The organism is Achromobacter ruhlandii (assembly GCF_902859695.1).
Lineage (GTDB): Bacteria > Pseudomonadota > Gammaproteobacteria > Burkholderiales > Burkholderiaceae_B > Achromobacter > Achromobacter ruhlandii.
In genome coordinates this window covers 57,672-173,014 of record NZ_CADIJL010000002.1, presented here as the reverse complement: position 1 = coordinate 173,014, position 115,343 = coordinate 57,672, and the positions used below count along the sequence as shown (strand labels likewise).

At 66.8% G+C, this 115,343-nt stretch carries 100 protein-coding genes, 1 tRNA gene and 2 pseudogenes (2 of these 103 cut by a window edge); 43 read left to right on the top strand and 60 right to left on the bottom strand.

Translation table 11 applies throughout. The features are described 5' to 3' along the window. Positions 1-580: the 5' portion of a siderophore ABC transporter substrate-binding protein gene (locus HV742_RS03085; protein ID WP_175144435.1), read on the bottom strand. The gene continues 395 nt to the left of window position 1, outside the view; 580 of the gene's 975 nt are visible here — the first part of the coding sequence; it begins with the start codon at positions 578-580; its stop codon lies off the left edge, out of view. Positions 581-645: 65 nt separating this feature from the next. Then, a complete protein-coding gene (locus HV742_RS03080; RefSeq protein ID WP_175144434.1) occupies positions 646-2,667 on the bottom strand; it encodes a ligand-gated channel protein in 2,022 nt (673 codons plus the stop codon). A gap of 223 nt (positions 2,668-2,890) precedes the next feature. On the opposite strand from HV742_RS03080, the gene HV742_RS03075 reads away from it, so the two are divergent. Together HV742_RS03075 and HV742_RS03070 are read left to right on the top strand one after the other, a co-directional pair. Further along, positions 2,891-3,586 (top strand): response regulator transcription factor, encoded by a 696-nt coding sequence (locus tag HV742_RS03075; protein ID WP_175144568.1) that lies wholly within the window; start codon positions 2,891-2,893, stop codon positions 3,584-3,586. Continuing rightward, positions 3,586-4,983: a sensor histidine kinase gene (locus HV742_RS03070; protein ID WP_175144433.1), complete on the top strand. Its 1,398-nt coding sequence runs from the start codon at positions 3,586-3,588 to the stop codon at positions 4,981-4,983. The genes HV742_RS03075 and HV742_RS03070 overlap by 1 nt, the downstream gene beginning before the upstream one ends. A gap of 268 nt (positions 4,984-5,251) precedes the next feature. On the opposite strand, the gene HV742_RS03065 is transcribed toward HV742_RS03070, so the two are convergent. From HV742_RS03065 to HV742_RS03055, 3 genes are all read right to left on the bottom strand, one after another. Next, complete coding sequence (locus HV742_RS03065; protein ID WP_049073212.1) at positions 5,252-6,067, bottom strand: TatD family hydrolase; 816 nt, start codon at positions 6,065-6,067, stop codon at positions 5,252-5,254. A 71-nt stretch (positions 6,068-6,138) separates the two neighbouring features. After that, positions 6,139-6,828 (bottom strand): ABC transporter ATP-binding protein, encoded by a 690-nt coding sequence (locus tag HV742_RS03060; RefSeq protein WP_049073211.1) that lies wholly within the window; start codon positions 6,826-6,828, stop codon positions 6,139-6,141. Further along, complete coding sequence (locus HV742_RS03055; RefSeq protein WP_254600958.1) at positions 6,821-8,053, bottom strand: lipoprotein-releasing ABC transporter permease subunit; 1,233 nt, start codon at positions 8,051-8,053, stop codon at positions 6,821-6,823. Before HV742_RS03055 ends, HV742_RS03060 begins: the two co-directional genes overlap by 8 nt. Positions 8,054-8,243: 190 nt before the next feature. Here HV742_RS03055 and HV742_RS03050 point away from each other — a divergent pair, with 190 nt between their 5' ends. Together HV742_RS03050 and recJ are read left to right on the top strand one after the other, a co-directional pair. After that, entirely contained in the window at positions 8,244-9,182 is a 939-nt protein-coding gene (locus HV742_RS03050) for a hypothetical protein (protein WP_175144431.1), read from the top strand. Continuing rightward, positions 9,164-10,864: a single-stranded-DNA-specific exonuclease RecJ gene (recJ, locus tag HV742_RS03045; protein WP_175144430.1), complete on the top strand. Its 1,701-nt coding sequence runs from the start codon at positions 9,164-9,166 to the stop codon at positions 10,862-10,864. Before HV742_RS03050 ends, recJ begins: the two co-directional genes overlap by 19 nt. Before the next feature lie 89 nt (positions 10,865-10,953). Here the strand turns inward: recJ and HV742_RS03040 are convergent, their stop codons facing one another. Then, entirely contained in the window at positions 10,954-16,629 is a 5,676-nt protein-coding gene (locus HV742_RS03040) for an autotransporter outer membrane beta-barrel domain-containing protein (protein ID WP_175144429.1), read from the bottom strand. A 262-nt stretch (positions 16,630-16,891) separates the two neighbouring features. Continuing rightward, positions 16,892-18,202 carry an MFS transporter gene (locus HV742_RS03035; protein ID WP_175144428.1) on the bottom strand — a complete coding sequence of 437 codons (1,311 nt, stop codon included), beginning with the start codon at positions 18,200-18,202 and terminating at the stop codon, positions 16,892-16,894. Between the two features lie 298 nt (positions 18,203-18,500). Here HV742_RS03035 and prfB point away from each other — a divergent pair. The 4 genes from prfB to HV742_RS03015 all read left to right on the top strand — a co-directional run bounded on the left by prfB (position 18,501) and on the right by HV742_RS03015 (position 22,276). Continuing rightward, positions 18,501-19,605 (top strand): peptide chain release factor 2 gene (gene prfB, locus HV742_RS03030; protein ID WP_175144427.1). Its coding sequence is split into 2 segments (ribosomal slippage): positions 18,501-18,581 and positions 18,583-19,605, totalling 1,104 coding nucleotides; the frame shifts between segments, so codons are not numbered across the junction. Between the two features lie 42 nt (positions 19,606-19,647). Beyond that, positions 19,648-20,403 (top strand): SDR family oxidoreductase, encoded by a 756-nt coding sequence (locus tag HV742_RS03025; RefSeq protein ID WP_175144426.1) that lies wholly within the window; start codon positions 19,648-19,650, stop codon positions 20,401-20,403. 10 nt (positions 20,404-20,413) lie between these two features. Continuing rightward, positions 20,414-21,937 (top strand): lysine--tRNA ligase, encoded by a 1,524-nt coding sequence (gene lysS / locus HV742_RS03020; RefSeq protein ID WP_049073203.1) that lies wholly within the window; start codon positions 20,414-20,416, stop codon positions 21,935-21,937. Positions 21,938-21,952: 15 nt separating this feature from the next. Beyond that, on the top strand, positions 21,953-22,276 hold the full coding sequence (locus tag HV742_RS03015) for a hypothetical protein (protein ID WP_049073202.1): 324 nt from the start codon (positions 21,953-21,955) through the stop codon (positions 22,274-22,276). A 52-nt stretch (positions 22,277-22,328) separates the two neighbouring features. On the opposite strand, the gene pdxR is transcribed toward HV742_RS03015, so the two are convergent. After that, positions 22,329-23,837, bottom strand: a complete 1,509-nt coding sequence (pdxR, locus tag HV742_RS03010) for a MocR-like pyridoxine biosynthesis transcription factor PdxR (protein ID WP_175144425.1) — start codon at positions 23,835-23,837, stop codon at positions 22,329-22,331. Between the two features lie 177 nt (positions 23,838-24,014). Here pdxR and HV742_RS03005 point away from each other — a divergent pair, with 177 nt between their 5' ends. Together HV742_RS03005 and HV742_RS03000 are read left to right on the top strand one after the other, a co-directional pair. Further along, entirely contained in the window at positions 24,015-25,268 is a 1,254-nt protein-coding gene (locus HV742_RS03005; RefSeq protein WP_175144424.1) for a benzoate/H(+) symporter BenE family transporter, read from the top strand. Continuing rightward, a complete protein-coding gene (locus HV742_RS03000; protein WP_175144423.1) occupies positions 25,265-26,092 on the top strand; it encodes a YggS family pyridoxal phosphate-dependent enzyme in 828 nt (275 codons plus the stop codon). Before HV742_RS03005 ends, HV742_RS03000 begins: the two co-directional genes overlap by 4 nt. A 19-nt stretch (positions 26,093-26,111) precedes the next feature. Here HV742_RS03000 and HV742_RS02995 read toward each other — a convergent pair whose 3' ends face one another. The 8 genes and pseudogenes from HV742_RS02995 to HV742_RS02960 form a co-directional block, all read right to left on the bottom strand. Next, positions 26,112-26,765 carry a TetR/AcrR family transcriptional regulator gene (locus HV742_RS02995; protein WP_175144422.1) on the bottom strand — a complete coding sequence of 218 codons (654 nt, stop codon included), beginning with the start codon at positions 26,763-26,765 and terminating at the stop codon, positions 26,112-26,114. After that, a complete protein-coding gene (locus tag HV742_RS02990; protein WP_175144421.1) occupies positions 26,762-27,916 on the bottom strand; it encodes a thiolase family protein in 1,155 nt (384 codons plus the stop codon). Before HV742_RS02990 ends, HV742_RS02995 begins: the two co-directional genes overlap by 4 nt. Beyond that, on the bottom strand, positions 27,913-29,766 hold the full coding sequence (locus HV742_RS02985) for an AMP-dependent synthetase/ligase (RefSeq protein WP_175144420.1): 1,854 nt from the start codon (positions 29,764-29,766) through the stop codon (positions 27,913-27,915). Before HV742_RS02985 ends, HV742_RS02990 begins: the two co-directional genes overlap by 4 nt. After that, positions 29,763-30,557: an ABC transporter ATP-binding protein gene (locus HV742_RS02980; protein WP_054415813.1), complete on the bottom strand. Its 795-nt coding sequence runs from the start codon at positions 30,555-30,557 to the stop codon at positions 29,763-29,765. The genes HV742_RS02985 and HV742_RS02980 overlap by 4 nt, the downstream gene beginning before the upstream one ends. A gap of 40 nt (positions 30,558-30,597) precedes the next feature. Continuing rightward, positions 30,598-31,778: pseudogene (locus HV742_RS02975) on the bottom strand (ABC transporter substrate-binding protein). Between the two features lie 41 nt (positions 31,779-31,819). Continuing rightward, complete coding sequence (locus HV742_RS02970; RefSeq protein ID WP_026384306.1) at positions 31,820-32,857, bottom strand: branched-chain amino acid ABC transporter permease; 1,038 nt, start codon at positions 32,855-32,857, stop codon at positions 31,820-31,822. Positions 32,858-32,859: 2 nt separating this feature from the next. Beyond that, the gene (locus HV742_RS02965; RefSeq protein WP_059271393.1) at positions 32,860-33,738 is read right to left on the bottom strand and encodes a branched-chain amino acid ABC transporter permease; all 879 of its coding nucleotides are present in this window, start codon (positions 33,736-33,738) and stop codon (positions 32,860-32,862) included. Then, positions 33,738-34,535 carry an ABC transporter ATP-binding protein gene (locus HV742_RS02960; protein WP_169538040.1) on the bottom strand — a complete coding sequence of 266 codons (798 nt, stop codon included), beginning with the start codon at positions 34,533-34,535 and terminating at the stop codon, positions 33,738-33,740. The genes HV742_RS02965 and HV742_RS02960 overlap by 1 nt, the downstream gene beginning before the upstream one ends. Positions 34,536-34,793: 258 nt before the next feature. Here HV742_RS02960 and HV742_RS02955 point away from each other — a divergent pair, with 258 nt between their 5' ends. Next, a complete protein-coding gene (locus HV742_RS02955) occupies positions 34,794-35,597 on the top strand; it encodes an enoyl-CoA hydratase/isomerase family protein (RefSeq protein ID WP_068953411.1) in 804 nt (267 codons plus the stop codon). Positions 35,598-35,606: 9 nt separating this feature from the next. On the opposite strand, the gene HV742_RS02950 is transcribed toward HV742_RS02955, so the two are convergent. The 12 genes from HV742_RS02950 to uvrB form a co-directional block, all read right to left on the bottom strand. Further along, positions 35,607-37,709, bottom strand: coding sequence for a TonB-dependent siderophore receptor (locus HV742_RS02950; protein WP_254600927.1), 2,103 nt, complete (start codon positions 37,707-37,709; stop codon positions 35,607-35,609). Positions 37,710-37,929: 220 nt separating this feature from the next. Further along, positions 37,930-38,820 (bottom strand): methylglyoxal synthase, encoded by an 891-nt coding sequence (locus HV742_RS02945; protein WP_049073192.1) that lies wholly within the window; start codon positions 38,818-38,820, stop codon positions 37,930-37,932. Positions 38,821-38,922: 102 nt separating this feature from the next. Next, positions 38,923-39,117, bottom strand: coding sequence for a Fe-S cluster assembly protein IscX (gene iscX / locus HV742_RS02940; RefSeq protein WP_020928322.1), 195 nt, complete (start codon positions 39,115-39,117; stop codon positions 38,923-38,925). Next, on the bottom strand, positions 39,117-39,458 hold the full coding sequence (gene fdx, locus HV742_RS02935; RefSeq protein WP_026384519.1) for an ISC system 2Fe-2S type ferredoxin: 342 nt from the start codon (positions 39,456-39,458) through the stop codon (positions 39,117-39,119). Before fdx ends, iscX begins: the two co-directional genes overlap by 1 nt. 9 nt (positions 39,459-39,467) lie before the next feature. Continuing rightward, positions 39,468-41,330, bottom strand: coding sequence for a Fe-S protein assembly chaperone HscA (gene hscA, locus HV742_RS02930; RefSeq protein ID WP_175144418.1), 1,863 nt, complete (start codon positions 41,328-41,330; stop codon positions 39,468-39,470). Between the two features lie 66 nt (positions 41,331-41,396). Continuing rightward, the gene (hscB, locus tag HV742_RS02925) at positions 41,397-41,909 is read right to left on the bottom strand and encodes a Fe-S protein assembly co-chaperone HscB (protein ID WP_059271397.1); all 513 of its coding nucleotides are present in this window, start codon (positions 41,907-41,909) and stop codon (positions 41,397-41,399) included. Between the two features lie 3 nt (positions 41,910-41,912). Next, a complete protein-coding gene (iscA, locus tag HV742_RS02920; protein WP_006386172.1) occupies positions 41,913-42,236 on the bottom strand; it encodes an iron-sulfur cluster assembly protein IscA in 324 nt (107 codons plus the stop codon). Between the two features lie 2 nt (positions 42,237-42,238). After that, on the bottom strand, positions 42,239-42,643 hold the full coding sequence (gene iscU / locus HV742_RS02915) for a Fe-S cluster assembly scaffold IscU (protein WP_006386173.1): 405 nt from the start codon (positions 42,641-42,643) through the stop codon (positions 42,239-42,241). Between the two features lie 33 nt (positions 42,644-42,676). Next, entirely contained in the window at positions 42,677-43,888 is a 1,212-nt protein-coding gene (locus tag HV742_RS02910; protein WP_049073188.1) for an IscS subfamily cysteine desulfurase, read from the bottom strand. A gap of 18 nt (positions 43,889-43,906) precedes the next feature. Next, on the bottom strand, positions 43,907-44,452 hold the full coding sequence (iscR, locus tag HV742_RS02905; RefSeq protein ID WP_049073187.1) for a Fe-S cluster assembly transcriptional regulator IscR: 546 nt from the start codon (positions 44,450-44,452) through the stop codon (positions 43,907-43,909). A 194-nt stretch (positions 44,453-44,646) separates the two neighbouring features. Next, positions 44,647-45,138 (bottom strand): low molecular weight protein-tyrosine-phosphatase, encoded by a 492-nt coding sequence (locus HV742_RS02900; protein WP_006386176.1) that lies wholly within the window; start codon positions 45,136-45,138, stop codon positions 44,647-44,649. Between the two features lie 249 nt (positions 45,139-45,387). Continuing rightward, on the bottom strand, positions 45,388-47,514 hold the full coding sequence (gene uvrB, locus HV742_RS02895) for an excinuclease ABC subunit UvrB (protein WP_254600925.1): 2,127 nt from the start codon (positions 47,512-47,514) through the stop codon (positions 45,388-45,390). 77 nt (positions 47,515-47,591) lie between these two features. Between uvrB and HV742_RS02890 the strand changes: the two genes are divergently transcribed. Together HV742_RS02890 and lexA are read left to right on the top strand one after the other, a co-directional pair. Further along, on the top strand, positions 47,592-48,791 hold the full coding sequence (locus HV742_RS02890; RefSeq protein ID WP_049073186.1) for an amino acid aminotransferase: 1,200 nt from the start codon (positions 47,592-47,594) through the stop codon (positions 48,789-48,791). A 153-nt stretch (positions 48,792-48,944) separates the two neighbouring features. Further along, a complete protein-coding gene (gene lexA / locus HV742_RS02885) occupies positions 48,945-49,595 on the top strand; it encodes a transcriptional repressor LexA (protein ID WP_049073185.1) in 651 nt (216 codons plus the stop codon). 114 nt (positions 49,596-49,709) lie between these two features. Here the strand turns inward: lexA and lon are convergent, their stop codons facing one another. The 5 genes from lon to loiP all read right to left on the bottom strand — a co-directional run bounded on the left by lon (position 49,710) and on the right by loiP (position 56,697). After that, positions 49,710-52,160: an endopeptidase La gene (gene lon / locus HV742_RS02880; RefSeq protein WP_006395870.1), complete on the bottom strand. Its 2,451-nt coding sequence runs from the start codon at positions 52,158-52,160 to the stop codon at positions 49,710-49,712. Between the two features lie 251 nt (positions 52,161-52,411). Then, positions 52,412-53,710, bottom strand: a complete 1,299-nt coding sequence (clpX, locus tag HV742_RS02875; protein ID WP_049073183.1) for an ATP-dependent Clp protease ATP-binding subunit ClpX — start codon at positions 53,708-53,710, stop codon at positions 52,412-52,414. Between the two features lie 95 nt (positions 53,711-53,805). Further along, a complete protein-coding gene (gene clpP, locus HV742_RS02870; RefSeq protein WP_049073182.1) occupies positions 53,806-54,459 on the bottom strand; it encodes an ATP-dependent Clp endopeptidase proteolytic subunit ClpP in 654 nt (217 codons plus the stop codon). Positions 54,460-54,463: 4 nt separating this feature from the next. After that, positions 54,464-55,774, bottom strand: a complete 1,311-nt coding sequence (tig, locus tag HV742_RS02865) for a trigger factor (RefSeq protein WP_049073181.1) — start codon at positions 55,772-55,774, stop codon at positions 54,464-54,466. Between the two features lie 167 nt (positions 55,775-55,941). Next, entirely contained in the window at positions 55,942-56,697 is a 756-nt protein-coding gene (loiP, locus tag HV742_RS02860; RefSeq protein WP_006386184.1) for a metalloprotease LoiP, read from the bottom strand. A gap of 260 nt (positions 56,698-56,957) precedes the next feature. Between loiP and HV742_RS02855 the strand changes: the two genes are divergently transcribed. Continuing rightward, positions 56,958-57,503 (top strand): TIGR00645 family protein, encoded by a 546-nt coding sequence (locus HV742_RS02855; protein ID WP_049073180.1) that lies wholly within the window; start codon positions 56,958-56,960, stop codon positions 57,501-57,503. A gap of 90 nt (positions 57,504-57,593) precedes the next feature. Here the strand turns inward: HV742_RS02855 and HV742_RS02850 are convergent, their stop codons facing one another. The 5 genes from HV742_RS02850 to HV742_RS02830 all read right to left on the bottom strand — a co-directional run bounded on the left by HV742_RS02850 (position 57,594) and on the right by HV742_RS02830 (position 60,243). Continuing rightward, the gene (locus tag HV742_RS02850) at positions 57,594-57,800 is read right to left on the bottom strand and encodes a cold-shock protein (protein ID WP_006225311.1); all 207 of its coding nucleotides are present in this window, start codon (positions 57,798-57,800) and stop codon (positions 57,594-57,596) included. A gap of 278 nt (positions 57,801-58,078) precedes the next feature. Then, positions 58,079-58,642, bottom strand: a complete 564-nt coding sequence (locus tag HV742_RS02845; protein ID WP_063581398.1) for a DUF924 family protein — start codon at positions 58,640-58,642, stop codon at positions 58,079-58,081. Between the two features lie 213 nt (positions 58,643-58,855). Further along, complete coding sequence (locus tag HV742_RS02840) at positions 58,856-59,059, bottom strand: cold-shock protein (protein ID WP_006220190.1); 204 nt, start codon at positions 59,057-59,059, stop codon at positions 58,856-58,858. Between the two features lie 374 nt (positions 59,060-59,433). Continuing rightward, positions 59,434-59,754: a hypothetical protein gene (locus HV742_RS02835; protein WP_049073178.1), complete on the bottom strand. Its 321-nt coding sequence runs from the start codon at positions 59,752-59,754 to the stop codon at positions 59,434-59,436. A 90-nt stretch (positions 59,755-59,844) separates the two neighbouring features. Further along, positions 59,845-60,243: a hypothetical protein gene (locus HV742_RS02830; RefSeq protein ID WP_175144417.1), complete on the bottom strand. Its 399-nt coding sequence runs from the start codon at positions 60,241-60,243 to the stop codon at positions 59,845-59,847. Between the two features lie 125 nt (positions 60,244-60,368). Here HV742_RS02830 and HV742_RS02825 point away from each other — a divergent pair, with 125 nt between their 5' ends. Next, positions 60,369-60,659 (top strand): DUF2513 domain-containing protein, encoded by a 291-nt coding sequence (locus HV742_RS02825; RefSeq protein WP_049073176.1) that lies wholly within the window; start codon positions 60,369-60,371, stop codon positions 60,657-60,659. A 75-nt stretch (positions 60,660-60,734) separates the two neighbouring features. Here the strand turns inward: HV742_RS02825 and HV742_RS02820 are convergent, their stop codons facing one another. From HV742_RS02820 to HV742_RS02810, 3 genes are all read right to left on the bottom strand, one after another. After that, complete coding sequence (locus tag HV742_RS02820) at positions 60,735-61,007, bottom strand: hypothetical protein (RefSeq protein WP_054415822.1); 273 nt, start codon at positions 61,005-61,007, stop codon at positions 60,735-60,737. A 124-nt stretch (positions 61,008-61,131) separates the two neighbouring features. Next, positions 61,132-61,527, bottom strand: a complete 396-nt coding sequence (locus tag HV742_RS02815) for a RidA family protein (protein WP_049073174.1) — start codon at positions 61,525-61,527, stop codon at positions 61,132-61,134. 26 nt (positions 61,528-61,553) lie between these two features. After that, entirely contained in the window at positions 61,554-62,705 is a 1,152-nt protein-coding gene (locus HV742_RS02810; protein WP_175144416.1) for a DSD1 family PLP-dependent enzyme, read from the bottom strand. A gap of 143 nt (positions 62,706-62,848) precedes the next feature. Here HV742_RS02810 and HV742_RS02805 point away from each other — a divergent pair, with 143 nt between their 5' ends. After that, complete coding sequence (locus HV742_RS02805) at positions 62,849-63,766, top strand: LysR family transcriptional regulator (RefSeq protein ID WP_175144415.1); 918 nt, start codon at positions 62,849-62,851, stop codon at positions 63,764-63,766. Positions 63,767-63,790: 24 nt separating this feature from the next. On the opposite strand, the gene HV742_RS02800 is transcribed toward HV742_RS02805, so the two are convergent. Then, positions 63,791-64,189 carry a RidA family protein gene (locus HV742_RS02800; RefSeq protein ID WP_054415825.1) on the bottom strand — a complete coding sequence of 133 codons (399 nt, stop codon included), beginning with the start codon at positions 64,187-64,189 and terminating at the stop codon, positions 63,791-63,793. A 45-nt stretch (positions 64,190-64,234) separates the two neighbouring features. Continuing rightward, positions 64,235-65,425: an MFS transporter gene (locus HV742_RS02795; protein ID WP_049073170.1), complete on the bottom strand. Its 1,191-nt coding sequence runs from the start codon at positions 65,423-65,425 to the stop codon at positions 64,235-64,237. A 136-nt stretch (positions 65,426-65,561) separates the two neighbouring features. Between HV742_RS02795 and HV742_RS02790 the strand changes: the two genes are divergently transcribed. The 3 genes from HV742_RS02790 to HV742_RS02780 all read left to right on the top strand — a co-directional run bounded on the left by HV742_RS02790 (position 65,562) and on the right by HV742_RS02780 (position 67,165). Then, positions 65,562-66,140 carry a TetR/AcrR family transcriptional regulator gene (locus tag HV742_RS02790; protein WP_054415827.1) on the top strand — a complete coding sequence of 193 codons (579 nt, stop codon included), beginning with the start codon at positions 65,562-65,564 and terminating at the stop codon, positions 66,138-66,140. A 132-nt stretch (positions 66,141-66,272) separates the two neighbouring features. Next, positions 66,273-66,758 (top strand): hypothetical protein, encoded by a 486-nt coding sequence (locus HV742_RS02785; RefSeq protein WP_059271406.1) that lies wholly within the window; start codon positions 66,273-66,275, stop codon positions 66,756-66,758. A gap of 101 nt (positions 66,759-66,859) precedes the next feature. Continuing rightward, positions 66,860-67,165 carry a hypothetical protein gene (locus tag HV742_RS02780; RefSeq protein WP_049073167.1) on the top strand — a complete coding sequence of 102 codons (306 nt, stop codon included), beginning with the start codon at positions 66,860-66,862 and terminating at the stop codon, positions 67,163-67,165. A gap of 25 nt (positions 67,166-67,190) precedes the next feature. Here HV742_RS02780 and HV742_RS02775 read toward each other — a convergent pair whose 3' ends face one another. The 3 genes from HV742_RS02775 to kdsA form a co-directional block, all read right to left on the bottom strand. Further along, positions 67,191-67,451 (bottom strand): hypothetical protein, encoded by a 261-nt coding sequence (locus HV742_RS02775; protein ID WP_231891601.1) that lies wholly within the window; start codon positions 67,449-67,451, stop codon positions 67,191-67,193. 138 nt (positions 67,452-67,589) lie between these two features. Further along, positions 67,590-67,898 carry a carbohydrate isomerase gene (locus HV742_RS02770; RefSeq protein WP_049073166.1) on the bottom strand — a complete coding sequence of 103 codons (309 nt, stop codon included), beginning with the start codon at positions 67,896-67,898 and terminating at the stop codon, positions 67,590-67,592. Positions 67,899-67,964: 66 nt separating this feature from the next. Next, on the bottom strand, positions 67,965-68,822 hold the full coding sequence (gene kdsA / locus HV742_RS02765) for a 3-deoxy-8-phosphooctulonate synthase (protein ID WP_049073165.1): 858 nt from the start codon (positions 68,820-68,822) through the stop codon (positions 67,965-67,967). Positions 68,823-69,059: 237 nt separating this feature from the next. Here kdsA and HV742_RS32195 point away from each other — a divergent pair. From HV742_RS32195 to HV742_RS02755, 3 genes and pseudogenes are all read left to right on the top strand, one after another. Then, positions 69,060-69,620 (top strand): annotated as a pseudogene (locus tag HV742_RS32195) (HD domain-containing protein); the annotation flags it as partial. A 48-nt stretch (positions 69,621-69,668) separates the two neighbouring features. After that, positions 69,669-70,019, top strand: coding sequence for a nuclear transport factor 2 family protein (locus HV742_RS32190; RefSeq protein WP_302478775.1), 351 nt, complete (start codon positions 69,669-69,671; stop codon positions 70,017-70,019). A 44-nt stretch (positions 70,020-70,063) separates the two neighbouring features. Continuing rightward, positions 70,064-71,281, top strand: a complete 1,218-nt coding sequence (locus HV742_RS02755) for a DUF1444 domain-containing protein (RefSeq protein ID WP_175144413.1) — start codon at positions 70,064-70,066, stop codon at positions 71,279-71,281. Between the two features lie 33 nt (positions 71,282-71,314). On the opposite strand, the gene aqpZ is transcribed toward HV742_RS02755, so the two are convergent. The 6 genes from aqpZ to HV742_RS02725 all read right to left on the bottom strand — a co-directional run bounded on the left by aqpZ (position 71,315) and on the right by HV742_RS02725 (position 78,993). Then, positions 71,315-72,025 (bottom strand): aquaporin Z, encoded by a 711-nt coding sequence (gene aqpZ / locus HV742_RS02750; protein WP_049073162.1) that lies wholly within the window; start codon positions 72,023-72,025, stop codon positions 71,315-71,317. Positions 72,026-72,167: 142 nt separating this feature from the next. Continuing rightward, positions 72,168-72,749, bottom strand: coding sequence for a glycerol-3-phosphate responsive antiterminator (locus HV742_RS02745; protein ID WP_175144412.1), 582 nt, complete (start codon positions 72,747-72,749; stop codon positions 72,168-72,170). Position 72,750: 1 nt separating this feature from the next. Further along, positions 72,751-74,307 carry an FAD-binding oxidoreductase gene (locus tag HV742_RS02740; protein ID WP_049073160.1) on the bottom strand — a complete coding sequence of 519 codons (1,557 nt, stop codon included), beginning with the start codon at positions 74,305-74,307 and terminating at the stop codon, positions 72,751-72,753. Then, positions 74,304-75,983 (bottom strand): glycerol-3-phosphate dehydrogenase/oxidase, encoded by a 1,680-nt coding sequence (locus HV742_RS02735; RefSeq protein WP_063584935.1) that lies wholly within the window; start codon positions 75,981-75,983, stop codon positions 74,304-74,306. Before HV742_RS02735 ends, HV742_RS02740 begins: the two co-directional genes overlap by 4 nt. Beyond that, entirely contained in the window at positions 75,980-77,518 is a 1,539-nt protein-coding gene (locus HV742_RS02730) for an FGGY-family carbohydrate kinase (RefSeq protein WP_175144411.1), read from the bottom strand. The genes HV742_RS02735 and HV742_RS02730 overlap by 4 nt, the downstream gene beginning before the upstream one ends. A 14-nt stretch (positions 77,519-77,532) precedes the next feature. Further along, entirely contained in the window at positions 77,533-78,993 is a 1,461-nt protein-coding gene (locus tag HV742_RS02725; protein WP_100503598.1) for an MFS transporter, read from the bottom strand. Between the two features lie 223 nt (positions 78,994-79,216). On the opposite strand from HV742_RS02725, the gene HV742_RS02720 reads away from it, so the two are divergent. The 4 genes from HV742_RS02720 (at position 79,217) to HV742_RS02705 (ending at position 81,221) form a co-directional block, all read left to right on the top strand. After that, on the top strand, positions 79,217-79,606 hold the full coding sequence (locus HV742_RS02720) for a lysozyme inhibitor LprI family protein (protein WP_053086043.1): 390 nt from the start codon (positions 79,217-79,219) through the stop codon (positions 79,604-79,606). A gap of 97 nt (positions 79,607-79,703) precedes the next feature. Continuing rightward, positions 79,704-80,063, top strand: coding sequence for a hypothetical protein (locus HV742_RS02715; RefSeq protein WP_054415832.1), 360 nt, complete (start codon positions 79,704-79,706; stop codon positions 80,061-80,063). A gap of 14 nt (positions 80,064-80,077) precedes the next feature. Then, positions 80,078-80,590 (top strand): hypothetical protein, encoded by a 513-nt coding sequence (locus tag HV742_RS02710; protein WP_100503599.1) that lies wholly within the window; start codon positions 80,078-80,080, stop codon positions 80,588-80,590. An 88-nt stretch (positions 80,591-80,678) separates the two neighbouring features. After that, the gene (locus HV742_RS02705) at positions 80,679-81,221 is read left to right on the top strand and encodes a hypothetical protein (RefSeq protein ID WP_054415834.1); all 543 of its coding nucleotides are present in this window, start codon (positions 80,679-80,681) and stop codon (positions 81,219-81,221) included. A gap of 84 nt (positions 81,222-81,305) precedes the next feature. Here the strand turns inward: HV742_RS02705 and HV742_RS02700 are convergent, their stop codons facing one another. Both HV742_RS02700 and HV742_RS02695 read right to left on the bottom strand, forming a co-directional pair. Further along, on the bottom strand, positions 81,306-81,587 hold the full coding sequence (locus HV742_RS02700; RefSeq protein WP_082381316.1) for a hypothetical protein: 282 nt from the start codon (positions 81,585-81,587) through the stop codon (positions 81,306-81,308). A 255-nt stretch (positions 81,588-81,842) separates the two neighbouring features. Beyond that, positions 81,843-81,929, bottom strand: a tRNA-Leu gene (locus HV742_RS02695). A 47-nt stretch (positions 81,930-81,976) separates the two neighbouring features. Here HV742_RS02695 and dapC point away from each other — a divergent pair. The 12 genes from dapC to HV742_RS02635 all read left to right on the top strand — a co-directional run bounded on the left by dapC (position 81,977) and on the right by HV742_RS02635 (position 100,363). Further along, positions 81,977-83,173, top strand: a complete 1,197-nt coding sequence (dapC, locus tag HV742_RS02690) for a succinyldiaminopimelate transaminase (RefSeq protein WP_175144410.1) — start codon at positions 81,977-81,979, stop codon at positions 83,171-83,173. Positions 83,174-83,201: 28 nt separating this feature from the next. After that, positions 83,202-84,023: a 2,3,4,5-tetrahydropyridine-2,6-dicarboxylate N-succinyltransferase gene (gene dapD / locus HV742_RS02685; protein WP_006386215.1), complete on the top strand. Its 822-nt coding sequence runs from the start codon at positions 83,202-83,204 to the stop codon at positions 84,021-84,023. Between the two features lie 87 nt (positions 84,024-84,110). Continuing rightward, positions 84,111-85,238, top strand: a complete 1,128-nt coding sequence (gene dapE / locus HV742_RS02680; protein ID WP_175144409.1) for a succinyl-diaminopimelate desuccinylase — start codon at positions 84,111-84,113, stop codon at positions 85,236-85,238. 10 nt (positions 85,239-85,248) lie between these two features. Next, positions 85,249-86,145 (top strand): 50S ribosomal protein L3 N(5)-glutamine methyltransferase, encoded by an 897-nt coding sequence (prmB, locus tag HV742_RS02675; RefSeq protein ID WP_175144408.1) that lies wholly within the window; start codon positions 85,249-85,251, stop codon positions 86,143-86,145. Then, complete coding sequence (locus HV742_RS02670) at positions 86,142-88,076, top strand: ABC-F family ATP-binding cassette domain-containing protein (RefSeq protein ID WP_100509190.1); 1,935 nt, start codon at positions 86,142-86,144, stop codon at positions 88,074-88,076. Before prmB ends, HV742_RS02670 begins: the two co-directional genes overlap by 4 nt. A gap of 123 nt (positions 88,077-88,199) precedes the next feature. After that, positions 88,200-88,688, top strand: coding sequence for an RNA polymerase sigma factor (locus HV742_RS02665; protein WP_063568712.1), 489 nt, complete (start codon positions 88,200-88,202; stop codon positions 88,686-88,688). Continuing rightward, the gene (locus tag HV742_RS02660) at positions 88,685-89,617 is read left to right on the top strand and encodes a FecR family protein (RefSeq protein WP_175144407.1); all 933 of its coding nucleotides are present in this window, start codon (positions 88,685-88,687) and stop codon (positions 89,615-89,617) included. The genes HV742_RS02665 and HV742_RS02660 overlap by 4 nt, the downstream gene beginning before the upstream one ends. 242 nt (positions 89,618-89,859) lie before the next feature. Further along, positions 89,860-92,490, top strand: a complete 2,631-nt coding sequence (locus tag HV742_RS02655; protein ID WP_175144406.1) for a TonB-dependent receptor plug domain-containing protein — start codon at positions 89,860-89,862, stop codon at positions 92,488-92,490. A gap of 140 nt (positions 92,491-92,630) precedes the next feature. Then, positions 92,631-95,267, top strand: coding sequence for a TonB-dependent receptor plug domain-containing protein (locus tag HV742_RS02650; RefSeq protein WP_175144405.1), 2,637 nt, complete (start codon positions 92,631-92,633; stop codon positions 95,265-95,267). A gap of 101 nt (positions 95,268-95,368) precedes the next feature. After that, positions 95,369-97,990 (top strand): TonB-dependent receptor, encoded by a 2,622-nt coding sequence (locus HV742_RS02645; RefSeq protein WP_175144404.1) that lies wholly within the window; start codon positions 95,369-95,371, stop codon positions 97,988-97,990. Positions 97,991-98,117: 127 nt separating this feature from the next. Further along, positions 98,118-98,780, top strand: a complete 663-nt coding sequence (locus HV742_RS02640; protein WP_175144403.1) for a hypothetical protein — start codon at positions 98,118-98,120, stop codon at positions 98,778-98,780. A 185-nt stretch (positions 98,781-98,965) separates the two neighbouring features. After that, complete coding sequence (locus tag HV742_RS02635) at positions 98,966-100,363, top strand: cytochrome-c peroxidase (RefSeq protein WP_175144402.1); 1,398 nt, start codon at positions 98,966-98,968, stop codon at positions 100,361-100,363. A gap of 201 nt (positions 100,364-100,564) precedes the next feature. On the opposite strand, the gene HV742_RS02630 is transcribed toward HV742_RS02635, so the two are convergent. From HV742_RS02630 to HV742_RS02620, 3 genes are read right to left on the bottom strand one after another with little or no spacing between them, the layout of a single operon-like run. Then, a complete protein-coding gene (locus HV742_RS02630) occupies positions 100,565-100,870 on the bottom strand; it encodes a chorismate mutase (RefSeq protein WP_049073145.1) in 306 nt (101 codons plus the stop codon). A 5-nt stretch (positions 100,871-100,875) separates the two neighbouring features. Then, positions 100,876-103,167, bottom strand: a complete 2,292-nt coding sequence (locus HV742_RS02625) for a UvrD-helicase domain-containing protein (RefSeq protein WP_175144401.1) — start codon at positions 103,165-103,167, stop codon at positions 100,876-100,878. Continuing rightward, a complete protein-coding gene (locus HV742_RS02620) occupies positions 103,164-104,372 on the bottom strand; it encodes a DesA family fatty acid desaturase (protein WP_049073143.1) in 1,209 nt (402 codons plus the stop codon). Before HV742_RS02620 ends, HV742_RS02625 begins: the two co-directional genes overlap by 4 nt. 212 nt (positions 104,373-104,584) lie before the next feature. On the opposite strand from HV742_RS02620, the gene HV742_RS02615 reads away from it, so the two are divergent. Then, positions 104,585-105,103 (top strand): hypothetical protein, encoded by a 519-nt coding sequence (locus HV742_RS02615; protein WP_254600923.1) that lies wholly within the window; start codon positions 104,585-104,587, stop codon positions 105,101-105,103. Positions 105,104-105,446: 343 nt separating this feature from the next. Here HV742_RS02615 and HV742_RS32500 read toward each other — a convergent pair whose 3' ends face one another. Both HV742_RS32500 and purN read right to left on the bottom strand, forming a co-directional pair. After that, entirely contained in the window at positions 105,447-106,811 is a 1,365-nt protein-coding gene (locus HV742_RS32500; protein ID WP_059273033.1) for an RsmB/NOP family class I SAM-dependent RNA methyltransferase, read from the bottom strand. 1,174 nt (positions 106,812-107,985) lie between these two features. Continuing rightward, positions 107,986-108,651: a phosphoribosylglycinamide formyltransferase gene (gene purN / locus HV742_RS02605; protein ID WP_049073141.1), complete on the bottom strand. Its 666-nt coding sequence runs from the start codon at positions 108,649-108,651 to the stop codon at positions 107,986-107,988. 63 nt (positions 108,652-108,714) lie between these two features. On the opposite strand from purN, the gene HV742_RS02600 reads away from it, so the two are divergent. The 4 genes from HV742_RS02600 to coaBC all read left to right on the top strand — a co-directional run bounded on the left by HV742_RS02600 (position 108,715) and on the right by coaBC (position 114,409). Then, positions 108,715-109,680, top strand: coding sequence for a bifunctional riboflavin kinase/FAD synthetase (locus HV742_RS02600; RefSeq protein ID WP_063568717.1), 966 nt, complete (start codon positions 108,715-108,717; stop codon positions 109,678-109,680). Next, positions 109,670-112,531: an isoleucine--tRNA ligase gene (ileS, locus tag HV742_RS02595; protein ID WP_175144400.1), complete on the top strand. Its 2,862-nt coding sequence runs from the start codon at positions 109,670-109,672 to the stop codon at positions 112,529-112,531. The genes HV742_RS02600 and ileS overlap by 11 nt, the downstream gene beginning before the upstream one ends. A gap of 2 nt (positions 112,532-112,533) precedes the next feature. Further along, positions 112,534-113,058, top strand: coding sequence for a signal peptidase II (gene lspA, locus HV742_RS02590; protein WP_175144399.1), 525 nt, complete (start codon positions 112,534-112,536; stop codon positions 113,056-113,058). Between the two features lie 154 nt (positions 113,059-113,212). After that, positions 113,213-114,409, top strand: a complete 1,197-nt coding sequence (gene coaBC / locus HV742_RS02585; RefSeq protein WP_175144398.1) for a bifunctional phosphopantothenoylcysteine decarboxylase/phosphopantothenate--cysteine ligase CoaBC — start codon at positions 113,213-113,215, stop codon at positions 114,407-114,409. A gap of 94 nt (positions 114,410-114,503) precedes the next feature. Here the strand turns inward: coaBC and HV742_RS02580 are convergent, their stop codons facing one another. Beyond that, positions 114,504-115,343, bottom strand: the 3' portion of a protein-coding gene (locus tag HV742_RS02580; protein WP_049073136.1) for a Bug family tripartite tricarboxylate transporter substrate binding protein. It continues 150 nt past the right edge of the window; only the last 840 of its 990 coding nucleotides appear in the window; its start codon lies off the right edge, out of view — the gene reads right to left on this strand; it ends in the stop codon at positions 114,504-114,506.

The following is a 115,343-nucleotide window of genomic DNA, read 5'->3' as shown; positions in this document are numbered from 1 at the left end:
GCGCGGTGCCCGCCTTGCCCGCCTGGCCATGCAGCGCCGTGATCGAGGCGCGCAGCGCGTCCAGCTTTTCCCTGGCCTGGGTCTGTTTGCCATAGATGGCGGCCAGCGTTTCGGTGTTGCGCGTGACGCTGCCGACCAGATCCTTGGCGTCAACCGTCAGGTCGACCGTGGGCGCCAGTTTGGCCAATTCGTCGTACTTGGGCGCCGAACGGCCGGCCACGAAGATCACCTGCGGCTGGGCCGCGTGGATTACCTCGTAGTTGGGCTCGAACATGCTGCCGACCTTGAGATAGCGCTTGTCGGCGTACTGGGCGAGCTGCGGCGGCAGCTTGGCGGCGCTGGGCACGCCGGCCACGTCCACGCCCAGCGCGTGCAGGGTGTCGAGCACCGCCAGGTCCAACACCACGGTCTTGGTCGGGTTGGACGGCACGGCGGTCTCGCCGCGCGCGTGCTTGACCGGCACGCTCCGGGCCGCGTCCTGGGCCAGGCTCGGGGCGCTGGCGGCGCCCAGGGCCACGGCCGTGGTGGCACACGCCAGCCAGCGGCCGGCGCGCCCTGCCAAGGTTTGCTTCATCGTCATGCTTGTCTCTCCAGGTTGCGGGAATGCCGCCAGGCGGCGGCGCGTCCCGGTTGTTGCGCGCGGGCTCAGAACTTCACGCCCACGCCCAGCCAATAGCGGCGGCCGTCCTCGACGTAGCCGTAGTCGTCGTAGCCGACCTGCTTGTCGAACAGGTTGTAGATGCCGGCGTACACCGACACCTTCTTGTTGACGGCGTAGGAGCCGCCCAGGTCGACGAAGGTGTACGACGGCGCCACCAGCGAGGTCGAGGACGGGCCGGTGATCGGCTGGCTTTCCTTGCCGCGGTAGTTGACGCGGGCCCACGCTTGCAGCGCGTCGGAGGCCTGCCAGTTGACCGTGGTGGTGAACAGGTGCTTGGGCAGCTGGTTCAGCGGCTGGCCCTGGTACTGGCCAGACTTCTGTTCCGACTTGGTGAAGGTGTAGCTGCTGGTCAGCGACCAGTCGCGGCCCAGCGGCAGCTTCAGGTTGGCCTCGACACCGCGCGACACCGCCTTGTCCACGTTCATGTAGGTGGTGGGGTTGGAGCCGAACTGGTTGGGGCCGTCGGTGCATTGCGACAGCGGGCACGCAACGCGGGTGATCTTGTCCTTGAAGTTGTTGTTGAACAGGGTCAGGCCGGCATTGAAGCCCTCGCCGTCGTCATACAGCAGACCGAGTTCCTGGGTCACCGACTTCTCGGGCGTCAGGTCGGGGTTGCCGTACATGTTGCCGCCGCGGCTGACCTGCCCCCAGCCGGCCACGGTCTGGCGCAGGTCGGGCGCGCGGAAACCGGTGGACACGCCGCCCTTCAGGGTCCAGCGCTCGGCCATGTGCCACACGCCGTACAGGCGCGGGCTGAAATGGCTGCCGAAGTTCTCATCCTGATCCATGCGCAGGCCGCCGGTCAGCGCGAAGCTTTCGACCAGGCGCCATTCGTCCTCGGCGAACAGCGCCCACTGGTAGCGCTCCACCTTGCTGGGACCGCCGGCGAGCTGGTTGCCGGTCTGGTCGGTCAGGCGCTGCGTCAGGTAGGTGCCGCCCAGGGTCAGCATGTGCGAACCCAGCGGCAGCGTCCAACTGGTCTGCAGGTCCAGGTTCTTGATCTTCATCTGGCGCGAGCGGTTGTCGAACTCTTCCTGCTGCACGTAGCTGTCGGACACGCCCCAGCCCCAGCGGCCGGTGTGCGACAGCGCCCACTTGCTGCTGCGGTAGTCGGTTTCCGACGAGGCCGGGCAGCCCGTACGCGCGCAGGCCACGCCGGGGGCCAGCGGGGCCACGGTCTTGCCCAGGGTGTTCTCGTACTTCTGGCGGCTGGACGTGGCTTCCAGCACGATGTCGTGGTCGCGGTTGGGCGTGAGCGCCAGCTTGGCCGTGATGTTGGTGGCGTTGCGCTTGCGGTAGCCCTCGACGATCCTGTCTTCGTCGCGCTGGGTCGCCTGGCCGTAGATCTGCAGGCCCAGCAGGTCATTCTTGATCGGGCCCGCCAGGTAGAAGTTGCCCTGGTAGATGTCGCCGGACTTGCTGTTTTCCTGGATGGTGGTGTCCATGCGGATTTCGCCGCCCCACTCGTTGGGCACCTTGCGGGTGATGATGTTGATCACCCCGCCCATGGCGTCGGAACCATACAGCGACGACATCGGCCCGCGCACCACCTCGATGCGCTCGATGGCCGAGATCGGCGGCGTCCAGCCGCCTTCGACGCCGCCGGAATCAGAGTTGGTGCGGGTTTCCCGCGAGTTCTGGCGCTTGCCATCGATCAGGATCAGCGTGTACTTGGGGCCCATGCCGCGCAGGCTGATGTCCTGGCGGTCGCCGCCGCCGGTGACCACCACGCCCGGCACTTCGACCAGCGCGTCGGTGACGTCACGGTAGAACTTCTTTTCGAGATCCTGGCGCGTGATCACGCTGATCGAGGCCGGCGCGTCCTGGATCTGCTGCTCGTAGCCACTGGCCGTCACCACCACGGTATCCAGCGTCCTGGCGTCGGCCGGCGTGGCCGATTGCGCCAAGACCGGATGACCGGCGACAAGGCCGCTGGCGCACAAGGCGACAGCCAGGCCGGTACGCGGGCCGAATGCGCGGCGCGCGGCCAGATCGTTGCAGCTCATGATTTCAGACTCTCCCGTCCCGGAAGGGCCGCGCCCCGCGCGCCGCCCTGTCCGCTTCAATTTTTAATGAAAACTATTCTCATATTAGAATTGAGGCAAACCGTGAGCTGCAACACGCTTTCCGCAACTTTTACTTTCTTCGCACTTCTTGACACTTCTGCCGCCGGCGACCCGCTATGCTGCCGTGGCAACAGCACCCAAGCGCATGCCCATACCTACTCCCATGGCCACGCGCCGCATCCTGTTGATCGACGACGACGTCGACCTGGCATTGATGCTGCGCGAGTACCTAGAGCCCGGCCACATCGAACTGACCCTGGCGCACAACAACGCCCAAGGTCTGCCACTTGCAATGCAAGATTGCTTCGACCTGGTGCTGCTCGACCTGATGCTGCCGGACGGCAGCGGCCTCGATCTGCTGCGCCATCTGCGCCGCCACTCGCGCCGCCCCGTCATCATGTTCACCGCCCACGGCGGCGAAACCGACAGGGTGCTGGGACTCGAACTGGGCGCGGACGACTACCTGGCCAAGCCCTTCGGTCCGCGCGAACTCAAGGCCCGCATCGGCGCCGTGCTGCGCCGCTTCGAGGAAAAGCCCGCCCCCTCCCCGCCCGAGCTGAACGTCGGCGCGCTATCGCTGGACGCCGCCAGCGGCCGCGCCCGCCTGGGCGAGCAGGAAGTGCTGCTGACCGGCGCCGAACAGCGCATCCTCGAAATCCTGATGCGCGCCCCCGGCCAGGTGGTGCCACGCGAACAGATCAGCCTGTACGCGCTGGGCCGCGCCGCCGAACGCTACGACCGCAGCATCGACACCCACATCAGCAGCCTGCGCAAGAAACTGCAGCTGGACCAGGCCGCCGACGCGCCCGCCATCCGCAACCTGCGCGGACTGGGCTACGTCCTGGCCGGCGCGGCCTGATGCGCTGGCTGCCCGTCCGCTCCCTGTTCTGGCGCGCCTTCCTGACCTTCTGGGGCGCGATGGCCGTCATCACGGTCTGCGGCATGATGCTGACCGCCGCGGTGGCCTGGTACCGCGTCGATTCGCTCGACGGCCTGAACCCCGGCAACCTCACTCGCGACGCGGCCCAGATCGCCCGCGGCGAAGGCGCTGACGGCCTGCGGCGCTGGGTCGAGGCCATGGACGCGCGCTATTCGGCGCTCAAGATTTATATCGTCGACACGCACGACCGCGACATCCTCGGCCGCCGGTTGCCGACCCGCCTGGACGACTGGCTCGCGGCCTTCCGCGCCGCGCCCGATCCGGGCCTGATCGCCGCCTCCATCGACGTCCCCGCCGATCCGGCCGCGGTGCGCGTGTCATGGTGGGATCCGCAATTGCTGACATTGCCGGATAACCGTGAATTGCTGATGCTGTTCCTGCCGTTCGACTCCTCGCACTGGGAAGTGCTGGGACTGACGCCGGTGGCGCTGGGCCTGCTGCTGTTCGCGCTGGCCATCACCGCCCCCTTCTGCTGGGCGCTGACGCGCCACGTGGCCGCGCCGCTGGACCAAATGCGCGGCGCCGCGCGCGCCCTGGCCGCCGGCCGGCTCGACACCCGCACCCCCGGCGCGCTGTCGCGGCGCCAGGACGAACTGGGCCTGCTGGCGCGCGACTTCGACGCCATGGCCGGCCGCCTGCAAGCGCTGGTCGATACGCGCGAGCAACTGCTGCGCAACATCGCCCACGAACTGCGCTCGCCGCTGGCGCGGCTGCGCCTGGGCGTGGAACTGGCGCGCCGCAAGGACGAGCGCCAGGACCTGCAGCTGGACCGTATGGAACGCGAATGCGAGCGCCTGGACACCCTGGTGGGCAGCACCCTGCGGCTGGCGCGCATGGGCGCCCTGCCCCTGCCCACCGAAACGCTGGACCTGGCGGACGTGGTCGACGACGTGGTGCAGGATGCGCGCTTCGAGGCCGGCGAACGCCAGATCGCCATCGGTTGGCACCGTCCGCCGCCGCTGCGCATCGCGGCCGACCGCGACAGCCTGGCCAGCGCCATCGAAAACATCCTGCGCAACGCCCTGCGTTTCGCGCCGGCGGGCGGCGCGATCCAGGTGCGCCTGCTGGCCGACGCCGGCGAAGCCTGCCTGGAAATCGAGGACAACGGGCCCGGCGTGCCGGAAAAGGAACTGGCCTACCTGTTCGAGCCGTTCTACCAGGGCGCCCCGGCCGCCGGCACGCCCCACGGCGGCGCCGGGCTGGGCCTGAGCATCGCGCGGGCCGCCGTGGCGGCCCACAAGGGTCGCATTTCGGCGCGCAACGTCGCGCCGCGCGGGCTGAGCGTGCGCATCGAACTGCCGCGCATGGCCGCCTGACCCGCGCGGCGCTTCGCCAGTCGTCGGGAATCCGTCGTCGGGAATCGATCGTCGGGGACCCGTCGTCGGTGATCGGTCGTCGGTGATCGGTCGCAGGTGATCGGTCGCAGGTGATCGGTCGCCGGTGATCTGCCGCCCCGGATCAGACGTCGGCGAGCAGTCGCCGTTGAGCAGTCGCCAGGGATCAGGCGTCGGGGATCAGGCGCCAATGATCAGTGGTCAATGAGCAGTCGCCCGGCATAGGGCGTCGGTGAGCGGTCGCCCGGCATCAGTCGTCGGCCAGGATCGCGGCCGACAGCCGCGGCAACACCCGCAGCGCATTGGCCGTGGTCGCCTGCGCCACCTGCGCCGGCGTGATACCGCGCAGTCCGGCCAGCACCTGGGCGATGCGGGCCAGCTCGCCAGGCCGGTTGCGCCGCTGCGGCGGATGCAGCCAGGCCGGGGGGATATCCGGCGCGTCGGTCTCCAGCACCAGGTGGCGCAGGTCGACGTCGGTGGCGTGGCGGCGGATCTGCAATGCCCGCTCGTAGGTCATGGCCCCGCCCAGCCCCAGCGCGAAGCCTTGCTCGACAAAGGCCTGGGCCTGCTGGGCGCTGCCATTGAAGGCATGCGCGATGCCGCCGATACGCTCGTGGCGCCGCAGGTACTTCAGCAGGATGTCCTGCGACTTGCGCACATGCAGCAGCACCGGCAGCTTGAATTCCGCCGCCATGGCCAGTTGGGCGGCGTAGAAACGTTCCTGCCGCGCGCGCGGTTCGCCCGAGGCGATTTCCGGCACGAAGAAATCCAGCCCGATCTCGCCGATGGCGACGAAACGGGGATCGCCCAGCGACTGCCGGATGGCGTCGCGCAGGGCATCCAGATCGGCATCGTCGGCGCGCTGCACATAAAGAGGATGGATGCCCAGCGCGTAGGCGCCGCCGGCCACCTGCCCGGCAAGCTCCCGCACGACGGCAAAATTGGCCCGTTCAACGGCGGGGATGACGATGGCCTGGACGCCGGCTTCAAGCGCGTGTCCGATGACCTCGCTACGATCGGTATCGAACTCGGCGGCGTCCAGGTGGCAATGGGTGTCGATCAGCATGGGCGCGGCCTCCTTGCCCGGGTTTCCTGCACAATCATCGCGCCGCCCGGCCCACGGACCGGCCGCGGGCGTCAGCCCGAGACCAGCCGGCCGTTTTCCATCAGCAGCTGGCGGTCGGCGCGCGCCGCCAGCTCGGGATCGTGGGTCACGATCGCAAATGCCGTGCCCGACTCGCGGTTGACACGGGTCAACAGTTCGAACATGTTATGCGCGGTGTGGCGGTCCAGGTTGCCGGTGGGTTCGTCGGCCAGCACGCACACCGGCCGCGTCACCAGCGCGCGCGCCAGCGCCACGCGCTGGCGTTCGCCGCCCGACAGCTGGCCCGGATAATGGCCTTCGCGCGCCGCCAGGCCGACCAGGCCCAGCACCTCGCGCGCCGCTTCGCGGGCCTTGTCGCGGTTCTCGCGGCGCACGATCAGCGGCATGGCGACGTTGTCCAGCGCCGAGAATTCCGGCAGCAGGTGGTGGAACTGATAAACGAAGCCCAGGCTGCGATTGCGCACCTGGCTCTTCCTGGCCTCGGACAGCCCCACGGCCAACTGGCCGTCGACCGACACCGAACCGCTGGTGGGCACGTCCAGCAGACCCAGGATGTGCAGCAGCGTGCTCTTGCCGGAACCGGACGCGCCGACGATGGCGACCATCTCGCCGCGCGCCACGCTCAGGCTGACATTGCTCAGCACCTCGATGCGGGCCGGCCCTTCGTCGTAGACCTTGACGAGGTTGTCGGCCTGCAGCGCCGGAGACAGGGAATCAATCATGGCGCAGCACCTGTGCGGGTTGCAGGCGCGAAGCGCGCCAGCTGGGATACAAGGTCGCCAGCAGCGACAGCACCAGGGACGTCACGCCGATGGTCACGATGTCGCCCACCTGCGGGTCGGACGGCAAGGCGCTGATGAAATAGATCTCGCGCGGCAGGAAATGCACGCCCAGCAGACGCTCGATGAACGGCACGATCACGTCGACGTTGTAGGCGATCAGGATGCCGCCGGCCACGCCCAGCAGGGTGCCGATGACGCCGATCAGCGCGCCCTGCACCAGGAAGATGCGCGCCACTTCGCCCGGCCCCGCGCCCAGCGTGCGCAGGATGGCGATGTCCGATTGCTTGTCCTTGACCGCCATCACCAGCGACGACAGCAGGTTGAACGCGGCCACCGCGACGATCAGCGCCAGGATCAGGAACATCATGCGCTTTTCGGTCTGCACCGCGGCGAACCAGGTGCGGTTGTTGCGCGACCAGTCGCTCGCCATGATGTAAGGCGGCAGCACGTTGCGCAGCTCGGCCGCCACCTCGGGCGCCTTCTGCATGTCGGCGATGCGCAGGCGCACGCCGGCGGTGCCGCTCTCGCGGAAGACCTTGGCGGCATCGTCGTTGTCGACGAAGGCCAGCGAGGAATCGTATTCGTAGTGGCCCGACGAGAACACGCCGACCACGGTGAACTGGCGCATGCGCGGCGCGAAGCCGGCCGGACTGATGGAGCCCTGCGGCGCCAGCATCAGCAAGGTGTCGCCCACCTTCACGCCCATGCCGTCGGCCAGCTCGTTGCCCAGCACCACGCCGAAACCGCCCGGTTTCAGGTCGGTCAGCTTGCCCGCCACCATCTGCCGCGGCAGGTCCGAGACGTTGCCTTCGGTGGCCGGGTCGATGCCCCGCACCTGCACCCCGCGCAGGGCCTGGCCGCGCACCAGCATGCCCTGCGCCGCCACGAACGGCGCGCCGGCCTTGACCTCGGGGTTGCGCTTGGCGGCGTCGGCAAACTGCTGCCACTGCTCCAGCACCCGCTCGGGCGCGGCGCCCGGGATGTAGAGCTCGATGTGCGGCAGCACCGACAGCATGCGGTCACGGACCTCTTTCTGGAAGCCGTTCATGACCGACAGCACCACGATCAGGGCGGCGACGCCCAGCGCGATGCCTGCCATGGAACTGGCGGCGATGAAAGAGATGAAGCGATCGCGGCGGCCGCGTCGCTGGCGGATGCGGGCCAGCCCGGCATAGCGGGCGCCGATCCAGAGTTCGTAGGGTATTTTCAGCACGAGCGCATTATGGCATTAACCGGCCGCAAAACCGTCCCCGGAATGCGGGAATGGAAGACAAGCCGTGACAAGCTATGGCAGCCGGGGCCGGGCTTAGTTCCCGGCCTGGGTCCGAGTCCAGCCAGCGACTACAATCCCGGCCATGCTGATCGTCATCCCGGGCGCCTTGCCCGCCCTTCCCGTCGCCGCAGAACTGGCCAAGCTGCTGCCCGAGCGCGCGCCCACGCTGCACCGCTGGCTGCAGGCCGGCAGCGCCCGGGTCCAGGCCCACGACATCCGTACCCAGGGCTGTACCGCGTTCGAAGCCTGGCAACTGCGCCGGGCCGGCTACGCCACGGAACCCGGCCTGCTGCCGGGCGCCGGACTGGGCCCGCTGCTGGCCGGCGGCCAGGCCGGCGACGGCCCCGTCTGGCTGGCCGAACTGGTCCACCTGGCCCTGGGCACCGACCAGGCCACCCTCCTCGACCCGGCCCAGATGGACCTGCGCGACACCGAGACCGCCGCCCTACTGGAAACCGCCCGTCCGCTGTTCGTAGACACCGGCTTCGCCGTCGAACCGTTGACGGCCGCCCGCTGGCGCCTGCGCCTGCCGGACGGCCTGCGGCCCCAGACCGCCAGCCCGCTGGCGGTGGCGGGCCAACGCCTAAACGACTGGTGGCGCCAGGATACCGAAACGCGGCCCTGGCGTCGGCTGCTCAACGAGATCCAGATGTCCTGGCACGAGCATCCCGCCAACGAATCGCGCGCCGCGCGCGGCCTGCCGCCCGTCAACGCCCTGTGGCTGTATGGCGGCGGCACGCCGTGGGCCATGCGCCCGGCCGGCCCGGAACAGGTCATGACTGAACTGGATACCCCGCAACGCGCCGGCGACTGGGCCGCCTGGCTCGACGCCCTGGCCGCGCTAGAGCAGCGCCTGCAAGCGCTGGCCGGCCCCAAGGGGCTGCCGGACCAGCCTGCCGAACTGCTGCTGCTGGGCGACGATCGCAGCGCCACCCTCACCCTGAAACCGCGCGGGGGCCTGCTCGGCTTGCTGCCCGCGCCCAAGAAAAACTGGAGCGCCTGGTGGTCTCACCCCGCTTAACCGTCCGCCACGCCGACCTCGCCGCCTGCCACGCCCTGGAAGCCTCGGGCATCCACCCGCTGCTGGCGCGCCTGTGGGCCGCGCGCGGCGTCACCCATCCCGACCAGACCAAGCTGGCCTGGCCCGCCCTGCTGCCACCGGCCGGCCTGACCCATTCGGCGCACGCCGCCGGCGTGCTGGCCGACGCCATCCAGGCCGGCAAGAAACTGCTGATCGTGGCCGACTACGACTGCGACGGCGCCACCGCCTGCGCCGTCGGCCTGCGCGCCCTGTCGGCCATGGGCGCCGACGTCGACTTCCTGGTGCCGAACCGCTTCGAGACCGGCTACGGCCTGTCGCCCGCCGTGGTCGAGCTGGCCTGCCGCCATCGCGCCGGCAAGCCCGACATCATCATCACCGTGGACAACGGCATCGCCAGCGTCGACGGCGTGGCCGCGGCCAACGCCGCCGGCATCGGCGTGGTGATCACCGACCACCACCTGCCCGGCGACACGCTGCCGGACGCCCTGGCCATCGTCAACCCGAACCAACCGGGCTGCGGCTTCCCGTCCAAGAACCTGGCCGGCGTCGGCGTCATCTTCTACATGATGCTGGCGCTGCGCGCCGAGCTGCGCCGCCGCGGCGTCTACGCCCCCGATGGCGGGCCGCGTCTGGACGCGCTGTCCGACCTGGTGGCGCTGGGCACCGTGGCCGACGTGGTCAAGCTCGACGCCAACAACCGCCTGCTGGTGACGCAGGGGCTGCAGCGCATGCGCAGCGGCCGCCTGCAGCCCGGCCTGCGCGCCCTGTTCGCCGTGGCGGGCCGCGAGCCGCGAGCCGCCAACGGCTTCGACCTGGGCTTTGCGCTGGGCCCGCGCATCAACGCCGCCGGCCGCCTGGCCGACATGAGCCTGGGCATCGCCTGCCTGACCACCGACGACGAGGCCCAGGCGCTGGAGATGGCGCGCGAGCTGGACAACATCAACCGCGAGCGCCGCACCATCGAGGCCGAGATGCGCGAGCAGGCGCTGGCCGCCATGGAAGCGCCCGACGCCGCGCCCGGCGCCACGGTCTGCGTGTTCGACCCGGGCTGGCACCAGGGCGTGGTCGGCCTGGTGGCCTCGCGCCTGAAAGAGAAATTCTGGCGCCCCACCCTGGCCTTCGCGCCGGCCGGCGACGACGAGATCCGCGGCTCGGGCCGTTCGATCCCCGACGTGCACCTGCGCGACGTGCTCGACCTGGTGTCCAAGCGCCACCCCAACCTGATCCGCAAGTTCGGCGGCCACGCCATGGCGGCCGGCCTGACGCTGGGCCGCCAGGATTTCCCGGCCTTCGCCCCCGCCTTCGATGCCGCCGTGCGCGAACTGACCGGACGCGACAGCTTCGAGCCGGTCATCGAGACCGACGGCTCGCTCGAATCCGGGTACGCCAACGCCGAAGTCGCCGGCCTGCTGCAGCAGCAGGTCTGGGGCGCGGGTTTTGCCGCGCCTTTGTTCCTGGACGAATTCGTGGTGCGCAACCAGCGCCTGGTCGGCGAAAAGCACCTGAAACTGTCGCTCGAACGCGGCCAGCAGCGCTTCGACGCCATCTGGTTCGGCCACGACCAGTCCTTGCCCGAACGCATCCAGGCGGCCTACCGGCTGGAGCAGAACGTGTGGAACGGGATGGTGTCGGTGCAGTTGGTGATCGAACACGCCGGGTGAGGTTGCCCCGCCCGGCGCCCGCCGCGCGGAATGGCTGTATCCCCTCGCAGCCATGAGGATGCGCCCAGGCTGGGCGCATCCTTCCCGGCTCAGAACCGGTACTTCAGGCTCAGGCCGCCCTGGGTGTCGCGGTAGCCGTGGTCGCCCTGTTGATGGGTGACGTTGGCTGACAGCGCGAGGTTGTCGCTCAGGTTGCCCGAAACGCCGATCCTGGCTTCGCCGACGTTTTCCGCGCCCAGAATCCAGTTGCGATTGGCCCCCATCGCGACCCCATACTTGTTGGTGTTGTGCAACCAGTTCAATTCGAGCGCGGTTTCGACCTGGCCGGCAAGGCTGGCGCCAGCGGCGGCCGATTTGCTGACCATGGCCAGGCGAGCCCCGAGGCGCGTCTGGATGTTGCCATCGCCTTCACCCTTGACCACGGTCGGGCCGGCGTCCTGCTGCACGAAAGTCCTGGCCTTGACGCCGCCGTACATGATCTGCGCCTGGGGCCGCACGCTCAAGCGGTGTTCGCGGCCGCCGCCATTGCCGAACGACGCCATGTCGATGGCATAGCCGGCCTCGATCGAGGCGGTCACACCCTCGGCCTTGTACTTCTCCTTGAGACCGCTGCCTTGAGCGCTGTTGTTGAAGTCGTTGTAAAGCAGCCAACCATCGACGTAGGCGCCGCGATGGCTTTGGCCGTCCTGGTACCAGGTGCCATACACGCCGGCGCTATAGCCGTCCACCTGGCCACGGGCGTTGCCGGTGGCGGCGTTGCGGGTCTTGCTGCGTTGCTGGCCATGGCCCGCCATGATGCCGAAACGCCATGCATCCCGGCCGTTGATACTGCCCGCGATGATCGAGCCCCCCAATTGCAGCAGGCTGCGGTCGGCACTGAAGCGGTTTTCACCGTCGAACATCATGCCGTGCGTGGTTCCCCCAGCAACCCGGGCCCACACCCGGCCGCGCGCGCCGGTGACCGGGTCCACGGATTCGCCGCTTTCGCGATCGCTCAAGCTGGTGTTGAACAGCGTGTTCGCCGCCAGCAGGTTGCTGGCATAGGCGCCGAACAAGGGGCTGACGTTGTGATCGCGGATGTCGTCAGAGCCCGGTGACGCTTGCTTGGCGCTGGTCAGATACCAGATGCCGTTGGCTTTATTCTTGCTGTTTTCCTTGCTGTTGAGCGAATAGACATACCCCCCGGCGGTGACGTCGTTGGCAAGCACGAAGGTATCGGTGCCGCTCGCGCCCCCGGCGACGGTGATAAGGGTGATGCCGTCCACGGTTTGACCACCCGCGCCGCCTTCATTTTCGACAGTCACCAGGGTCTTGCCGCTGGCCACGCCTTGAATGATGAGCTGGTCGGCGGGACTGCTGTCGTCGCCCAGCACCGCGCCCAGCGTCACCGCGCTGCCATCCCTGCCTTCCCAATCGCCATCGATGGTAAAGGTCTGGAGGGCGCACGTGTCGCAGTTCTTGAGGTTGAGCGTGCCGCTGTTGAGGAACTTGCCCCGCACGCCATCGGTGCCGAGTTTGAGGGTGACCGGCGTGGATACCGGCTTCCCGTTGGCTTGAACGTCGTTGAATACCAGGGTCCCCTGGTTCTCGATCCCGGCGAAGTTCTGGTTCGTCGCCCCCAGATTGAGCCTGGCGCCCGGCCGGATGGTCACATTGCTGGTCTTGGCAATTGCGTTGGCGACCGCGGTCTTGAGCGTGCCCGCCTCGACGGTGGTGGCGCCGGTGTAGGTGCTGGCGGCCGCCAGCTCCAGCGTGCCCGCGCCCTTCTTGGTCAGGGTCTTGCCGTCCCACTTGAAATCGTTGGTGGTCGCGTCAACCCCCGCCACATCGGCCAGCGCCGTCGCCAGTTTGAACGCGCCGTTTTCGGCGATGGTGAAGTTGCCGCTCGATTTGTTCTTGTCGTCCTCATTCCAACGGAGCTTGTAGCTGAGTTCCAGCTTCTTGGCGTCGCCCGTCGCGACCTGGAGACGAGGCGTCAGGTAATCGATCTCGGTCGCGCTCGTATCGAAGACAGTGACGCTGGGCGTGCCGTTGAGATAAATGCCGTTGGTGTCGTTGCCGGCCGGCCCCGTGGCTGGCAGGGTCAGGATCACCTGGGGCGTGTCCAGCGCTTCGCTGCTTGCAGGCGGATGGGCGTCGGTCAGCTTGATGGGGTCGCCAGCGGCGATATTCAGGTTTCCATCTTCATTGATGTAGTCCTTCAGGTTGTCGGCGCCAAGCGCCTCCCCTGTCGTGAGGGTGAGCGGCTTTGTTGACGGAATCGTCGAAATGAACGTGTCCGCCAAGCTGCTCAGCACCCAAATGCCCTCGTTGATCTTGCCCGTTGCGTCCTTCCTGCCTTGCCGGAGCTTGTAGACGAAGCCGCCCGCGGTGACCGGGCTGTCCAGCACGAAGGCATTGGCCAGGCTGCTGCCGGTGGTGATGAGGGTGATACCGTCGGTGGTTTCGCCCCCCGCGCCGCCGACATTGCGGACCTTGACTCGGGTGGTGCCGGTGGCCGCGCCAGTGATGTCGACTTTGTCGGTGATGCTGTCGTCGCCGGCCAGCATGGCGGTCAGGGAAATCAAGCTGCCGGCGCCGCCGACCCAATCGCCCTGGACCTGGAAGGTCTTGCCAACGGTGCCGTCGCCGGTGTCGAGTTCGAGCGTGCCTGCATTGCTGACGTTGCCGGCCAGGCTCATCGGGCTGGCACCTTTCCTGCCCTCGCCTCTGTCATTGAACGCGATGATGCCGCGATTGGTGATGGCGCCGTGAGTGTTGCCGCCCACGGATTGGGCAAAGCCGCCCATGTTGAGCTTGGCATCCGCGGCAATCGTCAGATTGGCGCTGGTGGCGAAAGCATTTTCGGCTCCCGCTTTGAGTTCGCCCTGGTTGATGATGGTGTCGCCGGTGTAGCGGTTGCTGGCTGCCAGCACCAGCGTGCCCGGGCCGTTCTTGGTCAGCGTCTTGCCGTCCCACGGCGTGGCGCCGTTGGTGTTCGCCCCCGTGTCGGCCAGCGCCGCGCCAAGCTCGAAGCTGCCGCCACCAACAGTGAAGGTGCCGTGCGCCTTATCGGCCGTTTCGTTCCAACTGAGTTTGTAGCCGGCTTGCAGGGTCTTGCCGTCCGGAGATCTGGACACGTTGGCCGTCAAATAATCGGGTTGCGCCGCGCCGTTGAGGATGACGTTGGGCAAATCGCCCTTGATGGCCCCGGTGACGCTTGCGATCCCGACGCCGCTTTTCTCTGCCTCGGTGATGCGGGGCATCGTCATGTCGAGGGTCACGCCCTCGCCGAAGATCATGTCTCCCTCCGCATTGACGGCGTACTTCGCCTTCTCTTCGGCGGTCAGCTCCCTGGAGAAATCGAACGGCAGCGTGGTGCCTGCCGCGATCGTGGGAAGGGTGACATTGTCAATGTCCGGCTGCGGGGCTGCAGGCGGGACTTCCTGCGACCCGGGAACAGGCGGGGCGGCCGGCGGCACACCGCCATCCTCATCCTTGGCGCTGCTCAGATACCAGACTTTCTGATTGGCCGAATCGGCTTTGTTCAGGAGCGAATAGACCAGGCCGTTGGCGGTGAGGGGTCCGGCGGTCAAGGTGAAGGCGCCGCTTGCGCTATCTTCGCCAGCGGTGATCAGGGTGATGCCGTTTGTGGTGCCGGTCGTCCCTGCGCCGTTGATATTGCGCACCTGGACTTTGGTGGAGCCGGTGGCGGCGCCCGTGATTTCGACTTTGTCGGTGACACTGGCGTCGCCGTTGCCAAGGGCGGCGGCCAATTTGATCAGGCTGTCGGCACTGCCAGTCCAATTGCCAATGATCCGCAACGTCTTGCCAACGGTATCGTCGCCGTTGTCGAGATCGAGCGTGCCGGCATTGAGCAGGTTACCGGTCAGGCTCGCCGAATTTGTGCCCGCCTTGCCGGCATTCAGGCTGTTGAACAGGATGCTGCCGTTGTTGGTGATGACCCTGTCTTCGCTCCCGGCCTGGGAGAATCCGCCAAGGTCCAACGTGGCACTTGGGCCAATCGTCAGCTCGCTGCTGTTTGCAAACGCGTCCGCGATCCCGGTCTTCAACACGCCCCCGTGGATCGTGGTGGCGCCGGTGTAAAGGTTCGCCGCCGTCAACTGCAACACGCCCGGGCCGGCTTTGGTCAGGCTCTTGCCATCCCATTTGTTGGACGCCGGAAGGTCCTTGATGTCGCTCAGCGCCGCGCCCAGGGTAAAGTCGCCGCCTTCGGCAATCGTGAAGGTACCGTGTGCCTTGGCGGGGTCTTCGAGCCAGCTGAGCTTGTAGGTGGCCTGGTAGCCGATGGGGTGGGCCGGTATCACCGGCAGGGGCGGGAGCATCCCGCCGAATGTATCCTGCTTATCGACCTCCTCTTGGGTCCGCTCCCCGCCCATTGCAATGCCGGATGCGAACGTCAGGTAATCGACCGGCGAGGTGTCGGTGACGACAATGCCGCCGACGGCGGTCTTGGCGAAATCGCCCTCGACGAAGACTTCCGATTCGACTTGATTCTGGGTGACAAACAGCAACTGATCGGTCGCGCTGCCATCGGTGATACCGGCCAGGTTGAACGTCGTGCCGGTTCTACTGATGGTGGCCTTGCTGTTATTGAGGATGAGCCGCAAATTTTCCGGATTGCTGGATTTCGTGCCGTCGCCTTTGAGCGTGCTGCGGGCAATGACGGAGAAGGTGCTGCCATCCTTGAAGACCAGGTCGCCGATCCGGGTCAAGCCCTTTCCCGACACCATCAGCGTAGCGCCCTCGCCAATGGCGAGTTGCGGCATGCGCATGCGATTTATCACGGCAGCCGAATCGTCGGCGGGAAACAAGGTGGCCGCCAGCTTACTGCGCTGTGGCCCTTGCTTGATGTCGGCGAAACCTGTTTGGTACGTTCCATTCAAATCAATCCACTCTGCCGCATTGTTCAAGATATGCAGCGAACTGCTGGATGAGCCGACAGGCGCATCCAGCACCACGCTGCCGTTGATGGTGGATCCTCGCTCAAGCATGAGCAGGTTGTTGCCGCCGGTGAAGTGGAGAGCCTCTCCATAGCGGCCATGGACCCCGCTTTCCTGGGCCTCGCCTCCTGCCGTGCCAATGCCCTGCCGCCCAAAACCGGGCGTTCCAGCGCTGATTGATCCTGCGGGCGTGGCATCGGTAAACACAATGTCCAGGTCGCTGCCCACGATGGCCGCACCGCCATCGCCGCCATTGCCGCCCTTCACCGGCGGATCTCCGCCTTCGACAGCGCCGCGGCCATTCATGCCATGGGCGCCTGCGCCCCCCTTGACTGAACCACCGCCGATGACAATCCGAAGATTGCTGCCATGAATGGCATCCGCGCCGCGGGCGCCATTTTCGCCAACCTTGACGGCCGCGGTCCCCGCCGCGCCACCGACCAGGGCGCTGTTTACCCGCACCACGTTGTTGTCGCGCAGCGAACCGTCTTGCGTGGTGAATGCATACGCCGTTTCGCCATCGGTCGCGGACGCATAGGGCTGCCCCTTTGCACTGCCGTTGCTGCCATTCAGCCCGGGGGGCTGCGCCGCCAAGAACGGCGTGTTGTGCTTGGTCAGCAGGATGTTCTGCGTGGCGGCAGGGTTCGCGGGCGTTTCCCCTGGCACTTCCGCCGCATGCACGCCCGCCGCCTGTCCCGAGAGCGCCAGGGCGACGTAGAGGGCAGTGGTGGTTTTGCGGGGAATGAAACGCCTGGAGCCGGTGTGACTGCGGGTGGACCGGGTCGGTGGGCGGAAAGCGGCGCGCGAGGAAGCAGGGGTCATGATCGTTTTGAACTCCGCGGCCGCTGCGGTCAGAATGACCGCGGCCGAGCCGCAAAATTGCTGGAGGAAAATGCGTTAATGAGAATGATTCATTAACGCAATACGCCTCAGCATTTTCGGCACAAAACGGGCGGAAAGTTTCGCTGTCGCCTCGAAGCCAGACCAAATGACGCTCGGCGCCGTAAAAGAAAACGGGCGCATCCTTGCGGATGCGCCCGTTTCGCTCGCGGCCCCATCAAGCGGGGCCCCGCGCGCGGCTACGCTACTTGTTGACCAGCCTGGCCGGCTGCGCCAGCGCCACCAGCGCGCCGACCACCAGGCACGCCGACAGCATGTACAGGCCGGTGTTGGTGGTGCCGGTCATGTCCTTGAGCCAGCCCACCAGGTAGGGGCTGACGAAGCCCGCCAGGTTGCCCACCGAGTTGATCAGCGCGATCCCGGCCGCGGCGGCGGTGCCGCCCAGCAGCGCGGTGGGCAGGCTCCAGAACAGCGGCAGCACCGTGCAGATGCCGATGTTGGCCACCGTCAGCGCCAGGATGGCCAGCACCGTGTTGCCGCTCCAGACCGCCGAGAACAGCAGCCCCAGCGCCCCGAACAGCGCCGGGATCGCCACGTGCCAGCGGCGCTCGCGGTTGCGGTCGGAGTTGCGTGCGATCAGGATCATGCCGATCACCGCGAACAGGTTCGGCACGGCCGTCAACAGCCCGATCGCCAGCGGGCTCTGCACGCCGGTGCTCTTGATCAGCGTCGGCATCCAGAACCCCACCCCGTACAGGCCCATCACGAAGGAGAAGTAGATCAGCGCCATGGCCCAAACGCGCGGGCGCGCCAGCGCGGCGCGGATCGGCGGGTCTTCCTTGTGCTGCTCCTCGGCCGCGATGTTGCGGATCAGCACCGCCTTCTCGCTCGCGGTCAGCCACTTGGCCTTGTTGATGCGGTCATCCAGGTAGACCAGCACCAGCACGCCGATGATCACCGAAGGAATGCCTTCCAGCAGGAACAGCCATTGCCAGCCCGACAGGCCATGGTCGCCGTGGAACGTATTCATGATCCAGCCGGAGATCGGGCCGCCGATCAGCCCGGACATGGGCACCGCGGTCATGAAGAAAGTGGTGATGCGCCCGCGCCGGGCGGCCGGATACCAGTAGGTCAGATAGAGGATGATGCCCGGGAAGAAACCCGCCTCGGCCGCGCCCAGCAGGAAGCGCAGGAAATAGAACATGTGCACGCTGGTCACGAACATCATGCAGGCCGAGATGATGCCCCAGGTGATCATGATGCGCGCGATCCAGACCCGCGCGCCGACTTTGTGGAGAATGATGTTGCTGGGGATCTCGAACAGGAAATAGCCGATGAAGAATATCCCCGCGCCCAACCCGTACACCGTCTCGCTGAACTGGAGTTCCTGCAGCATCTGCAGCTTGGCGAAGCCCACGTTGACGCGGTCCAGGTAGGCCACGACATAGCAGACGACCAACAGCGGCACCAGCCGCCACCCCACTTTGCGGTAGATCCGGTCCTCCTCAGCCGCCGGGATCGCCGGCGAGACCCCGGGGGCCATAGTGTGTTCCATCAACGTCTCCTCCTCTCACGGGAAAGGCCGGCTGTTTGCCGGCGCCTTGCCGGTCCCGCGTTCCCGCGACGGGGACATATGGGCCGGCAGACCAAGCCTAGAACCCCATAGTTGACAAAAAACTGAACAAATATGCGCTCTGCGCGCAAACCCCTAGAACGAACCGGCGGAATCGGGCGGCCCCTTGCCGGCACGGTTTTTGTCGTCATCCGTCCCCCCGGTGGCCCGGCCGGCCCCACGGGCCGGCGTCTTACACGGTAAAATGCCCGGTTTCGCACAAAAGTCATCAGGAATCATCATGGAAGCCGAACGTCAGAACCAGCTCGCAGCCCGCCTCGCCGACTACGCGGAGCGCGAACAGGCTCTACGGAGGTATCTTTGACTACGATGCCAAAACCGAACGCCTGCAGGTCGTAAACGCCGAGCTCGAAGACCCGGAGGTCTGGAACGACCCCAAGCACGCCCAGGACCTGGGCCGTGAAAAGAAATCCCTCGAGGACGTGGTCGAGACCCTCGCCGCGCTCGGCACGGGCCTGGCCGACGCCAACGAACTGTTCGAACTGGCCGCCGCCGACAACGACGACGCCACCCTCGAATCCATCGAGCAGGACGCCAATGGCTTCCAGGAAAAGCTGGAAAGCCTGGAATTCCGCCGCATGTTCTCGAACCCGGCCGATCCCCTGAACTGCTTCCTGGACATCCAGGCGGGCGCGGGCGGCACGGAAGCGCAGGACTGGGCCTCGATGCTGCTGCGCCAGTACCTCAAGTATGCGGAGCGCAAGGGCTTCAAGGCCGAAGTGCTGGAAGAATCCGAGGGCGAAGTGGCCGGCATCAAGTCGGCCACCATCAAGCTCGAGGGCGAGTACGCCTTCGGCTACCTGCGCACGGAAACCGGCGTGCACCGCCTGGTGCGCAAGAGCCCCTTCGACTCGTCGGGCGGCCGCCACACCTCGTTCGCCAGCGTGTTCGTCTACCCCGAGGTCGACGATTCCTTCGAAGTCGAAGTGAACCCGGCCGACCTGCGCGTCGACACCTACCGCGCCTCGGGCGCGGGCGGCCAGCACATCAACAAGACCGACTCGGCCGTGCGCCTGACGCACATCCCGACCGGGATCGTGGTGCAGTGCCAGAACGACCGCTCGCAGCACCGCAACCGCGCCGAAGCGATGCAGATGCTCAAGTCCAAGCTGTACGAACTGGAAATGCGCAACCGCATGGCCGAGCAGCAGAAGCTGGAAGACTCCAAGACCGACGTGGGTTGGGGCCACCAGATCCGCTCGTACGTGCTGGACCAGAGCCGCATCAAGGACCTGCGCACCAACGTCGAAATCTCCAACACGCAGAAAGTGCTGGACGGCGACCTGGATCCCTTCATCCAGGCCAGCCTCAAGCAAGGCGTGTAAGTTCCGCGATACTTCCGTCCACCGTCCCCCGAGGGTTCACGCATGTCCGACACCATCGCAATTCTCACCGGCGCCTCGCGCGGCATCGGCGCCGCCATGGCGCGCGGCCTGGCCAAACCGGGCACCCGCCTGATCACCCTGGCGCGCCGCGAAGACCCCGAGCTGGCCGCCTACGCCCGCTCGCAGGACGCGCAGCTTGAACAGGTGTCCGTGGACCTCTCGGACCTGGCCGCGGCCGAAGCGGCCGCGCGCCGCATCTGCGACACGCTGCCGCGCGACGCCCGTCGTTACCTGCTGATCAACAACGCCGGCACCGTGCACCCCGTGTCCGGCACCGACGCGCTGATCGACGGCCCTGCTATCGCCGCCGCCTTCAATCTGAACGTCACGGCCGTGATGCTGCTGACCGCACGCTTCCTGGCCGCGGTCGAAGACCTCAAGGCCGACCGCCGCGTGCTCAACATCTCCTCCGGCGCCGGCCGCAACCCCAACGCCGGCTGGGGCGTGTACTGCGCCACCAAGGCCGCGCTCGACATGTACTCGCGCGTGGTCAAGCAGGAACAGGGCGAGAACGGCGCGCGCGTCGTCTCGCTGGCCCCCGGCATCGTCGACACCGACATGCAGGCCGCCATCCGTTCCAGCGATCCCAAGAGCTTCCCGGCGCTGGCCAAGTTCCAGGACTTCCACGCCACCGGCAAGCTGTCCTCGCCCGCCAACGTGGCCTCCCGCATCCTCGCCTACCTGGATCGCGACGATTTCGGCGCCACCGAAATCGACGACATCCGCAATTACGACTGATCCCCCGACCATGACCGACCACACGACCGCTCCGGCAACCGCCCAGGATGAAAACCGCTTGATCGCCGAACGGCGCGCCAAGCTGGCCAAACTGCGCGAAACCGGGGTCGCGTATCCCAACGATTTCGTCCCCGACGCCCGCGCCGCCGCCCTGCACGACAAGTACGACGACCAGACGCAGGAAGCCCTGGCCGCCGCGCCCGTTACCGTCAAGGTCGCCGGCCGCATGATGCTCAAGCGCGTCATGGGCAAGGCCAGCTTCGCCACGCTGCAGGACAGCACCGGCCGCATCCAGATCTACCTGGACCGCGGCACGCTGGGCGAAGACAGCTACGCCGCGTTCAAGCAATGGGACATCGGCGACATCATCGCGGTCGAAGGGTCGGTCTTCAAGACCAACAAGGGCGAACTGTCGGTGCACGCCGCCACGGCGCGCCTGCTGTCCAAGTCGCTGCGCCCGCTGCCGGACAAGTTCCACGGCGTGGCCGACCAGGAGCTGCGCTACCGCCAGCGCTACGTCGACCTCATCATGACCGACGCCACGCGCCGCACCTTCGAGGCGCGCAGCAAGGCCGTGGGCAGCATCCGCCAGTTCATGCTGAACGCCGGCTTCCTCGAAGTCGAAACGCCCATGCTGCACCCGATCCCGGGCGGCGCGGCGGCCAAGCCCTTCGTCACGCACCACAACGCGCTGGACATGGAAATGTTCCTGCGCATCGCGCCCGAGCTCTACCTCAAGCGCCTCATCGTCGGCGGCTTCGAGCGCGTGTTCGAGGTCAACCGCAACTTCCGCAATGAAGGCGTGAGCCCGCGCCACAATCCGGAATTCACGATGATGGAGTTCTACGCGGCCTTCGCGGACTACCGCTGGCTGATGGACTTCACCGAGGAACTGATCCGCCAGGCCGCCATCTCGGCCACCGGCAGCGCCGTGCTGACCTACCAGGAACGCGAGCTGGATCTGTCCAAGCCGTTCGACCGCCTGACCATCTGCGAAGCCATCCTCAAGTACGCCCCGGGCTACACCCAGGCGCAACTGGACGACCCGGCCTTCGTGCGCGCCGAGCTCAAGAAGCTGGGCGCCGACGCCGACGGCCCGGTGCTGTCGCGCGCCGGCCTGGGCGCGCTGCAGCTGGCGCTGTTCGAGGAAACGGCTGAAGCCAAGCTGTGGAACCCCACGTACATCATCGACTACCCGGTTGAAGTGTCGCCGCTGGCGCGCGCCTCCGACACCCGCGAGGGCATCACCGAGCGCTTCGAGCTGTTCATGACCGGCCGCGAGATCGCCAACGGCTTCTCCGAGCTGAACGATCCCGAGGACCAGGCCGAGCGTTTCCGCTCGCAGGTCGAGGCCAAGGACGCCGGCGACGAGGAAGCGATGTACTACGACGCCGACTACATCCGCGCGCTGGAATACGGCATGCCCCCGACGGGCGGCTGCGGCATCGGCATCGACCGCCTGGTCATGCTGCTGACCGACAGCCCCAGCATCCGCGACGTCATCCTCTTCCCGCACCTGCGCCGTGAAGACTAAGACGCGGGCGGCATCATGATCGTCAAGATCCTGATGCTGGCCGCGGTGGTTGCGGCGCTGTTCTTCATGGTGATGCAACCCCGCCGCGGCCGCGGCGGCTACGCCACGGGCCCCGCGCCCGCGCGGCGCACGCCGCTGTTCATCGCGCTGTGCCTGGCCACCGCGCTGGCCCTGACCGGCACGCTGGTCACCGCGGTGATCTGGATGGGCAGCGTTGCCGGCGGCGTGACCGGCGGCGGCTACCATGGCGAAGCCGATTTCCTCCTGACCATCGCCGGCGCCCTGCTGGCGATCGCCGTGGCCTGCGGGGTCGGCGCCTTCCTCAAGCGCAAGGGCTGATTCGGCGCCTCGGGCCGTCCGCGAGCGACCGCCTTCCGCGGCGCCAGGCCCCCTACCCCTTCTTCCTTATCGCGACCGCCAGGCGCCGCATGGCCAGGTCGATCTCGTGCGCGCTGAGCGAGGCATAGCCCAGCAGCCAACCTTGCAGCGCGGGCGTATCCGCATACAACCGCGCCAGACCTGGCAGCACCAGCCCCGCCTGCGCGGCGCGGCGGATGGTGTCGGCCTCGGACCATCCCGGTTCCAGCAGGCACGGCACCTGCAGTCCGCCTTCGGGACGCAGCGCGCGCGCCACGCCCGCCAGGTGTTTGCCAACCGCCTCCAGCATGGCCTCGCGCCGCCCGGCGTACAGCTTGCGCATGGCGCGCACGTGGGCGTTGTAATGGCCATCGGCCATGAAGCGCGCCAGCGTCAGCTGCAGGACCTGCGGCGTATGGCCGTCGACGATGCTGCGCGCGCGGCTGAAGGCGCCGACCAGCTCGTCCGGCAGCGCCATGTAGCCCATCCGCAGCCCAGGATAGAGCGTCTTGCTGAAGGTGCCCAGGTAGATCGTGCGGCCATGCCGGTCCAGGCCTTGCACGCACGCGGTCGGCAGGCCGTCGTAGTGGAATTCGCTGTCGTAATCGTCCTCGATGATCCACTTGCCGTTTTCGGCCGCCCAGCGGGTCAGCTCGAGCCGCCGCGCCAGCGACAGCGTCGCCCCGGTCGGATACTGGTGCGACGGCGTCACGTAGACGCAACTGGCGCCGCTGCGGTCGGCCCGCAGCAGGTCGGTGCGGATCCCGTGCGCATCGACGTCGATCGGCACCACCCTGGCCTCGGCGAACTCGAACGCCTTGCGGGCGCCGAAGTAGCCCGGGTTCTCCAGCAGGATCGGCTTGCCGGCATCCGCCAGCAACTGCGCGCACAGGAACAGCGCCTGCCGCGTGCTGCTGAGCACCACGATCTGCTCGGCGCGGATCCGGGCGCCGCGCTCCAGGTTCAGATAAGTCGCGATCGCGCGGCGCAAGGGCTCGGCGCCCTGGGGATCGCCGTGCAGCAGCACATGGCCGCGATGGTCCTTCATCACCTGCCGCTGCAAGCGCTCCCACACGTCCGTCGGAAAGGTGCGGGTCTCGGGCAGGCCGGTGGCGAACGCCTGGATCGTCTGCTGGTCGGCCACGCCGCCGCTGTCGAAGATCGCGCGCCCGCGCCGGCTCAGGCCCGCCGCGGGCGCGGACGGCTGCGCCGTCGCCCGGCGTTCGCGCTGCGGGGCGCGGCGCCGCGCCGAACCCCGCAGTTCGGCGCCGATGGTCTCGGACACATAGCTGCCCGAGCCCTTGCGCCGCGCGATGAAACCGTCGCGCTGCAACTGCACGTAGGCGTTCTCGACCGTGTCGCGGGCCACCCCCAGCAACTGCGCCAGCGCGCGGCTGGCGGGCAGCTTCACGCCGGGATCCAGGTCGCCGTCCAGCACCAGCGCGCGTAAGGCGCGCTGGATGCGCAAGTGCAGGTCGAGCGGCGCCAGGTCGGCGTCGCCCATACGGATTTTCAGCGTCTCAAGCGCGAAGGTCTTGCTCATGTAGCCTGCCCGCAGGCGGAGAAAGTGTCACTGGCAGCCTGCCATTCCAGGCGAGGCAGAAGTCGTCGCAACGAAAAAGTGGTCTGGCACGTATTGCCAAAGTGTACTGCCTTGACAGTCCAATGCCGCGCTACAAAGTGGTCTGCCATTCAACCTTTCCCGCTTCTCACCGCCCCCATGTCATCGCCAAGCGCCTCTTCCCTGTTCCCGCGCGATCTCGTCCATCCCATCGTGGCCGGCCTGATCTCGGTCATCGTCAACTACGGCGGCACCTTCATCCTGGTATTCCAGGCCGCCAAGGTCGCCGGCCTCAGTCCGGCGCTGACCGCCTCCTGGGTCTGGTCGGTGTCGATCGGCGTGGGCGTCACCGGCATCGTGCTGAGCTGGCTCAGCCGCGAACCGGTCATCACCGCGTGGTCCACGCCCGCCGCCGCGTTCCTGGTCACGGCCCTGGCGACCACGCCCTATGCCGAGGCCATCGGCGCCTACCTGGTCTCGGCCGCCGCCTTTGTCCTGCTCGGGCTATCCGGCTGTTTCGACAAGGCCATCCGCTTGATTCCTCCGGGCGTCGCCGCGGGCCTGCTGGCGGGCATCCTGCTGCCCTTCGGCATCGGCGCCTTCGGCGGCATGAGCCTGGACCCGCTGCTGGTGGGCTGGCTGATCCTCGCCTACGTCGCGCTCAAGCGCTACACCGCGCGCTACGCCGTGGTCGGTATCCTGGTGTCCGGCCTGGCGCTGCTGCTGGCGCAGGACCGGGTCGACCTGTCGGGGCTGCGGCTGGAGTTCGCCACCCCCGTCTTCACGGCGCCCGAGTTCTCCCTCAACGGCCTGCTGAGCGTGGCCCTGCCGCTGTTCCTCATCACGCTGACCGGCCAATACATGCCCGGCATGCTGGTGCTGCGCAATGACGGATTCAAGACCAGCGCCAACCCTATCGTCACCCTCACCGGGCTGGGGTCGCTGCTGATGGCGCCCTTCGGCTCGCATGCCTTCAATCTGGCCGCCATCACCGCCGCGATCTGCACCGGCCGCGAAGCGCATGACGATCCGTCCAGGCGCTGGATCGCTGGCATCGCCGCGGGCATCTTCTATATCCTGGTCGGCGTGTTCGGCGTGACGCTGGCCGCCGTGTTCATGGCGCTGCCCGCCACGTTCATCACCACGCTGGCGGGCCTGGCCCTGCTGGGCACCATCGGCGGCAGCCTGGCCAGCGCCCTGGCCGACCCCAAGACCCGCGAGGCCTCGCTCATCACCTTCCTGGCGGCCGCCGCCAACATCAAGCTGTTCGGCATCGGCGGCGCCTTCTGGGGCCTGGTGATCGGCTTGCTCGCCCACGCCGCGCTCAATGGCCGCCTGCCGCGGCGCATCCGCCCGCCCCGCCACATTGATCTGCCGCGTCCTGAATCCGCCGGCAAGGACATGGTGAAATGATGACGCTCCCGCCCGATTCCCCCGAGGCCGCGCCCGGCGTCCCTGATACGCAGACCCGTCACGACCAGCACGGCCGCTATCCCCAGGCCCTCAGCGTCGAGGACTTCCGCCGCAACCTGGCCGCGATCCACGCGCGCATGGACGCCGCCTGCCGGCGCGTCGGCCGCGACCCGGCCAGCGTGCGCCTGTTGCCGGTCAGCAAGACCATGGACGAATCGCGCATCCGGCTGGCCCATGCCGCCGGCTGCCGCCTGCTGGGCGAGAACAAGATCCAGGAAGCCCATCGCAAATGGGAGAACACCACGGACCTGGCCGGCCTGCGCTGGTCGGTCATCGGCCACTTGCAGACCAACAAGGCCAAGCTGATGGCGCGGTTCGCCAGCGAGTTCCAGGCCCTGGACAGCCTGCGCCTGGCCGAAGCGCTGGACCGGCGCCTGCAGGCGGAAGGCCGCGCGCTGGATGTGTATGTGCAGGTCAACACCTCCGGCGAGCCAAGCAAGTATGGCCTGGCGCCCGACGAGGTGGCCGCCTTCCTCCAGGCACTGCCCGCGTTTTCTTCCCTGCGGGTACGCGGCTTCATGACGCTGGCGCTGTTCTCCCGCGAGGCCGAACGCGTGCGCCAGTGCTTCGTGCTGCTGCGCGGCCTGCGCGACCGCCTGCGCCAGCAGGCGCCGGCCGGCATCAGCCTGGACGAACTGTCGATGGGCATGTCCGGCGATTTCGAGATCGCTATCGAGGAAGGCGCCACCGTCGTGCGCGTCGGCCAGGCGATATTCGGCGCGCGCGCGTTGCCGGACAGCCACTACTGGCCCGGCGCGGCCTAGCCTGCGCGGCGGAACGGCGCTAGGCCACCGGCCAGCGCCCCGCGCCCTCCGGCAACGCCGGCAGGCTGGCCCGCAGCATCTCGTCGATGAACGCCGCCGGCCGCAGCCGGCCGTCGGGCTTGTACCACTGCACCGTCAGGTTCATCGCCCCCAGCACACAGCGCTTGATCACGCGCGCATCGCCGCGCAGCACGCCCGCGGCCACCGCCGCCGCCACCGCCTCCTGCCACATGGCTTCGTAGCGGTCGCTCAGCGCCTTGACGCTGGCCTGGCTCGGCGCCGACAGGCTGCGCCATTCATAGACCAGCGCGTTCATCGCATCGCCGCCGGCGCCGTGCAGCATGCTCCACATATGCACCCGGAACAGCGCCGCCAGCCGGTCGGCCGGCGCCTGGTAGCGAGCCAGCGCCCGGCGGCCTTCGTCCAGCACCTCCTGGATGCCGTTGTTCATCACCGCCACCAGGATTTCCTCCTTGCTGCGGAAATGATGGAACAGGCTGCCGGACTGCAGGCCCACGGCGCGCGCCAGTTCGCGCACCGTGGTGCGTTCGTAGCCGTGCTCGCGGAACAGCCGCGCCGCCGTCAGGATCACTTCCGCGCGGCGCAGCGATTCCGCGCCGTCTTCGTGACCGGCGTGTGCCGGCTGCGCCGCAACCTTGCCCGACCGGCTCATAACCGCTCGACGATGGTGGCGGTCGCCATGCCATGCCCGATGCACATGACTTGCAGGCCGAACTGGCCGCCCATGGCGCGCAGCCCGGCCAGCATCTTGGCCATCAACGCCGCGCCCGTGGCGCCCAGCGGATGGCCGTGGGCGATGGCGCCGCCCCACGGGTTGACCTTCGCCGGATCCGCCTCCAGCGTCTTCAACCAGGCCAGCACCACGCTGGCGAAGGCCTCATTGATCTCGATCCAGTCCACGTCTCGCAGCCGCAGGCCGGCCCGCTCCAGGGCGCGCTCGGTCGCGGCGATCACGCCGGTCAGCTGCAACACCGGATCCGAGCCGATCGCCACCCGGGCGCGAAAGCGCGCCTGCGGCCGCAATCCGTCCGCCAACGCAGCCGTCCGATCCGCCAACAGCACCGCCGCCGCGCCATCGGCCAGCTGGCTCGACTGCGCCGCCGTCACGTTGCCCTGCCCCGGCGGCCGCAGGGCCGGCGGCAGCGCCGCCATCTTGGCCGGATCGGCGTGCTCGCGTATGCCCTCGTCGCGCGCCGGCGCGCCCGGCGGACCAGGCAGCAGTTCAGTGTGGCGTCCGGCGCTGGCGGCGGCCCAGGCGCGCGCATGGCTCTGCATCGACCAGGCATCCAGCTCGGCGCGCCCCAGCTGCCACGTTTCGGCGATGCGTTCGGCGCTCTCGATCTGGTGGATCAGCGGATAGCGCCGCAACAATCCGGGGTTGAGCGATTCGAAACCGCGGAATTCGCGCTGGCCCAGCGTCACGTCCAGGAACATCGGCACGCGGCTCGTGCTCTCGACGCCGCCAGCGACCACATAGCGCATGTCGCCGGCCGCGATTGCCTGCGCCCCGGCATGCACCGCCTGCTGGCTCGATCCGCACATGCGGTTCAGGGCCACGCCCGGCACCGTCTCCGGCAGACCGGCCAGCAGCGCCGCCAGGCGGCCGATGTTGGCGCCCTGCTCGCCCGCCTGGCTGACACAGCCGGCGATCACATCATCGACCTGGCCGCCGGGCAATCCGGCGCGCGCCAGCAATCCCTGTATCACCTCCGCCAGCAAGTCATCAGGCCGGGTATCGGCCCACCAGCCGCCGCGCCGCCCGAACGGCGTGCGCACCGCCTCCACGATCACCGCTTCATTCATGCTGGCGTCTCCTCGGCGTAGAGCCGTTCGATTTCATCCGCATAGGCGCGGTAGATGCTGGCGCGGCGCACCTTCATGGTCGCCGTCACCTCGCCATCGTCGTGGTCCAGTTCCTTGGTCAAGAGATGAAAGCGCTTGATCTGCGCCACCGGCGCCAACCCCGCGTTGGCGCGCGCCACTTCATCGGCCACCAGGTCGCGCACCTCGGCGCATTCGGCCAGCGAACGGAAATGGGTGAAGGCGATGCGACGCGATTCGGCCCACTTGCCAACCGTCTCGAACTCCAGCTGGATCAGCGCCGCCACGTAACGCCGGCCGTCCGCGACGATCACGCACTCTTTCACATAGGGGCTGCCCTTGACCGCATTCTCGATCTCGGATGGCGTCAGGTTCTTGCCGCCCGCCGTGATCATGATGTCTTTCAGACGGTCGACGATACGCAACTGGCCGTCGCGCGCCTCGGCCACGTCGCCGGTATGCAGCCAGCCGTCGCGCACCGTCTCGGCGGTCGCGGCATCGTTCTTGTAATAGCCGGCGAACACCATCTCGCCGCGCACCTGCAATTCACCCTGCTCGCCCAGGCGCCAGTCCACTCCCAGGATAGGCTCGCCCACCGTGCCCGCCCGCACGCGGTCCGGATGCTGGCCGAAGATCATGCCGGTCGACTCGGTCAAGCCATACACCTCCACCAGCGGCACGCCGAGATTGCGGAAGTAGCGCACCACCTCGGGCGCGATCGGCGCCGCCCCGGTCATCGCCACCCGTACCCGCCGCAGGCCGATGAAATTCTGCAAGGCGCGCAGCACCAGCCAATACCACAGCGCATAGGTCAGCCGCTCGCCGGGACCGCGCTGGCGCGCCGACTTGTGCGCGAATGGCGCGCACGCCGCCAGCGCGCGCCGGTACAACCACCGTTGCAATCGGCCCGCTTCCTGCATCTTGATCGAGATCGACGCGTGCAGCTTTTCCCAGATACGCGGCACGCCCAGGAACACGCTTGGCGCCACTTCGCGCAGATCCTCCTGCACGGTGCGGATCGATTCACCGAAATTGACCTGCGCGCCCAGATAGATCGGCACGAAGGTCGACAGCATCTGCTCGGCCACGTGGCACAGCGGCAGGTACGACAGATGCACACTGCGCGCATCCATGCCCAGCCGCTCGGCAATGCCGGGGGCCACGCCGCGCATGTTGCGGTAACTGAGCATCGCGCCCTTGGGCTTGCCAGTCGAACCCGAGGTGTAGATCATCAAGCCCAGATCATCCAGCCTCTGCGTGTCCAGCAACTCATTCAGCGCCTGCAACCCTTCCGCCTCCAGCCGTTGGCCGTCGGCCTCCAGCTCGGCGAAGGCGATGATGCGCGCGCGTTCGGACGGCGCGTAGGAACGCAGCCCCTTGGTCTCCATCACCACGATGCGCCGCAACAGCGGCAGCCGGTGCGCCACCTGCAGCACCTTGTCGGTCTGCTCCTGGTCCTCGCACACCACCAGTTCGACGTCGGCATGCTCCAGCACATAGCCCATTTCCTCGGCCGGGCTCGTGGCATACACCCCCACCGCCACGCCGCCGACCGCGCCCGCGCCCAACTGCGTCAACAGCCACTCCAGTCGATTGTCGGCCACGATCGCGACCCGGCCACCGCGCGACAGGCCGGCGGCCTGCAGCCCCAGCCCCACGCGGCAGGCGCGGCGCCAATACTGCGCCCATGACACCGGTTGCCAGATGCCAAAGTCCTTCTGCCGCACCGCGATGCCGTCGGGCTGGCGCCGCGCCTGTTCGCGCAGCATCTGCGGCAGGGTCAGCGCCGGCCAGGCATCTCCGGCCGAGCCAGGGTCGATCGGCCCGTTCATGACAGCCAGCGCTTGCGGCGCTTGTAGTGCTTGATGTCGCGAAAGCCGCGCGCCTCGCCCGCGCCGCCCACGCCCAGGTAGAACTCGCGCACGTCGGGATCGGCCGCGAGCTTCTCGGCCGTGCCGTCGATCACCACCTTGCCCGTCTCCATGATGTAGCCGTAGTGCGCCACCGCCAGCGCCACGGACGCGTTCTGTTCCACCAGCAACATCGACACCCCCTGCTCGCGATTGATGCGGGCGATGATGGAAAAAATGGTTTCCACCAGCATCGGCGACAAGCCCAGCGACGGCTCGTCCAGCAGCATCAGCTTGGGCTGCGCGATCAGCGCCCGCCCGATCGCCAGCATCTGCTGTTCGCCGCCCGACAGATAGCCCGCCAGTCCCCGGCGTCGCTCGTACAGGCGCGGGAAATAGCCATACACCAGATCGAAGTCGGCCTTGGCGCCAGGCCTGCCGCTCAGCGCGTAGGTCGCCGCCACCAGGTTTTCCTCGACCGACAGATCCTCGAACACGCGGCGCCCTTCCATCACATGCGCCAGCCCGGCGCGCACCAGGTTCTGCGGCCGCGCGCCGGCGGTGTCGCCGCCGTCGAACAGGATGCGCCCGCGCGCCAGCTCGCCGTCCTCCAGGTCGAGCAGGCGCGACACCGCCTTCAACGTGGTCGACTTGCCGGCGCCGTTGCTGCCCAGCAGGGCCACGATGGCGCCGGCCGGCACCGACAGCGACAGGCCGCGCAGCACCTGCACCGCCTTGTTGTAGACCACCTCGATGTTGTTGATGTCCAGCACCGTGGATGGCGACGCGGCGTGTCCGGGATTCACGGGCGCCTCACTGCAGCACGATCCAGTCGGATGCCGGCACCATCTGCTTCTGCTTGGTATCGGCGCGGTAGATCCGGCCCACCGGAATCGAATTGCCCTTGATGCTGATCGGCACGCCGATCAGTCCGCCGGTGTCGAAGTCCTTGATGCCCTCCAGCGCCGTCTTCATGTTGGCGCTGGTCAGCTCCTTGCCCGCATCCAGCGTGCGCTTGGCCACCTCGGTGAACAGCATCGCCGCCAGGAAGCCCTGCATGTAGCCGGTGCTCTGGTATTGCGGCCGCAGCTCGCGGATCTTCTTGAGCATCGGCGCATCGGCCGTCTCGTCGTAGTAATAGCGGTACGGCATCACGCCCATGAAGCCCTCGGCATCCTCGCCCATCTGCATCACGGTGGAGTTATCCATGGTCCAGAACGTGCCCATGTAGCGCGTCTTCAGGCCCATGCGCTTGCCCTGCCCGACGAACTCGGGAATCGGCGCCAGCACGTAGCCGTGGAAAATGGTGAAGTCCGGATCGGCGCGGCGCAGCTTGATGACCTCGGTCGACACGTCGACGCTGCCCGGCGGCGTCATGATCTCGGTGGCCACCGTCAGCCCCAGCTTCTGCGCCACCGCGCGCGAACTGGCGATCGGGTCGCGCCCGAACTCCGTGTCCGAATACACGAACGCCACCTTGGCGCCCGGCTTCTCCTTGGCGATGAGCGCAGCAGGATGCCGAACATCTCCGTGTAGTCCGGCCCCAGCATGAACTGCGCCGGATACTTGGCCGGGTCATTCAGCTCGGTCGCGAACGACGCGCCCGTCATCAGGATGTTGCCCGAACGGTTCAGCTCGGCATTGATGGTCTTGGAGAACCCGGTCGAATCGCCATAGTAGAAATTGACCTTGTTCTGGCTGGTGATCTTCTTGAAGGCCGCCACCGAAGCATCCACCTTGTAGGCGGTGTCCTCCGGCACGTAGCGCAGCTTGCGGCCCTTGACGCCGCCCTGGTCGTTGACGATCTTGACGTAGTCGGTGATGCCGGCATGGATGCCCTGCCCGGCGAACGCGAACACGCCGCTCAGCGGGATCGAGCCGCCCAGCACCAGGTCCTCCTCGGCCTGGGCCGCCGGCGCCGCGGCCAACGCCAACGCCACGCCCAAGGCCGCCAGCAACTTCGATAAACCGCTGCCTATCCGGATGCGCTTCATGGTTTCGTCTCCTGGTTCTCTTGGGAATACGCGGCCGCCGTCTAGGTGCGGAATGGCCACAGATGGAAGTAGCGGCGCACGCGGCGCCAGATTTCCGCGAGCCCGTGCGGCTCGAAGATCAGAAAGCCCACGATGAGCAGGCCGAACACAATGGTGCGCACCGGCGATATCAGCCGCAGGGCATCGCCCCCCACCGGCAGCCAGCCCACCACCAGCTTGAGCAGTTCGGGCACCATGGTCATGAACACGGCGCCCAGGATCGATCCCAGGATCGACCCCATGCCGCCCACGATGATGGCCGCCAGGAAGAAGATCGACATGATCAGCGGAAAGCTCTCCGGCGTGACCACGCGGAAGAAATACGCCCACAGCCCGCCCGCCACGCCCGCGTAGAACGACGACAGCCCGAACGACAGCAGCTTGTAGCGCAGCAGGTGGATGCCCAGCACCTCGGCGGAAATGTCGCGGTCACGGATCGCGATGAACGCGCGGCCGATGCGCGTGCGGAACAGGTTGGCCGCGCCCAGCACCATCAGTGCCGTCAAGGGCACGATCAGCCAATAGATCTTGAACGACGTGTCCAGATCGATCCCCAGCAGCCGCGCCGGCGGCACCTGCAACCCGCCCGTGCCGCCGGTGAAGGCCCAATTCGCGAACACGAAGTGCGCGATGAAAGACGCCGCGATGGTCGAGATCGCCAGGTACAGCCCCTTGACCCGCAGCGACGGAATCCCCACCAGCAGCCCGCCCAGCATCGCCACCACGCCGGCGCCCAGCAGATTCAGCAGCACCGGCGTGCCCAGCCGCAGTTCCATCACCGCCACCGTGTACGCGCCCAGCCCCATGAAGGCGGCCTGCCCCAGGCTCACCAGCCCGGTGTAGCCGGTCAGGATGTTCAACCCCGTGGCGCTGGCCACGTTGATCGCCACCAGGCACGCCAGGTACAGCCAGTAGGCGTCGGCCACGAACGGGAACAGCGCCAGCGACGCCGCCAGCAGCGCGAGCCACAGCCGTTGGGTGCTGGTGTCGAACAGCGCCTCGTCGGCCCGGTAGGTCTCTTTCGCGGTCGCGATGCGCATGGCTACAGCCTCTCGATTTCGCGCGTGCCGAACAGCCCGTAGGGCCGCATCATCAGCACCGCCACCAGCACCACGAAGGTCGCCAGCAGTTTGTATTCGCCGCCCAGGTAGGCGCCGGCCCAGGCCTCCAGCAGCCCGATGAAAATGCCTCCCACCAAGGCCCCCGCCACGCTGTCCAGCCCGCCCACGATCACCACCACCAGCACCGACAGACCGAACACGCCCATCGACGACGAGATGCCGCCGATCGCCCCCACGATCACCCCCGACACCGCCGCGATCGCGCCCGCCGCCGCCCACGACAGCGAAAACACCCGCGGCACGTTGATGCCCATCGCATACGCCGCCCCCTGGTCCGACGCGGTGGCGCGCAAGGCCACCCCGCCGCGCCAGTAGCGGAACACCGCCAGCACCAGCAGCACCAGCGCCAGCGCCACCCAGAAGCCGTAGAACACCTTGGGCGCGACAAACGCCTCGCCCACCATCACCGGCGCGCGCGGCATGAACTCCGGCAGGCGGCGCTGGTCCGCGGTCCAGATCAGTTCCACCACGCCCACCAGGATCGACGCCAGTCCCACGGTGATCATGAACACCGAGATCGGCGACTCGCCCAGCATCGGCCGGATCGTCAAACGTTCCACCAGCGCGCCCAGCGCGGCCGACAGCGCCACCGCCCCTGCGATCGCCGCCCACACCGGCCAGGCCATGCCGGCGGCAAACGCATAGAACACGTAGGCGCCCATCATCAGGAATTCGCCGATGGCGATGTTCACCACCCGCGTCGCCTTGTAGACGATCACGAACGCCAGCGCCGCCAGCGCGTACAGGCCGCCGCTGCCCAGCCCCGCCAGCGTCACCTCCAGGAAGAACAGGCCGTCCATCAGGCCGCCTCGCGCAGCCGCCGGCGCAGGTCGCCGACGTCGCCCGCGCCCAGATAGGCCTTGATGACCTCGGGATCGGCCTGCACCGCCGCCGGCGTGCCATCGGCGATCACCTGGCCGAAGTTCAGCACCACCACGTGGTCCGACAGGTCCATCACCATGCCCATGTCGTGCTCCACCATCAGCACCGTCACGCCCCACTCGGCGCGCGCATCGAGGATGAAGCGCGCCATGTCGTCGGTCTCCTCGCGGTTCATGCCCGCCACCGGCTCGTCCAGCATCAGCACCTTGGGCTGCATCGCCAGCGCCCGCGCCAGCTCCACCCGCTTGCGCAGCCCGTACGACAGCGCCGCCACCGGCGCATGGCGGATGTGGTCGATCTCCAGGAAGTCGATGATGCGTTCTTCGATATCGGCGCGCAGCGCCATCTCCTCGCGCCGCGCCCGGCCCAGGTACAGCAGCGCATCGAGCACATTGGTGCGCAGGTGGGCGTGGCGCCCCAGCTTGATGTTGTCCAGCACCGTCATGCCGCGGAACAGCGCGATGTTCTGGAAGCTGCGCGCCAGCCCCAGGCGGGCGCGCTCGGGCGCCGCCACGCGCGTGATGTCGCGGCCCAGGAAGCGGATGGTGCCCGCGGCAGGCCGGTAGAAACCCGAGATGGTGTTGAACAACGAGGTCTTGCCCGCGCCATTGGGGCCGATGACCGTGGTGATGGATCCCGGCGCGACGCGAAAGCCCACGCCCGTGAGCGCCTTGACCCCGCCGAACGCCAACGTGACCCCATCCACCTCCAGCAAGGGAGGGCTATCGGATTGATCCACCTTTGTCTCCTCGCTGTTGATCGCGAAGCTGTTTTTCTATTGGCGGTGAATCAGCGTAGCCCCGAGGCAGGCGATGCGGCGAACCTGTCTTTACCTACGCTGTACAGCGCCGGAAAATCGTTCTATGCGTTACGCTTGCGTGGCGGACGGCAACCGAGCAAGCGCTTGGTTCCGACCATAGCATCGTGGTTTTTGGATCGAAAGTTGGTATTTACCCGATAACGGAGACAAGCCATGAACCCACCCCTGCCCGTCTTTCCCACCCTGCTGCTGGAAGCCGGCGACGGCATCGCCACGCTGACGCTGAACCAGCCCGCCACGCTCAACGCCATCGACGTCGCCATGGCGCTGGATCTGCAACGCGCCGCCCAATGGCTCGAAACGCGCGCCGACATCCGTGTCGTGCTGCTGCGCGGCGCCGGCAAGGCCTTCTGCGCCGGCGGCGATATCACGCTGTTCGAAGGCGACGTCAACGCGGTGCGCGGCAAGCTGCTCGACCTGTTCACGCCCCTCAACGATTTCGTCGCGCACGTCGCGCGCATGGACAAGCTGTGGCTGGCGCAGATACACGGCGTCGCGGCCGGCGCCGGCCTGTCGCTGGTGCTGGCCTGCGACCTGGCCATCGCCGAGGCCGACACGCGCTTCATGACGGCCTACCTGAAGCTCGGCGCCACGCCCGATGCCGGCATGACGCATGGCCTGAACCGCCTGCTCGGCCCGCGCCGCGCGCTCGACCTGCTGCTGCGCCACGACGCCTTCAGCGCCGCCGATGCATTGGGCTGGGGCCTGCTCAACCGCGTCGCCGACGCCGGCCTGCTCGCGCAACAGGCGCAGGCCTATGCCAGTCAGCTCGCCAGCCACGCGCCGCACGGCATCGCCGGCGCCAAACACCTGCTGCGCAACGCCGCGCACGCCCCGCTGGAAACGCAGCTGGCCGAAGAAACCGCCTGCTTCCTGGAAACCGCGCGGCGCGAGGATTTCGCCGAAGGCGTGCGCGCCTTCCGTGAAAAACGCGCGCCGCGCTTCCAGGGCCGCTGACGCCCCGCGTCAGAACTTGTAGGTGACGCTGGCGACCGCGCTGCGGCGCGCGCCGTACCAGCAATCGCCCCGCGACAGGCACGTCGCCAGATAGGTCTTGTCGGTCAGGTTGTTGACGTTCAAGGCGTAGCGCCAGTGGGTGGTCTCGTACGCCATCATGGCGTCCACCAGCCACGCCGGCGCCAGCTTGGGCCCGTCGCCATCGCGGAACGACGCCATCCAGCGCGTGCCCGCGCCCACCGTGAAGCGTCCGTCCAGGTTGTCGAGCGCGAAACGGTAACGCCCCCACGCCGCGGCCTGGTGGCGCGGAATGCCCTCCAGCTTCGGATCCAGGTCGATGTAGTTGTAGTGTGCGATCACGTCGAACGACGACGTCACCTGGCCGCGCCATTCCAGCTCCAGGCCGCGCGTGCGCGTCTTGCCGGTCTGCACGTTGTTCAACGCCGCCGTCGGATCCGGCACCAGGCGGTTTTTCTCGCGCAGGTCGTAAACCGACGCCGTGGCCAGGTGGCCGCCGTCGGCGGACTGGTACTTGACGCCCGCCTCCCACTGCTTGCCGCGCAGCGGCTTGTACAGCTCGGGCACCGCGCCGTCGGGCGTGTTGCGCGTAGTGCCGGCCACCGGCGTGAATGACTCGCTGTAGCTGATGTACGGCGACCAGCCATTGCTGGCGGCATACATCAGGCCGAAGCGCTTGGTGGTGGCCTGAGCCTTGTCCGCCTCGCCACCCTCAAGCTGGCTGCGCGCGCGGTCATGCCGCAGGCCCGCCGTCACGATCCAGTGCTGACCGATCTTCATCTGGTCCTGCAGGTAGATGCCCGTCTGGCGCTGGTTGAACCTTGGCTCACCGGTCAGCTCGGGGATATAGCCATTGCCATACACCGGATCATAGGCGTCGATCGTATCCTTGCCGCTGCCGCTCTCGCGGTCTCGGCGATAGCGCGACCAGTCCAGCCCCAGCAGCAGCTTGTGCGTCACCGCGCCGGTGCTCACCTCGCCCGTCAGGTGCTGGTCCAGCGTGTCCATGCGCACCTTGGTGATGGTGTCATCGGCATAGCGGCCGATGATGCGCTGGTTGATCGGATCATCCGCCCAGCCGCCGGGCACCGAGAATGCATCCGCGTAGTGCGTGAAGTACGTCACCTTGTTGTTGGCGTGGCGGAACCCCTGGGTGAACGACCACTTGTCGTTGAACTGGTGCTCGAACAGCCAGCCGAAGCTGCGGCGCTCGGAATCGTAGCGGTCGTGGTCCGGTTCGCCGATGAAGCGATAGGTCGGAATCATGCCGTTCGGATTCGGCGTGCGCATGCCCGACCACGGCATGAACTGCGCGGTCGAACCCGACTTATCCTTCTGGTACAGCGCCTGCAGCGTCAACGACGTCGCCGCGCTCGGTCGCCAGGTCAGCGACGGCGCCACCAGCGTGCGGTCGTCCGGCACATGGTGCACCTGGGTATCAGCATCGCGCTGCAACGCCACCAGGCGGTACAGCCATTGGCCATCCTCGGTGACGGGCCCCGTCAGGTCGATCTGCGCCTGCTTGCGCCCATGGTTGCCCACCTGCACGCCGACCTCGCGCTGCGCCTCGGCCAACGGGCGCTTGCTGACCATGTTGATCAGGCCGCCGGTGCTGCCCTGGCCATACGTCATGGCCGCCGGCCCGCGCAGCACCTCGATGCGTTCCAGCATGTACGGATCGGGGCGGGTCGTGCTGGTGTAATAATCGAACGCCTGGCGCATGCCGTCCAGATAGACGTCGACGTCGGTCCCTCGCACCCGCACGCTGTCACTGCGCGAATCCAGCCCATACGCATCGGAACGTACCCCCGCCGCATAGCCGAGCGCCTCCTGCAGGCTGGTGGCGCCCTGGTCCACGATCTGGTCGCGCGGCACCACGGTGATCGACTGCGCCGTCTCGTTCAGCGGCGTATCCGTCTTGGTGGCCGTGGCCGAACGCGTGGCCGCGTAGCCCAGCACCGGGCTGGTCGCCGTCTCGGCGCTGCCTTCCACCTTGACCGACGGCAACGTGGTCGGTTCGACGGGCGCGGACTGCGCCGCCAGCGCGGCCGGCAGCAGGCTCAACGCCGCCGCCAGGCTGGCGCGGCGGGACATGGCAGGATCAAACATCGACGTGGCTCCCCTTGATGAATTTCGAAGAGCCAGATGTTAATGTTTCTCGTTATTGAAATGGTTCCTTTTCCCTACGAAAAGAAAGACTTCCCCTGTTTACAACAGACCGCCCACGGGCAGCGCCCCCAAGCGCTCCGTCCCATCAGGGAAAACGACAATAAAAAAAGCGCCCCAAAGGGCGCCCCGTCGGCATGCTACCGGCTCAACCGCGTCCGGCCCGCAACTCCACCGCCTTGGCCCAGCGCCGCGCCACCGACGGCGAGGTCGCGCACGTGGCCGACTCCGTCACCACGCGCACCGCGCGTTCCAGCAACTGGATGTCCGCCTCGTGCTGGCGCGCCACATGGGGATCCTCGAAGAAGATGACCCGCTGGCACTGGTGCTCCAGCACCAGTTCGGCGATCTGCGCATCGCCACCCAGCGGACCGCTCAGGTAGCGGTGTACCCACGGCGTGTCCTTGGGCCAGCCGCGCGACCACGCCAGTTCGTTCAGGCGGCCACCGGTGGTGCCGGTCGCCACGCGCCGCGCAAACTGCGACAGCACGTCGAAGTGCTCGGCCGCGAACGCCACCATCTCGTCCTTGAGCGCATCGTGTGCGATCAGCGCCAGCGTCTGGCCGGTGTAGTTGAACAGCCGCGACGCCGCCATGTCCGGCGCGAGGCCCGCATGCACGCGTTCGACCTCCATCCACTCGATGGCGCCGGCCAGCGTTGAAATGAAGGGACGGCCATGCGTGATGCACTGGCGCTTGAGCGCCAGCGCCTCGGGAAAGATCGACGACGGGTCCACCGGATCGATCAGGTAGATCGCGCCATCGAACGGCTCCTGGCCGTCGCGGCCCTCGGTCACGCGCGCCACCAGCTTCATCAACCCGCCTTCGCGGCCATACGGATAGCGGATCAGGCCGGAATAGCCTTGCAGCATGCCCTCGCGCACGATGGCATCGTGGGTGCGCCCCACGGTATGCAACTGCACGCCCAGTTCGCGGATGGTGGACGAACAGGCCCGCAGCCAGGTGAACAAGGCGGCGTCGGGCGATTCATGGTGCAGTCGGTTGGCGGCCAGGCCAAAGCGCAATTGGGCAGCGGGCATCGGTAGACTCGGATGGCAAGGACAACGAAAGAGTCTTGATGATACCCCGCCGCCCGCGCCCCCAATGCAAAAACGCTCCCGAAGGAGCGTTTCGCTGGAGGATCAGTCGGCCTCGTCGATCCAGGCCATCTGGATGGCCTCCAGGATCTTCTCGCCGCTGCGTTCCGGGTCGTCATTGAAACCGGGCAAGGCCAGCACCCATTCGCGCAACTGCGTGAAACGCAGCGTCTTGGGGTCGACGTCCGGATGGGCGTCCGCCAGCGCCTCGGCAATCTGGTAGGTATCGGTCCACTTCATCAATGGCCCTCTTTCGCGTGGTTGATGGTGTACTTGGGAATCTCGATCGTCAGATCGGCATCCTCGACCCGCGCCTGGCACGACAGGCGCGAGGTCGGCGTCAGGCCCCAGGCCTTGTCCAGCAGATCCTCTTCGTCGTCGGTCGCGTCTTCCAGCGACGAATAACCCTGCTTGACCACCACGTGACAGGTCGTACACGCGCACGACAGTTCGCAGGCATGCTCGATGTCGATGTGATTGTCCAGCAGGATGCGGCAGATCGACACGCCCTTGGGCGCGTCCTCGATCACGGCGCCCTCGGGGCAGTAGTCGGGATGAGGCAGTACGGTCAGTTTCGGCATAGCGTCTTATCAGGCGATTTCGTCAAGTTTGCGGCCGGCCAGCGCGGCGCGGATGCTGCGGTCCATGCGGCGCGCGGCGAATTCATCGGTCGCGGCCGACAAGTCCTCGACCGTGGCCTTCACCGCGTCCACGTCCTGCGCCTCCTGGGCGCGGGCGGCCGCCTGCAGGCATTCATCGACCCGTTGGCGTTCCTCGGCGTTCAGCAGGTCGCCGTCCACCGCCAGCGCGGCCTGCACCGATTCGACCAACTGACGCGCTTCCACCTGCTGCTCGCGCAGCATGCGGGCGCGGGCATCGTTGTCGGCCTGCGCCACGCTATCGGCCAGCATGCGCGCGACTTCGTCGTCGCTAAGGCCGTACGAAGGCTTGACCGACACCGCCGCTTCCACGCCCGTGCTCTGTTCACGCGCGGTCACGCTCAACAGCCCGTCGGCATCCACCTGGAACGTCACGCGGATGCGCGCGGCGCCCGCCACCATGGGCGGAATCCCCCGCAGCTCGAAGCGCGCCAGCGAACGGCAATCCGTCACCAGGTCGCGTTCGCCCTGCAGCACGTGGATGCTCATGGCCGTCTGGCCATCCTTGAACGTCGTGAATTCCTGCGCGCGCGCCACCGGGATGGTGCTGTTGCGCGGAATCACGCGCTCAACCAGCCCGCCCATGGTTTCCAGGCCGAGCGACAGCGGCGTCACGTCCAGCAGCAGCCAATCCTCGCCCGGCGCGCGGTTGCCGGCCAGCAGATTGGCCTGCAGCGCGGCGCCCAGCGCCACCACCTGATCCGGATCCAGATCCGTCAGCGGCTCGGTGCCGAACATCTCGCCCACCGCGGCGCGCACCACCGGCATGCGCGTGGCGCCGCCCACCATCACCACGCCGCGCACGTCGGCGGGTTTCAGCGCGGCGTCGCGCAGCGCCTGGCGCGCGCTATCCAGCGTGCGCTGCACCAGCGGCTGGGCCAGCGCCTCGAACTGCGCGCGGGTCAGCGTGTGATCGATCACCTGGCCATTGGCCAGCGTCAGATTCAGATTGGCTTCCTGCGCGTCCGACAGCGCCTCGCGCGCCGCGCGCGCCGCCATCAGCAGGCCGCGCCGGTCGGCGTGCGTCAGGTCGGTGGCGCCCGCGGCCGCCACCACGTCGTCGACGATGAGCGAATCGAAGTCATCGCCGCCCAGCGCGGTATCGCCGCCAGTCGAGATCACTTCGAACACGCCCTGCGTCAACCGCAGGATGGAAATATCGAACGTGCCGCCGCCCAGGTCATAAACAGCGTAAACGCCTTCGGCGGCATTATCCAGACCGTAGGCGATCGCCGCGGCGGTCGGCTCGTTCAAGAGGCGCAGCACGTTCAGGCCGGCCAGGCGCGCGGCGTCGCGGGTCGCCTGGCGCTGGGCGTCATCGAAATAGGCCGGCACCGTGATGACGGCGCCCACCAGGTCATCGCCCAGCACGTCCTCGGCGCGCTGGCGCAGCACCGCCAGGATCTGCGCCGACACTTCCACCGGGCTCAGGTCGCCCTGCGCGGTGCGGATGCGCACCATGCCGGGCGCGTCCACGAATTCGTACGGCGCGCGCGTGGCGCGCGCCTCTTCCAGCGAACGGCCCATGAAACGCTTGACCGACACCACCGTGTTCAACGGGTCTTCCGCTTGCTGCGCCAGCGGTTCGCGCCCCGTGGTGACCTTGCCGCCGGGGAAATAGCGCACCGCCGACGGCAGCAGCACGTGGCCCTGCGCATCAGGCAGTACCTCGGCGACGCTACTGCGCACGGCGGCAACCAGGGAATTGGTGGTGCCCAGGTCGATCCCCACCGCCAGCTTGCGCTGGTGCGGCGCGGGCGATTCGCCGGGCTCGGAAATCTGCAATAAGGCCATGATTGTTTTTTCTACTCAGTAGGCGGCGAAGTCCGGGCGCCCCGCGCGCCGGGCCATCCTGGGGGACTAGGAATCGGGATGGGCCTGTGCCAGCTCCTGCGCCAGCTTCTCCACGAACATCCATTCCCGCACCTTGAGACCCGCCGCGGCGTAGTCGCGCTGTTCGTCCAGCAGGCGCGTCAACGCGACGCGCATCTGCTGCCGGGCATCCTCCAGCTCGGTCCGCAGCTCGGCCAGCACGCCGGCGTCATTGCGCGCGTCGTCCATCATTTCGCGCCAGGTCATCTGCTGCATCAGGAAAGCCGTGTCCATCGACGTGTTGCTCTCGGTCTGCAGATCCACGCCGGCCTGCTCGCACAGATAGCGCGCCCGCAACAGCGGATCGCGCAACTGGCGGTAGGCCTCATTGGCGCGCGCCGCCCACTGCATGGCCACGCGGCGTTCCGCGGGACTGGCGGTGGCAAAGCGGTCGGGATGCACCTGCGCGGCGACGGTGCGCCACGCCGATTCCAGCGCCTGGGCGTCCAGGTCGAAGCGTGCCGGCAAGCCGAACAGGCTGAAGTGATCGTCTCCAGCCAAGACTTACACCGTGAACGACTCGCCGCAGCCGCAGGTCGCCTTCTCGTTGGGGTTGCGGAACTTGAAACCTTCGTTCAGGCCTTCGCGGGCGTAGTCCAGCTCGGTGCCATCCAGGTAGGCCAGGCTCTTGGGATCGACGAACACCTTCACGCCGAAGCTCTCGAACACCTGGTCTTCGGGCGCCGCGTCGTCCACATACTCCAGCTTGTAGGCCATGCCGGAACAACCCGTCGTCCTAACGCCGAGGCGCAAGCCGATCCCCTTGCCGCGCTTTTGCAAGTAGCGGCCGATGTGGGTGGCAGCCTGTTGGGTCAGGGTAACGGACATGTTCAGCTCGCAACAGCTTCGGCCGGAACCGAATGCTTTTCCTTGTAGTTCTGCACGGCGGCCTTGATCGCGTCTTCGGCCAGGATCGAGCAGTGCACCTTCACGGGCGGCAGGGCCAGTTCTTCGGCGATCTGCGTGTTACGGATGTTCATGGCTTCGTCCAGCGTCTTGCCCTTGACCCACTCGGTCACGAGCGAGCTGGAGGCAATGGCCGAGCCACAGCCGTAGGTCTTGAAGCGCGCGTCCTCGATGACGCCGGCTTCGTTCACCTTGATCTGCAGCTTCATGACGTCGCCACAGGCCGGCGCGCCGACCATGCCGGTGCCCACCGAGTCGTCCGACTTGTCGAACGAGCCGACGTTGCGGGGGTTTTCGTAGTGATCCAGGACTTTGGTGCTGTAAGACATGTTAGTTCTCCACGTATTCTTTGGCGCGGGCGCTCAGTGCGCGGCCCACTGCACGGTATTCAGATCGATGCCTTCCTTGGCCATTTCCCACAGCGGCGACATATCGCGCAGCTTGCCGACACGGCTCTTGAGCAGTTCGATGGTGTAGTCGACTTCCTGCTCGGTGGTGAAGCGGCCCAGCGTGAAGCGGATCGAGCTGTGCGCCAGCTCGTCGTTGCGGCCCAGGGCGCGCAGCACGTAGGAAGGTTCCAGGCTGGCCGAGGTGCAGGCCGAACCGCTGGACACGGCCAGTTCCTTGATCGCCATGATCAGGGACTCGCCTTCGACATAGTTGAAACTGACGTTCAGGTTGTGCGGCACGCGCTGGTCCATGTCGCCGTTGAGGTAGACCTCTTCGATCTGCGACAGGCCAGCCCAGAGGCGATCACGCAGCATGCGGATGCGCTCGTTCTCGGTGCCCATTTCCTCGCGCGCCAGGCGGAAGGCTTCGCCCATGCCGACGATCTGGTGCGTGGCCAGGGTGCCCGAGCGGAAACCGCGCTCGTGGCCACCGCCATGCATCTGCGCCTCGATGCGCACACGCGGCTTGCGGCGCACGTACAGCGCGCCGATGCCCTTGGGGCCGTAAGTCTTGTGGGCCGAGAACGACATCAGGTCGACCTTCAGCTTCTGCAGGTCGATCTCGACCTTGCCGGTGGCCTGCGCGGCATCGACGTGGAAGATGATGCCCTTCTCGCGGCAGATCTCGCCCAGGGTTTCGATGTCCTGGATGACGCCGATTTCGTTGTTCACCATCATCACCGATACCAGCACGGTGTCGGGACGCAGCGCCGCCTTGAACACGTCCAGGTCGATCAGGCCGTTATCCTTGACGTCCAGGTAGGTCACCTCGAAGCCCTGGCGCTCCAGTTCACGACAGGTGTCGAGCACGGCCTTGTGTTCAGTCTTGATGGTGATGATGTGCTTGCCACGCTCGGCGTAGAAGTTGGCCGCGCCCTTGATGGCAAGGTTGTCCGACTCGGTGGCGCCGGAGGTCCAGACGATTTCACGCGGATCCGCGTTCACCAGCTTGGCGACTTCCTCGCGGGCGCGTTCGACGGCCTCCTCGGCTTCCCAGCCGAACGAGTGACTGCGCGACGCGGGATTGCCGAAGCTCTCGTACAGCCAGGGGATCATTTTTTCGACGACGCGCGGGTCGACGGGGGTCGTGGCCGAGTAATCCAGATAGATCGGACGGGTGGTCATTTCTACAACTCCTACTGCTTATACGGTGGCATTGGCCGCGACGGTGGTGGTCGGGGCGTTGGCGGCGGTATTGTTGGCGCCTCCCACCCGGTTCACTCGCACCGCGCAGGCCTGCGCTTGATTGTTGGCTTCCTGCAATTGGCGCACACGCTGCTGATCGACCAGATCCTGCAGCGACACCGAATCCAGGTAATCGACCATCTTGCGATTCAATGTGGCCCAGAGCTCATGCGTCATGCACTTGCCAGGCTTGCCGTCGTTGCCGCTCGTACAGTCCCGTTTGCCGCCGCAGCTGGTGGCATCCAGGGGTTCGTCGACGGCGAAGATGATGTCGGCCACGGTCACGTTTCGCGCCAGACGGGCGAGCGAGTAACCGCCGCCGGGGCCGCGCACGCTGTCCACGAGTTCGTGGCGGCGCAGTTTCCCGAACAGCTGTTCCAGGTAGGAAAGCGAAATATTCTGACGCTGGCTGATGGCCGCAAGAGTGACCGGGCCGCTATGCTGCCGCATAGCCAGATCGATCATGGCAGTCACGGCGAAACGCCCTTTGGTAGTTAGCCGCATGGTGAATTCCCTGTGATTCGGCAATGGCCGTCGGCGAATCCGGCGGTCAATACCCGAGTAATTGGCTCAAGTATAGCAAATTCCCGAGTAATTTGGTATGGCTCCCGGCTAGAAAAAACCGCGCTGTCGCGCGGTTCTTTTCACTGCCAATTCGCCAGGCGTCCCGCAGGACGCCCCGGCACACCGGAGACCTCTCAGGCCGCCTGGTATTGGGTAGCGCGCTTGCGGACCAGCTCGAGCACGCCCTGACAGGCATCTTCGAGATAATCCAGCACCTTGCCGAAGCCATCGGCGCCGCCGTAGTACGGGTCGGGCACGGTGGCCTCCTCGAACTCATTGGCGAAGCGCATCAGCAGCATCAACTTGTGCTGATAGGCCTTGGGGCACTGTTGCTGCATGGCGGACAGGTTGTCCCAGTCCATGGCGAGGATGAGGTCGAAGTCGCGGAAGTCTTCCGCGGTGACCTGACGGGCCTCACAGTGCGTGATCTCGTAGCCGCGCTTGCGCGCTGCGGCCTGCGCCCGGGCATCAGGCGCCTCGCCGATGTGAAACGCGTGCGTGCCCGCGGAGTCGATGCGAACCACATCGCCCAAACCCGCGTCGTTCACCAAATGGCGAAACACGCCCTCTGCGCTCGGCGAGCGACAGATATTGCCCATGCAAACGAAAAGTACCTTGGTCATCATGGGAGTAAGTGTGCGGGAAAACCCGAGATAAGGCAAGCTTTTTTTGCTCCCGGGCACACCGTTTCGCATCAATACGTCCCCTAAAATATTCCCTATAAATCAAATAGTTGAAAGCTATATTTAAGGTTATGCAAGAGACCGCCGACCGAATGCTTGTGCAAATTTCACGCCCACTTCGGCGACACTTCGCGCCAACCTGCAATTCAGCAGCCCGTCAGCGAAAAGATACATTCAGATAAGCATCGACCTTCATACCGCGCCATCCAACAGCACCCGTTGCTTGAGGGCCGTCAAGGCATCGCGGGCGGCCGCGGCCTGTTCGAATTCGAGGTTGCGGGCGTGGTCCATCATCAACTTTTCCAGGCGCTTGATCTCGCGCGCCAGGGCCTTTTCGTCCTTCAGCAATTCGGCCGGCACCGCGGCTTCCAGCGCGTCGTGCTGCACCGGCGCGACGATGCCGTCGATCAGCTCGCGCACCGCCTTCTGCACTCCCCGCGCGGTAATGCCATGGTCGGCATTGAACTGCAGCTGCTTGGCGCGGCGCCGGCTGGTTTCTTCCATGGCGCGCTGCATCGAGTCGGTGATGCGGTCGGCATACAGGATGGCGTGGCCGTTCAGGTTGCGCGCCGCCCGGCCAATGGTCTGGATCAGGCTGCGCTCGGAGCGCAGGAAGCCTTCCTTGTCGGCATCCAGGATGGCCACCAGCGACACTTCCGGGATATCCAGTCCTTCGCGCAGCAGGTTGATGCCCACCAGCACGTCGAACGTACCCAGGCGCAGGTCGCGGATGATTTCCACCCGTTCCACCGTGTCAATGTCCGAGTGCAGGTAGCGCACCCGCACCCCGTGCTCGGTCAGGAAGTCGGTCAGGTCCTCGGCCATGCGCTTGGTCAGCGTGGTGACCAGCACCCGCTCCCCCTGGCTGGTGCGCGCCTTGATCTGCCCCAGCAGGTCATCGACCTGGGTGCGTGCCGGCAGCACCTCCACGATCGGATCGACCAGGCCGGTGGGGCGCACCACCTGCTCGACCACGTTGTCGGCATGCTCCTTTTCGTACGCCGCCGGCGTGGCCGAGACGAACACGCACTGGCGCATGCGGGCCTCGAATTCCTCGAGCTTGAGCGGCCGGTTGTCCAGCGCCGATGGCAGCCGGAAGCCATACTGCACCAGGGTTTCCTTGCGCGAGCGGTCACCCCGGTACATGGCGCTGAGCTGGCCGATGGTGACGTGGCTCTCGTCGATGAACATCAGCGCATCGGCCGGCAGATAGTCGATCAGCGTGGGCGGCGGCTCCCCCGGCGCGGCGCCGGAGAGGTGGCGCGAGTAGTTCTCGATGCCCTTGCAGAATCCCAGTTCCTGCAGCATTTCCAGGTCGAAGCGGGTGCGCTGCTCAAGGCGCTGGGCCTCGACCAGGTGGCCGTCGTCGACGAAGCGCTTGGTGCGCTCGCGCAGCTCTTCCTTGATGGTCTCGATGGCGCGCAGCACGGTGTCGCGCGGCGTCACGTAGTGCGAACCGGGGTAAACGGTGAAGCGCGGCAACTTCTGGCGGATGCGGCCGGTCAGCGGATCGAACAGCTCAAGGCTTTCGATTTCGTCATCGAACAGCGTCAGGCGCAGGGCCAGCTCGGCGCTTTCCGCCGGGAAGATGTCGATGGTCTCGCCGCGCACGCGGAACACGCCGCGCGTGAATTCGGCGTCGTTGCGCGTGTACTGCATGGCCACCAGCCGCGCCAGGATCTCGCGCCGCGAAATCTGGTCGCCGGCGCGCAGGATCAGCACCATCGCGTGGTAGTCGCCGGGGTTGCCGATACCGTAGATGCACGACACGGTGCCGACGATGATGGTGTCGCGCCGTTCCAGCAGGCTCTTGGTGGCCGACAGGCGCATCTGCTCGATGTGCTCGTTGATCGACGAGTCCTTTTCAATGAACAGGTCGCGCGTCGGCACGTAGGCTTCGGGCTGGTAGTAGTCGTAGTACGAGACGAAGTACTCCACCGCGTTCTTGGGAAAGAACTCGCGCATTTCCGCGTACAGCTGCGCGGCCAGCGTCTTGTTGGGCGCCAGCACCAGCGCCGGCCGCCCCAGCTGGGCGATGACGTTGGCCATGGTGTAGGTCTTGCCCGAGCCGGTCACGCCCAGCAGCGTCTGGTACATCAGGCCGTCCTGCACGCCCTGGACCAATCCATCAATGGCGCCCGGCTGGTCGCCGGCGGGCGGATAGGGTTGGTACAGGTGGAACGGGCTGCCGGGGTAATCGACGTACCCCGGGCCGGGGGCCGCCGCGGCAGAGCCAGGGGCCGCATCGGCCGCCCCGTCGGTGACGGAGCCAACGGCTGCGGCACCCGCCGCGCTCGGGTCTATTGCGCTCTTAGGCATGCTAGACTGTTCCCAGGGTAAACCCCCCATTATCCACAGCACTTCCGACTGCGTCCACTCACCCTCAGCAGAGTCCCATGAGCACCCTTTTCGATTCCGTCGAACTCGCGCCGCGCGACCCCATTCTTGGTCTGAACGAACAATACAACGCGGACACCCGCCCCGGTAAAGTCAATCTGGGCGTGGGCGTGTACTACGACGACCAGGGTCGCATTCCCCTGCTGGGTGCCGTGCGCAAGGCGGAAATCGCCCGCATCGAGGCCGCCGCCGCTCGCGGCTACCTGCCGATCGAAGGCATCGCCGGCTACAACCAGGGCGCGCAAGCCCTGCTGATCGGCAAGGATTCCCCGCTGGCCGCCGCTGGCCGCGTCCTGACCACCCAGGCCCTGGGCGGCACCGGCGCGCTCAAGATCGGCGCCGACTTCCTGCGCCAGCTGCTGCCGACCTCCAAGGTCCTGATCAGCGATCCCAGCTGGGAAAACCACCGCGCGCTGTTCGAACGCGCCGGGTTCGAAGTCGGCACCTACGCCTACTACGATGCCGCCACCCGCGGCCTGAACTTCGACGGCATGCTGGCCGCCCTGAAGGCCGCGCCGGCCAACACCGTGGTCGTGCTGCACGCCTGCTGCCACAACCCCACCGGCGTCGATCCCACCTTCGACCAATGGAAGCAGATCGCCGCGGTCGTCAAGGAAAACAAGCTGGTGCCCTTCCTGGACATCGCCTACCAGGGCTTCGGCGAAGGCCTGCGCGAAGACGCCGCGGTCGTGCGCCTGTTCGCCGACCTCGACCTGACCATGTTCATCAGCTCGTCGTTCTCGAAGTCGTTCTCGCTGTACGGCGAGCGCGTCGGCGCCCTGACGGTCGTGGCTGGCAGCAAAGACGAAGCCACCCGCGTGCTGAGCCAGCTCAAGCGCGTCATCCGCACCAACTACTCCAACCCGCCCACCCACGGCGGCACGATCGTCTCCACGGTGCTGAACTCGCCCGAGCTGTTCGCCATGTGGGAAGAAGAACTCGGCGCCATGCGCGACCGCATCCGCCTGATGCGCAAGCAATTGGTCGAGAAAATCAAGGAACACGGCGGCAAGCAGGACTTCAGCTTCGTGCTGCAGCAGCGCGGCATGTTCTCGTACTCGGGCCTGACCTCGGCCCAGGTCGACCGCCTGCGCGAAGAGCACGGCGTCTACGCCGTCTCCAGCGGCCGCATCTGCGTCGCCGCGCTCAACAGCGGCAACATCGACCAGGTGGCCAAGGGCATCGCCGCGGTGCTGTAAGCCCCCCCCGGCAACAGCCTCCAACGGGACCTTCGGGTCCCGTTTTCATTGCCTGTCACAAAACCATGTCCGCTCAACGCTTGCATTTTTGCGTTATGTCCCCCAGAATGCCGCTGTATATATGTACAGTCCGATTCCAAACGGATCACCGCCATGGCCAGCAAACTCACTGATCGTCAACAGCAAATCCTGGACCTCATCCGGCAAACCGTCGCGCGCACCGGCTTTCCGCCCACCCGCGCCGAGATCGCCCAGGCATTGGGGTTCCGCTCGCCCAACGCGGCTGAAGACCATCTGAAGGCCCTGGCGCGCAAGGGGGCCATCGAGCTCACCGCCGGCGCTTCGCGCGGCATCCGCCTGAAGGATGCCTCGCCCGCGCAGACCCAGGCGCCGCTGCCCCTGCCCGGCCTGGCGCAGTTGCTGCTGCCGCTGGTCGGCCGCGTGGCCGCCGGCAGCCCGATCCTGGCGGCAGAACATGTCGAACGCGAAATCGGTGTCGACCCCGGCCTCTTCGCCCAGGCGCCCGACTACCTGCTCAAGGTGCGCGGCATGAGCATGCGTGACGCCGGCATCCTCGAAGGCGATCTGCTGGCCGTCAAAAAGGCGTCCGAGGCCCGCAACGGCCAGATCGTGGTTGCCCGCCTGGGCGACGACGTCACCGTCAAGCGCCTGCAGCGCCAGAACGGCCGCGTTGAACTGCTGCCCGAGAATCCTGACTTCAACGTCATCGTGGTCGAGGCAGACCAGGAATTCGCGCTGGAAGGCATCGCGGTCGGCCTGATCCGTCCGCACGCGCTGCACTGATCCGCCGCTTCCCTACAGGCGCGCGCCCCTCGACGGCCGCGCCAAAAAAGAAACCCCGCGCAAGCGGGGTTTCTTTCATTGGGCATCCCTTGCGGGACGCCCCGGGGCCAGGCATCAGTGCTTGAGCACGGGATCCGTCGAACCCGGCTCGGCCGGCTTGGCGACCAGCGGTTCCTTGACCGCTTCGTCTTCAGCCAGCGGCTCCGGCAGGCGTTCCAGGGCCAGTTCCAGCACCTTGTCGATCCAGCGGACCGGCACGATCTCGAGATGGTTCTTGACGTTGTCCGGGATCTCCGCCAAATCCTTGACGTTTTCTTCCGGGATCAAGACCGTCTTGATACCACCGCGATGGGCGGCCAGCAGCTTCTCCTTCAGGCCGCCGATCGGCAGGACTTCGCCACGCAGCGTGATCTCGCCGGTCATGGCGACGTCGGCGCGCACCGGGATGCGCGACAGGGCCGACACCATGGCCGTGGTGATCGCGATACCGGCGGACGGACCGTCCTTGGGCGTCGCGCCTTCCGGCACGTGCACGTGCATGTCGTGCTTCTCGAACACGCTGTCGGCAAAGCCCAGGCGACGCGCCCGCGAGCGCACCACCGTGCGGGCCGCCTCGACCGATTCCTTCATCACGTCGCCCAGCGAACCGGTGCGTTGGATCACGCCCTTGCCGGGCATGTCCGCCACTTCGATCGTGAGCAGGTCGCCACCGACTTCCGTCCAGGCCAGGCCGGTCACCTGACCGATCTGGTTTTCCTTTTCGGCCATGCCGAAGGTGTAGCGGCGCACGCCGAGGTAATCGCTGAGGTTGTCGCCCGTGACGTTGACCGGCTTGAGTTCGAAGGTCTTGCCTTCGGCCTTGGCGCGGTCGCTCTGGGTCAGCAGCTGCTTGATCACCTTGCGGCAGATCTTGCCCACTTCGCGTTCGAGCGCACGCACGCCGGCTTCGCGGGTGTAGTAGCGCACGATGTCGCGCAGCGCGCTGTCATCGACGGTCAGCTCGGTATCCTTGACGCCGTTGTTCTTCATCAGCTTGGGCAGCAGATGGTCGCGGGCGATGTGGATCTTTTCTTCCTCGGTGTAGCCCGACAGACGGATCACTTCCATCCGGTCCAGCAGGGCCGGCGGAATGTTCAGCGTGTTGCTGGTGGCCACGAACATGACGTCCGACAGGTCGAAGTCGACTTCGATGTAGTGGTCCTGGAACGTGTGATTCTGTTCCGGGTCCAGCACCTCGAGCAGCGCCGACGAGGGATCGCCGCGGAAATCCATGCCCAGCTTGTCGATTTCATCGAGCAGGAACAGGGGATTGCGCACGCCGACCTTCGACATGTTCTGGACGATCTTGCCGGGCATCGAACCGATGTAGGTACGACGGTGGCCGCGGATCTCGGCTTCGTCGCGCACGCCGCCCAGGGCCATGCGCACGAACTTGCGGTTCGTGGCCTTGGCGATGGACTGGCCCAGCGAGGTCTTGCCGACCCCCGGAGGACCGACCAGGCACAGGATCGGCGCCTTGACCTTGTCCACGCGCTGCTGCACGGCGAGATATTCGAGGATGCGTTCCTTCACCTTCTCCAGGCCGTAGTGGTCGTTGTCGAGCACGGTCTCGGCGTTGGAGATGGAGTTGTTGATCTTGCTCTTCTTCCTCCAGGGGAGGTTGATGAGCGTATCGATGTAGTTGCGCACCACGGTGGCTTCGGCCGACATGGGCGACATGAGCTTGAGCTTCTTGAGCTCGGCATCGGCCTTCTTGCGCGCCTCCTTGGGCATGTGCGCGGCGATGATCTTCTTTTCGAGCTCCTCGATGTCGGCGCCCTCTTCGCCTTCGCCCAACTCCTTCTGAATGGCCTTGACCTGCTCATTCAGGTAGTAGTCGCGCTGGCTCTTTTCCATCTGCTTCTTCACGCGGCCGCGGATCCGCTTCTCGACCTGGAGGATGTCGATTTCGGTTTCCAGCTGCGTGAGCAGGCCTTCGAGGCGCTCGGAGGTGCCGACGATCTCGAGCATCTTCTGCTTCTGCTCGAGTTTCAGCGGAAGATGCGCGGCGATCGTGTCGGCCAGGCGGCCGGCGTCATCGATGCCGGCGAGCGAGGTCAGGATCTCCGGGGGGATCTTCTTGTTGAGTTTTACGTATTGCTCGAACTGGGCGACGATCGCGCGGCGCAGGGCCTCGGTCTCGGAGCCCTGGACGGCGTCCGGCTCGATCGGGGTGACCTGGCAGGTGAAGTGCGAATCGGCGTCTTCGATGCTGTTGATGCGGGCGCGCTGGGTACCCTCGACCAGCACCTTGACGGTGCCATCGGGCAGCTTGAGCATCTGCAGGATGCCGGCGACGCAGCCGATCTCGTAGACGTCTTCAGGGGTGGGATCATCCTTGCCGGCGGATTTTTGGGCCACTAGCATGATGCTCTTGCCCGCTTCCATCGCAACCTCGAGCGCGCGGATAGAGCGCGGACGGCCGACGAACAGCGGGATGACCATGTGCGGGAACACCACGACGTCGCGCAGTGGCAGCAGGGGGAGGTCGATCGGGTCGGAAGGCAGGGTCTGGCTGGCAGACATAGGAGGTTCCTCGGTATGACTCGGCGTATCGGGGACAGGATGACCGGGTATACCCGGACAGCCCCGTCAGTTACGTCTGTTATGGGAACAATAGCCGAAAATTCAAGATCCCGGCGGCCGGATAAACAAAACCTTAAAAAAAACGGCGGCCGGCATCCTGTTTCATTGGACACACTGCGGCAGTGTGCGTTCCATCAGGGGGCCGGAGACAAAAAAACCCGTTACGGAAACGGGTTTTCTTGAAATATCCGTCAGGCCGCCGCGTCGCGGACTTCTCCGCGCTCGGGCTTTTCGGCCGCCCCTTCCTCGTCGGCGTAGATCAGCAAGGGCTTGCCCTCGCCTTCGATCGCGCCTTCGTCGAGCACCACGCGCTTGACGTTGCCTTGCGACGGCAGGTCATACATGGTGTCGAGCAGGGCCTGCTCGATGATGGAACGCAGGCCACGCGCGCCGGTCTTGCGCTTGAGCGCCTTGCGGGCGATGGCCTTGAGCGCGGCCGGACGCACGTCCAGTTCGGCGCCTTCCATGGCGAACAGCTTCTGGAATTGCTTGAGCAGGGCGTTCTTGGGCTCGGTGAGGATCTGCACCAGGGCGGCCTCGTCCAGCTCGTCCAGCGTGGCGACCACCGGCAGGCGACCGACCAGTTCGGGGATCAAGCCGAACTTGATCAGGTCTTCGGGCTCGACTTCGGAGAACAGCTCGCCCACGCCGCGCTCGGACTTGGCGCGCACGGAGGCGGAGAAGCCGATGCCGGACTTTTCGGTGCGGTCGCGGATGACCTTTTCCAGCCCGTCGAAGGCGCCGCCGACGATGAACAGGATGTTGGTCGTGTCGACCTGGACGAAGTCCTGGTTGGGGTGCTTGCGCCCGCCCTGCGGCGGCACCGAGGCGACGGTGCCTTCGATCAGCTTGAGCAGGGCCTGCTGCACGCCCTCGCCCGACACGTCGCGGGTGATGGACGGGTTGTCGGACTTGCGGGAAATCTTGTCGATTTCATCGATGTAGATGATGGCGCGCTGCGCCTTCTCGACTTCGTAGTTGCAGTTCTGCAGCAACTTCTGAATGATGTTCTCGACGTCTTCACCGACGTAACCGGCCTCGGTCAGCGTGGTGGCGTCTGCCATGACGAACGGCACGTTCAGCATGCGCGCGAGGGTCTGCGCCAGCAGCGTCTTGCCCGACCCGGTGGGGCCGATCAGCATGATGTTGCTCTTGGACAACTCGACTTCGTCGCCCTTGATCTCGCCGTGGCGGATGCGCTTGTAGTGGTTGTAGACGGCCACCGCCAGCATGCGCTTGGGCGAGGTCTGCCCGATCACGTACTGGTCCAGGAACGTCTTGATTTCAGCCGGAGTGGGCAGTTCGGAACGAATCGCCGCGCGCGCGGTCGCCTGCGCTTCCTCGCGGATGATGTCGTTGCACAAGTCTATGCATTCATCGCAGATGAATACCGACGGACCCGCGATCAGCTTGCGGACTTCGTGCTGGCTTTTATTGCAAAACGAGCAATGCAGCACTTTTGCGTCTGCCGATCCCTTTTTTTCAGGCATATGTATTCGTATCTCAGGTAAAGAAGCGCCGGACCGGGTGAAGGGCCCGGCGCTTACTCAAACATGGCAACAGCGGGTGGGACTCAACCGGGAAGTCAGCCTTCCGAACGGGAGGTCATCACCTTGTCGACCAGTCCATACGATACCGCATCTTCGGCGGACATGAAGTTGTCACGTTCAGTGTCCAGGGCGATGCGCTCGATCGACTGGCCGGTGTTGTCGGCCAGGATGCGATTGAGACGCTCGCGCAGGTCCAGGATCTCGCGAGCCTGGATCTGGATGTCGGAGGCCTGCCCCTGGGCGCCGCCCGAGGGCTGGTGGATCATGATGCGCGAGTTGGGCAAGGAAAAGCGCTTGCCCTTCTTGCCTGCCGCCAGCAGGAAGGCGCCCATGCTGGCCGCCAGGCCGGTGCACAGGGTCGACACGTCCGGCTTGACGAACTGCATGGTGTCGTAGATGGCCATGCCCGCGTACACCGACCCGCCGGGCGAGTTGATGTACAGGGAAATGTCCTTGTCAGGATTCTCCGATTCCAGGAACAGCAACTGCGCCACGACCAGGTTGGCCGTGGCGTCGTTGACCGGGCCCACCAGGAAGATGAGCCGCTCGCGGAGCAGGCGCGAATAGATGTCGTAGGCGCGTTCGCCGCGCCCCGACTGCTCGATCACCATGGGAATGTAGCCCAGGCCGGTGGGGGTCACCGACGACCCGCCATTCATTGCCGCATAGAAATCGGTGAATCTCTGCATAGTGTTACGCCATCCCCATCAACTGATCGAAAGGCACCTTTTCGTCGGTGACCTTGGCCTTTTCCAGAACATGCGCGACGACGTTGTCTTCGAGCACGATAGCCTCGATTTCAGCACGACGCTGGCGGTCGGCCAGGTAATAGCTGACAACCTGGGCGGGTTGTTCGTAGTTTTCCGCGAACTCTTCGATGCGGGCGCGGACCTGTTCCGGCTTGGCCTGCAGCTGGGCTTGCTTGACCAGTTCGGACACCAGCAGGCCCAGGCGCACGCGGCGCTCGGATTCGGTCGAGAAGGCTTCGGCCGGGATCGGCACCGACTCGGCGTTCGGCACGCCACGCTGCTTGAGCTCTTCGCGGGCGGCGGCGATGCGGCTTTGCACGTCGTTGTCGACCAGCGCCTTCGGCACGTCGAACTTGCCGGCTTCGACCAGGGCGTCCATCACGCTGGCCTTGGTGCGGCCTTGCGAGCGCACCTTGACTTCGCGTTCGATGTTGCTGCGGATGTCGGCCTTGAGCTTTTCGACATCGCCTTCGGCCTGGCCGAGCGACTTGGCGAATTCGGCATTCAGTTCGGGCAGCACGCCTTCAGCCACTTCCTTGACGGTGATGGTGAATTCGGCGGTCTTGCCGGCGACTTCCTTGCCTTGGTAGTCATCGGGGAACTTGAGCGGGAAGACCTTGCTTTCGCCAGCCTTCAGGCCGCGGGCGGCTTCTTCGAATTCCGGCAGCATGCGGCCTTGGCCGAGCACGAACGGGAAGTCTTCGGCCTTGCCGCCATCGAACGGCACGCCGTCGATGGTGCCGGCGAAGTCCAGCGTGACGCGGTCGCCGTCTTGCGAGGCGCGGCCTTCGCGGGCTTCGAACGTGGCGCGCTGCTTGCGCAGGACGTCCAGGGTCTGCTGCACTTCGGCGTCGGTGACGGCGGTTTCATAGCGGGTCACGGCCAGGGCCGACAGGTCCGGCACGGCGACTTCGGGGTAGACCTCGAACGTGGCGGTGAAGGCCAGCGTGTCATCGCTGACGCCTTCAGTCTTGGGTTCCAGGTTCGGGGCGCCGGCGACGCGCAGCTTGGCGCCATCGACGGCTTGTTCGAATGCACGGCCGACCTGGCTGTTGATCACGTCGTAGCGGATGCCGGGGCCATGGCTGCGCTCGAGCATGGCGAGCGGCGCCTTGCCGGGACGAAAACCGGGAACCTTGGCGGTGCGGGCCACGCGCTTCAATTGCGCCTGGACTTCCTTTTCGACGTCGGCCACCGAGACGGCCAGATCAACACGGCGCTCGAGGCCGGAGAGGGTTTCAACCACAGGCTGCATTAAAAGACCTATTTTCCGAGAGATATGAGATGACGGGCGGATAAACGCGGCATTTTACCGGAAACTTCCGGACCCCTGACGCAAAGGGGCGCGAGCACCCGGATAAGCCCGGATGCTCGCGCCCCGTTTTCCACCCCGAAAGGGCGGCAAATGCCCGCCAGGGCGCTTTATTTGGCCTTGGCGATGCGATCTTCGATGTGCTGCGCGCGCTTGGCCGAGGACGGGTGCGAGCTCATCATATCGCTCTTGCCGCCGTCCAGTTCGGCCAGCTTCTGGAACGCCGTCACCAGACCGCGGGTGTTCAGCTTCTTGGCCTGCAGCTGGTCGAACGAGTAGTCGTCGGCGGCGCTTTCCTGCGATTGCGAGAACTGCGCGTTGATGAACTTCTCGGTCAGGTCGCCCAACTGCGACGAGTTCAGGGCGGCGACCGTGGCGCCACCGGCGGCGCCGGCGGCGTCGCGCGCGGCCGAAACGGTGTAGGCGGTCTGCATCGCCTTCTTGCTGTGGCCCAGCGCCACGTGGCCGATTTCATGGCCCACGACGCCCAGCACTTCGTCGTCGGTCATCATGTCCATCAGGCCGCTGTAGACGCGGATGCAGCCATTGGCCATGGCCCAGGCATTGACGTCCTTGGTGATGTAGACCTTGTAGTTGGCCTTCTGGCCATTGACCGTGCCGCCCAATTGCTTGGCGATCTTCTGCAGGCGCACGTCGTACTTGCTGCCGGGGGCCGCGATCTTTTCCTGGGAATCGCTCTGCGCGCAAGCCTTGTCCGACAAGGTCTTGATTTCGGCATCGCTCAGCGTGGCGGCCTGCACCACCTTGCTGCCAGCGCCCACCAATCCCCCGATATCGAGCGCATGCGACGCGGAATAAGGGGCGAGTGCGACGGCCAGCGCGGCAACGGTGTAGCGGATCTTCATGGCAAAAACTCCTCTTGACTGACTCTGTGCGAGTGAGGCGGCAATTCTATATACGCCAAAAGCATTCAAACCGTTTCGCCACAGAGTTTCGCAAATGCGAATTTCTCTTACACAAAAGGCATGCGCGGGGCTCCTTACCGTGGTAAGTACCTGCGCCGCGACTCGGTGTTGTCATCAAAAACAGATTTCGGAGCAGTCCGAGATTGATAGAATTGCCGCCGCGGTTTTTCCCGCGCTTCCCATAACGGCTCGCACCCATCATGACCCCCCACACCCCTCCCCGCCTTGGCCTGCTGCCAAGCCTGATTTTCAGTTCGCGCTGGCTGCAACTGCCCCTGTACCTGGGCCTGATCGTCGCCCAGGGCGTCTATGTGATGCTGTTCCTGAAAGAACTTTGGCACCTGCTGACCCATGCCACCAGCTTCGGCGAGATGGAAATCATGCTGTTGGTGCTGGGCCTGATCGACGTGGTCATGATCTCGAACCTGCTGGTGATGGTGATCGTCGGCGGCTACGAGACCTTCGTGTCACGCCTGCGCCTGCAAGGCCACCCGGACCAGCCGGAATGGCTCAGCCACGTCAACGCCAGCGTGCTCAAGGTCAAGCTGGCCATGGCCATCATCGGCATTTCGTCGATTCACCTGCTGCGCACCTTCATCGAGGCGGGTACGCTGGGCACGCCCAACGCGCGCTTCTCCGAGGCCGGCGTGATGTGGCAGACCATCATCCACGCCCTGTTCATCCTGTCGGCGCTGGGCATCGCGCTGGTCGACAAGCTGGCCACGCCTTCGCACGCCAAACACTGAGCGCCTTGCGCCAAATGAAAAGCCCCGCACAGCCGTGCGGGGCTTTTGTCTTTGTGGCGGGCCGCGCGGCGGCGCGCCACAACCCTGGGATCAGGCCGCTACCTTGATGTTCTTGGCGCTGGGGCCCTTGGGCCCCGTGCCAACCTCGAACGTGACGCGCTGATTCTCCTGCAGCGATTTGTAGCCTTCGCTGCGGATTTCCGAGTAGTGGGCGAACAGATCCTTGCTGCCGTCGTCGGGCATGATGAAACCGTACCCTTTTTCGGCGTTGAACCACTTGACGATGCCGGTTGCCATGGAATTTCCTCGAACCTAAAGAAGCGATTGCTCGCGGGGCGCCAGATCATCAAGGATGGGAGAGGAAGCCACTGCAGCACCACTGACCGCGACAAGTTAAACGCAGACCGCGTCGCTTGAGAATCTCGCTAAACCCAGTGTATTGGCGAACCGCGAAAAACGTCAAATATGCGGCCATCGCGCAAGCCGCGCCGGGCCTGGCCGCGCGGCTTTTTTCAACTGGCCATGCGCCGATACAAGCAGATACGCAGAGGTCCTGGCGCCGTCCGGCACGGGTGTCAGCCGGCGAAGCCGCCCGAGTCGAGGAATTCCTGTTCCGGCTGCGTGGTCTGGCGGCCCAACGCGGCGTTGCGGTGCGGAAAGCGGCCGAAGCGCTTGATGATGTCGCGGTGCAGGACGGCCCAGCGCACCGCGTCCGCGCCAAGCGGCTCCATCAAGGCCACCGCGCGATTCTGCGCGGCCACGGTCTCGGCATGCTCGAACGGCATGTAGAAGAACTGGCGCAGCGCCGGATCGACCGCCAGGTCGTGGCCGGCGGCGATGGCGCGTTCGGCGAACACCAGCGCCAGCGGATCGGTGGCGAACATGTGGGCGGTGCCGCGAAAAGCGTTGCGCGGATACTGGTCCAGCAGGATCATGAGCGCCAACGCGCCCTCCGGCGCATCGAGCCAGCCATCCAGCTGGCGCGCGGCGGCGGCCATGTGGGCCTGGCCGCAGAATTGGCGGAAACGCTCGTCGAACGCCGCGTCCTTGGTGAACCATTGCCGCGGCCCGGCTTCGCGCCAGAACGCCACGATGTCCTGCGGTTGCAGGGAAACTGGGGCGGATCCGGGGTGGGTCATGGGTATCGTCCTGTGTCGGTTGCGAGCGCCGCGCCGGGCGGACGCGGCGACGGAAAACTGCGGCAAGGATACCGCGAGCCCGCCGCAGGCGACGCGTTGGCCGCGCGCGACACCCGTGCGCCACCCGCCGGACGGCGGAAACGACAAGGCTCCCCGAGGGGGAGCCCAGACGCAAAAAAGCCCCCGAAGGGGCTTTTCCGAAAACGCAGGACCTTACAGGACCTGAATCTTCGTGGCTTGCGGGCCCTTGGGGCCATTGGCCGTCACAAAGCTGACGCGCTGGTTCTCTTCCAGAGACTTGAAGCCCGAGCCCTGAATTTCGGAGAAGTGAGCGAACAGGTCCTTACCACCCGCTTCCGGGGTGATGAAGCCATAGCCTTTTTCCGAATTGAACCACTTAACGACGCCGGTTTCCATACTGTATTTCCTAGAGATAATGGGCAAATGCCCGGAGGTCACGAATCAATCAAGGAGGGGACAGTAGAACAATAACGCTGAGCCGGAAAAGGCACGGCACTGAACGAAAATCGCAACGCTTGTGATCGTGTGCCGACACTATCGTTATGTTCCCCTCACAAGTCAACATAATCCTAAAAAATACGTGCCAATAATGCAACAAAGAGAAACTGCGGACAGAATTTACACGTTTTCATAGGCAAAAAGAACGCCTGCATAGGTGTAAACACCCACGCATCATAAAAAAACAATCAAGGCTTATATAAATGCCCGGCCCCCAAAACTCGCATGAACTCATACGCCGTTTGGGCGGGCACTTTGGTTTGCCGCCAGGCTTACTCGTCGATAGGTAAACCCAGCAAGTCGAGTGCCGCGCCAAAAGCATCGGGACCCGAGCAAAGGAAAACCGCCACGTCGCCGGGATTGATATTCTCCAGGACCTGGTCGATTTGGTCTTGCGCATTATCAACATTGTCGACACTGGCAGCGTGTATGTCCGCTCCACCTTCGACCTTTTCGGGGGGCACGATATCGGCGATCGCGTTCAGATCAGTCACGCCCGTCACGACATAGGCGCTGATGCTCTCGCCATCCAGCGTTGTGTGCAGCTCAACGCCGCCCGCCACGTCGGCAACATGCCGACTCAGTATTTCCATGATCACTCTTCCTTGACTTGCGGGCCGAGCCCGCCTGGGCGCGCCCGCACGGATGCGCACACGCCCAGGCGCGACTATAACAGCCTTATGCTAAGACTTCCTGACAGCGGGGCCGAGCGACCGGCGCGCCGCGCCGGAGGTGGCCGCGACGCTGCGGGTGCGCACGCCGGCGCCGGTCAGCGCGGCCAGCAGCGGCTTCTGGGCGTCCAGGAACACGGCCTTCTCGTCGTCAGCCAGCTTGCACACGAACATCTGCGCCAGCAGCTGGGTGCGGCGGGCCTTGCGGTTGTCGGCCTCCTGGGCCAGCCAGGCGGCCACCCAGTCGGCGGCGGCCTGCGCGTCGCCCTGCTGCTTGATGTGTCCCAGCAGGTCGAACACGGTGACGCCGGTGATGGCGCCGTCCTCCGCACGGGTCAGGAAAAGCTTGGCGGCCTGGCCGGTATAGCCGGGGACCAGGGCGAGGCAATCGCGCTCGGCGGGTTTCTTCATCGGTACTGCCTGTAACGGTTGTCGGTAATCCCGCACTGTAACCCGGGCCCGCGGGCTGTCGCTTGGCCGCCACCGAACTCTGCTATCGTCGGCCTGTTTCTTCCCAACCTGCAACGGCGGACATCATGCAACGCGATTTCGATCTGGTCGTCACCATCCTGGGAGCCCTGCGCGACGCGCCCGGCCCCAACCTGAGCACCCACGACATCAAGGAAGCGGCCCTGGCCCACGAACAAGGCCTGCAACTGGTCGCGCACCACCTGGACCTGCTGGCGGACGCCGGCCTTGTCAAGCAAGTCAGCGAAACGGCGGCCACCGCCGGCGACACGCGCTGGCGCATCACCTGGAAGGGCTACGACGCCCTGGAACAGGATGAAGAGGACGAGGACGACGAGGATTTCGACGCCGAGGAATGAACCCTCCGATCAGCGCGGGCGGCGCGGGCCGCCGCGCATCGGGACAAGCCCCCCCGGCCGCCCGGCCGGGCGCGCTCAACGGCGCCGCAGGATGCGGCGCGTCAACAACGCCGCCGCCGCGCCGATCACCAGGCTGAACATGAACGCGGCGATCGCCAGCATCGCCGACTGGTCGCCGAAGCCGGCCGACCGCGACAGCACCGCCACCGCGGCGCAGACCGCCGCCGCCAGCGCGGCCACGCCCGCCAGCACCCGGCCGGGTGAACGCAGCCGGCCGCAAAGCGAGCCGCCCACCAGCGCCACCGCCACCATGGCGGCCATGGACCAGAACAGGTATTCGTACTGCATGCGGACGGACTCCCCGGGGGTGTTGAGGCGCTCGCATTATAGGCGGAGGCGCATGCTATCCGTCCCCGAGACCAATCGCCGCGGGAGCCGCCTGGCGCGCCCTGCCCGGCCGCGGGCCTGATCGTCAGGCCTGCGACGCGACGGCGATGGCACTGATCTCCACCAGCGCGCCATAGTGCAGTTCACGCGTCGGCACGATGGCGCGGGCCGGGCGATGATCGCCGAAGCTGCGTTCGTAGACGCTGTTGACCTCGTTCCACAGACCGATGTCAGGGATGTAGACGGTGACGTTGACCACCGATGCCATCGACGCGCCCGCGGCCTGCAGGATGGCCGCCACGCTGCGCAAGGCGGCCTCGGTCTGCGCGGCCGCGCCTTGCGCCAGTTGCGGCCGCTCGCCGGGCTGGGCCGGCGGCAGGAACCCGAGCTGGCCGGAAACAAAGACGAAGCCGTTGGCGCGCACGGCCTGGGAGTAATGGCCGGCGGGCGGCGTGGCGTGGGGGGTGTGTATGGTGTCCATCTTGACTCCTGTCCGGGGCGGCGGGACTACCAGCCGCGAAAGCGCTGCCACTGGGCCACGACGGCGCGGTCGCCGCTGCGTACGACCTGGTAGGCGTCGTGCTGGGCGCAGGTGGCGCAGGCATGGTTTGGCACGATCCGCAGTCTGGTGCCCAGCGGCAGATCCGGCAAGGCGGCGGCGCTGCTCGCCCGCAGTTTGACGATGCCCTGCTCCTGGTTGGTTTCGGCCAACAGCAAGTCGGGGTAGACCTTGCCGTCGGCGTCGCATACCAGGCCGTACAACTGGTCCACCGGCTGTTTGGCGGTGCCACGATCGCGCGACATGGCCATCCAGCCCGCGTCCACCAGGATCCAACCTTTGTCGGGCTGGTGGCCGATCACCGTGGTCAGCACGGTGGCGGCGATGTCGTCCACGGCGCATACGCCGAGGCCAGCCATGACCAGGTCGAAGAATACGTAGACGCCGGCGCGCACCTCGGTCACGCCGGCCAGGTTGCGGGCGAAGTGGGCGGTGGGAGTGGAACCGACGCTGACCACCGGGCATGGCAGGCCGGCGGCGCGGATCGCCTCGGCGCAACCGACCGCGGCGGCGCGTTCCTGCTCGGCCATGTCGGCGATGGCCTCGGTGCTGCGGCAGCCGTAGGATTCACCGGCGTGTGTCATCACGCCGCGCAGACAGTGAGCCGCGTGCAAGGTGCCAGCAATCGCCAGCAACTGGTCGGTCTGGCCGGGTTGGACTCCCGCGCGATGGCCATCGCAGTCGATTTCGATCAGGGCGGGAATGGCCGCGCCCTCCTCGCTGGCGCGCGCGGCCACGGCGCGGGCGGCCTCGACACTGTCAACCACCACGGTGAGGTCGATTCCGCGGCGGCGCAGCGCCAGCACGCGATCGAGCTTGGCCGGGGCCACGCCCACCGCGTACAGCAGATCGGTCACGCCGGCGGCGGCGAACTGTTCGGCCTCCTGCAGCGTCGAGACCGCCGCCGGGCCTTGCGGACGGGCCATCAGGCGGCGCGCGACGTCGATCGACTTGGGCGTCTTCAGGTGCGGACGCAGTTGCACGCCGTGGCCAGCCATGAGGCCGTTCAGGCGCTCGATGTTACGCATCATGCGGGTTTCGTCCAGCAACAGGCAGGGCGTTTCCAGCGTATCCAGGGTGGCGGCGGGAGCAGAGATCATGGCGATATCGACGGGACAGGAACGGGCGGGACGGACGGGAGCGACGCGGACGCCGCCCCGGCGGATCCGCATGCATGGAGTATGGCGCGCGCCGGGCCTTGCGTGTTTAATAAGGACTTAATCAATCATTAAGGCTTTCCTGAATGATCACGACAGACGACCTGCGCTTCTTCCTGAGCCTGGCGGCCACCAGCTCGCTGGCCCAGGCGGCGCGCGCCCTGGACGTGACGCCGCCGGCCGTGACACAGCGGCTGCACGCGCTGGAAAAGCGCCTGGGCGTGCGGCTGGTCAACCGCTCGGGCCGCGGCACCGCGTTGACCGACGAAGGCCGGCTGCTGGCGCTGCGCGCCGGCCAGATCTGCGGCGAACTGAATGAATTGGCCGATGAGCTGGCCGGACGCCGCGGCGTGGTCGCCGGCCATCTGCGCGTGGTGGCGCCGCTGGGATTTGGCCAGCGCTATGTCGCCGGGCTGGTGGCCGGATTCCGCGACGGACAGGCCGACGTGACCGCCAGCCTGACATTGTCGGACGGCCCCCCCCGCCTGGCCAGCGACGACTGGGACGTGATGATCCATATCGGCGAACTGCGCGATTCCACCCTGGTGGCGTATCCGCTGGCGCCGAACCGCCGCATCCTGTGCGCCTCGCCCGCCTACCTGGCGCGCCATGGCGCCCCCGCCAAACCCGAGGACCTGCGCGACCATGACTGCATCGCGCTGCGCGAGAACGAAGAGGATGTCACGTTGTGGCGCTTCAAGCGCGGCCGCGGCCCGGCGGTGGGGGTGCGCATTGCGCCGGTGCTGTCGAGCAACGCGGGCGCGGTGGCGGTGGCCTGGGCGCTGGCCGGCCATGGCATCGTGGCGCGATCGGAATGGGACGTGGCCGAGCATGTGAAAGCGCGCACGCTGGTGCCGCTGCTGGCCGGCTGGAACCTGCCGGAAGCCAATGTGGTGGCGCTGGTGAAATCGCGCCAGGAACTGCCGGCGCGCACGGCGGGATTCCTGGCGCATCTGCGTGGGGCCTTCGCCGTCACGCCATGGCGCGACAAGCCCCAGGAATGAGCTGCCCGGGCCGGGGCCGGCAGGTCAGTCCAGCATCGCCTCGGCTTCGATCTCGATCAGCCATTCGGGCAGCGACAGGCCGCTGACGATGATCCATGACGACGGCGGCGGGTCTTTCGGGAACCGATCGCGCAGCGCCTGGGCGATCACCTCCTGGTCTTCGCGCGCGGTTTCGCAGATGTAGATACGCAGCATGATGACCTGCGCCAGGGTCGCGCCCGCGGCGGCCAGCACGCGTTCGACGTTGTCCAGCGCGGCCTCGGTCTGTTCCTGCAGGCCGGGCCCGACAGTGCGCTCCTCGGCGTCGACGCCGACCTGGCCGGACAGCAGCATGCGGCGCTGGCCAGTGACGATGACGGCCTGGCTGAAGCCGTATTGCACGCTATTGAAAACCGTATCGGGATTGAGGACGGTCCGGGTCATGTCTGTTCTCCTGGCGGCCGGTGTGTTGAGGAAGTCATTCTAGGCTCAGGCCGTGGCCGGCGCGGGCCGGGCGGCACGGGCCGCGTACAGCGCCACCAGCAGCACCACCGCGCCGGCGCCGACGGCGGTCCAGAAGCCCGCGCCCACGCCGTGGTGGTCGACGATCCAGCCGGCCAACGCCGCCCCCGCCGCCACGCCCGCGCCCAGGCCGGTTACCAGCCAGGTCAGCCCTTCGGTCAGGCGCCGCCCTGGCACGGTGCTTTCCACCAGCGCCATGGCGATGATCATGGTCGGCGCGAACGACAGTCCCGCCAGCAGCACCCCCAGCGACAGGGTCAGCAGGTCGCCAACCAGCAGCAACGGCAAGGTGGTCAAGGCCGTGACACTGGCGGCGATCGCCAGCATGCGCGCCAGCGGCATCTGGAACTTCAGTACGCCGAATGCCAGCCCCGCGACGCAGGAGCCGAACGCGTAGGCCGACAGCACCACGCTGGCGCCCGCCGGCACACCCTGCTGGCGGGCGAAGGCCACGCTCAACACATCGATGGTGCCGACGATGACGCCCATCGCGGCCATCATGGTGGTCAGTTGGCGCATCAGCGGCACTGCCAGCACGGAGGTTTCACGGCCCTCGACGCGCGGCTGCACCGCCGGCGCGGTGGACCGCTGCATGACGAATGCGGTGACCCCCAGGCCCAACAGTAACGCCGCGCCAAGCGGGCCGGCCTCCGGGAACAGGATCACGCACAGGCCCACCGCCAGCGGCGGCCCGATAATGAAGCTCAACTCATCCAACACCGATTCGAGCGCGTAGGCGGTGCGCAGCTGCGGGCGGTCGCGATAGATTTCCGTCCAGCGCGCCCGCGCCATGGCGGGCATGCTTGGCAGGCTGCCGGCCAGCGCCGCGAACACGAACAAGGTCCAGTCGGGCGCCTGCAGGCGCACGCACAGGGCCAGGCCAGCCAGGCCGGCCACGCTGGCGCCGGCAGCCAGCGGCAGGATGCGTCCCTGTCCGTGGCGATCCACCAGCCGCGAAATGCGCGGGGCCAGCAACGCCGTCGCCAGCGCGAACGTGGCCGCCACCGCCCCCGCCAGGGTGTAGGCGCCACGCACCTGGGACAACATGGTGATGATGCCGATGCCGATCATGGGCAGGGCCAGCCGCGCCACGGCGCAGGCGGCAACGAAACCGGCGGCGCCGGGCGCCTGGAACAATTCGCGATAGGGATTCGACACCCGATACCTCTGGGGTTGTTGCAGGCCGGGGGCAACGGCCACCGGACAGATTGACATACGTAACGTATGTGAGATCGTATTCACCTACGGGGCGAATGTCAATTAACATACGCCCCGTAGGTAAATGGAGCCTGACATGTCGCGATCACGCGCCGAGATGATTGAGGAAACCCGCGGAAAACTGCTGGCGACGGCGCGCGCGTCGTTCCGCCGCGCCGGCTACGCGGGCACGTCGATGGATGATCTGACGGCGGCCGCGGGACTGACCCGAGGAGCGTTGTATCACCATTTTGGTGACAAACAGGGTCTTCTGGCCGCGGTCGCCGCGCAGATCGACGGCGAAATGGAGCTGCGGCTGCAGGCCATTTCCCGCGACGCGCCCGACGCCTGGACCGCCCTGCGCGAGCGCTGCCGCGCTTATCTGGCGATGGCGGCCGAACCTGAAATCCGCCGGATCGTGCTGCAGGACGCGCGCGCGATTCTGGGCCAGGCGGCCTCCGTGCAGGAACAATGCACCGCCTCCCTGGCCGACCTGTTGCGGGCGCTGATGGAACAGGGCGTGATCGCGCCGGCCGAGCCGCGCGCGCTGGCCCGCATGCTGCACGGCGGCCTGGCCGAGAGCGCCCTATGGATTGCCGAGGATGAGGGCCAGACACGCCTGGCGCCAGCCCTGCAAGCGCTTGATCTGCTGCTGCAAGGCCTGCGCCAGCCCTGATCCCCGTCCGGGCGCGAGACAGCCCTCGCCGCAAACGCCGCCGTCGCGCATAATGCAGCACAACGCGCCCGGCCCCCGCCTCTGGCGGCCCGCCACGCCCTCTCCCGCAAACTGGATTTCTTGCCCCGCAACATGAAGCTCCTGCGCCATTCCCTCCTGGCCGCCCTGCTTGGCTCGGCCGCGCTGTCGGCCGTCGCGTCCGCCCAACCGCCGGCGCCGGAGATCGCGCAGGCCTTGGTGGGCAAGTGGCGGCACCAGACCATGCTGCGCACGGTCGACGGCCAGGCGCTGCCGCCGCAGCCCTCGGGCGGCGCGGGCGTGGCCGAATTCCGCAGCGACGGCACCTGGTCGATGCAAGGGCCGGATGCGGTATCCAGCGGCACCTATCGCTGGCTTGACGCCAAGCGCATCGAACAGACGCTGGAGCAGTCCACCACCCGATACGAAATCGGCGTGGCGTCCATCCGCTACGTGAAGATCCAGGGCGACCACCTGACCCTCACTCGCGTCCAGGATCGCAAGGAAATCGACAAATTAATGCCGTCGCCGGCGCCGGATGCCAGGCGCCCGGACCAACTGATCGTGACCAACATTTTCACCCGGCTCCAGGCGGACTGACCCGCGACCGCGCCCGCCAGGCGCGGCATCCGCCAGACGCGGTATGGAAGATTGCAACCTTCTTTGCTACGCTGGGTCACCCCCGTGGAGGCCATACGACCATGAAACCCAAGATCCGCGTGCTCTGCGTGCAGCCCTCGTCGGTATCGGCGCGCTTCGCCTTCCTGGCGATCGCGCTGCGTTGGTCGTTGGGCGCCACCCCCCGGCCGGCGCGGTTGCGGATCGGGCCCCACGACCTGGCTCCGGTGGGCTCCGAGGCCGCTTTCTGGCTGTTCGCCCTGCGCCATGCGCTGTCGTCGCAATCGATGCTGGTCACGCGCGGTGACCACTGGGACGTCGCCGCTTCGGTCGACGGCGACGAAATCCGCGCCTTTGGGCGCAAGTTCGCCCTGCGCCAGTGCCTTTGAGGCGGCCACCGCCTGCGCCTTTTATTTACAGGCGGATGGGCGGCTTGCGGTGATACGCCGCCAATTGCTCGGCGGTCCAGCGTTGCCGCGCCTCTTCCTGGCAACATGTCCTGAATACCTGGGCGCCGATATCCAGGAAGCGCCGCATGTCCTCCTCGGTCAGCTTACCCTGCACCCTCATCAGGCAGTCCGCGTAGGCGGACAGGATGCCATCCCAACCTTCAGGTTTGCCAGGCGCGACGGGTTTACTGATCATGCGGGCCATCATCTCACTATGGTCCATCATGCTGTTTCCCCCAGAAGCCTCGCCGCGGCCGCAAGGAACCCGGCGATATCACCCGGCAGGCGGCAGCAAGCGCCATGCCCGGCCGACCGCACCGGGCAGATGACGCCAGCACCGTGGAAAAATTACCAGGGGGGCCGGTCAGAATTCCGGCAGGTCGAACACGGTGTGCAGGGTGGAACTGGGGACCGGCACGGAAGCCAGGTGTTCACGCCCGTCGTCGTCGGTCAGCACGCGCACCGCGCGCGACGCCACCGACACGCCATCCACGCTGATCAGGGTCTCGACATCGGCGCCCGCCCTGATCGCCTCGATCACTTCGGACGCGGCCGCGGTCACGGGCTCGCTGACCCAGCCGGGGACGCCGCGCTCGGCCAGGCCCCACCGCACGTAGGCGATATGGCCGCTGACGGCATCTTTACGAACGGCGACGATCGCGTAAAACGACATCCGGGCTCCCCTCAGACTTGGTGGCCCGGATCGTATAACAACTTCGCGGATCCGCGATGACAGCCGTCAGGGTTCGATATCGATGGGCGCAAAGGATTTCACCAGGTCATCCAGCTGCTTGAGCTGGGTCAGGAAGGGCTCCAGCTTGTCCAGCGGCAAGGCGCTGGGGCCATCGCACTTGGCGTTCCTGGGGTCCGGATGGGCCTCCAGGAACAGGCCGGCCAGCCCCACGCCCATGCCTGCCCGCGCCAGTTCCGCGACCTGCTCGCGGCGTCCGCCGGAGGCCGCGTCCAGCGCCGAGCGCTGTTGCAGGGCATGGGTGACGTCGAAGATGACCGGCCGATTGCCGGTGACTTTCTTCATGACGCCGAAACCCAGCATGTCGACGACCAGGTTGTCGTAGCCAAAACTGGTGCCGCGATCGCACAGGATGATCTGCTGGTTGCCGGCTTCGGTGAATTTCTCGACGATGTTGAGCACCTGGGTGGGACTGAGGAACTGCGGCTTCTTGATGTTGACGACGCGGCCGGTCCTGGCCAGCGCCACCACCAGGTCGGTCTGACGGGCCAGGAAGGCCGGCAGTTGCAGGATATCGGCCACTTCCGCGACAGGCGCGGCCTGCCAGGGTTCGTGCACGTCGGTGATCACCGGCACGCCGAAGTTCTGCTTGACCGCCTCGAAGATCTTCATGCCCTCTTCCAGGCCCGGGCCGCGGTAGGAGTGGATCGACGAGCGGTTGGCCTTGTCGAACGACGCCTTGAACACGTAAGGGATGCCCAGCCGGGTGGTCACGCGCTGGTATTCCTCGCAGGCGCGCAACGCCAGATCCTTGGATTCCAGCACGTTGATTCCGCCGAACAGCACGAAAGGCTGGTCGTTGGCGCAGGTGATCGAGGGCGAAATGACAACTTCCGGGGCGGTCATGATGAGGCGGTCCTGTAAAGATGAAGCAGGTGACAAGTGCGTAATGTACAACCAGCCCGGGCCGGATCCCGTCCGCCCCCCGGCTTTTTCGCCATGTTCCAGCGGCTGGACGTCATGCGGCCCGGGACGCCGCCGCGCAGCCGGCAGGGACGTCGCCGCAAAGGTCACGAGATACACTGGCCCTGGCGCAGACCGCTTCACCAGCGTATTGACAACAGACTTACGATTACCTGATCCATGGACACTGCCACCCTGCAAGGCCGGCTCGAATTCCTGCGGCAAGCCGAAAAGCTCAAGGACGTGCTGCGCAGCGCCCGCAGTTCGGGCGGGCGCCAGGAAAGCACGGCGGAACACACCTGGCGACTGTGCCTCATGGCCATGATGCTGGAAGAAGGCCTGGCGGACCTGGACTTCGCCCGCGTCCTGCGACTGTGCGTGGTCCACGACCTGGGCGAGGCCATCCACGGCGACATCCCTGCCACCCGGCAATCCGCCGCCGGCCCCGGCAAGGGCGTCCAGGAACGGCAGGATCTGCTGCAACTGGCCGGCCCGCTGGACGAGGCGGCGCGCGCCCGGCTGCTGGCGTTGTGGGACGACTACGAAAACGCCGCATCGGCCGAAGCCCGCGCCGTCAAAGCCATGGACAAGCTGGAAACCCTGCTACAACATAACCAGGGCGCCAATGCCCCGGACTTCGACTATGCGTTCAACCTGGACTACGGCCGCAAGCACACCGACGCCCTGCCCCTGTTCCGGGAAATCCGGCGGCTGCTGGACGCCGACACCGAAGCGCATATCCGCTGGCAGGCCGCCGCCCGCGCCGCGCCGTCCAACGCGCCCGCCGACGTGGTCCAGCGGCAGCTGGACGCGTACAACGCCCGCGACATCGACGCCTTCATGTCAGCCTGGGCGGACGACTGCCTGTACTACGCCTTTCCCGACACCCTGCTGGCCAGCGGCAGCGCCCAGATCCGCCAGCGGCATGTGGAACGCTTCCAGGAGCCCGACCTGCACGGCCGCCTGGTCAGCCGCATCGTCAATGGCGACATGGTGGTGGACCAGGAAGTCGTCACCCGCAACTTCGCCGACGGGGCCGGCGAGATCGACGTCGTTGCGATCTACGAAGTGCGCGATGGCAGGATCGCCAAGGCCTGGTTCAAGCTCGGCCAGCCCCGACCGCGCGCCAGGCCGGCGTAGCGACGGCGGGTTGTCCGGCGCCGGCCCCTCCTCGTGAGACAAGCATGGGATTCCTCGACTCGCTGTTCCGGCGCAAGCCCACGCAAGACCAGTTCGCCGCGCTGTTCATCGCCGCCGTGCGGCAACGGGGCTTTACCGGCGACCTGGATTACAAGGCCGATGAGTTCCGCCTGGTGCACGGCGAAGGCTCGTATTTCAATCTGCACAACGCGTACCAAGCCTATTGCGACGCCCCCGGCGGGCAACGCCAGGGCGCCTTGCAGGGCTATGTCTCCACCCTGCTGACCAGCAGCCAGACCCGCCCGGCCTCGCTGGCCGAGGCCCGCCCGTTGCTGCGTCCGGTGATCCGCGGCCGCGCCATCCTCGAAGCGGTGCGCATGCACCACCTGCGCAGCGATGGCAACGACGACGATTTCCACCCGGCGCTGCGCCCCTTCGGCGACGATTGCGTGGTGCTGCTGGCGCTGGATCACCCGGAGTCCATCGCCACGCTCACCAACGGGCCCGATGAGGAATGGGGCGTGTCGTTCGACGAGGCCCTGGCCATCGCCATCGACAATCTGCGCGAGTCGGTCGACCACTTCGTGGAAGTGGCGCCGGGCGTGTATGGCGGTGGGTGGGAAGATGGCTACGACATCAGCCGCGCGCTGCTGCCCGACATGCTGGAGCGCATCCCGGCGCGCGGCCGCCCGATATTCATGATGCCCACCCGCGACTTGCTGCTGGTCAGCGGCGACAGCGACGAGGATGGCTTGCTGAAGATGATGGAACTCTGCCTGCAAGTGGTGGAGCACGGCCGCCCCGTCTCCGCCTGCATGTACCGCTACGGCGAGGCCGGCGTCGAACGCTACCAGCCTCGAGGGGAACCCCTCATGCGCCTGCAGGCGCACCTGGCGCGGGTTCTGGCCCAGGGCGATTACGACGCACAGAAAGAGGCCCTGGACCGACTGTACGAAGAGCGGGGCATCGACGTGTTCGTGGCCACCTACAACCTGTTTACCCAGAACGACGACGTGGCCGCGTCATTCTCGCTGGCCACCTGGACGCGGGGCGTGGACACTTCGCTGCCCAAGGTGGATCGCCTGGCGCTGGTGCGGCCCGAGGCCGCCGATGATCTTGGCGAAGTCCGGGTGGTGAGCTGGGAGCAGGCGGCGGCCGAACTGGTGCCGCTGCTCGAACCCGAAGACCGGTATCCGGTGCGCTACCGCACGCGGGGCTTTCCCGATGATGCGCAGTTGGCGCGGCTGCGCGCCGTGGATTGATCGCGCAGGCCCCGCGAACGCGGCATCCCGACCTTATGCCTGCGGGCCTCGCTCGCTCACCAGCCGGTAGGCCAGCGCGCCGATGATCGCGCCCACGATCGGCGCCACCCAGAACAGCCACAGTTGCTCCAGCGCCCAGCCTCCCACGAACAGCGCGGGGCCGGTGGAGCGAGCCGGATTCACCGAGGTATTGGTGACCGGAATGCTGACCAGGTGGATCAGCGTGAGCGCCAGGCCGATCGGGATGGCCGCGAAACCGGCCGGCGCGCGCTTGGAGGTCGCGCCCAGGATCACGAACAGGAAGCCCGCCGTCATCACGACTTCGGTGACCAGGGCGGCCGCCATCGAATACTTGCCCGGCGAATAGGCATCAAAGCCGTTGGCGGCGAAGCGGCTGGCCTGCAGATCGAATCCCTGCTGGCCATTGGCGATCACCGCCAGCACCCCGGCCGCGGCGATGGCGCCCAGCACCTGCGCCACCACGTAGGGCAGGATTTCGCGGGCCGGGAAGCGGCCGCCGGCCACCAGCCCGACCGTGACCGCGGGATTGAAGTGTCCGCCCGAAATGTGACCGACGGCGAACGCCATGGTCAGCACGGTCAGGCCGAACGCCAGCGCGACACCGGCAAAGCCGATGCCCAGCTGCGGAAATCCCGCCGCCAGCACCGCCGCGCCGCAGCCGCCCAGCACCAGCCAGAAGGTGCCGAAGAATTCCGCGCCGCAGCGCTTGGATAGTGGGTACATGTTTCGCCCTCCGCGATTGAAAACGCGAAGGTAGCGCGGGGCCGGCGTTACGACTTCAAAGCAATGCAAATTCCGCGCGATTCTTGACGTTGCTTGACGATGCCGGCCGGCCAGCGGGCCGCCCGGCATCGCGCAAGCCCGCTCATCGCAGCGTTTTGGCGTCCACGCTCCACAATCCCGCATCGCTGGTCGACACCGCCACCGCGCCGTGGCGCAAGGCAGCCGCCACGTCCGCCTGGTTGCAAACGAAACCGGACGCCACGATCGGCGGCAAGGCCTTCAGGTCCGACGGCGCCATGTGGGCCAGCATCGGCGCCGGCATGATCTGCACCAGGTTGGGATCGCTCTGCTCCAGCGCCTTGACGCTGCGCGGCCAGGTGGAACGGTCGGTCACGAACACCTTCTGCATCGTCACCATGCCGGCGCGATTGGCGCGCTGGATGGTGGCGACGCGGGTCGACACCAGGCTCGCCACGCCGATGTCCGCCAGATATTCGACGCCGCCCTTGTCCTGCGACAGGCCTTCGCAGCTGTCGATATTGACGATGAGGTATTTGCCCGCCCGGTTCAGGGCGGCGATCACCGGCGCGAGCCGGCGCAGCTCGACGTTGGCGACAATGCCGATCTCGGCCACGCTGCCAACGAAGGCATTGACCTGCTCCGGCCCGTAGAGCGTGGCAATGACCGGATGCCGCGCCAGGCATGCCCCGAGTGACCTGTCCATGTTATCGCCTGCCTTGATCGTAGAGGCCTTCGTCCGTCAGGCCGAGCTTGCCGGGGTTCAGGAGGTTGCCCGGATCCAGCGCCTGCTTGACGGCGAGCAGCACCGCGAAAGCCGGCCCGAGCGATTCGCGCATGTACGGCGAGCGCAACAGGCCCACGCCATGGTGGTGGCTGAGCGCGGCATTGTATTTGATCAACACCGCGTTGGCCGCATCCCACGCGCGCCGATACCATTGCGCCCGGTCTTCGACCGCGACCTCGCCGCGCAACGAGAAATACAGGCAGGCGCCGTCGACGTAGGCATGCGACTGGTGCGCCGAACCGGCCAGGGTGCCGGGCACGGCATTGACGGCGGCCACCACTTCGTCATAGATGGCCGGCAGGTCGCTCCAGCGCCCCGCCATCTCCAGCGTGTCGGCCACGAAGCCTGGACTGCGCTTGAAGCCCTCGGCGCTCTTGCCAGTCAGGTAGCGGGTATCCAGCCAGCGCTCGAACACCGCCTCGCCATCCAGCGCCACGCCCGACTCACGGCAGACCTCGTCGCTGATATCCATGACCGCGTCGACCATCGGCCGCGGGCCTTCATCGGCCACCAGCAGCACGTTCAGGTCGGGCTGGCCGAACTGCACACCGCTTTCGAGCGCGTCGTACAACCGCAACGCGGCGGGATTGGCGCCGCGCTGCATGATCTGGCGGCAGGCCTGCAGGCCGGCGGCGAAGGTCTCGAAGCCGTAGGCGATGGCGCGGCCGTAATCAGGCAGCCGGTGCAGCTTCAGCCGCACCCGCACCACCACGCCCAGCGTGCCCTCGGAGCCGATGAACAATTGCAGCAGATCCGGCCCGACCGCCGCGCGGGAGTACCCGCCCACCGTGATCAGGCTGCCGTCGGCCAGCACCACATCCATGCCGAACACCATGTCCTCGATCTTGCCGTAGCGGGTGGACAGTTGCCCCGCGCCCCGGCATGCCACCCATCCGCCGACTGTGCTGATGCCGAAAGAGGACGGCCAGTGCCCCATGGTCAGGCCGTGGTCGCGCTGGAGGGTCTGCTCGAACACATCCCCGAACATGCCGGCCTCGACCTCGACGATCTGGCTCTCGCGGTCGATGCCGACGAACCGGTTCAACTGGCAGACATCCAGCACGATGCCGCCGCGCAGCGGCAGCGCGGCGCCGGTGACGTTGCTGCGGCCCGCCGACACGGTGACGGGAAGCGAGGCCGCATGCGCGATCCGCATCACGGCCTGCACCTGGTCGACCGTCGATACCTTGACGATCACCGCGTGCGGCGTGGCGGGACGGCCGGCGGTCTCGGTCATCATCGACCCTGCCCACCAATCGCGCGTCCAGGCCACGGCGTCGGCGCTGGCGGTCAGGACCTCGTCGGCGGCCGCCCGCAACGCCTCGACCTGCGCGGCCGGCACGGACACCGGGTCGCGCTGCAGGCCCGGCTCGCTGCCCGTGCGCGCCAGCCCGGCCGCATAGGCGGGCGGGGTATGCGCGCCGACCACATAGTTGCCGCGGTTGTAGCCGCGCTTGATGGCTTCTTTACTGATCACGTGTCGTCTCCCATGAGTACGGATTTTTCATGTTCGATGGCGGCGCGGTAGCCTCGCACCTGTTCCGCCACCGCTGCGTCGGACAGGCCGAGTTCGGCCTGCAGGATCTGGCCCACGCGCGCGGCGGCCGCGACCGAGGCGTCGCGCGCCATCAGCCGGGCCCGCATGCGACGCGAGAGCACGTCTTCCACCGTGGCCGCCAGTTCGTGGCGCACGGCATAGAGCGCCTCGGCCTCGGTGTACGGCAACCCCGGCACCAGCGGCGCCGCCAAGGCCGGCGCCTGCTGCATCAGGTCGCTGACGAAGCGCGCCTCGGTGCCATAGCGCTCGCCCAGGTGGGCGGACAGGCCGCCCGAGGCCACGATGGCCTGCGGGTCGTAGCCCGCCGCGCCCAGCAGGAAGGCGCGGGCCGTGACGCAGCGCGCCTTGCGCCCCAGCACTTTCTGGGCGGCGTCGATGGTCTGTTCGGCCATGTGGCGCGAGGTTGTCAGCTTGCCGCCGACGATGGTGACCAGGCCATCCGCGGCGACCCGGATTTCATGGTTGCGCTTGATCTCCAGCGTCTTGCCGCCCGGCGGCCCGACCAGCGGCCGGCAGCCCGCGATGCTGCCCACCACGTCCGCGGCGCAAAGGTCGGTCTTGAGCGCCGAACGCGCCCCTTCCAGCAGGAAATCGAGCTCGCGGCGGGTGCAATGGACATCGTCCAGGTCCCCCTCGTAGTCCTCGTCGGTGGTGCCCAGGTAGGACACGTTGCCCCAGCGGGTGATGGTGGCGCGGCGGCTGCGTCCCGGCACCGGGATGGTCACCGTGCAGTCGTTGCGCACCTTCAGCCACGGCACGGCCACGTGCACGCCCTTGGCCGGGCGGATGTGCAAGGCCTGCGGATCGCCCTTGCGGCTGCCGTTCCAGTCGCGCAGCCACACGCCGGTAGCCATGATCACTACGCTGGCGCGCACCCGGATCTCGTCCTGCCCGGCCTGCACGATGGCGCCGTCGATCCTGCCATGGGTGTCGCGCGTGACCTCGATGGCCCTGGCATGGTTCAGCACCGCCGCGCCGTGGAACGCGGCGGTGCGCGCCACCGCCAGCGTCAGGCGCGCATCGTCGACCCGCGCGTCGAAATACAGGAAGCCGCCCAGCAGCCCATCCTGCTTGAAGGTGGGGCAATGCGACAGCACTTCCTCCGGGGTCAGCTTCTGGTGCAGGATGCCTTCGCGCCAGCCGCCGGCAACGTCGTAGGTCCAGAGCAGGCTCTCGAACGCCTTGGCCAGCCGCTTGTCGAAGACCCCGTCGCGCTCCAGCAGCGGGAACAGGAACGGCAGGCGCTGCACCAGGTGGCGGGCGTTGCGCCGCAGCCGCTGGCGTTCGTGCAGCGAATGGCGCACCAGCCCCAGGTTGCCCTGTTCGATGTAACGCAAGCCGCCATGCACCATCTTGGATGACTTGGACGACGTGCCCGACGCGAAGTCATCCTTTTCGACCAGCGCCACGCGGTAGCCGCGCAGGCTGGCGTCCAGCGCGGCATAAGCGCCCGTAATGCCGCCGCCGACGATGAGCATGTCGAAATGCTCGTCGCCAAGCCGGTCCGCCTGCTCCTGCCGAGCCAGCCGCAACGGTTCGCCGCGGGTCATGCCGGCCCTCTCCTTCCTGGGCTTTCTCGATGGCCAGCCGATCATGTCCGCAATGCCTCCTGCTTGTCCTGGGAATACAGGCCCGCGTGGGCCAGTTCGGATTCGACGCGCGAATGCCACAATGCGCGGCGGCGGGCGCGGGCCTCGGCCGCCAGGGTGGGTTGGAATACCGCATCGGTGGCGGCGGTCTGGCGCGCGGCCTGCAGCGATGGCCACAGCAGGCCCGACGCCCCCGCCAGGAAAGCGGCGCCGCGCAGGCTGGCGCGATCGGCCTCCCGCATGCGGCGGATCGGAATGCCGAGCAGGTCGGCCTGGATGCGCAGCAACGGATCGCTGCTGGACAGCCCGCCGCCCACCACCAGTTCCGACACCCGCACGCCCGAAACCTCCTCGTCCGCCTCGATGCAGCTGGCGACCGAATGGGCGATGCCTTCAAGGATCGCGTAGGCCACCTCGGCCTGCGTGGTGGCCATGGAAATGCCGGTCAGCGAAGCGCGCGCGCCGGCTGCCATGCGCGGCACGCGCAACCCGGTCAAGGCCGGGATGAACGTCACGCCGCCCGCCGATTGCGCGGTGGCCGCCAGTTCGCTGATCTCCTGCGCGTTCCTGAACCACTTCAGCTTGTCGCAGACCCAGTTCAGGGCCGAGCCCGTGGTGGCGACGAAGGTCTCGACCGCGAAGTGCGACACCTGGTCCTGACGCCGCGCCGTCATCGTCAGCGAGCCTTCGAAGCGGCCGCTGTTGACGGGCGTTTCGGGGCCGATGATCAGGTCGACGAAACTGCCCGTGCCATGCACGCACATCGCCTGCCCGCGATCCAGGCAGCCCAACCCCACCGCGCCCGCATGCTGATCGCCGGCCGACGCCCGGATGGGCACGGCCAGGCCCAGGAGGTCCGCGCGGGTCTGGCCGAAGTCGTCGGATTCCTGGCGCAAGGCCGGCAGCAACTCGCGCGGAAATTCCAGCGCGTCGATCCAGTCCAGGTAATAGCGGTGCCCGGACAGCACATAGGCGCCGGCCGAGGTGGCGTTAGTGGGCGTCGTCACGCACTCGCGGCGGTCCGACAGATGCCACAGCAGCCAGGTGTCGACGGTGCCGAACCCCAGCCGGCGCTCGCGCCAGGCCTGCCCCACCGCGGGCGAATCGCGCAGGTGGCGCGCCGCCCAGAGATAGGGCGAACGCACCCCGGCCGGGCGGCCCACCTGCTCCAGCAAACGCGGGTTCCAGGCCGGCGCCAGGCGATCGAGTTCGTCGACGTAGCGCGTGTCCTGCCACACCATGGCCGGCACCAGCGCGCGACCCGTGGCGGTGTCCCACAGCACGGCGGTGGCGCGCTGCGTGGCCAACGCCAGCGCCACGATGGCCTGGCCATCCCGGCGCGCCTGCGCGATCACCTTGCGGCACACCTGCAGGGTTCTTTCGAGAATCGCGTCGGCATCCTGTTCGACCACGCCGGGCCGCGGCGTATCGACCCGCAGGGCCAGGTATTCCTGGCCCGACACGTGGCCGTCGCCCGACACCAGGGCCGCGCGCGTCCCCGAGGTGCCGGCGTCGATGGCCAGGATCACGTTGTTCGGCATATTGTCTCCGTCCCTCATCGTGCGGTTTTCCCCAGCGCCGGATCGAGCGCGGGCAGGTTCTCGTCACCCTTGAACTGCGGCGCGCCGGCTTCGTTGTCCGGATTGATGCCGCTGCGGGTGGGATCCCATTTGATGGCAAAGCAGATGATGCTGGCGGCCAGCGGCACGACCGACAGGATCAGGAAGGTCTTCTCCAGGCCATAGCTCTCGCGGAACAGCGGAAACACCAGCAGGCCGACCGCCGCCCCGATCGAGCCGAGCGCGCCGATGACCCCGTTGGCGCCGGCCCGCAGTTCGCCCCGGAACGACAGCGACGACAGGCTCTTGCCGTTGGCGCCCGGACCGCCGGAATGGAACAGGATGAACAGCGATGGCACCGCCACCGCCAGCCACAGCGGCATCCTGCCGTGGAAGGTGCCCAGGATCAGCAGCATCAGGAAGACCGCCGCGAATCCGAACGCCGAGGCGCGCCGCAGGCCGAGCTTGCGGCCGACGTAGGGCGACATGAAGCCGCCAAAGATGCCGAAGATGTTGAACACCAGCGCACCCACCGTGGCATAGACGAAGTCCTTGCCGAACAGTGCCGCGCTGATCAGCGGCAGATACCACCCCACCGCGAAGTACTGGATCGACTGGCCGATCTGCACGGTGGCGGCCAGGATCGTGCGCGGCAGGTACACGCCGCGGAAGATCAACAGCACGTTGGCCAGCCCGCGCCGCGCCTGGTTGGCCACCGGTACGCGTTCGCGCGGCGGCGCGGCCGTGAAGGACTGGCCGTAGATGCGGGTCATGGCCGCGGCCGCCTCGTCGACGCGCTCCTTGCGCGCCAGCCAGATCGGGCTCTCGACCATGTAGCGCAGCTGCAGCGCCAGAATGGTCAGCGCGAACACCGCCGTGGCCGCGACCGAATAGCGCCAGATCGCGTCGCCCACCTCCCAGGAGTGGAATAGCAGCGCCAGCAGCAGATTGGAGCAGACCGCCGTGTACCACATGCCCTGCCAGGTGTTCAGGCGGCTCTTGAGCCTGACGGGCGTGAATTCCGCCAGCACCGCCATCGCGATGGCGAAGTCGATGCCATAGGCCGCGCCAACGAAAAAACGGCCGGCCAGGATGACGTCGAACGACGGCGCGAACACCACCAGCAGCGCGCCGATCAGCGCCAGCAGCTTGGCGACGATCAGCGGTCGCATGCGCCCCCAGCGATCGGCCATCCAGCCACCGATGGGATTGAAGGCGATGGCCACCCAGGACGCGAAGGACGTCATCAGCGCCACCTGGGCCGCGCTCAGGCTCAGGTCGCGCGTCATGGGCCCCAGGCCCGCGCTGAGCGCGGAATTGGCGAATGCGTCCAGGAACAATCCGCCCAGGGCCAGCCACCAGATCAGCCCAGCCCGGCCGACGATGCCCGGGCGTGAATCGATATACGCGATGACATCATCGATGCCACGCAGCTTGACGGGTATTGATTGATGCACGGCAGTCTCCTCTTGGAATTATTTCTGTAAGAGGTCGACGCAGCGTGCGCGCGATAAAAGACCATCTTACAGATGGTCTTTTATCTAGATCTGTGCGAGTGACTTTATGGACTATCCAGGACAGTGTCAACCGGGAAAACACCAAGCCGCGACAGGCGGTATGCTTGCGCTGCGCGCCGCTTCCGGCGCGTCCGATCCTTCCACTTTTCGCCTTCGCGCCACCATGATCCGACATGCCCTCGCGCTCTCCCTGATGCTGTCTCCCGCCCTGGTCCTGGGCGCCTCCACGCCGGACTACATGGGCCAGTACGACCGCTGCCTGCGCGACGCGGGTGTCACCAACAATGGCACCGTCGGGGCCTGCGCGGAAGGCGTCTCGGCGGCCGCCAAGCGTGAAATCAACACGCTCTACGCCAGGATCCAGGCGCGCCTGGCCAACGAATACCCGGACGACGCCGTCAAGCTGGAACAGACCCAGAAGGCCTGGCTGGCCTACCGCAACGGCCATTGCGCGCTGGCCGGGTCGCACGTCGGTTCGCCCATGTACGAGTACTGCCCGATGCTGCTCAACATCAACCGCGCTGATGAACTGCGGGAACTGGCAGGCGACTGATTCTGGCGCGCTGGCGCTTGCCGTGCCTCGGAGACGTTGGTAACTTTGCCGTGCCCGGCCTCGCGTTCCTCGTTTTTCGCTTAGGACAGCGCCCATCATGACCATCGTCGTATACGCCGCCAACGCCCGCAGCCTTTGGGAAACCATCCAGGCTGACATCGTTCCCATCGGCGCCCGCGCCACGACCAGCGGCAACAGCTGGCGCAAGGACGACAGCGGCCGCGCCACCAAGATCTATCGCGCCACGCCCACCGGCCAGCATGACGAACGCGCCTACTTCGTCGGCACCGTGCGCACCGGCCAACTGATGCTGCTGGACCTGTTGCCCGGCAGCGAGGCGCTGACCTGGCCGCTGTTCGGCGCCTTGCACGGCCACCTGTCGGGGATGCTGCTGGCGACCTATCCCGACGCGATCCTGTCGCTGAACCTGTTTCCCAACAAGCCCACCGACGCATAAGAAAGAACCACGCTGTGCTGCTGTTATCCGTATATGTGCTGGCCGCCGTGTCGCTGGGCGTGCTGAGTTGGCGTATGTCGCGCCGACCCGACGGCAAGACGCACGGCGACATTGCCCGCTCGGCCGCCGCCGGGGCCGCCCTGTTCGCCGCGCTGGGCCCCCCGGTGGGCACCCTGATCTTCGCGCTGTTCCTGGCCATCGCCGCGAAGAGCCTGGAAACGCTGTTTACGTCCATGTTCCTGGTGATCTGGTCATACCTGTACGGCGGCGTGCCTGCGTTGCTGTGCGGCCTGGTGGCGGGCGCCTGCCGGCCCGCCGTCGTGACATGGCGCTCGTACTGCTGGCCGGGGCTGCTGGGCGGCCTCTATGCCTTCGTGTTCCTGGCGGGCTTCGCGGTGCGCGACAGCTCGCTCATCGAACTGGGCTTCCCGCTGTTCCTGGGTGGCTTGCCCGGACTGGTCAGCGGCGCGGTCTGCGCCCGGGTGTTCTACGGCAGACCGCAAGCCACGGCTGCCGCCCTCGCCTGATCAACGCCTGCTATTGCCCGTCCAGATCTCGCGCTGTACCGCCCCTATTTTTGTGCTACAAAACGAAACCAATAATAGGGAGAGGTACATGCTAAAGCTGTCTGCCGTTGTCGTCCTTGCACTGACGATCTCGGGTTGTTCGACGTTCGCCGTGCCCCGGTATTCGGCCGATGCCGAAACCGTATCGGCATTGCGTTCGATGGGCGAAGTCAAGGTGAATGTCGGCCCCTTCAACAATGGCCCCGGCGATCAGAGCAAGTCTGGCGTGCTGACCTGCCGCGCTTTCGGTCCCGTCAAGACGCCGAATGCCGAGGCGTATTCGGAATACGTCCGCAAAGCGCTCGTCAGTGAGCTTGTGATGGCAAATCTCTATGCCGAAAAAGCGCCAGTGGAACTCACCGGCACGCTCGACAAGCTCAACTTCAGTTCAAACAGTGGCAAATGGGTCAGCGCCCTGACATTGAGATCCAGCAACGGCAATTCGCTGTCGGTGGAAGACACCTACAAGTTCACCACCAGTTTCGTCGGCGAAACGGCCTGCACCCAGACGGCACTGGCGGGGCTCGGCGCGGTTCAGGAACTGATCAAGAAGGCGGTGCGCGACCCGGCGTTCCCCAAGCTCTTGAAGTAAGCACAAAAAAAAGCGGTGCACGCCCATCAAGCGCGCACCGCATGTGAAAAGCCCGTCATCTGACGGGCTTTTTCATATCCTGACTCAACCGCCGAAAGCGCGACGCAACCGTTCCATCTCGGCCCGGTTCAGGCGCTTGGCCTCTTCTTCCGCGTAATCCCGCTCGCCCACCTCGTACTTACCGTTGTAGAGGCAACTGTTGCGGCTTACCCGGCATTCAAGGCTGACACGCGACGAATCGGGACCGGAGCCCGGTGCCGCGGGCGAAGACCAGGGGTTGACGGGCGAGGAGGAGGAACAGCCAGACATGAGCGCGGCGAGCAACAACAGCGGGCCGCCGCGGCTAAGCAGTTGAATCGGAGACATTTACCCTCGCTCGACAAGAAAAGCTTCAGGCGTCTTTATAACAAGCATGGGAAATGCGGTATAGGCGCGAAAATACGGGGCCGGACTCGGAGCCGGCATCCCGCCGACATCCCTATCAACCCTCTGATTCATAAGGAAATCACCAAGATCCGCCATATGAAAAGACTCCCAAAATGAAAAGACCCCGAGACACACGGATGTCTCGGGGTCTTGGGATACTGCCGGCATGGCGCCGATTCAGTACCCGAATAGGGTTGGTGCGAAGGAGGGGACTCGAACCCCTACACCTGTTACGGCGTCAGGACCTAAACCTGGTGCGTCTACCAATTTCGCCACCTTCGCAATAGGCCAAGCCCGCTATTGTAGCTTGCTTGTTAAAATCTTGCGTCATGAATCCGCGCCTCGATGCCCTGCACCCCTACCCGTTCGAAAAACTGCGCGCCCTGCTGGCCTCGGCCACTGCGCAGCCGGACGGCCTGACGCCCATCAACCTGTCGATCGGCGAGCCCAAACACGCCGCGCCGGAACGCGTCGCGCAGGCCATCCGCGACAACCTTGGCGGACTGTCGGTGTACCCGTCGACCAAGGGCGATCCCGCACTGCGCCGGGCCATCGCCGACTGGCTGGCGCGGCGCTACAGCATCCCGGCGCCCGATGCCGAGACCCAGGTGCTGCCGGCGCTGGGCTCGCGCGAGGCCCTGTTCGCCTTCACCCAGACGGTGATCGATCCGTCGGCCGGATCGGTGGTGATCTGCCCCAACCCGTTCTACCAGATCTACGAAGGCGCCACCCTGCTGGCCGGCGCCACGCCCTACTACGTCAACGCCGACGCGCTGCGCAATTTCGCCTGCGACTGGAACCAGGTGCCGCAAGACATCTGGAAAAAGACCCGCCTGGTATTCGTCTGCTCGCCGGGCAACCCGGCCGGCAACGTCATGTCGCTGGACGAATGGAAGGACCTGTTCGCCCTGTCCGACCGCTACGGCTTCGTGATCGCCTCCGACGAGTGCTATTCCGAGATCTACCTGGACGAAGGCAATCCGCCGCTGGGCGGCCTGCAGGCGGCGCGCCGGCTGGGCCGCAACGACTACCGCAACCTGGTGGCGTTCTCCAGCCTGTCCAAGCGCTCGAACGTGCCGGGCCTGCGTTCGGGTTTCGTGGCGGGCGACGCCGCGCTGATCGGCCGCTTCCTGCGCTACCGCACGTATCATGGCAGCGCCATGAGCCCGCTGGTGTCGGCGGCCAGCATCGCCGCCTGGACCGACGAGGCCCACGTCAAGGACAACCGCCGCCTGTACCGCGAGAAATTCGAGGCCGTGCTGCCGATCCTGCAGAACGTGCTGGACGTGCAGCGTCCGCAGGCCTCGTTCTACCTGTGGGCAGCCACCCCGGGTTCGGATACCGCGTTCGCGCGCGACCTTTATGGCCGTACCGGTGTTACCGTGCTGCCGGGCAGTTTCCTGGCGCGCGAAGCGCACGGCGTGAATCCCGGGCAGGGGCGCATCCGCCTGGCCCTGGTGGCGCCTTTGGCCGACTGCGTACAGGCGGCCGAACGCATCGCCCATTTCGTACATACTTCCGTTTGATCAACCTTTTTTGAAAAGCTGAGCCGCTATGACTCTCGACCTCCAGACCACCATCGAAAAAGCCTGGGACGACCGGGCCAACCTGTCGCCTGTCGACGCCAGCGCCGAAGTGCGCGAAGCCGTCGAACACACGATCGACGGGCTGGACCTGGGCCGCCTGCGCGTGGCCGAGAAAATCAACGACGACTGGGTCGTGCACCAGTGGATCAAAAAGGCCGTGCTGCTGTCGTTCCGCCTGTACGACAACGCCATCATGGGCCAGGCCCCGCTGCAGTTCTACGACAAGGTGCCGCTCAAGTTCTCGGAATACGGCGACAACGCCTTCAAGCAAGGCGGCTACCGCGTGGTGCCGCCCGCCGTCGCCCGCCGCGGCGCCTTCATCGGCCGCAACGTGGTGCTGATGCCCTCGTACGTCAACATCGGCGCCTACGTCGATGAAGGCACCATGGTCGACACCTGGGCCACCGTCGGCTCGTGCGCCCAGATCGGCAAGAACGTCCACCTGTCCGGCGGCGTCGGCATCGGCGGCGTGCTCGAGCCGCTGCAGGCCAACCCCACCATCATCGAAGACAACTGCTTCATCGGCGCCCGCTCGGAAGTCGTGGAAGGCGTGATCGTCGAAGAGAACTCGGTGCTGGCCATGGGCGTGTACCTGTCGCAAAGCACCAAGATCTATGACCGCGCCACGGGCAAGGTCACCTACGGCCGCGTGCCGTCGGGTTCGGTGGTGGTGCCGGGTTCGCTGCCCTCGGCCGACGGCTCGCACAGCCTGGCCTGCGCCGTCATCGTCAAGCGTGTCGACGCGCAGACCCGCGCCAAGACCAGCATCAACGATCTGCTGAGGGCGTAAATGCGCACGACCGCACGGCCGCCCGAAGGGCGTGCACCCTCCCTTGGGGAGGCAGCCGCGCAGCGGCAGGAGGGCCAACCTCCCTCTGTGGTTCTGGATCTGGTCAAGGACCTGATCGCCCGTCCGTCGGTCACCCCGGCGGACGCCGATTGCCAGGCGACGCTGGCCGCGCGGCTGGCGCCGCTCGGCTTCACCTGCGAAACCATCGCCCAGGGCGGCGTCACCAACCTGTGGGCGCGCCGTGGCAACAGCGCGCCGCTGGTGGTCTTCGCCGGCCACACCGACGTGGTGCCCCCGGGCCCGCGCGAGAAGTGGGAAAGCGATCCGTTCGTGCCCACCGAGCGCGACGGCTACCTGTACGGCCGCGGCGCCGCCGACATGAAAAGCTCGATCGCGGCCTTCGTGGTGGCGGCCGAGGAATTCGTGGCCGCCAACCCGCGGCACGGCGGCTCGATCGCCCTGTTGATCACGTCGGACGAGGAAGGCCCGTCGATCGACGGCACCGCCATCGTCTGTGACGCGCTCAAGGCGCGCGGCGAGCAGATGGACTACTGCATCGTCGGCGAACCCACCTCGGGCGACGTGCTCGGCGACACCTGCAAGAACGGCCGCCGCGGCTCGCTGTCGGGCACGTTGACGGTCAAGGGCATCCAGGGCCACGTGGCCTACCCGCACCTGGCGCGCAATCCGGTGCACCAGCTGGCGCCGGCGCTGGCCGAGATCGTCGCGATCGAATGGGACCAGGGCAACGAGTACTTCCCGCCGACCACGTTCCAGGTCTCGAACCTGAACTCGGGCACGGGCGCCACCAACGTGGTGCCGGGCGAGGCGGTGGCGCTGTTCAACTTCCGCTTCTCCACCGCCAGCACGCCGGAAGGCCTGAAGGCGCGGGTGCACGAAGTGCTGGACCGCCATGGCCTGGAATACACGCTGGACTGGGAACTGGGCGGCGAGCCCTTCCTGACCCCGCGCGGTTCGCTGACCGATGCGCTGGTGCAGGCCATCCAGGCCGAGACCGGCGTGACGGCCGAGCTGTCGACCACCGGCGGCACGTCCGATGGCCGCTTCATCGCCAAGATCTGCCCCCAAGTCATCGAGTTCGGCCCCTGCAACGCCACGATCCACAAGGTCAACGAGCGTATCGAGCTGGCCTCGCTGGATCCGCTGAAAAACATCTATCGGCGCACGCTGGAAAACCTCCTGCCCGCCGAATAAAAAGCCTCTCATGTATCAATCCGCCCGCCAAGAACTGCTGACCCTGCGCGACCTGATCCGCTACGGCGTATCGCGCCTGAACGCCGCCCAGGTGGCGCTGGGGCACGGCAGCGACAACGCCTGGGACGAGACGGTCTATCTGGTCCTGCACGCGCTGCACCTGCCGCTGGACACGCTGGAGCCCTTTCTGGACGCCCGCGTGCTCACCGAGGAACGCAACCGTGTGCTGGAGCTGATCGACCGCCGTGTCACCGAGCGCGTGCCGGCCGCGTATCTCACCAACGAGGCCTGGCTGCGCGGGCATCGCTTCTACGTGGACGCGCGCGTCATCGTGCCGCGCTCGCCCATCGCGGAGCTGCTGGACGAAGGCCTGTCGCCCTGGGTGCAGGACGCGCAGGCCGTCGACAGCGTGCTGGACATGTGCACCGGCTCGGGCTGCCTGGCGATCCTGTCGGCGCTGGCCTTCCCTTATGCCCAGGTGGACGCCGTCGACGTGTCGCCCGACGCGCTCGAGGTCGCGCGCCGCAACGTCGACGACTACGGCCTGGCCGACCGGCTGGCGCTGCACCAGAGCGATCTGTTCGACAACCTGCCCGAACGCCAGTACGACGTGATCGTCTGCAACCCGCCCTACGTCAACAGCGGCTCGATGGACGTGCTGCCGCAGGAATACCGCCACGAGCCGCACCTGGCCCTGGCCGGCGGCGCCGACGGCATGGATCTGGTGCGCCGCATCCTGCAGGCCGCGCCGCGTTACCTGTCGGAAAACGGCGTGCTGGTGCTGGAGATCGGCCACGAGCGCGATTTCTTCGAAGCCGCCTTCCCTGAGCTGTCGCCGGTGTGGCTGGATACGGAAGCAGCGTCCGACCAGTTGCTGTTGCTGACCCGCGAGCAGTTGACGACGTGATCCGCGCCTCTGGATTGACCCTGCGTCGCGGCACCAAGGTGCTGCTGGACGACGCCGAATTCGTGGTGCACCCGGGCGAACGCGTCGGCATCGTCGGCAAGAACGGCGCCGGCAAGTCGTCGCTGTTCGCGCTGCTGACCGGCGCGCTGGACCTGGACGCCGGCAACCTGGCGCTGCCGGCCGGCTGGCGCATCGCCAGCGTCGAACAGGAACTGCACGCCGACGACCGCCCCGCGCGCGAATTCGTCATCGACGGCGACACGCCGCTGCGCGCGCTGCAGGCGCGCCGCGCCGAACTCACCGACGACCAGGGCACGCAGATCGCCGAGGTCGAAGCGGCGCTGGTGGAGGCCGGCGCCTGGAGCGCGGCCTCCCGCGCCGAACAGCTGCTGGCCGGCCTGGGCTTCAAGCCGGCCGAATGGAGCCAGCCGGTGGCGAGCTTCTCCGGCGGCTGGCGCATGCGCCTGGCGCTGGCGCGAGCGCTGATGGCGCCGTCCGAACTGCTGCTGCTGGACGAGCCCACCAACCACCTGGACCTGGACGCCATGCTGTGGCTGGAGAAATGGCTGGCCGCCTATCCCGGCACCGTCATGCTGATCTCCCACGACACCGAGTTCCTGGACGCGGTGGCCAAGTCCATCCTGCATTTCGATCACGCCAAGCTGGTGCGCTACCGCGGCGGCTACGGCGACTTCCTGACGCAGCGCGCCGAGCGCCTGCGCCAGACCAACATCGCCTACGAACGCCAGACGCGCGAAGCCGCGCGCCTGCAGGGCTTCATCGACCGCTTCAAGGCCAAGGCCTCCAAGGCCAAGCAGGCCCAGAGCCGGGTCAAGGCGCTGGCCCGCATGCAGGTGCTGGCGCCGCTGCACGCCGAGGCCGGCATCGACATCCGCATCCCCTCGCCCGAGCAAGTGCCGGATCCGCTGCTGACGCTGGAGCACCTGTCGGCCGGCTACACCGACGCGGCCGGCAATGAGGTGCCGATCCTGCGCGACGTGACGCTGATGGTGCGCGCCGGCAGCCGCGTCGGCGTGCTGGGCGCCAACGGCGCCGGCAAGAGCACGCTGATCAAGACCCTGGCCGAGGAACTGCCGGTGCAGGCCGGTGAACGCCGCGCCTCGCGCGGGCTGGCGATCGGCTACTTCCACCAGCACCAGCTCGACATGCTGGACGTGGACAGCACGCCGCTGGCCCACCTGGCGCGGTTGTCGCCGGAAACGCGCGAGCAGGAGCTGCGCAACTATCTGGGCGGCTTCGGCTTCTCGGGCGACACGGTCAACAGCAAGGTCGGGCCAATGTCGGGCGGCGAAAAGGCTCGCCTGGCGCTGTCGCTGATCGTGTGGCAGAAGCCCAACCTGCTGTTGCTGGACGAGCCCAGCAACCACCTGGACGTCGAGACGCGCGAGGCCCTGGCCGCCGCGCTGGCCGAGTTTGGCGGCAGCATGCTGCTGGTCTCGCACGATCGCCATCTGCTGCGCACCACCGTGGACAGCTTCTGGATCGTGGCCGACGGCGCCGTGCGCGAATTCGACGGCGACCTGGAGGACTATCGCGACTGGCTCGCCGCCCGCAACGCCGGCGAACGCGCCGAGGCCGCCCGCGAAAACGCCGAGAACGGCGAGGCCGTGGTCGACCGCAAGGCGCAACGCCGCGCCGAGGCCGAGCAGCGTCAGCGCCTGTCGGCGCTGCGCAAGCCGCTGGAAGCCAAGCTCGCCAAGGTCGAGACCGAGATGGAGAAACTACGCGTCAAGCTGCAGGCGCTGGACGGCGTCATCGCCGACCCGGACCTGTATTCCGACGCGCGCCGCGCCGAACGCCAGAAGGTCATGGCCGAGCACGGCGAACACGGCAAGCGCCTGGAAACGCTGGAAGAACAGTGGCTCGAACTGCAGGGCTCGCTGGAAGAAATCGAGCAGGGCGAAGCCTGAGCCGCGGGCGGACGGCTGGCGCCGTCCGCCTTTTCCCTTGGGTCGCAACACTCAATAACAATAATAATTATCATTTATAATTTGTCGCGAATCTGACTCTATCTGGCGCGAGGCGTCAGCGACATGTCTTCGCTTACCGACGTATTTCTCCGGCACTATCGCGAAGTGCTGGGCTTTCTGGCCATGCGCACCGGCTCGCGCGACGTGGCCCAGGACTGCGCCCAGGACACGTGGATCAAGCTGGCCGAGTTCCAGGACAAGACCCTGCCGGACAACCACCGGGCCTATGTCTTCCGCGTGGCGGCCAACATCGCCACCGACTGGCACCGCCGCCGGGGACGCGAACTGAACCTGGCCGCCGACTATGCCGCCGCGCAACCGCCCGCCTTCGAGGCCGACACGCTGGAGGTGGCCTCGGCCAACCAACTGCTGCGGCGGCTCGAAACCGCCCTGCTGCGCCAGCCGCGCCGCAGCCTCGACGTCTTCGTCCTGCATCGCCACGAAGGCCTGACCTACCGCGCCATCGCCGAACGCTTCGCCATCTCGGTCAGCGCGGTCGAAAAGCACATGATGCGTATCCTGCTGGCCTGCGACCAGGCGCTGTCGGCGTGAGCAAGACCGCCGCCCGCGGCAACGCCACGTCCGCCGACGAGCAGGCCTCGCGCTGGGTCATCCGGCACAGCGGCCAGCCCCTGGACGCGCAGGCGCAGGCGGAATTCGACGCCTGGTACCAGGCCGACCCCCGCCATGCGGCCGCCTTTGACCGCCTGGCGCGCGTGTGGCGCCGCATGGGCGAGATCGACCGTGGCAAGCTGGCGGCACGCCCGCCTCGCAAGCGCCGCACCCTGCTGACACTGGCCGTCGTCACCGCCACTGGCATGGCCCTCTATTCCCTGCGCGACTTCCAGCCCGGCGCTGACTACGCCAGCGGCACGCAACCGCTGCGCGTCGCCCTGCCCGACGGTTCCCGCGCGATCCTTGATGCGCATTCGGCCATCGCCGTGGACTTCAGGCCGGGCAAGCGCGAGGTGCGCCTGCTGTCTGGCCAGGCCCTGTTCGAAGCCACGCCCCGCGGCGCCGATGGCCCCGCCTTCACGGTCGTCACGGCCAACGCCAGCGCCACGGCCCTGGGCACGCGCTACACGGTCGCACGCGACGACGACGCGACCCGCATCACCGTCTACACGCACCAGGTGGCGGTGCAATGCCTGGCCTGCGCCGACGCGCAAGCGCGGATCCTGGAACCCGGCCAACGCATCGCCGTCACCCCCGCCGGCATGGTCCTCGCACCGGCGCCGCGCGAATCCGCGCCCGCCTGGAGCGAAGGGCTGCTGGCCTTCAACGACACCGCGCTGCCCGAGGCGGCCGCGCAGCTGGCGCGCTACACCGGCAAGCGCATCGTGGTGATGGGCGAGCTGGCGCGCGGCACCCGCGTCTCCGGCACGGCCGGCATCGCCGATCCCAAGCGCGCGCTCGATCTGCTGCTGGCGCAGACCAAGGTCCGCATCACCGACCTGCCCGGCCTGCTGATCCTGCGCTGAGGGCTTGCCCTCGCAGGCCTGGCGAGACCGGCGCAGTCTCCATCGCAGACATCGCCAGTTCGGCAAGATCCTCTTTTCCAGCTTGTCCCGCGCTCGGTGCCGCTGCCTTCACGCGTCTTCAATCGTCGGTATTTTCAATTGGTAAATAAGAATCAATATAAATTATTCATCTATTTTGCAATGAGGAGTTGCGTCCTACGCGGCGTCCTACGGCTGACATCAACACAGCGTAGGACGTTTTCATGCCTTTCCCTCTTGACCGCAAACGCCGGCCCAGCGCCTCGGCCGTTCTTCTTTGCGTCATGCTGGTCGTTACCGCCCCCGTCGCCGCCCAGCCGCCCGCGCGCGCCATCGCGTATGACATTCCGTCCCAGGCGCTGGGCGACGCCCTGCTCGCGCTCGGCCGCCAATCGGGCCTGGAGATCTCGTTCCCGCCGGCCGCCGTGGCGGGCAAGGTGTCGCCCGCGCTGCGGGGCGAATATTCCGCCCTGCTGGCGCTGGACCGCCTGCTGGCCGGTTCCGGCCTGGCGCTGCGCGCCGACGGCCCGGGCCGCTACATCGTCTTCATCGACAAGACCCATCCCTTCTCCACCTCGCGGCTGGAGCCGGTGCGGGTCTACGGCGAGCAGGCCGGCGAACGCATCTACAGCCAGGAAGAGATCGCAGAAACGCCGTCGTCCAACCGCGACCTGAGCACCCTGGTCGCCAGCCACCCCGCGGTGCGCACCAATCCGGGCGCCAGCGGCTCGCAGAACCGCGGCTCGCTCAACGTCGAGGACATCTCCTTCCACGGTTCCAGCCCCTACCAGAACCTGTTCCAGATCGATGGCATTGACGCCACCAACCGCGTCGACCCAGCCAGCAAGAACCTGAACCTGCAGGTCGGCAACGTGCCCAGCAATCCGCAGTCGTACTTCATCGACACCAGTCTGCTGGAAGCCGTGCGCGTGTACGACAGCTTCGTGCCGGTCGAATATGGCCGCTTCACCGGTGGCGTGGTGGATGCGCGGCTGCGCCGCTTTTCCGGCGAGAACCACTTTACGTTCGACTACCGCTGGAACACCTCGAAGATGACGCGGCAGCAGGTGTCCGAGGGCGAGGAGAACAGCTGGGCACAGGGCCAGCCGGGCTATTCCCCTGAATGGAAGAAGCGCTTCTACTCGGCCGTGGGCGATTTCGCCTTCAACGACAAAGCCGGCGTGGTGCTGGCCATGTCGCGCCGCGAATCCGACATCACGCGCTGGAACATGGGCGTGGACGACAAAGGCCAGCCGCAGCAAGGCCAGGACACCTACCGCGACCGCGTCGACAACTTCCTGGGCAAGTTCAGCGTGCGCGCCAGCGCCGACACCACCGCCGACCTGACGCTCAAATACAGCGACCGCAGTGAAACCCTGTCCAGCTACCTGTTCCGCGACACGCACTGGGACAACAACCACGGCGCCTACGGCCTGAGCGGCAACCTGGACCACCTGTTCCAGGGCGGCCGCGTCTCGCTGCAGGCCGGCTGGGACCACGCCACCAGCGATCGCCAATCCGTCGGTGACGAACTGGTGACCTATCAACCCTACAGGCTGCCGCAATACACCGCGGGCGGCTTCGGCAAGGAGCAGACGCGGCAGGACACCTGGACCCTCAAGGGCCGCGTCGATCTCGATCCGGTGCGCACCGGCATCTTCACCCACAGCGTGTACGCGGGCGCCGACCTGCAGCAGATCGACGCCGGCTTCAAGCGCTTCCAGGATTCGTATTCGTTCCGCCGCGCCTACAACAACAAGGGCACCTACCAGGACTTCAGCAAGGTCCACTACCTGCCCGGCACGGTCAACGTGAAATACAACATGGCCAGCGTGTACCTGTCCGACCGCATCGAGTGGCAACGGCTGGCGCTGGATGCGGGCGTGCGCTACGACCGCGAGACCTTCCTGGGCAACACCAACCTGTCGCCGCGCACGCGCCTGGAATGGGATGTGCTGGGCTCGGGCGACACGCTGCTGAGCGCGGGCTGGTCGCGCTACTACGGCAGCGAGGTGCTGGAAACCGCGCTGGAAGCCGAGCGCAGCCGGCTGCGCCGGCAGGTGCTCGACAGCAAGGGCAAGCCCGTGGCCGACGGCGGCAAGGAATACTTCGTGGACTACCGCGGCCTGCGCATGCCCTACGACGACGAATGGGCGGTGTCGCTGCGCCAGCGCATGGCGGGCATCGAGGGCCTGCTCAGCTACGTGCACCGCAATGGCCGCGACCAATGGACCAAGAGCGGCACGCAGGCCACGGGCTACACCTACAACAACGACGGCTTTTCCACCACCGACGGCGTCAGCCTGACGCTGCGCACGCTGGAACCCTGGCGCCTGGGTCCGACGCGCTGGAACATGCAGGCATCGTGGAGCTGGCAGAAGCGCAAGACCAACGGCGACCTGGTCACGGGCTATACCGCCGAGGCGCGCGACCCTGACGACCGCGTGATCTACAACGGCTCGGAGATCCGCGCCATCGACCTGCCGCCCAGCACCTTCTACCAGCCCCAGGTCGCTACGCTCACGCTGATCGGCGCCTACCCGCGCGCCGGCCTGACCTGGAGCAACAAGCTGAACTGGCGCAGCAAGCGCGACGCCACCATCTACGTCGGTGTCGGTCCGCGGCCGGAATACCTGGACCGTTACGAGTCCGGCGAACTGCCGTCGTACTGGACCTGGGACACCAAGCTGGCATGGCAGCCGACCTTCGCGCGCAACCTGGAATTCACGGTGGAAGTGCTGAACCTGCTGAACCGCATGCCGGCGGTCACGGCCAGCAATCCCAACCTGAAGGCCAATCGCAGCACGTTCCAGTCGGGACGCGAACTGTGGCTGCAGGTGGGGTATCGGTTCTGAAGCGGGCCTGACATGGGGCGCAGGCGTTCATCCGGTCTGACTTCGACGCGTCGCATGGCTTACCGGCCGGTTTGACGCTGAGGTTCCCCGTCGATCGCCGCGTCCTATGGCTGGTTTCCAATCAGCCATAGGACGCTCGCATGCCTCTCTCATTCAACGGCCGTTTCCGCGCCAACGCGTCGGCCGCGATCTTCTGCGCCACGCTGGCCATGGCCGCCCCCGCTCTGGCCCAGTCGCCCGACCGCACCTTCGCCTACGACATTCCAGCGCAACCGCTGGGCAACGCCTTGCTGGAACTGGGTCGCCTGTCTGGCCTGCAGATCTCGTTTCCGCCGGCCGCCGTGGCCAATAAGCTCTCGTCCGCCCTGCGGGGCGAAACCTCGGCGCTGGCGGCGCTGAACCAGTTGCTGGCCGGCTCCGGCCTGGCGCTGCGCGCCGACGGGCCGGGACGCTACATCGTCTTCGAGGACAAGGCCAATCCGTTCTCGGCATCGCGGCTTGAGCCGGTACGCGTCTACGGCGAGCAGATTGGCGGGCGCCTCTATAGCCGCGAGGAGATCGCGGAAACGCCGTCGTCCAACCGGGACCTGAGCACGTTGGTGGCGACGCATCCGGCGGTCCGCACCGACCCCGGCGCGGCGGGTTCGAAGAATCGGGGATCGCTGGACGTCGAGGAAATTTCATTCCATGGCGCCAGCCCCTACCAGAATCTGTTCCAGATCGATGGCATGGACGCCACCAATCGCGTAGACCCGGCTAGCAAGAATCCGAACCTGGTCGTCAACAACGTGCCCAGCAATTCGCAGTCCTACTTCGTCGACACCAGTCTGCTGGAATCGGTGCAAGTGCATGACAGCTTCGTGCCTGTGGAATACGGTCACTTCACTGGCGGCGTGGTGGATGCAAAATTGCGCCGGTTCTCCGGGCAGAACCATATGAAGCTGGACTACCGTTGGAACAGCTCCAACATGACCCAACAGCGCACGGCGCATGGCGATGAACAAAAGTGGTCACAGGGCCACTTCGACTATTCACCCAAGTGGAAGAAGAACTTCTATTCGGCGATGGGCGATGTCGCATTCAGCGAAAAGGCCGGCATGGTATTGGCATTGTCTCGTCGCCAATCCGACATCACGCGGGCAGCCATGGGCGTTGACGACAAGGGTCAACCGGAGTTGCGCGAGGGAACCTACAGCAACCAGATCGATAACCTTCTGGGCAAATTCAGTGTGCGTCCCGCCCCAGGCACCGTCGCCGACCTGACGCTGAAATACAGCGAGTATCGCCAGGCCCTGGCCGACGCCTATTTCCGCGACACCACCTGGGACAATTATCACAGTGGACGGGGCGTCGACGGCAAACTGGAGCATCGGTTCCAGGGCGGGCGCTTTTCTCTGCAAGCGGGATGGGATCGCGCCACCAGCCACCGGCAGTCGGTTCGTGAAGAGTTTGTTTCCTATTTCACTCCGCCGATCAAAAAGGTCCAGTACGCGGTGGTGGGCTTTGGCAAGGAGCAGACGCTGCAGGACACCGGCGTTCTCAAGGGCCGCATTGACCTGGATCCGCTACGCACTGGCATGTTTGCCCACACCGTCTACGCGGGTTCAGAGCTGCGGCAGACCCACGCTCGATTCAAGCGATTTCAGGATGCCTATGCGTACCGCCGCAGCCAGTTCGCCGATGGCACTGTCGAAGACAGCAATAGAACCCACTACCTGCCCGGGACGGCCGAGGTAAAGCATCACACTGCCAGCCTGTATCTGTCGGACCGCATCGAATGGCAACGACTGGCCCTGGATGCCGGGCTGCGCTACGACCGTGACAGTTTTCTTGGGAACAACAATCTGGCGCCCCGCACGCGCCTGGATTGGGACATGTTCGGAACGGACAACACCGTGCTGAGCATGGGATGGTCACGCTACTACGGCGCACAGATACTGGGCATCGCCATGGAGGCGGAGCGCGCGCGCCTGAAACTACACGAGACGGACAAGAATGGAAACCCGATCGCGGATGGCCGCAAGCCGTATACGGTGGAATACAAGGGGCTACGCACGCCGTATGACGACGAATGGGCGATATCGCTGCGCCAACGAGTGGCGGGTCTGGAGGGCGCGCTGAACTATGTGCATCGCAACGGGCGGGACCAGTGGACAAACGTCAACGTCAACGCCAACGCTTCCCGATACAACAGTGATGGTCATTCCACGACCGACGGCATCAACATGACCGTGCGTACGCTTCATCCGATTGCCCTGGGAAGGACCCGCTGGACCATGCGCGCCACCTGGGGCTGGCAGCGGCGTCGGGCCAATACCGAGTTGGCCAAGGGTTATAACGACCACGCGGGGGATCCTGATGAACAGGTGCTCTATAACAACGCACAGATTCGCGCCTTCGACCTGCCAACCAATTCGTTCTTCCAACCGCAAGTCGCCACCTTGACCCTGACCGGAGCCTACCCGGGCGCGGGCCTCACGTGGAGCAATCAATTCAACTGGCGCAGTGCGCGCGACGCGATTTTCTATGCAGGCAAAGGACCGGCTCCCGACTTTCTCAACAGCTATACATCGGAGAAGTTGCCATCCTACTGGACCTGGGACACCAAGTTGAAATGGCAGCCCACGTTCGCACGCAACCTGGAACTGACGATCGAAGTTCTGAACCTGCTCAATCGCACGCCTGCGGTCACGGGCAACAGACCCAAACTCACGGCGGACCACCGTATCTATCAATCCGGACGCGAGCTCTGGTTGCAGGTCGGCTATCGCTTTTGACGAAATCGGACAATATGACCGACCGATCGTTGCTTCGCCGCTGAGGTCCTGGCAGGCTTGCGGCGTCCCACTGCCGACATCCACGGAACCCGGGACGCCTCATGCCACGCCATTTGCCCCCCACACGCACATCCGCGCTTCTTTTCTGCGCCTTGCTGGCCCTCGCCGCTCCCGTGACGGCCCAACCGCTTACCGACACCATCCGCCTCTGCATCCCCTCCCTGCCGCTGGGTGACGCGCTGGTCGAACTGGGACGCCAATCCGGGCTGGAAATCTCGTTCCCGCCCAAAGCGGTGGCGAACAAGACGTCGCCGGTCGTGCGGGGCCGGTTTCCAGCCCGGCTGGCGCTCGACCAGATGCTGGAAGGCTCGGGCCTGGCGCTGCGCGCGGACGGCGAAAACCGCTACATCATCTACGTCGACAAGCCGGACCCGGCCAGCACCTCGCGGCTGGAACCCGTGCGCGTCTATGGCGATCAGGTCGGCGAGCGCCTCTACGACCAGGAAGAGATCGCCGCCACGCCATCGTCCAACCGCGACCTGAGCACGCTGGTGGCCAACCACCCGGCGGTGCGCACCAACCCGGGCGCGGCCGGCTCGCGGAATCGCGGCTCGCTTGATGTCGAGGACATTTCGTTCCACGGCGCCAGTCCCTACCAGAACCTGTTCCAGATCGATGGCATCGACGCCACCAATCGCGTCGACCCGGCCAACAAGCGGCTGGCCCAGGCGGGGGGCAACGTGCCCAGCAATCCGCAGTCGTACTTCATCGACACCAGTCTGCTGCAAGCCGTGCAAGTGCGCGACAGTTTCATCCCGGTCGAGTACGGGCGTTTCAACGGCGGCGTCGTCGATGCGCGGCTGCGACGCTTTTCCGGCGAGAGCCACCTGAAGTTCGATTACCGCTGGAATACGTCGAACATGACCCAACAGCGCGTCTCGCCCGGCCAGGAGAACAAATGGACCCAAGGAGAACCCGGCTTCACGCCGCGATGGAAAAAACGCTTCTATTCGGCCGTGGCCGACATCGCCGTCAACGACAAGGCCGGCCTGGTGTTGGCCATGTCGCACCGGCAGTCCAGGATCGAACGCTGGATCATGAGCGTGGACGACAAGGGCAAGCCCCTGCGCACGCCCAACATCTATGGCGATCGCATCGACAATTTCCTGGGAAAATTCAGCGTGCATGCCAGCGCCGACACGGTGGCCGACATGACGCTCAAATACAGTGACCGCAGAGAAACGCTGGCCAGCAACCTGTTCCGCGACACGCACTGGGACAACAACCATGGCGCCTATGGCGTCAGCGGCAACCTGGAACACCACCTCGGCGCGGGGCGCCTGACGCTGCAAGCCGGCTGGGACCACGCCATGAGCAACCGCCGCTCGATGAGCCGCGAATGGGTTACGACGCGCCCCTACGGGTTGCCGTCGTATTTCAAGGGCGGCTTCGGCCGCGAGCAGAAGCAGCAGGACACCGTGGCGCTCAAGAGCCGTATCGATCTCGATCCGCTGCACACCGAAGCATTCACGCACAACCTGTACGCGGGGATCGACGTGCAACAGATCGACGCGGCCTTCAAGCGCCCGCAGCTGTCCACGGCCTACACGCGCACTTACCGCAGCGCGGACACCTATGTCGATACCAATTTGTCGCTGTGGCGGCCGGGGAATGTGCGCGCACGTTCGCGCACAGCCGCCCTGTACCTTTCCGACCGCATCGAATGGCGGCGCCTTGCGCTGGATGCCGGGCTGCGTTATGACCGCGAGAGCCTGTTCCGCAGCAACAACGTGGCGCCGCGCACGCGCCTGGATTGGGACTTGTTCGGTTCGGGCGACACCTTGCTGAGCGGCGGCTGGTCGCGCTACTACGGCGGTCCGGTCCTGGAAACCGCGCTCGAGGCCAGGCGCCTGAGGTTGTTGAAACGCGTAACGAACTTCGAGGGCAAGCCGGTACCCGCGGACGAGCAGGATTTCTCGGTCGACTACAGCGGCCTGCGCATGCCGTATGACGACGAATGGGCGCTGGCGCTGCGACAGCGCGTGGCGGGATTGGAGGGCTCGCTGAGCTATGTGCGCCGCAACGGCCGGCAGCAGTGGATCAAGACCGGCAAGATCAATACGGGCTTCAAGTACCGCAACGGCGGCGGCTCCACCACCGACGCCGTCAGCCTGACATTGCACACGCTGGAACCCTGGCATGCCGGCCCCACCCGCTGGACCATGCAAGCTTCGTGGAGCTGGCAGAAGCGCAAGACCAACACCGATCTGGTCACGGGCTATGGCGGCGACGCCCGCGCCCCCGACGAACGGGTGATCTACAACGGCTCGGAGATCCGTGTCATCGACCTGCCGCCCAGGAGTTTCTGCCAGCCCCAGGTGGCCACCCTCGCGCTCACCGGCACCTACCCCAAGGCCGGGCTGGCCTGGAGCAACATGCTGAACTGGCGCGGCAAGCGCGACGGCGTCATGTATGTCGGCAAAGGTCCCGCGCCGTACCTGCTGGACAGCTACAAGTCGGGCGGCCTGCCGTCCTATTGGACCTGGGACACGCAGCTCACCTGGCAGCCGACCTTCCTGCCGCACCTGGAACTGACGGTGGAAATCCTGAACCTGCTCAACCGCATGCCCGCGATTGTCGCAAGCAATCCCAACCTGGCGGCCGACAACAGCACCTATCAGTCGGGGCGCGAACTCTGGATGCAGGTCGGCTACCGCTTCTGACGACAAATCAGACCATGCGCCATGGAGCGCCGCGGCCTTCGTCCCTAACATGCGCCGTGGCCATCACGACCACGGCGCGGGTTCTCCATCGGGACGCCAGTCGCGCCGTCACGCAGGAGCTATTTGCATGGCATTGAGCCGATCCCAGACCGAAATCAAAGCCGCCATCGCGGACCACGGCCGGCAGCGCGGCTTCAGCCCCCCGACCATCCAGATCGCGGCGGACATTGCCTACATCGAATCGGCGTTCGGCGCCTCGCCGCGGTGCGCCGACGCCAGTTCAAGCGCATCGGGCCTGTTCCAGTACACGGACGAGGCCTGGTACGCGCATCATCAAGCCGTGGGCGAAAAGGACGCCCCGGGCAGCCAGATCGCCGCCTTCTACACCGACCTGGCGACCTACGCGGCCTGGTACCACAGTCCCGCCTCCAATCGCCATATCCCCGACGACATGCCGCTGGGGGAATTCGTCTTCGTCATGCACCACGGCGGGCGGGGCGGACCGGTCTTGTTCAAGGAAACCGCGCGCGATCTCTATCGCAAGCATGTCACCGACGATACCCGGTTGCTGACCGCCACCCATCCCGCCCCCCGCCCCGGCGCGCTCGTACTCGACGCCGAGACTTACACCGGCTATCCGGTGGCGGGTGACAGCGCGGGATGCATCAAGATCGGCCCGAACGGCCTGGCGTATATCGACTACATCCTGGAACCCCTGCTGTCGCGAGCGGAACGGCGCGGCATCGTCGAGCGGGATCCCGCCGGGGCATTCCGCCTTCTTGGCAAATGAGGGACCGGCAAGGCAAAGCCAGCCACGACGCGGCGCCAATCAAAAGGCGCCTGGCACGGGTCATCGGCCCTCATGCGCCAATCAAAAAATCGATATCCATATAAATTATTCATCGATTGCGTGCTGAGGTATTGCAATCGTCGCAGCGTCCTACGCCTGACACCAACGCGACACGGAACGTATCGATGCCCCTGCGTGGCAAATCCCGGCTCCGGCAGAACGCCCTGGCCGCCTTCCTGCATGCCATTCCGCTGGCCCTCGTGCTCGCCACCCCGTCCACCGCTTCTGGCCAGCAGCGCGCCGCCACGCCATCCGGCATCGCGCCCAACGCCGCCGCTTGCCACGACCCGGCGGGCTGGAACATCGCCTGCCTGCGCGCGCGCTATTCCGGACCCGCGGCCGGTTGGCCCGCGCCCACCATCGACGCCGGCGTGCAGTGGCATGAATGGGCGCCGGTCCCGCCCGTCGCCGACCCGCCGATGCAATGGACCGCCGCCAACCCCGGCCAGGCCGAACTGGCCGCCGACGTGGCGCGGCCGCCAGTCGTGGCGCTGGGTCAGATGCTGTTCTTCGATACCCGCCTGTCGCGCAAGGGCCAAATCTCCTGTGCCTCCTGCCACCAACCGCAGCGCGCCTTCACGGACGGCCTGCCGCTCGCGGTGGGCGAGGACAAGCTGATGGGCCGGCGCCGCTCCACGCCGCTGTATGCCGCGCCGTTCGCGCCACGGCTGTTCTGGGATGGCCGCGCGGCCAGCCTGAAGGAGCAGGTGATGGGACCGCTACATGATCCACGGGAAATGAACCACGACGCCGCCGGGGCGGTGGCGCGGCTGCGGGAGACCGACATATATCCCGCGCGCTTCCTGGACGCGTTCGGCGGCGCGACGGCGGCGTCTTCTCCAGCGACTGGATCGGCTTCATCAACAGTTGCGCCGGCTTCATCAGCGGCTGGCTCAACGGCATCGGCATCGGCATCGGCATCGGCATCGGCATCGGCATCGGCATCGGCATCGGCGGCAATGATACCGACAGCTCAAGCGCCTGCGGCATCGACCACGGCATCCGCCATCGACGCCGACCGCCTGGCGCGCGCACTGGCCGCCTACGTGGCGTCGCTGCGCCCCGAGAAGACGCGCTTCGATGAATTCCTGGCTGGCCGCGCCGATGCGCTGGACGATAACGAACTACTGGGCCTGCATCTGTTCCGCACGCAGGCGCGCTGCATGAACTGCCACAATGGCCCGTTGCTCACCGACCATCAGTTCCACAACATCGGCCTGTCGTTCTACGGCCGCCGCAACCAGGACCTGGGACGCTACGAGGCCACCCGCGATCCCGCCGACCTGGGCAGGTTCCGCACGCCGAGCCTGCGCAACGTGGCGCAAGCCGGCCCATGGATGCACAACGGCCTGTTCCCGGACCTGCGCGGGCTGCTGCGGATGTACAACGCTGGCATGGGCCGCGACGCGCCGCCGGCCGATCCTCCCGACCCGTACGCGCCGCGCAAGTCGGAACATATCAAGCCGCTCGACCTGAGCCCGGCCGAGATCGACGCGCTGCTGGCGTTCCTGAAGACCCTATAGCGGACGCCACCCGCTCCGCGTCGCAGGAATCACTTTCTGCCCGACAACTGAATCAGATTGGGCGCAGGGCGCTTTTTCGTCGAGGCGCGGCGCGGCCTCCCACGCCGCGAAAAAAAGAATGGCCGCGGCTGGAGCCGCGGCCATGGGACTGCCGTTGCGCATGGCGACGGCGGCCAAGCAGGCCACCGGCCCCCCCACGCATCACGAGTAGGGGCGCTCGCGCAACCGGGTGTGGTGATCGACCACCGTGTCGATCACTTCGCGCAGGATGGTTTCGGCCAGGGCCGGCGGCACGCCGGCCTCTTCGGCCAGGCGCCGGATGCGCTGGACCTGCTGGTCTTCGCGCACCGGATCCACCAGGTCCATGTCGTTGGCTTGCTTGAGCTCGCCGATCATGTCCGTGCAGCGAAAACGCACGCCCAGCAGCAGGATGATCTGCTGGTCGATCTCGTCGACTTCGGCGCGCAGCGCTGCCAGTTCGGCTTTCGGGGAGTCTTGATTGGCCATGTCTATCAACCTTGAACGATATCCAGCTTGGCGATGCCGAGAGCCAGCGTCTTGGAACCGACATCGCGGAAATGGATTTCCGCCTGCGCGTCCTGCCCCGCGCCGCTCAGGCTGACGATGGTGCCGTCGCCGAAGCGCGCGTGGTGCACGCCCTGTCCCACACGATACTGCTTGTCGCCCACCGTGACGCCGGAGGCCGTGCCGCGCGGTTGACGCGGCGCAATGGTGTTGGTGGGCTTGCGGCCGAAGGCGTCGCCGCGATTGCCGTTCCAGCCGCCGCCGGCGCTGAGCGACGGCGTCAGGCCGGCCTTGGGCGACAGCCACTTCAGGTGCTGCTCGGGGATTTCGTCGAGAAAGCGCGAACGCATGGCGTAGCGCGTCTGGCCATGCAGCATGCGGCTTTGCGCCAGGCTGATGTACAGGCGCTGGCGCGCGCGGGTGATCGCCACGTACATGAGGCGGCGCTCTTCTTCCAGGCCGGATTGCTCCAGGATGCTGTTCTCGTGCGGGAACAGGCCTTCCTCCAGGCCGGTGATGAAGACGGCGTCGAACTCCAGGCCCTTGGCCGCGTGCACGGTCATGAGCTGCACGGCGTCCTGGCCCTGCTGCGCCTGGTTGTCGCCGGCTTCGAGCGCGGCGTGCGACAGGAAGGCCGCCAGCGGCGTCAGGCCGTCGGACACCACTGGCGCGGCGTCGACCACGCCAGGCATCAAGGTGCTGGAGGTATCCTGGTCGGGCACCACGCCAGCGGGCATGCCGTCGTAGTTTTCCTCGGACGCGAACACCGCCGCGGCGGTGATCAGTTCGTTCAGGTTTTCGAGGCGCTCGGCGCCTTCGCGCTCGGCCTTGTAGTGCGCGTTCAGGCCGCTGGCCTCGAGCATGTGCTCGACCATTTCGGGCAGCGGCAGATCGCGCGTCTCCTCGATCAGGCGATGGATCAACTGCGCGAACTGGGCCAGGTTGGAGCCGCCCTTGCCCGCCACCAGCGCCACCGCCGAGTACAGGCTGGAATCATGCGCGCGGGCCGCGTCGGCCAGTTGTTCCAGCGTGCGCGCGCCGATTCCGCGCGTGGGGAAATTCACCACCCGCATCCACGATGTGTCGTCGTGCGGGTTGGCCATCAGGCGCAGGTAGGCGAGCGCGTGCTTGATTTCCTGGCGCTCGAAAAAGCGCAGGCCGCCGTAGACCTTGTAGGGAATGCCGGCCGAGAAGATGGCGTGTTCGATCACGCGCGACTGCGCGTTGCTGCGATAGAGCACGGCGATCTCGCGGCGCAGGCTGCCTTCGTGGATCAGCGAACGGATCTCGTCGACGATCCATTGCGCTTCCATGCCGTCCGAGGGCTGTTCGATGACGCGCACCGGTTCGCCTTCGCCCTGGTCGGTCCAGAGGTTCTTGCCCAGGCGGCCGCTGTTGTGGCCGATGAGCGCGTTGGCCGAATCCAGGATGTGGCCGTACGAGCGGTAGTTCTGCTCCAGGCGGATGACGGTGCCGTGCGCGTAGTCGCGCTCGAAGTCGGACATGTTGCCGACGTTGGCGCCGCGGAACGCGTAGATGGACTGATCGTCGTCGCCCACGGCGAAGATCGCCGCGCCGCCGCCAGCCAGCAGCCGCAGCCACTTGTACTGCAGCGTGTTGGTGTCCTGGAACTCGTCGACCAGGATGTGGCGGAAACGGCGCTGGTAGTGCTCGCGCACCGGCACGTTGCGCGACAGCAGTTCGTAGGCGCGCAGCAGCAGCTCGGCGAAGTCGACCACGCCTTCGCGCTGGCACTGGGCTTCGTAGAGCTGGTAGATCTCGATCAGGCGGCGGCGGTGCGCGTCATAGGCTTCGACGTCGGCGGGGCGCAGGCCCTCTTCCTTGGCGCCGTTGATGAAGCGCTGCACGTCGCGCGGCGGGTATTTTTCGTCGTCGACGCCGTTGGCCTTCATCAGCCGCTTGATGGCGGCGAGCTGGTCGGTGACGTCGAGGATCTGGAAGGTCTGCGGCAGGCCGGCGTCGCGATGATGCGCGCGCAGCATGCGGTTGCACAGGCCGTGGAAGGTGCCGATCCAGAGGCCGCGCGTATCGATCGGCAGGATGGCCGACATACGCGCCAGCATCTCGCGGGCGGCCTTGTTGGTGAACGTGACGGCCAGCAGCCCAAAAGGCGAGGCCTGGCCGGTTTGAATCAGCCAGGCCATGCGGGTGGTGAGCACCCGGGTCTTGCCGCTGCCCGCCCCGGCCAGGACCAGGGCGTGCTGCGGTTCTAACGTTACTGCGGCGCGTTGTTCAGGATTGAGCTTCTCTAGCATCATGCCGCGTAGCGGCGCAGACGTTGAGCGAATTGCTCGAGCCCGGCGATGCCGCTTTGCTGGGCGCGCTGGCACCAGGCCTGCAGGTCATGGAGGAGCTGTTCGCTGCTGGCGCTGGAGCTTTCCCAGATGCGGCCGAGTTCGCGGCGCATCTGCACCAGCGTCGACAGCGACTTGTTCTGGGCAATGGCCTTGTCCACGGCTTCGAGCTGTTCCGGCTGGAGGATGTCCTCGTTGCGGTGGATGGCGCGGCGCACCTTGTGCAGCTTGGTCCACCCGCAATCGGCGTTGCCGTCCTGGCGCGAGGCCTTCAGCTTGGCGAGTTCCTCGCGGGCGGCGCTCTTGATCACGTCCGCGTAGCGGGCCATGACTTCGTAGCGGTGCGTGATCACGCCCTGCAGCGTGCGCAGGTCGATGCCGGTCTTGGAATCATCCAGCTTGAGCTTGGGCGCGACCTTCTTGATCTTGGCCAGGCCCAGGAACTTCAGGATGTTGATGTAGCACCAGCCGATGTCGAACTCGTACCACTTGGCCGAGAACTTGGCCGACGTGCCGTGGGCGTGGTGGTTGTTGTGCAGCTCTTCGCCGCCGATCACGATGCCCCACGGGAACACGTTGGTGCTGGTGTCCGGGCTGTTGTAGTTGCGGTAGCCCCAGTAGTGGCCGATGCCGTTGACGACGCCGGCCGCCCAGAAGGGGATCCAGGCCATCTGCACCGCCCAGACCGTGACGCCGATCGCGCCGAACAGGGCGATGTCGATGGCGAGCATGGTCAGCACGCCCCACAGGCTGTGCTTGCTGTAGACGTTGCGTTCGAGCCAGTCGTCAGGCGTGCCGTGGCCGAACTTGGCCATGGTTTCCTTGTTGTTGGATTCTTCGCGGTAGAGCTCGGCGCCGCGGAACAGCACCTTCCAGATGCCGAACAGGATGGGCGAGTGGGGATCGCCTTCCTTTTCGCACTTGGCGTGGTGCTTGCGGTGGATGGCAACCCATTCCTTGGTGACCATGCCGGTCGTCATCCAGAGCCAGAAGCGGAAGAAGTGCATGACGGCCGGATGCAGATCCAGGCCCCGGTGCGCCTGGCTGCGGTGCAGGAAGACGGTGACGGACACAATGGTGATGTGCGTCATGACCAGGGTGAAAACGACGATCTGCCACCAAGTGGCTTGGGTCAGACCGCCGGCAATGAAGGAGAGGATGTAATCCATAAAGCTGTAATGAGCCTCGCTTGAAGAGTACCTAAAGTTTAGCTTACCTTTGCCGCGTTATGACAACGGAGTTTCAAAATAGTTTTTGAGGGAAATCAAGGACTAAGCCCTGCTTTTGACCTGTTTTTGACCTTTTGACGGCAAGCTCGCGGCCGGTGCGGCGGCCCGCCGGCAACGCCACTGGCGTCATCCTGGCGGGGAATCGTCGGCACATGGCCACTGGGTTTTGGCCGCCCGTCGCCGTTAAAGTTCCTGTCAGGCTGAGCCGCTGTCTTGCGGCCGCCACGCGCCTGGCGCACACTTCGGCCCGCCATCACCGCTCCCACCGCTACACGATGTTCGTCGAAAATATCCGTCCCTATTTTGTTTCCACCCTGGCTGCCGCGATGGTTTCCCTGGCCATGCCCGCTAGCGCCCAGTCCCTGAAAACCGGGGACATAGCCGTGCTGGCGTCTTATTACGAGATCCGCGGATCGGATTGCCTGGCCCTGCGCGCGCCCCGCGTCACCATTACCCTGCAGCCGCGCCTGGGCGTCGCCAGCATCGTGCAGACGCGCGGCCAGGCCGGCGATTCCGGACGTTGCGCGTATAAGACAGTGCCAATCGCGCAATTGGTCTATCAAGCCAACCAGCCCGGGTCCGATTCCCTGGCCTGGGAAGTGAAGTACCAGAACAAGACCATCGGAATCCGCCGCTATAGCGCCACGCTCGGCATCGCGCCGGCCCCTTGAGCGAGCCGGCGGCTTTCGCCCCGCAGGCCGGGCGTCGGAACAGGTCCGTGGACAGCCGGTCGGATCGGTCCATCGACTGACCCGCCCCCAGCGCAATCGGCGCCAGGACGGCCGGCTCGGGGTCCGGCCTCATGAACTGGCCTCATGAACTGGCCTCATGAACTGGCCTCATGAACTGGCCTCACGGATCGGCCTCACGGACCGGCCTCACGAACCGGCCTCACGAACCGGCCTCACGAACCGGCCTCACGAACCGACCTCACGATCCGGCTTCACGGACCGCCTTCACACACCGCCTTCACGGACTGGCCACGTGGACCGGCCCCACGGGCCGGTCTCACACTCAGGCCGCGGGCTTGTCGTCGGAGGCGGCCGTGATCGGCGCCGCCTCGTCGTCTTCCACGCCTTCGACGGCCAGCGCGCCCTCTTCCAGCGGCGCCTCGGCGCCGAGGTCGGCCCCGGCATCGGCTTCGGCAGCCGCAACCGTTTTCTTGCGGCGCTCGAACACGGCGGCAAAGAAGCCGTCGGTGCCGTGGACATCCGGTCGCAGCTGGACGTAAGGCCCCTCCAACTTCAGGTTCTCGCAGCGGGCCGCCAGGATCTCGGCCGCGTCAATGCGCTCGAAGTCGGGGTGGCTGGCCAGGAAGCGTTCGGCCTGCACCTCGTTTTCCTCGGCCAGCAGGCTGCAGGTGGCGTACACCAGCCGGCCGCCGGGCGCGACACAACGCGCGGCGCTGTTGAGGATGCGTTCCTGCAATTGGCCCAGTTCAGCCAGCGCCTCGGGATGCTGACGCCATTTCAGGTCGGGATTGCGGCGCAACGTGCCGATGCCGCTGCACGGGGCGTCGACCAGCACGCGCTGGGCCTTGCCGGCCAGCCGCTTGACGCGGGCGTCGTTCTCGCTTTCGATCGCCACCGGCACCACGTTCGACAGGCCGCTGCGGGCAAAGCGCGGCTTGGCACGCGCCAGGCGGGCCGCCGAGACGTCGAAGGCATAGAGGCGGCCGGTCGAGCGCATCAGCGCCCCCAGCAGCAGGGTCTTGCCGCCAGCGCCGGCGCAGAAGTCGATGACCATTTCGCCGCGGCGCGGCGCCACCAGCAAGGCCAGCAACTGGCTGCCTTCGTCCTGCACCTCGATGCTGCCATTCTCGAACTGCGGCCAGCGGTTAATGGCCGGACGGCCTTCCATGCGGATGCCCCAGGGCGAATACGGCATGGCAACGGGTTCGTAGCGGCCGGCGCTTTGTTGCAGTTCGGCCAGCATGGCGTCGCGTTCGACCTTGAGCGGATTGACGCGCAGGTCCAGGCTGGCCTGGCGGTTGAGCGCTTCGATCAAGGTTTCGGGGCTTTCCATGGCGCCCAGGCGCTCGTCAAGCCAATCGGGGATGCTGCCGCGCACGGCGCGCGGCAGCGTCGCCAGGTCAATCTGCAGGACGCGCTGGAGCCATTCGGCTTCGGCCGGGTCCAGGCCCTCCTGCAGCGTTTCCTTGCCCAGCGTGGCGGCCAGGCCCAGGATGGCCAGGCGGCGTGAAGCCGGCCCCACGCCGCTTTCGCCGAACTGGCGGTAGCGGCGCAGGTGGCGCAGCACGTCGTAGACGGCTTCGGCCACTTCCGAGCGGTCGCGCGCGCCCAGGCCGGGATGGCCACGCAGCCAGTGCGACAGGGCCGCGTCGGCCGGGTAGGTCCATTGCAGGATCTCGCCCAGCACACGCTGCACCTGGTCGATGCGGCTGGCGGCATACGACAGGCGCGGCCGGTTGAATTGCGGTTTCTGCGGGGCCGCATCACGCTGGCCCTGGCCTTCGCGACGGTCGGAACCTTGGAAGCCACGCTCGCCATCGCGGCCTTCGCCGCGCGGGGCGCCGTAGGACGGGCGCGAATCCGGACGGCCAAAGCCTTCGCGGCGGTCCGAACCGAAGGAACCGCGCTCGCCGCCACGGCCTTCGCCACGCGGGGCGCCGTAGGACGGGCGCGAATCCGGACGGCCAAAGCCTTCGCGGCGGTCCGAACCGAAGGAACCGCGCTCGCCGCCACGGCCTTCGCCACGCGGGGCGCCGTAGGACGGGCGCGAATCCGAACGGCCAAAGCCTTCGCGACGGTCTGAACCGAAGGAACCGCGCTCGCCGCCCCGGCCTTCGCCGCGCGGGGCGCCGTAGGACGGACGCGAATCCGGACGGCCGTAGCCTTCGCGGCGGTCCGAACCGTGGGAACCGCGCTCACCGCCCCGGCCTTCGCCACGCGGAGAATCATAAGCGGGGCGTGAATCCGGGCGGCCCTGGCCTTCACGGCGGTCCGAACCGAAGGAACCGCGCTCGCCGCCACGGCCTTCGCCGCGCGAAGCGCCGTAGGACGGGCGTGAATCCGGGCGGCCATAGCCTTCGCGGCGGTCCGAGCCGAAGGAACCCCGCTCACCGCCACGGCCTTGGCCCTGGCCTTCACGACGGTCCGACCCGTACGCGCCACGCTCGCCACGGCCTTCACCACGGCCGCCTTCGTAGGAAGGGCGCGGCGTCGGGCGGCCCGAGCCTTCGCGACGGTCGCCGCCGAAGGAACCGCGTTCGCCACGGCCCTCGCCGCGCGGCGCCTCATAGGAGGGGCGCGGGGCCGGACGGCTGTCGCGGCGCTCGTCGGGACGGCCTTCGCGGCCGCTGGCGGCGCGCTCGGGGCGTGGCGCGCGCTCCTGGGCGGCGCGGGCCTCGCCCTTGGGACGCGAGAAGAAGGAGCGGCCGTCGCGCCCTTCGGCGGAGCGTCCGCCGGCGGCTGCCGGGCGGGAACGCGGGGATTGGGGTTTGCTCATGGTGTATTCCAGTGGGGCGGACACATGCCGCCCGATAAATGCGATTCAGGGCCGTCGGCGGCCCGGCTGCGCGGCTGGCGTCGGCTCAGGCCGCCGCGGACCAGGTGAACAGGCGATCAGGATCGCCCTGCACGTCCACCCGGTGGTCATTCGTCAGGGTAACCCGGCCCTCGGCCAGCCAGCGCACGGCGGTTGGAAAAGCCTGGTGTTCGACTTCCAGCACACGTTCGGCCAGCCTTTCCGGCGTATCGCCGGCCAGGACCGGCACGCAGCCCTGGGCAATGATGGGGCCATGGTCCAGCACCGGCGTCACGAAATGCACGGTGCAGCCATGCACCCGCACCCCGGTGGCCAGCGCCTGGGCGTGCGTGTGCAGCCCCGGGAACGCCGGCAGCAGCGACGGATGGATGTTGACCAGGCGGCCGCTGTAGCGATTGACGAAGCCGGGGGTCAGCACCCGCATGAAGCCGGCCAGGATGACGTAGTCCGGCGCGTGCAGGTCGATTTCCGTGGCCAGCGCGGCGTCGAACGCTTCGCGGCTGGCATAGTCCTTGTGGTACAGCGCCGCCGTGGCGATGCCCTGGGCCGCGGCCCATTCCAGGCCGGCGGCGTCCGGCCGGCTGGCGATCACGGCGGCAATCGTGGCGGGCCAGCCCTGTTGGCGACAGGCCTGGACCAACGCCTGCATGTTGCTGCCTCGTCCCGAGATCAGGATGACGATGCGGCGCGGTGGTGTAGAAGTTTCCGGCAAGATGAGCGATCCAAATTGGGGATGACGAACAATCCCGTAACCCAAAATTGTAAACTCTCGCTCGTGAAACCACCGCTGCGCATCCACCGATCCCTTCCGCCGCCCGCCCAGCGCGCTCCCAGCGCGCTGACCATCGGCAATTTCGACGGCGTCCACCGAGGACACCAGGCCATGCTGGCGCGCGTCTGCCAGGTCGCGCGCGACCGCGGCCTGACGCCCGCCGTAATGACCTTCGAGCCGCACCCGCGCGAGTACTTCGCCACGCTGAACCAGCGTCCCGAGCTGGCGCCCACCCGCATTTCCGGGCTGCGCGACAAGCTGGCGGCGCTGGCCCGCTATGGCGTTTCCCAGGTCGTGGTCGAGCGCTTCAACGCCCGCCTGGCCGAAATGTCGGCCAACGCCTTCATCGAGAACCTGCTGGTGCGGGGGATGGATACCAAGTGGCTGCTGGTGGGCGAGGACTTCCGCTTCGGCCACAAGCGCAGCGGCGACATCGACCTGCTGCGCGAAGCCGGCCTGCGCCATGGCTTCGAGGTGCAGACCCTGGCCGACGTCACCGACCGCCACGGCCACCGCATTTCCAGCTCGGAAGTGCGCACCGCCCTGGCGGTGGGCGACCTGGACCGGGCCCGCCACCTGCTGGGCCACCCCTTCCATATCAGCGGTCACGTGATCCACGGCCAGAAGCTGGGCCGCACCCTGGGCTATCCGACCATGAACCTGCGGGTGGCCGAGCGCTGCGCGGCCCGCTCCGGCATCTACGTGGTGCAGGTCTATGGCCTGGCCGAGCGCGCCCTGCCGGCGGTGGCCAGCCTGGGCGTGCGCCCGACCGTCGAGGACCGCGGACGCGTGCTGCTGGAAGCGCACCTGCTCGACGAGACCATCAACGCATACGGTAAACTCGTGCGTGTCGAATTCCTGCAAAAGCTGCGGGACGAAGAAAAATTTCCTGATCTCCCTTCCCTGACTGCCGCCATCGCCGAAGACGCGCGAAACGCGCGCGCCTATTTTGCCGTTCATGGACTATAAAAAGACCCTCAACCTGCCCGATACCCCCTTCCCCATGCGGGGCGACCTCGCCAAGCGCGAGCCCGCCTGGATTGCGCAGTGGGAGGAAAACCACGTCTACCAGGCGATCCGCGCCGCCAGCCGCGGCCGTCCGCGCTTCGTGCTGCACGACGGTCCGCCCTACGCCAACGGCGACATCCACATCGGCCACGCGGTCAACAAGATCCTGAAGGACATCATCGTCAAAAGCCGCAACATGGCCGGCTACGACGCGCACTACGTGCCGGGCTGGGATTGCCACGGCATGCCGATCGAGATCCAGATCGAGAAGAAGTACGGCAAGCACCTGCCGGTGGCCGAGGTGCAGTCCAAGGCGCGCGCCTACGCGCTCGAGCAGATCGACCGCCAGCGCAAGGACTTCAAGCGCCTGGGCGTGCTGGGCGAGTGGGATCGTCCCTACATGACGATGAACTTCAGCAATGAAGCCGACGAGATCCGCGCCCTGGGCCGCATCCTGGACAAGGGCTACGTGTTCCGCGGCCTCAAGCCCGTGAACTGGTGTTTCGACTGTGGCTCGGCGCTGGCCGAGGCCGAGGTCGAATACGCCGACCGCGTCGACCCGGCGGTGGACGTGGCCTTCCCGTTCGCCGAGCACGACAAGCTGGCCAAGGCCTTCGGCCTGGACAAGGTCGACGACGGCGCCATCGTCATCTGGACCACCACGCCCTGGACCATCCCGTCCAACCAGGCGCTGAACCTGCACCCCGAAATCGAATACGCGCTGGTGCGCGTGTCGCCCGCCCCCAAGTTCGGCCCGCTGCTGCTGATCGCGCGCGACCGGGTCGAGGCCTGCCTGAAGGGTTGGAACCTGGAAGGCGAAGTCATCGCCACGGCCCCGGGCGCGGCGCTGTCGGGCATCGAGTTCCGCCATCCGCTGGCGCAGTTCGAAGCCGCCTACGACCGCAAGGCCCCGGTCTACCTGGGCGAGTACGTCACGGCTGACTCGGGCACTGGCGTGGTGCACTCGGCCCCCGCCTACGGTATCGAGGACTTCATCTCGTGCAAGGAGCACGGCATGAAGGACACCGACTTCATCAGCCCGGTCATGGGCGACGGCAAGTACGTCGACAGCCTGGCGCTGTTCGGCGGCCTGTCGATCTGGGACGCCAACCCCAAGATCGTCGAGGCCCTGAAGGAAGCCGGCGCGCTGATGCACGTCGAAAAGCACAAGCACAGCTACATGCACTGCTGGCGCCACAAGACGCCCATCATCTACCGCGCCACCAGCCAGTGGTTCGCCGGCATGGACGTGCAGCCCAAGGATGGCGGCCCGACCCTGCGCGAATCGGCGCTGGCCGGCATCGACGCCACGGCCTTCTACCCGGCCTGGGGCCGCGCCCGCCTGCACGCCATGATCGCCAACCGTCCGGACTGGACCCTGTCGCGCCAGCGCCAGTGGGGCACGCCGATGGCCTTCTTCGTGCACAAGGAAACCGGCGCGCTGCATCCGCGCACCTCCGAATTGCTGGAACAGGTCGCGCAACGCGTCGAGCAAGGCGGCATCGAGGCCTGGCAGACGCTGGACCCGCGCGAGTTGCTGGGCGACGAAGCCGACCAATACGAAAAGAACCGCGACACGCTGGACGTGTGGTTCGACTCGGGCAGCACCCACGCCACCGTGCTGGGCGGCAAGGACGGCGATTTCGCCGGCTCGCACGGCGCCGAACTGGGCTGGCCCGCCGACCTCTACCTGGAAGGCTCCGACCAGCACCGCGGCTGGTTCCATTCGTCGCTGCTGACCGGCTGCATGCTGTATGGCCAGCCGCCCTACAAGGCGCTGCTCACGCACGGCTTCGTGGTGGACGGCCAGGGCCGCAAGATGAGCAAGTCGGTCGGCAACGTGATCGCGCCGCAGAAGGTGTCCGATTCGCTGGGCGCCGAAATCCTGCGCCTGTGGGTCGCCTCCACCGACTACTCGGGCGAGCTGTCGATCTCCGACGAAATCCTCAAGCGCGTGGTCGAAGGCTACCGCCGTATCCGCAACACGCTGCGCTTCCTGCTGGCCAACCTGGCCGACTTCGACGCCGTGTCGCAATCCGTTCCCTACGGCGAGCTGTTCGAGATCGACCGCTATGCGCTGGCCATGACGGCGCAGATGCAGGCCGAGGTGCAGGGCCACTACGAACGCTACGACTTCCACCCGGCGGTTTCGCGCCTGCAGACGTTCTGCTCGGAAGACCTGGGCGCGTTCTACCTGGATATCCTGAAAGACCGCCTGTACACCTCGAAGGTGGACAGCGTGGCCCGCCGCTCGGCCCAGACCGCGCTGCTGGACATCACCCAGACGCTGCTCAAGCTGATGGCGCCGATCCTGTCGTTCACGGCCGAAGAGGCCTGGAAGGAACTGGTCGGCTCGGCCCTGAAGCACCAGGCCGACGCCGCCCGCGTCACCATCTTCACCGAGGTCTACCACGCGCTGCCGCCGTTCGCCGACGCCGAGGCCCTGTCGGCCAAGTGGGCGCGCCTGCGCGCCATCCGCGCCGAAGTCCAGCGCAAACTGGAAGAAGTGCGCACGGGCGGCGACATCGGTTCGTCGCTGCAGGCCGAGGTCGACCTGTACGCCAGCGGCGAAGACCAGCAATTGCTGGCCAGCCTGGGCGACGACCTGCGCTTCGTGCTGATCGTCTCGCGCGCCACCGTGCACGCCGGCGAAGGCGAGACCCGCATCGAAGTCACGCCGTCCAGGCACAAGAAGTGCGAGCGCTGCTGGCACTGGCGCCTGGACGTGGGCCAGGATCCGGATCACCCCGAGATCTGCGGCCGCTGCGTGTCCAACCTGTTCGGCTCGGGCGAAGCCCGCGACAAGGCCTGAGCATGGCCGGCCCCCAAGGCACCGCCAGCGCGGCGTCCGCCGGCGCGCCCCCCGCAAGGGTGGGCCGCTGGCTGGCCATCGCGCTGGCCATCATCGTCCTGGACCAGCTGACCAAGGTGTACTTCAACACCTCGTACCAGTACGGCGAGCGGCTGAACCTGCTGCCGTTCTTCGACTTCACGCTGCTGTATAACCGCGGCGCGGCGTTCAGCTTCCTGGCATCCGAGGAAGGCTGGCAACGCTGGCTGTTCACCGGCCTGGGCATCATCGCCGCGGTGGTCATCACCGTCATCCTGCGCCGCACCCGTGGCCAGCCGCGCTTCTGCCTGGCGTTGACCCTGATCCTGGGCGGCGCCATCGGCAACGTGATCGACCGGGTGGTGTATGGCCACGTGGTGGACTTCCTGCTGTTCTACTGGCGCGACTGGTATTTCCCGGCCTTCAATCTGGCGGACGTGGGCATCAGCTGCGGCGCCGTGCTGCTGGTGCTGGACGAGCTGCTGCGGGCGCGCAAGCCGCGCGCCTGACGCCCTCCCCGCCCCCTTCGAAACCCGGCCCTAGGCCGGGTTTTTGTCCATTTGAGCCCCCCTGCACGCATGGCGAACGGCGCGATGTGGCAATGCGGAATAAAATCACTGTCCGTTCCCTGATTCGACGGCATCCAAACGCCGTCCGACGCCCATGCTCGACCTCGCCCGCAAACGCATCGTCCTCGGCCTGACCGGTGGCATCGCCTGCTACAAAATCGCCGAGCTGGTGCGGCGCATGACCGAACAAGGCGCCGTCGTCGACGTGGTGATGACCGAGGCGGCCACGCACTTCATCACGCCGGTGACCATGCAAGCCCTGTCCGGCCGTCCGGTGTTCGTCGATGCCTGGGACCCGCGGGTGCCCAACAACATGGCGCACATCGACCTGACGCGCGGCGCCGACGCCGTGCTGATCGCGCCGGCCAGCACCGACTTCATGGCCAAGCTGGCGCACGGCATGGCCGACGACCTGCTGTCGACGCTGTGCGTGGCGCGCGCCTGCCCGCTGCTTGTCGCGCCCGCCATGAACCGCGAAATGTGGGCCAACCCGGCGACCCAGCGCAACGTGGCGCAACTGCGCACCGACGGCATCAGCATCCTGGGCCCGTCGGCCGGCGAACAGGCCTGTGGCGAGACCGGCGACGGGCGCATGCTTGAAGCCCATGAAATCCTCGCGGACCTGATCGCCTTCTTCCAGCCCAAGCTGCTGGCCGGCCGCCACGTGCTGCTGACCGCCGGCCCCACCTCCGAGCCGGTCGATCCGGTGCGCGTGCTGAGCAACCGCTCGTCGGGCAAGACCGGCTACGCCCTGGCCCGCGCCGCGCGCGAAGCCGGCGCCCGCGTCACGCTGATCACCGGCGCCACCGCCCTGCCCGTGCCGCGCGGCGTCACCGCCCTGTCGGTGATGACGGCGCGGCAGATGCACGACGCGGTGATGGCCAGCGCCGCCGACGCCGACATCTTCATCGCCGTGGCGGCCGTGGCCGACTGGCGCGTCAAGAACGTCAGCAACCAGAAGCTGAAGAAGACCAGCGAAGGCGGCGGCGCGCCGCAGATGGAATTCGAGCCCAATCCCGACATCCTGGCCGAAGTGGCCAAACTGAAGGACGGGCCGTGGTGCGTGGGTTTTGCGGCAGAGACCGAAAAGCTGGCCGAGCACGCCGAGGCCAAGCGCCAGCGCAAGGGCATTCCGCTGCTGGTGGGCAACCTGGCGCACAAGGTGATGGACGCCGACACCACCGAACTGGTGCTGTTCGACGCGCAGGGCGCGCACCCGCTGCCGGCCGCCGACAAGCTGGACGCCGCGCGCCGCCTGATCGCCGAGATCGCGGCGCGGTTGCCCGCCTGACACGCTGGCGATCGTCCGAGACAAAAAAAAACGCCAGACGCGAGTCTGGCGTTTTTGTTTGCGGCGCCCGCTGCGATCGGCGGGCGCGGCGGCTTCACTGCTCCAGGCTGATGTTGGCGGCGCGCACGATATCGGCCCACTGCTTGCGGTCGTTCTCCAGGAACTGGCCGAACTGCTCGGGCGTCATGCCGGTGACCGGCTCCGAACCCAGGCCGGCCATCTTCTCCTTCACGCCGGGCTGCTTGAGCACGTCCTGCAGCGCCGCGTAGTAGGCGGCCAGCACGTCGGCCGGCAGGCCGGCCGGCGCGAACACGCCCTGCCAGGTCGGCATGTCGAAGCCCTTCAGGCCCTGCTCGTCCAGCGTGGGCACGTCGGGCAATTGCGGCGAACGCTTGAGCGAGGCCACGCCGATGGCCTTGACCTTGCCCTGCAGCGCCAGCGGCGCGGCGGTGGAGATGTTGTCCATCGTCATCGCGATATGGCCGCCCAGCAGGTCGGTGATGACGGGCGCCGCGCCACGGTAGGCCGCGTGCGGCACCTTCACGCCCAGCTTGTACAGCATGGTCTCGGCGATCAGGTGGTTGGAGATGCCCACGCCGGCGGTGCCGTAGGTGGCGGTCGGCGTCTTCTGGAAGTAGTCCTTCAGTTCGGCCAGGTTGTTGGCCGGCACGTCCTTGTTGACGATGACCACGTTGGGCTGCACCGCCGCCAGCGTGATGGGCGTGAAGTCGGTCGGCTTGTAGCTGGTGCCCTTGGCGTTGAGCACATGGGTGATGGCCATGGAGCCGGCCGCGGCGATACCGATGGTGTAGCCATCGGGCTGCGATTGCGACAGGCGGAAAGCCATGATGTTGCCGCCGGCGCCGGCCAGGTTTTCCACCACCACGGTCTGGCCCAGGCGCTGCGACAGCGGCTCGGCCAGCAGGCGCGCCAG

Coding starts and splice junctions, on each gene's coding strand:
- HV742_RS03080 (WP_175144434.1), bottom strand. CDS start 2,667: ATGAGCTGCAACGATCTGGCCGCGCGCCGCGCATTCGGCCCGCGTACC.
- HV742_RS03075 (WP_175144568.1), top strand. CDS start 2,891: ATGGCCACGCGCCGCATCCTGTTGATCGACGACGACGTCGACCTGGCA.
- HV742_RS03070 (WP_175144433.1), top strand. CDS start 3,586: ATGCGCTGGCTGCCCGTCCGCTCCCTGTTCTGGCGCGCCTTCCTGACC.
- HV742_RS03065 (WP_049073212.1), bottom strand. CDS start 6,067: ATGCTGATCGACACCCATTGCCACCTGGACGCCGCCGAGTTCGATACC.
- HV742_RS03060 (WP_049073211.1), bottom strand. CDS start 6,828: ATGATTGATTCCCTGTCTCCGGCGCTGCAGGCCGACAACCTCGTCAAG.
- HV742_RS03050 (WP_175144431.1), top strand. CDS start 8,244: ATGCTGATCGTCATCCCGGGCGCCTTGCCCGCCCTTCCCGTCGCCGCA.
- HV742_RS03040 (WP_175144429.1), bottom strand. CDS start 16,629: ATGACCCCTGCTTCCTCGCGCGCCGCTTTCCGCCCACCGACCCGGTCC.
- HV742_RS03035 (WP_175144428.1), bottom strand. CDS start 18,202: ATGGAACACACTATGGCCCCCGGGGTCTCGCCGGCGATCCCGGCGGCT.
- HV742_RS03025 (WP_175144426.1), top strand. CDS start 19,648: ATGTCCGACACCATCGCAATTCTCACCGGCGCCTCGCGCGGCATCGGC.
- lysS (WP_049073203.1), top strand. CDS start 20,414: ATGACCGACCACACGACCGCTCCGGCAACCGCCCAGGATGAAAACCGC.
- HV742_RS03015 (WP_049073202.1), top strand. CDS start 21,953: ATGATCGTCAAGATCCTGATGCTGGCCGCGGTGGTTGCGGCGCTGTTC.
- pdxR (WP_175144425.1), bottom strand. CDS start 23,837: ATGAGCAAGACCTTCGCGCTTGAGACGCTGAAAATCCGTATGGGCGAC.
- HV742_RS03005 (WP_175144424.1), top strand. CDS start 24,015: ATGTCATCGCCAAGCGCCTCTTCCCTGTTCCCGCGCGATCTCGTCCAT.
- HV742_RS03000 (WP_175144423.1), top strand. CDS start 25,265: ATGATGACGCTCCCGCCCGATTCCCCCGAGGCCGCGCCCGGCGTCCCT.
- HV742_RS02995 (WP_175144422.1), bottom strand. CDS start 26,765: ATGAGCCGGTCGGGCAAGGTTGCGGCGCAGCCGGCACACGCCGGTCAC.
- HV742_RS02990 (WP_175144421.1), bottom strand. CDS start 27,916: ATGAATGAAGCGGTGATCGTGGAGGCGGTGCGCACGCCGTTCGGGCGG.
- HV742_RS02985 (WP_175144420.1), bottom strand. CDS start 29,766: ATGAACGGGCCGATCGACCCTGGCTCGGCCGGAGATGCCTGGCCGGCG.
- HV742_RS02970 (WP_026384306.1), bottom strand. CDS start 32,857: ATGCGCATCGCGACCGCGAAAGAGACCTACCGGGCCGACGAGGCGCTG.
- HV742_RS02965 (WP_059271393.1), bottom strand. CDS start 33,738: ATGGACGGCCTGTTCTTCCTGGAGGTGACGCTGGCGGGGCTGGGCAGC.
- HV742_RS02955 (WP_068953411.1), top strand. CDS start 34,794: ATGAACCCACCCCTGCCCGTCTTTCCCACCCTGCTGCTGGAAGCCGGC.
- HV742_RS02950 (WP_254600927.1), bottom strand. CDS start 37,709: ATGTCCCGCCGCGCCAGCCTGGCGGCGGCGTTGAGCCTGCTGCCGGCC.
- HV742_RS02945 (WP_049073192.1), bottom strand. CDS start 38,820: ATGCCCGCTGCCCAATTGCGCTTTGGCCTGGCCGCCAACCGACTGCAC.
- iscX (WP_020928322.1), bottom strand. CDS start 39,117: ATGAAGTGGACCGATACCTACCAGATTGCCGAGGCGCTGGCGGACGCC.
- fdx (WP_026384519.1), bottom strand. CDS start 39,458: ATGCCGAAACTGACCGTACTGCCTCATCCCGACTACTGCCCCGAGGGC.
- hscA (WP_175144418.1), bottom strand. CDS start 41,330: ATGGCCTTATTGCAGATTTCCGAGCCCGGCGAATCGCCCGCGCCGCAC.
- iscA (WP_006386172.1), bottom strand. CDS start 42,236: ATGTCCGTTACCCTGACCCAACAGGCTGCCACCCACATCGGCCGCTAC.
- iscU (WP_006386173.1), bottom strand. CDS start 42,643: ATGTCTTACAGCACCAAAGTCCTGGATCACTACGAAAACCCCCGCAAC.
- HV742_RS02910 (WP_049073188.1), bottom strand. CDS start 43,888: ATGACCACCCGTCCGATCTATCTGGATTACTCGGCCACGACCCCCGTC.
- iscR (WP_049073187.1), bottom strand. CDS start 44,452: ATGCGGCTAACTACCAAAGGGCGTTTCGCCGTGACTGCCATGATCGAT.
- HV742_RS02900 (WP_006386176.1), bottom strand. CDS start 45,138: ATGATGACCAAGGTACTTTTCGTTTGCATGGGCAATATCTGTCGCTCG.
- uvrB (WP_254600925.1), bottom strand. CDS start 47,514: ATGCCTAAGAGCGCAATAGACCCGAGCGCGGCGGGTGCCGCAGCCGTT.
- HV742_RS02890 (WP_049073186.1), top strand. CDS start 47,592: ATGAGCACCCTTTTCGATTCCGTCGAACTCGCGCCGCGCGACCCCATT.
- lexA (WP_049073185.1), top strand. CDS start 48,945: ATGGCCAGCAAACTCACTGATCGTCAACAGCAAATCCTGGACCTCATC.
- lon (WP_006395870.1), bottom strand. CDS start 52,160: ATGTCTGCCAGCCAGACCCTGCCTTCCGACCCGATCGACCTCCCCCTG.
- clpX (WP_049073183.1), bottom strand. CDS start 53,710: ATGCCTGAAAAAAAGGGATCGGCAGACGCAAAAGTGCTGCATTGCTCG.
- clpP (WP_049073182.1), bottom strand. CDS start 54,459: ATGCAGAGATTCACCGATTTCTATGCGGCAATGAATGGCGGGTCGTCG.
- tig (WP_049073181.1), bottom strand. CDS start 55,774: ATGCAGCCTGTGGTTGAAACCCTCTCCGGCCTCGAGCGCCGTGTTGAT.
- loiP (WP_006386184.1), bottom strand. CDS start 56,697: ATGAAGATCCGCTACACCGTTGCCGCGCTGGCCGTCGCACTCGCCCCT.
- HV742_RS02855 (WP_049073180.1), top strand. CDS start 56,958: ATGACCCCCCACACCCCTCCCCGCCTTGGCCTGCTGCCAAGCCTGATT.
- HV742_RS02850 (WP_006225311.1), bottom strand. CDS start 57,800: ATGGCAACCGGCATCGTCAAGTGGTTCAACGCCGAAAAAGGGTACGGT.
- HV742_RS02845 (WP_063581398.1), bottom strand. CDS start 58,642: ATGACCCACCCCGGATCCGCCCCAGTTTCCCTGCAACCGCAGGACATC.
- HV742_RS02840 (WP_006220190.1), bottom strand. CDS start 59,059: ATGGAAACCGGCGTCGTTAAGTGGTTCAATTCGGAAAAAGGCTATGGC.
- HV742_RS02835 (WP_049073178.1), bottom strand. CDS start 59,754: ATGGAAATACTGAGTCGGCATGTTGCCGACGTGGCGGGCGGCGTTGAG.
- HV742_RS02830 (WP_175144417.1), bottom strand. CDS start 60,243: ATGAAGAAACCCGCCGAGCGCGATTGCCTCGCCCTGGTCCCCGGCTAT.
- HV742_RS02825 (WP_049073176.1), top strand. CDS start 60,369: ATGCAACGCGATTTCGATCTGGTCGTCACCATCCTGGGAGCCCTGCGC.
- HV742_RS02820 (WP_054415822.1), bottom strand. CDS start 61,007: ATGCAGTACGAATACCTGTTCTGGTCCATGGCCGCCATGGTGGCGGTG.
- HV742_RS02815 (WP_049073174.1), bottom strand. CDS start 61,527: ATGGACACCATACACACCCCCCACGCCACGCCGCCCGCCGGCCATTAC.
- HV742_RS02810 (WP_175144416.1), bottom strand. CDS start 62,705: ATGATCTCTGCTCCCGCCGCCACCCTGGATACGCTGGAAACGCCCTGC.
- HV742_RS02805 (WP_175144415.1), top strand. CDS start 62,849: ATGATCACGACAGACGACCTGCGCTTCTTCCTGAGCCTGGCGGCCACC.
- HV742_RS02800 (WP_054415825.1), bottom strand. CDS start 64,189: ATGACCCGGACCGTCCTCAATCCCGATACGGTTTTCAATAGCGTGCAA.
- HV742_RS02790 (WP_054415827.1), top strand. CDS start 65,562: ATGTCGCGATCACGCGCCGAGATGATTGAGGAAACCCGCGGAAAACTG.
- HV742_RS02785 (WP_059271406.1), top strand. CDS start 66,273: ATGAAGCTCCTGCGCCATTCCCTCCTGGCCGCCCTGCTTGGCTCGGCC.
- HV742_RS02780 (WP_049073167.1), top strand. CDS start 66,860: ATGAAACCCAAGATCCGCGTGCTCTGCGTGCAGCCCTCGTCGGTATCG.
- HV742_RS02775 (WP_231891601.1), bottom strand. CDS start 67,451: ATGATGGACCATAGTGAGATGATGGCCCGCATGATCAGTAAACCCGTC.
- HV742_RS02770 (WP_049073166.1), bottom strand. CDS start 67,898: ATGTCGTTTTACGCGATCGTCGCCGTTCGTAAAGATGCCGTCAGCGGC.
- kdsA (WP_049073165.1), bottom strand. CDS start 68,822: ATGACCGCCCCGGAAGTTGTCATTTCGCCCTCGATCACCTGCGCCAAC.
- HV742_RS02755 (WP_175144413.1), top strand. CDS start 70,064: ATGGGATTCCTCGACTCGCTGTTCCGGCGCAAGCCCACGCAAGACCAG.
- aqpZ (WP_049073162.1), bottom strand. CDS start 72,025: ATGTACCCACTATCCAAGCGCTGCGGCGCGGAATTCTTCGGCACCTTC.
- HV742_RS02745 (WP_175144412.1), bottom strand. CDS start 72,749: ATGGACAGGTCACTCGGGGCATGCCTGGCGCGGCATCCGGTCATTGCC.
- HV742_RS02735 (WP_063584935.1), bottom strand. CDS start 75,983: ATGATCGGCTGGCCATCGAGAAAGCCCAGGAAGGAGAGGGCCGGCATG.
- HV742_RS02730 (WP_175144411.1), bottom strand. CDS start 77,518: ATGCCGAACAACGTGATCCTGGCCATCGACGCCGGCACCTCGGGGACG.
- HV742_RS02720 (WP_053086043.1), top strand. CDS start 79,217: ATGATCCGACATGCCCTCGCGCTCTCCCTGATGCTGTCTCCCGCCCTG.
- HV742_RS02715 (WP_054415832.1), top strand. CDS start 79,704: ATGACCATCGTCGTATACGCCGCCAACGCCCGCAGCCTTTGGGAAACC.
- HV742_RS02705 (WP_054415834.1), top strand. CDS start 80,679: ATGCTAAAGCTGTCTGCCGTTGTCGTCCTTGCACTGACGATCTCGGGT.
- HV742_RS02700 (WP_082381316.1), bottom strand. CDS start 81,587: ATGTCTCCGATTCAACTGCTTAGCCGCGGCGGCCCGCTGTTGTTGCTC.
- dapC (WP_175144410.1), top strand. CDS start 81,977: ATGAATCCGCGCCTCGATGCCCTGCACCCCTACCCGTTCGAAAAACTG.
- dapD (WP_006386215.1), top strand. CDS start 83,202: ATGACTCTCGACCTCCAGACCACCATCGAAAAAGCCTGGGACGACCGG.
- prmB (WP_175144408.1), top strand. CDS start 85,249: ATGTATCAATCCGCCCGCCAAGAACTGCTGACCCTGCGCGACCTGATC.
- HV742_RS02665 (WP_063568712.1), top strand. CDS start 88,200: ATGTCTTCGCTTACCGACGTATTTCTCCGGCACTATCGCGAAGTGCTG.
- HV742_RS02655 (WP_175144406.1), top strand. CDS start 89,860: ATGCCTTTCCCTCTTGACCGCAAACGCCGGCCCAGCGCCTCGGCCGTT.
- HV742_RS02650 (WP_175144405.1), top strand. CDS start 92,631: ATGCCTCTCTCATTCAACGGCCGTTTCCGCGCCAACGCGTCGGCCGCG.
- HV742_RS02645 (WP_175144404.1), top strand. CDS start 95,369: ATGCCACGCCATTTGCCCCCCACACGCACATCCGCGCTTCTTTTCTGC.
- HV742_RS02640 (WP_175144403.1), top strand. CDS start 98,118: ATGGCATTGAGCCGATCCCAGACCGAAATCAAAGCCGCCATCGCGGAC.
- HV742_RS02635 (WP_175144402.1), top strand. CDS start 98,966: ATGCCCCTGCGTGGCAAATCCCGGCTCCGGCAGAACGCCCTGGCCGCC.
- HV742_RS02630 (WP_049073145.1), bottom strand. CDS start 100,870: ATGGCCAATCAAGACTCCCCGAAAGCCGAACTGGCAGCGCTGCGCGCC.
- HV742_RS02625 (WP_175144401.1), bottom strand. CDS start 103,167: ATGATGCTAGAGAAGCTCAATCCTGAACAACGCGCCGCAGTAACGTTA.
- HV742_RS02620 (WP_049073143.1), bottom strand. CDS start 104,372: ATGGATTACATCCTCTCCTTCATTGCCGGCGGTCTGACCCAAGCCACT.
- HV742_RS02615 (WP_254600923.1), top strand. CDS start 104,585: ATGGCCACTGGGTTTTGGCCGCCCGTCGCCGTTAAAGTTCCTGTCAGG.
- ileS (WP_175144400.1), top strand. CDS start 109,670: ATGGACTATAAAAAGACCCTCAACCTGCCCGATACCCCCTTCCCCATG.
- lspA (WP_175144399.1), top strand. CDS start 112,534: ATGGCCGGCCCCCAAGGCACCGCCAGCGCGGCGTCCGCCGGCGCGCCC.
- coaBC (WP_175144398.1), top strand. CDS start 113,213: ATGCTCGACCTCGCCCGCAAACGCATCGTCCTCGGCCTGACCGGTGGC.